The following is a 115343-nucleotide window of genomic DNA, read 5'->3' as shown; positions in this document are numbered from 1 at the left end:
CGACTACCAGGCCGGCCGCGTCGACTTCCTCACCCTGATCAGCGCCTGGCGTGAGGTCCTCCAGATCGACCTCCAGGTCGCCCGCTTCGAGGCCGAGCTGAGCAAGAGCCTCGCCTCGCTCGAACGGGCCGTCGGCATCCAGCTCCGGGACCATCCCCCGGCATCGGCCTCGCCAGGCACGCCCGATGACACCCCGGCCGATCCGGCCCCTCCCCTCCCCGCTGCCGATGACCCCGGGCCCTTCGCGACGGGCCTCCTCGACCCCGACCCGAGCACCATCGACGACTGATACCGAATCGCCCGGAACAGTTGCCTTTGTAGGGTCCGCTGTGCGGACCGATCTCCTGAAAGTTTCGAGGGATCGGTCCGCACAGCAGACCCTACGAGCGAAGACTGATCCAGGCGATTCGGTATGATCGGGTTCAACCGCCCCCGAGGACCGACGGCGACCCGAACGAAGAGCCGAGCCGGGTAGGCATCACCCCCGGCCTCCCCACCGCCTGAGAGCGGATCAGCCCCGACATCCCCATCGACCCGGCCGACGGCACCAGGCGGCGCTCTCTCAGTCGAGAGGCCCCCCCGATCGGGGTCCTGGCCATGCCCTCGCCGCCGATCGGCGTGCGAAGCGGAGACGCCTGAGGTGCCGTCACCGATCCCGCCGAAGGCCCCGGCTCCAGCACCCGCTGGGCGAGATAGCCCCCGAAACCGCCTCCATACGGGATGTACGCCCCCCCCATCTCCGATCGCGACAGCCGGCCGATCGTCCCCGCCCCATACCCACCCAATCCCTTCCGCATGACCCTCATCTGACCCCAGGCCAGCCCGGGCCCCATCCCCATCTCCATCGCCACCCCCAACACCACGACGCCGATCCAAATCCGCCGCGTCTCCCGTCCTCTTCGCCCCCCTCGAATCATGGCACCCCTCCCCCCGGTATTCCGGGGATTCAAACCCCCGCCTTCTCCTCTCGAGCCGGTGTTCTCTCTCGGGAAGCATACACCCCCGCCCGGCCTCGTCCCATCACGCCCCCGTCCTCTCGGCCGCAGCAACGATCCGGTGGACTGCCCCACGGATGGCGGGCGCCGGAGAAACCGTTACCCCGGCGCCCGCCATCCGTGGGGCAGTCCACTCATCGCAGCTCGGCCTGGAGGGATTTTCTGGAGACGCACCCCTGGGCCTCGGATCGGCCGACCGAGTCGAGGGTTCTCGAAGCTCGGCCGGCCATATCCAGTCGCGGGAACAAGTTTGCGTAGAGGGGGGTGCCCGTCGAATCGAACGGCTCCGCGTTATCCTGCGACGATCCCCGAATCCATGACGCCCCCGATCGGGGCAAACGGGCCCAGGTCGCCCGGGGGCGGCGGGATGTTCGGCAGCTCAGGTGGGAGCCCCGAGGCGTCATCGGGCGTCGAATCAGGGACGATCGGATCCGGCTCGGGCGTCCCCTCAAGCAGCGTCGGCACGGGCGAATCGACGGGAGACGCCGGGAGCGGTTCCGCGGCGAACGCATGCTCGCGATAGGGCAGGATTCGCTCGAGCGAGGCCCGGAGGGCCTTGAAATACTTGCCCGAGCCGTAGTGGGTCTGCGAGAGCTTCCAGAAGTCGTCGTCGCTGAGGGCCTCGTGCACGAACGGGATCGGGTGGAGCATTTCCTCCCGCTCGGAGATCGACAACAAGGCACCGCCGCCGAGGGCCTGGTAGGCGCGGATGATGGCGGTCAGCTGCAGCTCCTTGGTGTCGATCAGGGCCGTCCTCGCGTCCCGCAGGTCGCGCTGGGCGGTCAAGACGTCGAGGTACTCGGTCCGGGCGAACTGGAAGAGCTGGTTGGCGACGTCGACGGCCGACTCGAGCGCGGTCAGCTGCTGCTTCCTGATCTCGACGCTCTGGGAGTAGTTCTGCACCTCGGTCAGGCGGTTGACGACCTCGGTGAAGGCCTCCAGGATGGCCCGCTGGTAGTCGTAGATGGCCTGGAGCTGCCGGGCGTTGTTGGCCAGGTATTCGGCCTTGATCGCCCTCCGGTTGACCAGCGGGCCGACGAACCCGGCCATCAGATTGCCGGCCACGGCGGTCGGCGAGAACAGGCCGGCCATGTTGAACGACTCCCAACCGACCCCGGCGTTCAGGATCAGCTGGGGGTAGAATTCGGCCTGGGCGACCTGCACGTCGAGCCCCGCGGCGACCAGTTGTCGCTCCGCCTGGCGGACGTCGGGCCGGTTCTGGAGCAGTTGCGAGGGCACGCCGACGTCGACCGCGTTGATGTACAGGTCGAAGAAGTTCGAGGAGTCGCGCCCAACCGGCTGGGGGAAGCGATAGGTCAGGACGTTGATCCGGTTCTCGGTCTCGATGATGTCCTGGGCGAGGACCAGCTGCTCGCTCTGATTCCGGCGGAGTTCGGCCTCGAATCGCAGGACCGCCAGCTCGGTGTCCCTGGCGGCCTCCTTCCGGGCCTCGGCGACCTTCAGGCTTTGCTCCAGGAACGCATTGATTTGGTTCAGGTTCTCGAGTCGCTTGTCGAACGCCATCAGCCGGTAGTAGTTCTCGGCGATCTCGGCGACGAGGCCGATCCGGAAGGAATTCCGCCGCTCGATGGCCGCGACGTAGCGCTGGGCCGCCGCGTCTCGGGCGTTGCGAAGCTGGCGGTAGATGTCGAGCTGCCAGGTGAAGTTCGTGCCGACGAAGTAGTAGGCGTGCGGATTCTTGAAGAATTTCTCGGGTCCGAAGACGAAGGGATCGACGTCGATGGCGGCCCCCTCGAGCGTGCGATCGCTGAACCGCTCCAGGCCGGCCGTGGGCCCGGCGGTCAGGAAGGGGAGGTAGGCCCCGGACCGTGCCAGGATCTCGGTGCTGGCGAGCTGGACCTCCTCGTTCAGGATCTTCAGCTCCCGGTTGTTCGTCATGGCCTGGTCGATCAGGCTCAGGAGGGTCGGGTCCCGGTAGAATTCCGCGGTCCCGAGCTCGGACGAGTTCGACGGGGTGGTCACCCCGACGAAGCTCTCCGGCAGGGGCGGCGGCGGCTCCGCTTCGCGGCGAGGGGGGATGCCGCAGGCCGGGAGTGCGAGCAGGAGGATGCCGCACGCAATCGACTGCGCGACGGGGCGTACCCCGCTCCTCGCGTCCGGGAATCTCGCCGAGAGGGTCATCAGACTCGTCCCTGAGGGGTGATCGATCGCCGGCGATCCCGCCGAACGATCCCGTTCCGCCAGCGTCCCTGATCGCGTCCGGCCCCTCCCGGGGAGTCCTCGGCCCGTCGTCGAGCCGCGCGGGACACGCGAGGGTCGATACGTTGATTTGATCGGCTCTTGCGGGTTGCGCCTTGAGGGGCAGATCGCCCGGTCGCCCGGACCCGGGCGATGGTGCCGAACATCAGGCCGAACGGGGGGCCGCGCATCCGGCCACCCGCCCCCGATCGGGGGATTCCCGGACTCGGCCCGCCTTCGGCCGCCCGGGGCGTCCCGTCCCGTCCCCGATGCCCAGGGGCGGGCGGGGCCGCCGCCCCGGAGACGATCACCCCCGGGGCGATCCCTCCTCGCCCTGACGGGGACCGTCCGGGTACTCGAAGACCTCGCTGGCCGGCCCGCACGCCTCGTCCTGGAGGAGGCTGCGGCCGTCGGAGATCTTGCCGAAGAGGAAGTACAATCCCGGGATGACCAGCACGCCGACCAGCGTTCCGATCAGCATCCCTCCGGCCCCCGTGGTGCCGATCGTCCGGTTCCCGATCGCCCCGGCGCCGGTGGCGACCACCAGCGGGATGAGGCCGGCGATGAACGCGAACGACGTCATCAGGATCGGCCGGAACCGCAGCCTGCCCGCCTCGACCGCCGCGGCCAGGATCGTCTGGCCCTCCTGGCGCCGCTGCACGGCGAACTCGACGATCAGGATCGCGTTCTTGCCCAGCAGGCCGACCAGCATGATCAGCCCGATCTGGGCGTAGACGTCGTTGGCCAGGCCCATCAGCTTCAGGCAGAAGAAGGAGCCGAAGATCCCGATCGGCAGCGACAGGATCACCGCCAGGGGCAGGATGAAGCTCTCGTACTGCCCCACCAGCACCAGGTACACGAACGCCACGACGATCAGGAAGATGTAAATGGACTCGTTGCCCTTCCTCGACTCGTCGTACGAGAGGCCCGCCCAGTCGATGTCGTACCCCCTGGGCAGCGTCTCCTCGGCCACCCTGGTGATGGCCTCGATCGCCTGGCCGCTGCTGAATCCGGGGGCGGGGGCGCACTGGATGGGGGCCGACGTGTAGAGGTTGAACCGGGTGATTTCGTTCAGCCCCTGCTTCTTCTCCATCGTCATGAACGAGGAATAGGGGACCATCTCCCCGGTCTCATTCTTCACGAACAGGTTGCTCAGGTCCTCGGGATAGCGTCGGAATTCCGGCTTGGCCTGGACGAAGACCTTGAAGAACTGGTTGAAGCGGATAAATCCCTGCTCCCAGGTGCTGCCGATGAGGATGTTCAGGTTGTCCATCGCGGCCTTGATCGACACCCCCTTCTGCATGGCCACGTCGTTGTCGATGATCAGCTCGTACTGCGGGTAGTTCGCCGCGTAGAAGGTGAACAGGTTCGACAGCTCCGGGCGCGCCTTCAGGGCGGCCATGAACCGGTCGGTCACCTCGCCGAGCCGCTGATAGTCATTGGAGTTGGTCTTGTCGAGGACGAGCAACGAGATCCCGCCGGCCGAGCCGAAGCCGGGCACCGCGGGCGGCTCGAAGAATTCGAGGCGCACGTTGCTCATCCGCCGGCAGCGTCCCTCCAGGTCCTCGATGATCTCGCGGGCGGTCCGCTCCCGCTCGTCCCAGTTCTTCAGGTTGATGATGCACGTCCCGGCGTTCGAGCCGCGCCCCTCGGTCAGGATCTCGTAGCCGGCCAGCGAGGTGACGGAGGTGACCTCCGGGACCTGCTTGACGATCTCCTCCAGTTCGAGCGACTTGGCGTTGGTGTATTCCAGGGTCGAGCCCGGCGGGGTCTGCAAGACGGCGTAGATGATGCCCTGGTCCTCTCCCGGGATGAAGCCGGTCGGCAGACTCGTGTTGACCCCCACGATGCCGAAGGCGAATCCGCCGACGACGAGCATCGTCAGGATCCGTCGCGACGCGATCCGCCGCAGGATCGCCGCGTAGGCTCCCGTGATCTTCTCGACGGCGCGGTCGAACGGCTTCCGGACCAGGGGCAGCAGGATCAGGCCGAAGCCGATCGGCCCCCAGAGCTCGTACGCCAGGTAGGTCACCCCCGCCAGCACCAGCAGCCCGCCGACGGCGACGAGCAGCATCTTTCCCAGCCCTCGCCGCGCCTTCTTGGCGCCCTCTTGGCCGTCGGCGTGGCCGTTTCCGTTCCCGTTGCCATTCCCGTCTGCCTCGGCATGGCCGACTCCGTGGGAGTGGGGCTTGAGGATCATCGCGCAGAGCACGGGCGTCAGCGTCAGGGCGACCAGGCCGGAGAGGACGATCGAGGTGGCCATCGTGATGCCGAACTGGCGGTAGAACTGCCCGACCGGGCCGGGGATGAACGTCACCGGGACGAAGACGGCCGTCATCACCAGGGTGATGGCGATGATCGCGCCGCTGATCTCGTGGAGCACCTCCATGGTCGCCCCATAGGGCGGCAGGTGCGTGTCGGCCATCTTGGCGTGCACCGCCTCGACCACCACGATCGCGTCGTCGACCACCACGCCGATCGCCAGGACCATGGCGAACAGGGTGATCAGGTTGATCGAGAGGCCCATCACCTGCAGGACGAAGAAGGTCCCGATCAGCGAGACCGGCACCGCGAGGGTCGGGATCAGCGTCGATCGCAGATCCCCGAGGAACATGAAGACGACCAGCGAGACGAGGATGAACGCCTCGATCAGCGTGTGCAGCACCTTCTCGATCGAGGCATCGAGGAACTTGGACACGTCGTAGGCCAGCTCGTAGTCCATCCCGGGCGGGAACGACTCGGCCTTGATCGCCTCCAGCTCCTCCTTGATGGCCTCGATGACCTCGGCGGCGTTCGATCCGGGGGCCTGCTTCAGGATGATCGACGCCGCCGGGTAGCCGTCGATGTCCGAGTAGATGTCGAAAAACTGGGGGCCCAGCTCGACCTCCGCCACGTCCCCGAGGCGGAGGATCTCCCCCTCGGGATTGGACCTCAGGATGATGCGCTCATACTGATCGGCCTCGTTGTAGCGGCCGATGTACGTGAGGACGTACTCCTTCGACTGCGACGTCTTGCCGGTCGCCTGCCCCAGCCGCCCGGGAGAGCCGATGATGCTCTGCTCCGCCAGGGCCTCCATCACCTCCTCCGAGGAGATGCTGTAGGCCCGCATCCGCTCGGGATCGAGCCAGACCCGCATCGCGAAGATGCGGTTGCCGAGGTTCCGGGGAATCCCCATGCCGGGGATGCGCTTGAGCCGCGGCATGACGTAGACGTTGGCGAAGTTGAACAGATCCTTCTGGTCGGCGTTCGGGTCCTTGCTGTAGAGGTTCACGTACGTCAGCATGCTCGGCACGACCTGGCTGACGAGGATCCCCTCCCGCACGACCAGGGGGGGGAGCTGGAACAGCACGATGTTCACCCGGTTCTGCACGTTCACGACATTGATGTTCGGATCCGTGCCCGGCTCGAAGTAGATCGTGATCGCCGCCTCGCCGGCGCTGGTGGCCGAGGAGGTCATGTAGCGCATGTTCTGCACGCCGTTGATCGACTGCTCGAGCGGGATCAGGACCGAGTCGACCAGGACGTTGGAACTGGCACCGGGGTAGGAGATCGTGACCATGACCGTCGGCGGCGCGACGGATGGGAACTGCGCGACCGGCAGCGTCTCGATCCCCAGCACCCCGAGGAACAGGAGGATGATGGAGATCACGATCGCGAGCGCCGGCCGGTAGAGGATTTTCGTGAACATGCAAGGATTTCCTCGGTCTCGATTGTGAGGGGCGTGGTCCCGGGGCGGCTGATCTATTCCGCGTGGAATTTCAGGTTCGAGAGGACCTCCTCCGGCCTCCGGAACTCGTAGTCCACTTCCTCACCCTCGCGGACCTCCCGGACCCCTTCGAGGACGATCCGGTCCCCCTCGTCGAGAATCCCATCCTTCAAGACATAAATGTCTTCCAGGACGTACTGGATCTCGATTTCGAGCTGGTGCACCACTCCGTCGTCGTCATCTCCGTCGTCGTCATCCTCGTCGTCGTCGTCGTCGTCGTCGTCATCGCCGTCGTCGTCATCCTCGTCGCCGTCGACAGCATGGCCGTCGTCATCGTCGCCGTCGCGGACGACGTAGACGTATTGCTTGTCGAGGAGCTCGAAGGTCGCCTGCTGAGGGATGACGATGGCACCCTTCAGGTCCCGGCTGATGATCACGGTTCCGGTCTGGCCGTGCCGCAGCAGTCCGTCCGGATTCGGGAAATCGGCGCGGAAGGCGAGGTTCCCATTCATGTTGTTGAACTGGGCCTCGATCGCGCCGATCTTGCCGGGCTGCGGGAAGATGCTGCCATCGGCCAGCTTCAGGTCGATCCGCTCGTACCGGTCCCGGCCGGCCATGTACCTGAGGTAGTCGGCCTCGGGCACGTTGAAATAGACCCACATCACGCTGTTGTCGGACAGGGTGGTGAGCACGTCCCCCTCGGCGATCAGGCTGCCGAGCTGCTGCTGCTGGCGATCGACGATCCCGTCGAACGGGGCGACGATGTTGGTGAAGTTCAATTCCGCCTTCGCCAGCTCGACCTCGGCCTGGGCCTTGGCCAGCTTCGCCTGGAGCAGCTTCACCTCGTTCTGAGAGACCACCTTCTTCTCGGCCAGCCCCCGCGTATTGTTGTACTCCAGCTCCGCGAGCTGGGCCTCGGCCAGCTTCGCGTCCAGCTTCGCCTGGTAGAGGGGCGGGAGGATCTCGAACAACAGGTCGCCTCGCTTCACCTCCTGGCCCTCACTGATCAGGACCTTCTCGAGATACCCGCTCTCCAGGGCGCAGACGTCGATGTGCCGCCGGGAGTGGATCTGGCAGACGTAGGGCTGGGTGGTGGTGACGTCCATCGCCTTCGGGCTGGTCACCACGATCCTGTGGTGCTCGTGTTCGGGCCCCTCCTCGGCCTCGGACGCGGCGGCCAGGGCAATCCCCCTGACCCGGTCGACCAGGGAGCTCACCCCGATCTTCGCCTCGTGGAGGAGCGGGTCGACGTCCACTCCCAGCTCGTCCGCGGCCAGGAGCCCGCCTGACGCCAGGCCGACACCCAGCAGGAGCATGGTGATCGGCCGTCTCCGGACAAAGGCAAACACGTTCATGATCGGCGATCCTTTATGCGACGAGGCGCTCACAGGCACCAGACGGGCCCTCGCCACGCGCGGGGACCCTGCCAGGCCGGCCATCGAGGGGGTACGGTCATCCCGGATGCCCGACCCGATCGAGCCTGCACCCGCTGCGGAGGCGTCTGATCGTCGACGCCACGTCTCCCCGGGCATCGCGGTCGAGCCGCGGCTCAGGCACGGGCCGTTTCGGACCGGACCGCGCAGGACGACGCATCGAGGTCCGGGGCGTGATCGGTTCGGCCGTCAGCAGGGGCGGAGCGACGCTCGCTCGCCGACGGCCTCGAACACGGCAGGATCCGGGCGATCGCCCGTTAACACCGGAGCGGCAGGGCGACGATCCGCAGATGAGGGATGGCCAGAGGTAGGCCGGCGCGGGCCTTGTGAAGCCCGTCCATCGCATTGAAGGCCGGAGAAATGCGATCGAGGAAGGGGTCTGACTGCTCTTCCTGTTCGGACTCTTCGATGAAGGCCGAGTCATCGACGAGGTGGAATGTCCTGTCCGGGGTGGCCGGGGCGACCGACATCCCATGGTCATCAGAGATGAGGGTCGGCGTCCCAGAATGTCCGTCCAGACCGACGGGACCATTCAGCGACAGCGAAGCCCAGGGCGGCAGGGCAATGGCACACAGGACCAACGCGACGTCTGCGACGATCGACTGCCAGCCGCCTGTCGCGTTGCGTGGTCGAACCACCGGCCCCTCTCCATTCTCAACGTACAAAAAGACCCGAAGATTTATAGACCGAGCCTGGCTCCCTCGTCAAGCCCTCGGTCTCTCCGAGTCATCACCACGACTCAGCGCCCCCCATGGTCGCCCCACAGACGATGCACACCGTCCATGACGGCGGGCGACGGACAGCCCGCCCTTGTCGCCACCCATCTTACCCGGCCGGGGTCGACCGCAGCGGGCTCGTCGCTGGTCCACGGCAAGGAAGCCGTAGGCCACCCTCATCAGGCAGGGGTGATGGTGGATTTCACGCCACGAGCGTCCCTCGGAGTGGTCCTGCTCGAGTTCTCCGTTCCATCGGCTGATATCCGAGCTCGATGGCCCAGCCATACTTGGCTCGACGTGAGCCGGACCACCGCGAATTGACCGTCCCGGGCGTGGCTTCGGCCGATTCCAATCGGCGAGAAGACGCCTGTTCGCCCAGTCCCGCCGGAGTTGGTGGAATACACGCGGCCGCTGCAGTTCGGAGGCGTCGGCCCAAAGTACATGATGGCCTGGAGCGGTTGCCGGGCGACAGTCCGGCCGGTATTCGAAGGCCGAGCCGGGGTCCGAAGCCCCGGAGAGACAAGCGATCGAGTTGTTGCGCCCGGCCCTGACCGTCCACTCCCTGTCTGATGGACCGGGCCGTGGCAGGGCGCGAGGTCGGGCGCACGACTCGGCATCGAGCGTTCCCGCGACAACGGCACGCGAGGGTTCTCGAGCCTCGCGAATTGATCGTTTGCCGGGGTCAGCGGGCCGGGTGACGGAGCGTCGGCCTGATCGGGGACCTTGCGCCCGCCGAGGGATCACCTGGCGTTCCAGATCGTGCGACCGGCCTCGTTGAGCCGGACCGACCAGAGCGTGCCGCCGGCGGTCACGAAGAGCGTCCTGAAGTCCTCGCCGCCGAAGGCACAGTTGGTGCATTCGTCCCGCGGGATCGGGATCATCTCGAGCAGCTCGCCGTCCGGCGAGAAGACGTAGATGCCGGCCGTGGGCTCCTCCTGCGTCTCGAACGGCGGGTTCTGACGGTTCAGCCCGGCGGCGACGAACAGGCGCCCGGCGACGTCGAACTTCATCCCGTCCGGCCCGCGCGTCGCGCCCCAGTCGTAAACGAGCGTCCGGCTGTCGGGATCGATCCCGCCGTCCTCCCGGAGGGCGAACCGCCAGAGCTTCCGGGCGCCGCCGACCGTGTCGTTGTTGTTGTCGGCGACGAAGAGCGACGCGCCGTCCGGGGAGATCGCCAAACCGTTCGGCCGGTCGGCCTCGTGCGTGATGACGCGCGTAATCCCGCCGTCCGGGTCGATCCGGTAGACGCCCTCGACCTTGCGGCCCTCGGCGTCCGTCATCTCCATGCCGCTGCGGTCGCCGTAGCAGGGGTCGGAGAAGTAGATCCGCCCCCGGGAGTCGAGGACCAGGTCGTTCGGCTGATTGAAGCGATGGCCGTCGAACCGGTCGGCGAGGACGGTGAGGTTCCCATCGGCTTCGAGTCGGGTCACGCGGCGGCCCGAGGCCTCGCAGATCACCAGGCGCCCCTTGCGGTCGAACGCCAGGCCGTTCGAGCCGGCACCCTCCCGGTAGACCGAGACCGTGCCGTCGAGCGCGCGGCGATAGATGCTGCCGCCGCCGCTGGTGAGCAGGCCGAGCTCCGGGTGCCATGCCGGGCCTTCGCCTGCGCCCCGCTCCTGCAGCAATTGGGGCTCGGCCCCCGGGGCCAGGATGCCGTCGGCCGGTCTGGCCGGCGAAGCGGCGATCAGGATGAGGGCGAGACTGCCGCGAATTCGTGGACGCATGGGTTTCTCGGGAAAGGGTGCAAGATCGGCCCCTCACTCGACCGGGAAGGCCATTCTACGCCCGGCGCGGGCGGGACGATATTCACCTCCTCGGTGGCGGCGTTCGCATCCTGGATGACGAGGGGTGTGGGCTTGCATCCGGCTGCGATGCTTCGTCTTCGCTGCGCCCCGAACGTCATGGGTCGCCCCGGGTCACTCCCCGGCCGTCGCATGCGGGCTGCTCGCGACGGCCCCCCGCTCGTCCTCGACGGTGAAGAAGGCCACGATCGGCCGTTCTCCGGGCAGCTCGGCCTCGACCCGGGAGCCCTCGATCTCGGCGTCGATCGTCGACCAGCTCCGCTCCTGCCACGCCCCCGCGTCGGTGGTGTAATGGAGCTTCGCCTTCCCGTAAGGATGGTTCGATGCGACGCGAGCGGTGATGCGGTCGCCGTCGATCTCGGGGTCGGCCAGGCGAGGGGGCGGCGTGCCGCCCTCCAGGACGCTATCAACAAACAGTCCGATCTCCTCCGGGGCCCACCCCTGCGGATGCCCGTGCGGCATCCCGACGGTGACGCACAGGTCGACCGGGCCCTCCACGAGCCGGTAAGACTTCCGGTAGCTGTCCAGCGGGTAGGCGAAGTCGTTCGTGCCGTTGACGAAGAGGATCGGACAGCCGACGCCCGCCAGGTAGCGCGAGGGGTCGAACAGGTCGCACCAGCGCCTCGTCCTGGCCTCGCCCATCTGCTCGAACCGCGGCAGCCAGGCGCTGTTCTCGTCGAGGAAGCCGCAGCCATAGACCGGCACGGCGACCTTCACCCGGTCGTCGATCCCCGCGACGATGCAGGTGAGGTAGCCGCCCCAGCTGATCCCGGTCACCCCGATCCGGTCCCCGTCGACCTCGGGCCGCGCGGCCAGGAAGGAATGGGCCCGGACCGCCGCCGCGACCGCGTGGTAGGACCACATCCGGCCGACCTCGTCCGGCCCGAACTCGCGGAACTTCTCCTCGTCGGACTGCTCGGGGCCGCCGTCGGGGAGCCGCTCGCCATCCGGCCCGCGGCCGGACAGGTCCATGGCGATCGCCGCGTAGCCGCGATCCGCCCAGAGCCGCGCCCACTCGGGGAACGCCGTCCCCCCGCCGCCGTGGACGAGCACCATGGCCGGGAACGGCCCCTCTCCGGCCTCGGGGACGGCGTAGTAGGCGAAGACCCGCGTCGGCTCCCCGTCGAGGGGGACATTCTCGTAGAAGACCTCGCGCAGGCCGGTCGCGGGGTCGGGCTCCGACACGCGGGAGGCGGGCGTCCGCTTCAGCTCGTCCATGGGCCAGGGGCCGGTGAATCGCTCGTCGGCCGCGGCCGGCAGGGTCATCACGAGCAGGAGGCCGGGGAAATATCGTCGCATGACTCGCTCGGGGTTGGGTGGACGTCTGACGCCGGCTCCCGGACGCTCGGTCGCCGGGGATGGAACCCGTCAGCGTGGTTCGTGGGATACGCACACGGGGACTCCGCACGCTCGCGTCGGAGGCCAGCCCGGGCGGCCAGCTTCGCCTCCGGGGCGGGCGCGCGGACCTCGTCGGGGGAGGAGGATGGCGCCTGCCCAGGGAGGCAGGCGGACGCTTCAGGCATCCCGCCCCCCTCGATTCCGATGGTCCCCGGCCCCGCGAGGACGCGTCGGCTGCGATCAGCCCAGATGCATCTTGAAGAACGCGATTGTCCGCTCCCAGGCGAGCTCCGCGGCCTGCTCGTCGTACCGCGGGGTCGTGTCGTTGTGGAACCCGTGATTGACGTCCGGGTAGAAGTACGCCTCGTAGGCCTTGTTCGAGGCCTTGAGCGCCTCCTCGAAGGCGGGCCACCCCTCGTTGATCCGGGTGTCCAGGCCCGCGTAGTGGATCAGGAGGGGGGCCTCGATCTCGGGGACGTCCTCCGCGCGGGGCTGGCGGCCGTAGAACGGGACCGCCGCCGCGATCGTCTCCGGGATGCGGACGGCCAGCGTGTTGACCATGCCCCCGCCGAAGCAGAAGCCGACCGCGCCGACCTTCCCGGTCGACTTCGGGTGCTCCTTGAGGTACTCGGCCCCCGCGATGAAGTCCTCGGTCATCTCGCCGGCGTCGCGTTTCGCCTGCATCGCGCGACCCCGGTCGTCATCCCCCGGATAGCCGCCGAGCGGGGTCAGGGCGTCCGGGGCGAGCGCCAGGAATCCCCGGACCGCCAGCCGCCTCGCGACGTCCTCGATGTACGGGTTCAGTCCGCGATTCTCGTGGATGACGAGGACCGCCGGGTACGTCGCGTCCTCGCCCCTCGGGCGGGCGAGAAGCCCTCGGATCGTCCCGCCGCCCCTGGGCGACTCGTAGGTCGCGTACTCGACGTGGATGCGCTCGTCGTCGGGTGCAACCTGCTGCGCGAGCGCGTAGTTGGGACTGAGCCGTGCCAGCAGCGCCTCGGCGGTGATCCCGCCCACGGCGAACGCCGCCGCCCGTCGAGCGAACTCGCGGCGGTCGAGGCGGCCGTGTGCGTAATCGTCGTAGAGGTCGAGCAGTCCCTGATCGAAGTCCCGCGCTCGTTCTCGGTCCATGCGAATTCCTCCAGCCGAAGGGCCCTGCCCCCGGTCGGGCCGCGGCCGGCCGGGTGGCCCTCGGATTGTCGCCGGTGCGGGCCGGTGCGACAAGCGGCCGGGCCTGTCAATCAGGACGATTGCAAAGTCTCAAAGTCCAAGTCGCTCGGCCATCCGGGCGCGGGAGCGTCGCCGTCGTGAGTCGCGTCAGACGATCCGGGATCGGCGCAACGTGATCGAATCCTTGCCAGAGGTCCGCCGGGGGGCCGTCGCCGAGGAGCATTCGCCGATCGCATCGGAGCCGACCCCGGAACCTCCGCCACGGGGGCGGGGAGGACGCTCAAGCGGTACGCGAACGGGTGGGCGTGGCGATCGGGAGGCGAATCTTCCAAGTACGGCTGGTCGACGGCCCCGGCGTGGGCGGCGGTGGAGGACAGCAGCCTGAGGATCGTCTTGTCGCGGAGGCCGAGGATCTCGTCGGTCGTGATCGACTTGAAGCGTTTTCGGACCTCCTCGTCGTCGAAGCCGGGGATCTGGACCTCGTGGGCGACGTGCCTCGGCCCGCGGACCGAGGCGGCCGGATTCGGGACGAAGTCTTGATACATCTGCCGGTTGTCGGGGGAGTGGCGTGGGGCGGCGGGGTTCTGCTTCTTCGAGGGGGTCGAACGCGGATTTCCGACCTGGTCCATCAGGCGATGTTCGTGGTCGTGGCTGAGGAGGAAGGACGTGACCTGGCGGAGTTCGATGCCGCGCTCCTCGCAGAATCGAAGGGGACCGATCCACCTCGCCCCCGTCGACCTTCCTGGAATTCGGGTCGGAGATCTTTGCCTTGTAGAAATCCGCATCGGCGTCCTTGGCGTGGGGACCTGTCCGTTTGACAATCCCGGGCGCGGCGACGGCGCAGCAGAGCCGTTCCAGGTTGGCGTAGACGATCGGATCATGCTCGTCGCCATCCGACGAGGCGCGGTCTCGACGAACTCGACTTCGCCCGCCGACTCGTCCAAAACATCCGCCTGCCCGGTTCGCATTCATGCCGAATGGGCCTTTATCCGGCGTGGGCGTAAGCGAAGATGAGGGGGGCGGTCAACCTCGGGCCCGATGCCGCTCCGCCGCCCGGCCCGTCGCCGTGGTAAAGTCGATCATCATCGAGTGTTCAGCACGACGGCACCCAGTCAACCTCGCGGTTCCGGGAGAAAGGCGTCAAGGCGCGTGAGAGACCGTTCGCCATAATCCCTGAGACAAATTTTTTTACAAGTAAACACATAGAATAATAAATGTTATGAAAATTCTTGTGGTAGATGATGAGCCCAATGTCCGTCGCACACTCCGCATCGCACTGGAGGCAGCCGGCCATGAGGTCCGCGAGGCGACGTCGGGGGCCGAGGCCCTGTCCAGCGTCGGCCATCGGCCGTGCGACGCTGCCCTGGTCGACCTGCGGCTTGGGGGCGAGTCGGGCCTGAATCTCATCGGACCGCTGCGGGAACAAGCACCACGGATGATCCTGGTCGTCATCACTGCGCACGCCTCGATCGACTCGGCCGTCGAGGCCATGAGGCGTGGAGCCGACGACTACCTGCCTAAGCCGTTCACCCCGGCCGAAGTCCGCGCCGTGCTCGACCGCGTCGCCCGCCAGCGTGGCCTGCGCGACCGGGTCGAGGCATTGGAGGATCAGGTCCGCCGCGAGGTGCCCGAGACCAGCCTGGACGCGAGAGACCCGGCCATGGCCCGGCTGCTGGAGTTGGCCCGGCGGGTCGCGCCCACCGACGCCGCGGTGCTGATCCGCGGCGAGAGCGGTACGGGCAAGGGGGTGCTCGCCCGCGCGCTCCACGGCTGGAGCGGTCGGGCTGGCGGGCCGTTCGTCACCGTGAGCTGCCCGAGCCTGGGGGCCGAGCTGCTGGAGAGCGAGCTGTTCGGCCACGCGAAGGGGGCCTTCACCGGCGCCGTCCGGGACACGGTCGGCAAGGTGGCCGCCGCCGAGGGAGGGACGCTCTTCCTGGATGAGGTCGGCGACCTGCCGGTGGCGCTCCAGCCGAAGCTGCTCCGGTTCCTGCAGGAGAAGCGTTACGAGCGGGTCGGCGAGGCGTCCGAGCGCCAGGCCGACGTCCGTTTGATCGCGGCGACCAATCGCGACCTGGAGGCGATGGTCGCCGACGGCACCTTTCGCGATGACCTGCTCTACCGGCTCAACATCCTGGAGATCGGCATGCCTCCGCTCCGGGAACGCGCCGATTCCTTGGAACTGGCCGATCACCTGCTGGCGTTTTTCGCCCAGCAGTCCGGGCGGCGACTGATCGGCTTCACGAGCGAGGCACGCGCCGCCATCGGGCGGCACTCCTGGCCGGGCAACCTCCGCGAGCTGCGGAACGCCGTCGAGCGGGCGGCGATTCTGGCGGCGGGGCCCGAGATCGGCCTGGCCGACTTGCCGGAGCGGGTCGCCCGAGGGCCGCTGGAGGCCGGTCATGGCGGGGAGGTCGAGGTCGGAGGCCCCATGACTCTGGAGGCCCTGGAGGTCGAGCACATCCGCCGAGTGCTCGCCGCCTCGGGGAGCCTGGACGAGGCGGCCCGGACCCTGGGAGTCGATCCGAGCACCCTGTTCCGCAAGCGTCGCAAGTACGGACTGTGAGGCCCGGTTGGCGGCCCCACCGGGCGGGCGATCGCGACGGGATCGCCCGCGGGGCTCGGCTTCTGTCCCACTGCGTTGATCTCGGCCACGAAGAAGAACTCGGCGGCCCGGGTGATCTTCTCGGTCCGCGTCGTGTTTCCGAAGAGCCTATGAACATGCCTCGGAGCTGATTGAGGGGCGATCAGCCGTCAGGTCGGTTTCGGCATTGCCGACGATGCGGCGTGAGTCAGCCCGGGGGCCGCGAGTGTGTCTGGGCATGGGGTGTGGCCCTTCGGCCGACGGACCGGGACTCGTCTCCCGAAGGGGCCTCGGTCTCCTCGTCGGACGGTAGGAGCAGACCGGGAACCACCACCGTGCCGGATCCGGACGTGTCGATCCGGGCGCCCGTCATCGATCCGGAGACTCCGGACCGCGGGAGATGGCGTGCACGAGCCCCGGCCCCGATCTCCGTGCAACCTGCACGATCGTCCGTGCAGGTTGCACGGATTGAAATGTCTGCTCGGGCCGGACACCATGCGGGTCGTTCTCTGTAAGTGATTGTGCCGCAAGCGATTCGGTTGATCTGTGCGGCGGCGGCACGGCCTGTGCTTTGTGAGTGCCGTCGCGATGGAGGAGCCCGATGTTCACGACGCTGCGGATTCGATTGCTGATCGGCCTGGCCCCCTTGCTCGCCCTCGTGGTGGTCCTGGGGGTGTGGGCCATCGTTATGTTCTCCCGGCTGGGAGGGAATATCGACGTGATCTTGCGCGAGAACTATCGGAGCGTCCTGTATGCCGAGCGGATGAAGGAGGCGCTGGAGCGGATGGATTCGGCGTTGCTCTTCGCCCTCGGCGGCGAGGAACGCCGGGCCCGCGAGCAATTCGACGCGAACCGACTCGTTTTCGAGGAGAAACTCGCCGCCGAACTGGGCAACCTGACGCTCCTCGCCGAGGGGGAACCCGAGATGGCCGCCGACCTGGACCGGTCGTTCTCGGAGTTCGTGGCCCTCGCCGAGCGCTACTTCGCTCTGGGGGCGGGGCGGGTCGAGGAGCGCCGGAGGCTCTACTTCGACCGCCTGCTGCCGACATTCCTCTCGCTCAAGGGCCGCGCCGACGACGTCCTGCGGATCAACCAGGAGAACATGGAGGCGATGGACCGCAACGCCCGCCGGGCCGCGGCCCTGTCGATCCGCCTGATGGCGCTGGCCCTGCTGGCGGCGATCGCGATCGGGACCCTCCTGGCATTGGGCCTGAGCCGCTCGATCCTCCGGCCTATCCGGGCCGTCACCGCAGGGGCCCGCGCCATGGCCCGCGGCGACTACGACCAGCTCGTCCCGGTCGTCAGCCGCGACGAGCTGGGGGAGCAGGCCGGGGCCTTCAACACGATGGCCCGCCGCATCCGCGAGCTCCAGGCGGCCGGCGCCGCCCGCCTGCTCCGGGCCCAGCGGACGGCCCAGGCGACGATCGACTCCTTCCCCGATCCGGTCGTGATCGTCGACCCCTCCGGCGCCGCCGAGCGTGTCAACCCGGCCGCCTGCCGGATGATGGGCCTCGCCGTCGGCGACGGATCGGCCGTCGCGTGGACACCGCCACCCCCGATCCGCGAGCCGCTCGCCGCCGCGATCAGGGGCGACGGCGACTACCTGCCGAGCAGCTTCGAGCAGGCCGTCACGCTCCGCGACGACGGCCAGGAGCGGTCCCTCCTGCCTCGCGTCCTGGCGATCCGGGATGAGCACGGCGATCCGCTCGGCGCCGCGGTCGTGCTCCTGGACATCACCCGCTTTCGCCGGCTCGACCAGCTCAAGAGCGACCTCGTCTCGACGGTCAGCCACGAGCTGAGGACGCCGCTGACGAGCCTCCAGATGGCTGTCCATCTGCTCCTCGAGGAAGTCGTCGGCCCGCTGTCTCCCAAGCAGGTCGAGCTGCTGCTGGCGGCCCGGCAGGACTCGGAACGCCTGGTGGCGATGGTCAACGACCTTCTCGATTTGACCCGCATCGAACAGGGCCGCGTCCGGCTCGACCTCCGGCCGACGTCCCCGAAGGACCTGATCGCCGCCACCATCGAGCGATTCGGGGCGCAGGCCCGCGACGCGGGGATCGAGCTGGTTCGGTCGACGGCCGACGGCCTGCCCGACGTGCCGGTCGACCCCGATCGGCTTGCCCACGTCTTCGACAATCTCGTCGGCAACGCGTTGTCCCACACCCCCGGTGGCGGCTCGGTCCGCCTGGGTGCCGAGGCCTCGGGTGACGCCATCCGCTTCACCGTCGCCGACACCGGTGAGGGCATCCCGCCGGAACACCTGCCGCATCTCTTCGAGAAATTCTACCGAGTCCCCGGCTCCCCTCCCGGCGGCGCCGGGCTGGGCCTGGCGATCACTCGCGAGATCGTCGCCGCCCACGGCGGAGACACCCGCGTCGAGAGCATCCCCGGCCGGGGCACGACCTTCACCTTCACCCTGCCGACCGACCCGGGACGGGCCGGCCGGCCGGGCGACGAGGACGCGACGCCATGAGCGATTCCCGACGAATCCTGGTCATCGACGACGAGCCGAACATCCGCCTGACCTTCCGCACCGCCCTGGAGGCGGCCGGTTACGCGGTGGCCGAGGCCGCCGACGCCGACGCGGCGCTGGCCTTCCTGGAGGAGCATGTCGCGGGCCTCGCCCTGCTCGACCTGCGCATGCCGGGGGCCGGCGGGATGGAGCTTCTGCGCCGGCTCCGGGCCGCCGGTGACGTCACTCCGGTCATCGTCGTCTCTGCCCACGGCACGTTGCCCGACGCCGTCGAGGCGTTGAAGCTCGGCGCCATCGACTTCGTCCAAAAGCCGATCGACCCGGAGGCCCTAAGACGGACGGTTTCCGAGGTGCTCGACCGGCATGACCCCGAGCCCGGAGGACCGGGGCCGACGGAGAGCACCGGCGACGTCGCGCTCGCCCGGGCCAAGCGGGCCATCAACCGTTGCGAGTTCGATGATGCCGAGGATTTCCTCCGGCGGGCGATCGACTCGAACCCTTCGTCGAGCGAGGCCCACAACCTCCTCGGCGTGCTGCACTCGCTCCTCGGCGACCACGGGGCGGCCCTGAAATCCTTCCGCATGGCGAGGTTCATCGCCCCGGCCGATGCGACGGCTCGCAACAACCTGCTCCGCTGCGAGGAGCTGCTCAGGTACGGCAACACCCGGCGGCCCCTCGGGGGAATCGCCGAAGGACCGGCCGAGGAGGGGGGCCGATGAGCGGCACCGAGGCGATGACCGAATCCCGACCTGTTCCCATCACGGATCCTGACGCGAGGAAGACGATCACCATGGAAACGCTCGACGGCCGCCTCGACCGGATGGAGCGGAGCAATGCCGACCTCCGGCGGACCCTGGGGCGTTGGAGGCTGGCCGGCGGATCGGCGCTGATCGCCGCGGCATTCGTCGCCCTGGCCGGCGCCGCAGGCCACGCGGAGAAGACGGTCGAGGCCGAGCAATTCGTCCTCGTCGCCCCCGACGGCACGCCGGTCGGCCGCTGGGTCGTCCGCCCCGACGGCACGCCCGGCCTGGGCCTCTTCGACGCCGACGGTCGACTGCGGCTCTCGCTCGACCTGGGGGCCGACGGCTCCTCGGGCGTCAACCTCTACGACTCCGACGGCGGCCCGCAGCGTGCGGCCCTGGCCGTCCGCCCCGACGGGACGCCCGGCCTGGGCCTCTTCGACGAGCGAGGGCGGCCGAGGGCGTCGGTCGACCTCGGCGAAGGCGGCGACGCGGGCGTGAACCTCTACGACGCCAGCGGCGAAGCCCTGAGGGCGGCGCTGGCGATCCGGGCCGACGGCACGCCGGCCCTCGGCCTCTTCGACGACCGGGGCGAGGTCGCCCGCAGCATCGAGATCCCCGGCGACGTCGGCGCCGGCCGGGTCCCGCCCCATCCCCCGACGGCCCCGGGGCCGGGACCCGGCCCGGTGGGGAGCTGATCCGATGAACAAGACGACACGCATCCTGGTCGCCGACGACGAGCCGAACGTCCGGCTCATGTTCCGCACCACCCTCCAGGTCGTCGGCCACGACGTAGCCGAGGCGGAGGACGGCGAGGCCGCAATCGCCGCACTCCGCGGATCCGGGCCGTTCGACCTGGTGTTCCTCGACCTCCGCATGCCGCTGATCGACGGCATGGCCACCCTGCGTCGGATGCGAGACGAGGGCCTGCTCGTCCCCGTGGTGATCGTCACCGCGCACGGCAGCGTGCCCGACGCGGTCGAAGCGATGAAGCTGGGGGCCATCGACTTCATCCAGAAGCCGGTCCGCCCCGAGGAGCTTCGCGAGGTCGCCTCCCAGGTGATTCGCCGCCATTCCGCGGCACTCGACCCGGACGGGGGGCGGGCGCCGACCGTCTCGGACATCGAATCGTACCGATTCAGCGAGGCCCTCATGAGGGCCAAGCGGGCCATGAGCCAACTCCGTCGCGTCGAGGCCGAGCTGTTCCTTCGGCGGGCCCTCGACCTGGACGACCGGTCGGCCGAGGCCCACACGCTGCTCGGCATCCTGCTGCTGGCCAAGGACGAGCCTCGTGCGGCCCGCGAGGAGTTCGACCAAGCCCTGGAGGCCGACCCCGGCTACTTGCCCGCCCGGCATAACCTGAAGCACTTGCAGGCTCGCTACTCGTCCTGACCCGACACACCCTGGAGACCGGAACCGATGTCGCTCGCCGCGGTTTCCCTCGGAATGGGGGTCTTCGTGTTGCTGTTCGGCCTGGTCGCCGCGTGCGACCGGCTCTAACCCGCCGACGGAGGAGAACCGCCGTGCTCTATCTGAGCGCCGCCCTGGCCCTCGCTGCGTTGCTCTACCTCGGGTACGCCATGATCCGGCCCGAGTCCTTCTGACGAACCGCGATCGAATCGATCGGAGAGTTGACCCGTGGACCTGTCCAATGCCTGGCTGCTGCCGACCTGGGCCTTCGCCCTGCCGATCGCGGCGGCCATCCCGCTCGGCTGGTGGATGTGGCGCGTGCTCGACGTGCCACCTGGGCGCGACGGCCGAGGCCTCGACGCCGTCCCCCGGGCGATGCGCCGCGTCCTCATCGGCCGAGAGCCGGCCCGATCGGACTGGAAGGCGTACGCCTTCGCCCTGCTCGCGTTCAACGCGATGTTGTTCGCCCTGTCATTCCTGCTCCTGAGCCTTCAGCCGCACCTGCCGCTCAACCCCGACGCCAAGGGACCGATGAGCGGCGATCTCGTCTTCAACACCGTTTGCTCGTTCGTCACCAACACGAACCTGCAGCACTATTCGGGCGAGCAGTCGCTCTCCTACTTCAGCCAGCTCGGCGTGATCGCCTGGCTCCAGTTCGTCACGCCGGCCTCCGGGCTCTGCGTGATGCTGGCGGCGATCCGTGGCCTGCGGGGCGACGAGCACCTGGGCGACTTCTACCTCGACCTCGCCCGCATCCTCTGCCTCGTCTTCGTCCCGATGTCCCTGGTCGTCGCCGTCCTGCTGGTCGCCTGCGGCGTGCCGATGACGTTCGAGGGGGCCGCCATGGCCCGGACCCTGGAGGGCGGTGAGCAGGTCATCGCCCGCGGCCCGGTGGCGGCCGAGGTGGCGATCAAGCAGCTCGGCACCAACGGCGGCGGCTACTTCGGCCCCAACTCGACCCACCCCTTCGAGAACCCATCGCCCTGGAGCAACATGATCGAGATGGTCTCGATCCTCCTGCTCCCGATGGGGACGATCGCCCTCTTCGGCTTCATGCTCCGCGACGGCCGGCACGCCGGGGTCGTCTTCGGCGTGATGCTGACGATCCTCGTCGGCGGGGCGACCTTCGCCATCCTGGCCGAGGTCGAGCCGAACGCCGCGACGGCGGGCCTGGCAATCGAACCGGGGCCGAACATGGAGGGCAAGGAGGTCCGGATCGGCCCGGTCGGCGGCGCCACCTGGGCGGCGTTCACCACGGCGACGTCCAACGGCTCGGTCTCGGCGATGCACGACAGCCTCAACCCGCTGGCCGGGATGGTCCCGATGGGCATGATGATGCTCAATGTCGTCTTCAGCGGCATCGGGGCCGGCTTCCTCAACATGGTCTCCTACATCATCGTCGCCGTCTTCCTGGCCGGGTTGATGGTCGGGCGGACGCCGGAGTACCTCGGCAAGAAGCTCGAGGCGAAGGAGGTCAAGCTGGCGATGCTGGCGATCCTCCTCCACCCGCTGCTCATCTGCGGCGGCTCGGCGCTGTTCGCCGCGACCTCGTGGGGCCGGGAGACCGTCAACAACCCCGGCCCGCACGGATTCAGCGAGATCGTCTACGAATTCTCCTCGGCCGCCGCCAATAACGGCTCGGGATTCGAGGGCCTGGGCGACAACACGCCGCCTTGGAATATCGCCACGGGGATCGTCCTGCTGCTGGGCCGCTTCCCGGCAATGATCTTCCCGCTGGCCATCGCGGGCTTCCTCTCCCAGAAGCGTCGGGTGCCGCAGACCAGCGGCACGCTCCGCACCAGCACGCTGACCTTCGCGGTGATGCTGCTGGGCACGGTGATCCTCGTCGGCGCCCTGGCGTTCCTGCCGACCGTCGTCCTCGGCCCGGTGGCCGACCACCTCTCGACCTTCCCCCCGCTGCCCACCCCATGATCGCGCCCCCGCCGGGGGGCCCCGGCCGGCCCCGGTCGCCGATCGGCGGTCGCCGCGTCCGGGAGAGGGCCGCCGCGGCCGCCGGGCCCGAGGCCGAGCGCCCGGCCGGGGCCCCCCGGCCCCGGGGCCGACCCGGGCGGCCGGGCCGCACTCGTTCGCGATCGAATCATCCCCCAGGAACCCGAAGAGATGAGCCTCGATATCGAGACCCGGGCCGCCCGCCCGGACGCTGACGCCCAGGCCCGCAAGCTCCAGCGGCGGCACACCCGACGCGCCGGCCTGTTCGAGCCGACCCTGCTCCGCCAGGCCGCCCGCCGGTCGCTGGCGATGCTCAACCCCGCGAGCATGGCTCGCAACCCGGTCATGTTCCTCGTGGAGGTCGGCACCGCGCTGACCCTGCTGGTGACGATCCAGTCGATCGCGACCGGGGCGTCGCCGGGGTTGATCGTCTACCAGGCGGTGCTGACTGTGCTGCTGCTGCTGACCGTCCTGTTTGCCAATTTCGCCGAGGCGTTGGCCGAGGCCCGCGGCAAGGCCCAGGCCGACAGCCTCCGGGCGACCCGCCAGGATACGCCCGCCCTGAGGGTCGCCCGGGCCGGGGACACCGTCGGGGAGACGGTCCCGTCGACCCTCCTTCACGCCGGCGACCTCGTGCGGGTCGAAGCCGGCGGGGTGATCCCGTCCGACGGTGAGGTCGTCGAGGGGGTCGCCTCGGTCGACGAGTCGGCCATCACCGGCGAGAGCGCCCCGGTGATCCGCGAGGCCGGAGGCGACCGCTCCGGAGTGACGGGAGGCACTCGGGTCCTCTCCGACCACATCGTCGTCCGCATCACCGCCGAGCCCGGCGAGAGCTTCCTCGACCGGATGATCGGCCTGGTCGAGGGGGCTATCCGTCAGAAGACGCCCAACGAGATCGCCCTGACGATCGTCCTGGCCGCCTTCTCGCTCGTCTTCCTGATCGTCACGGCCACGCTCTACCCGATGGGCCTGTACTTCGGCCTGCGGCTCGACATCCCGACGCTGATCGCCCTGCTCGTCTGCCTGATCCCGACGACGATCGGAGCCCTGCTCGCCGCCATCGGCATCGCCGGCATGGACCGGGCGTTGGGTGCGAACATCCTGGCCAAGAGCGGCAAGGCGGTCGAGGTGGCCGGCGACATCGACACGCTGCTGCTGGACAAGACCGGGACGATCACGATGGGCAACCGCCGCGCGACTCGGTTCGTCCCGCTCGGCGACGTGACCGAGCGCGAACTCGCCCGCCTGGCGGGGCTCGCCTCGCTGGCCGACCAGACTCCCGAGGGCAAGAGTATCCTCGATCTCGCCCGTCACCAGGCGGCGCTCGAGGGCCAGGCTCCCGAGGGGGCCTCGTTCGTCGAGTTCACTGCCCAGACCCGCATGAGCGGGGTCGACCTGCCCGACGGAACCCGGCTCCGCAAGGGGGCGCCAGACACGATCGCACGCCACGTCGAGGGCCTCGGCGGCGCCGTCCCCGACGGATACCAGGCGACGGTCGACGGCATCGCCTCGTCCGGCGCCACGCCGATCTCCGTGGCCGAGGGCGACCGCCTCGTCGGCGTGGTCAAGCTCGAAGACATCCTCAAGCCCGGCATCCGCGACCGCTTCGCCCGGCTCCGCCAGATGGGCCTGCGCGTGGTGATGGTCACGGGCGACAACCCGCTGACGGCCCGCGCCATCGCCGAGCAGGCCGGCGTCGACGACTTCATCGCCCAGGCCACCCCCGAGGCGAAGCTCGAATACATTCGCGCGGAGCAGGAGGGCGGCAAGCTCGTCGCCATGATGGGCGACGGCACCAACGACGCCCCCGCGCTGGCACAGGCCGACATCGGCGTGGCCATGAACAGCGGCACCCAGGCCGCCAAGGAGGCCGGCAACATGGTCGACCTCGACAGCGACCCGACCAAGCTCATCGAGGTCGTCGAGATCGGCAAGGGCCTGCTGATGACCCGGGGGGCGCTGACGACCTTCTCGATCGCCAACGACCTGGCCAAGTACTTCGCGGTCATCCCGGCGATGTTCATCGTCACCCTGCCGAGGCTCGCCGTGCTCGACCTGATGGGCCTGGCCGCCCGAGGAGGGGCCTACTCGGCGATCCTCTCGGCCGTGATCTTCAACGCGATCATCATCCCCCTGCTGATCCCGATCGCGCTGAAGGGGGTCAAATACCAGCCCGTCGGCGCCGACGCCCTTCTGCGTCGCAATCTGCTCTACTACGGCCTCGGCGGCATGATCGCCCCGTTCATCGGGATCAAGCTGATCGACCTGGCCATCGACCCGCTGCTCGCCCTGCTCCCGTTCGCCTGATCCGCCACGAACCCAGACAGAGGGACTCGTTCCGATGATCCGCCAGCCCGTCAACGCCCTGATCGCGAGCCTCGTGACCTTCGTCCTGTGCGCCGTCGGCTACCCGGCGGCGGTCTGGGGCGTGAGCCAGCTCCTCTTCCCCTCCAACGCCAACGGGAGCCTCCTCTACGGTCGAGACCGGACCGTGCTCGGGTCGGCCCTGATCGCCCAGCCCTTCAATTCCGATCGCTATTTCCACCCCCGGCCTTCGGCCGTCGATCACGCGGCAGACGCCACCGGCGGCTCGAACCTCGGGCCGAAGAGCCCCGTACTGCGCGGGCAGATCTCCGAGCGCGCCGAGGCGATGGGCGCCACCGAAGACCGGCCCGCGCCGGCGGACCTCGTCACCGCCTCCGGCTCGGGGATCGACCCGGACATCAGCCCCGAATCGGCCCGCTATCAGGCGAGCCGCGTGGCCGGGGCGCGGGGCCTGGCGACGGATCGCGTGCTGGAGCTGATCGGCCTACATGTCGATCGGTCGGGTGATGTCATCGGCGCCCCGCCGCGCGTGAACGTCCTGCGGCTGAACCGGGCCCTCGACGCCCTCGAATGACCCGAGCCGGAGCTGCGACCATGGCCCTCGACGCCGAATCGCCCCGCCCCAACCCCGAGCAGTTCCTCCAGCTCATCCGCAAGCAGCGGCGCGGGCGGCTGAAGGTCTACCTCGGCTCGGCCGCCGGGGTGGGCAAGACCTACGCCATGCTCCGCGAGGGGCACCGCCTGAAGGGCCAGGGCGTCGACGTGGCCGTCGGCCTCCTCGAGACCCACGGCCGGGCCGAGACCGCCGCGCAGCTCGGCGACCTTGAGGTCATCCCCCCGAGGGAGATCGAGTACCGCGGCGTGACGCTCCGCGAGATGGACCTCGACGCCGTCCTCGCCCGCCGTCCGACCGTCTGCCTCGTCGACGAGCTGGCCCACACCAACGCGCCGGGCAGCCGCAACCCGAAGCGTCACCAGGACGTCGAGGAGCTGCTCCGCGCGGGCATCCACGTGATCACGACCGTCAACGTCCAGCACCTGGAGAGCCTCTACGACGAGGTCGAGCGGGCCACCGGGGTGAAGGTCAAGGAGCGGCTGCCCGACTCGATCCTGGCCGAGGCCGATCAGGTCGTCAACGTCGACCTCTCCGCGGAAGACCTGCTGGAGCGGCTCCAGGCCGGCAAGGTCTACCCGCCGGAGCGGGTCGAACGGGCGATGGCCCACTTCTTCACCGAGGCCAACCTCACCCGGCTCCGCGAGCTGACGCTCTCGGAGCTGGCCCACCTGGTCGACCGCCGCACCCGACGGGCCGAGGCCGACCGCGCCCCGGCCTCGGCGACCGAACGCGTGATGGTCGGCCTCTCCAGCCGCAGCCCCAACGCCCCGAGACTGCTGCGCAAGGCGGCCCGCCTGGCCGACCGGCTCGATGCCCCCTGGTACGCCGTATACATCCAAACTCCCAGGGAGGACCTCACCCGGATCGACGCGGCGACGCAGCGGCAGATCGGCAAGAACCTGGAGCTGGCCCAACAGCTCGGGGGTATCCCGATGACCTTCAAGGGCCCCGACGTAGCCAGCACGATCGCCTCATTCGCCCGCGAGTATCAGATCAGGGTCATCGTGCTCGGGAAGTCGCGGCAAGCCTGGTGGAGGCGCCTCCTCCGAGGATCGCTCCTGGAGGCCCTGCTCGCGAAGACCACCGGGGCCGATGTCCTCGTCGTCGACGTCTGAACGGTGGTCGGTGAGCGGAGCTCGATCCGACAATCCTTGGACTTCCCCACGAGGTGCGATCGCTCAGATGAGAGGATTAACTCGCATTTCTCACCGGGGGAATGGAATCGCGCTGCCCCTTGTGTCATGGGTTGGTTTGCCACAACCCCCTATGTCATCAAAAAAGTGCAGCCCGATGCAGACAGAGTGTAACGCGGCTTACCTCGACTTTCCCATGGTCGGCCGACGGGAAATCCTCGCCGATTTCGACGGCGGCGACATCACGTCCGACGGCGGCGCCCTGCTGCTCCGCCAGGTGGAGCAGATCACCGGCATCCTCCGCCAGTTCGCCGACCGCTTCACCGATCATCGCGACTCCGAGCTCATCGAGCACACCGTCGAAGAACTGCTCGCCCAGCGGGTCTACGGCCTGGCCCTGGGCGATGAGGACCTCCACGATCACGACGACCTCCGCCGCGACCCCCGCCTGGCGGCCGTCGTCGGCGAGCTCGACCCCACCGGCCAATCCCGGATGCGGACGCGCGACCGCGGCAAGGCCCCGGCCGGCAAGAGCACGCTCAACCGCCCGGAACTGACCCCCACCGCCGCCGGTCGAGCCGACCGTGACAAGAAGATCACCCGCCGCGTCCACGATGTCGAAGACCTCCTCGTCAGGCCCTCCCTGCAGGCCCATCCCCGGCCTCTCGAGCATATCGTGCTCGACCTCGACGCCACCGACGATCCGAACCATGGCCATCAGCTCGGCCGCTTCTTCCACGGTTATTCCAAGGGCTACTGCGATCTGCCGCTCGACATCTTTTGCGGCGATCACCCGCTCTGCGCGAAGCTGCGGCCGGCGGACATCGACGCCTCGGCCGGGACGGTCAAGCACCTACAGCGGATCGTCGCGCAACTGCGCCAGGCGTGGCCGGAGCTGAAGATCACCCTCCGGGCCGACAGCGACTTCTGCCGCGAGGCGATCATGGCCTGCACCGACCTGATCCACCACGCTCGTCCGGGCGGAATGCAGGCGGTCGGACCCCTGTCGGGGCGGATCGTGGTTCGCGGTCCGTCTTGCGGAGGCGCAGACGGCCTCCGGCGTGGGCTTGCGAGGTGGGTGGACCACGCTCCCACGTCATCGACCGAGGCTCCAGACCGTCGACCGACCGATCGAGCTCGGAACAGGGCTTGAGGTATCCTGATCGGGGCTTCCGGATACCCCCGATGAGAAATGCGGGCTAACCCATAACCCTTGCAGGGTCTAGTGCCGAAGAGAGGACTCGAACCTCCACCCGGGGTGAACCGGACTAGGACCTGAACCTAGCGCGTCTGCCAATTCCGCCACTTCGGCAAGTGGTTCACGCGAGCAACGATCCGCCCCGAGGGGAACAGAACGCCGCTCGACGTGCGACATGTGGGGTATTCTAGCGAGGTCATGGGGCCGGAAGCAAGAGACTGGGGACCTGGAGCCGGAAGATTGGTGCGAAAACGCTTTTGGAGATTGAAGTTACGATGTCGAGGAGCCGGGAGAAGCCTCGGCGGCCGAGCGCGTTCGGGGGCGAAGGTCCGAAACGCGGAGCCGGCCGTCTCGCAGCGCCGAGCCGACCAGGACGGCATCGACCCGGCATCGGGCCAGGCGATCCAGGTCGGCAGGCCCGGAGATTCCCCCGCCGGCGATCAGCTCCAGCTCAGGGATTGAGGGGAAAGCGTCGCGCAAGCTCGTCAGCAAGGTGTCGGTCCCGGTCCCCTGCCCGGTGCCGATGCGGGCCAGATCCAGCACGAGCACCTTCCGGACTCCCTGCTCGATCGCCCGGGCGGCCAGGCCCAGCGGGTCGTCGGTCCCCCACGATCGTTCCGGATCCCCCAGCGGGACTCGATGTTTCAGGTCGAGTCCGAAGCAGACCCGCTCGGTCCCCGCGTCGTCGAGGATCGCGGCCAATGCGTCGGGACCCGAGACCGTTTCCAGGCCCACGATGATCGTCTCCACCCCGGCGGCCAGCAGCGGGGGGACGTCATCGGCCGTCCGCACCCCCGCATCGACCCAGAGCGACACCCCCAGCCCCGCCAGGCTCGACAGCAGTTCCAGGTGGGGCGGTTGCCCCTCGATCGCGTCCAGGTCGGCCACGTACAATGCGGGGGGATCGGGTTGCTCGGCGGCGAGCATCTGATCGCGAAAGCGTCTCGCCCAGGCCAGCGGATTGCACCCCTCGGCGGTGCCGCGGAGCAGGCCGTACCGCTCGCGCTCCCCGGCGACGGCGGCAACGGCCAATCCGGCCTTGAGATCGAGCACAGGAATAACCCGCATGGGATTCAAGGATGAGTCCAGACTGTCTTCGAGTCGCACGGTATTAATTCACGAATTCGTGACCGGCGGCGGCCTGGCCGACGAGGACCTGCCCCCGTCGCTCGCCCGCGAAGGCCGCGCCATGCGGCGAGCCCTCGCCGGCGACTTCGCCGCCGCGTCCGGGGTCCGGGTCGTCATGACGATCGACCCCCGGGAACCCGATGCCGAGGCCCCGGGGCCCTGGAAGATCGTCCGGATCGGCCCCGGAGATGAACGATCTCGCGTCGCCTCGCTGGCGACCGAGGCCGATTGTACCCTCATCATCGCCCCGGAGACCGGCGGACTTTTGCTCGATCGGGCCAGAATGCTCGACCAACTCGGCGTGCCGTCGCTCGGCTGCTCGCCCGAAGCCGTTGCGGTGACTGGCAATGTGCTCACCACCCTCGATCGCCTGCAAAACGCCGGCGTCCGGACGCCTCCCACCCGGGTCGTCTCCCCTCGGCGCGATTGGCCCCGGCGCCCGACCTTCCCCCCCGTCGATCTGGCCCGTGTCTGCCCGTTCGTCGAGATCCCCGAACCCCTGGCCGATTTCCCCCCCCATCTCGCCAAATTAGCCGAAATCGAGCATCCCTCCGTCCTCAAGCCGGTCGATGGCGCCGGCGCCGTCCAGACCTTCGTCCTCGCCGGAGAGGCCCCCTGGCCCGACCCTTCCTGGGCCCCCGAGGTCGCCGTCCTGCAACCCTGGATCGAGGGGGAACCCCGCAGCGTCTCGGTCCTCGTGTCGAGCGACGGTCATCCGATGATCGTCGGCATTGCCTCGCAGCGCACCAGGGTCGATCGGGGGCGACTCTCCTATGCCGGAGGCGTCGCGCCGCTGCCGGGCAGTCCGGCCGTCTCGCGGATGGTCGAGCAGGTCGTCGGTGCGATCCCGGGGCTCCGGGGTTGGGTCGGCATCGACTGGATCGACGACGGCCAGGGCGATCCGATCGTCCTCGAGGTCAACCCGAGGCCCACCACCTCCATCGTCGGCTTCCTTGCGATCCTCCCTCCCGGTATGCTGGCCCAATCCTGGCTGGACGTGCTCGACGACCCGGGCGCCCCGCTGCCCCGTCGGCTGGCCGACCGGGTCCTGGCGTCCGTCGCGTCCCCGGTCTCCTTCGAACCCGACGGCAGACTCTCCCCCTCCCCCTCCTCCTCTCCCCGGGCTGGAGCCGGATCATGAGCACCGGAGACCCCCGACCCCTCTGGCTTGGCCTCGACATCGGCGGCGCGAACCTCAAGGCCGCGCACACCGGCGGCCAGGCCCAGATCCTCCCCTTCGAGCTCTGGAAACGCCCCTCCGACCTCGCCCCGACCCTCGCCCGCCTCGGCCGCGTCCTGCCCGAGTCGAACGCCGTCGCCGTCACCATGACCGCCGAGCTGTGCGACTGCTTCGCCACCAAGTCCGAAGGGGTCGCCGCCGTGCTGGGGGCCGTCTGGAAGGCCTTCCCCGGCAAGCCGATCCACGTCTGGGGCACCGACGGCCAGTTCCACGGCATCAAGACCGCCGTCGACCAGCCCGACCTCGCCGCCGCCGCCAACTGGCTCGCCCTGGCCACCCTGGCCGCCCGGCTCATCCCCGAAGGGCCGGGCATCGTCATCGACATCGGCTCCACCACGGCCGACCTCGTCCCGATCCGCGACGGGCACCCGACCTCCCGGGGCCTGACCGACACACGACGCCTCCAGACCGGCGAACTGCTCTACGCCGGAGTCCGACGGACCCCGATCATGGCCCTCGCCACCGAGCTCCCCCACCGCGGCGAGCCGACCAGCCTGGCCGCCGAGCTGTTCGCCTCGACGCTCGACGTCTACCTGACGCTCGGCGACCTCCAGCCCGACCCGACCGACCTCTCCACCTGCGACGGCCGACCCGCCACCATCGAGGCCGCCCGCGACCGCCTCGCCCGCATGGTGGCCGCCGATCGCGACTCCTTCTCCGCCGACGACGCCCGGTCGCTCGCCCTGGCCGCCGACGGGGTCCTCCTCGCCCGGCTCCGGCGATCCGCCGAACGGGCCTGCGCCGCGACCGTCGGCCGGCCTCGGGGCGCGGTCGTCTGCGGCTCCGGATCGTTCCTCGCCCGCCGCCTCGCCCGGCTCCTTCTTGAACCCGACGACCCCATCCTCGCCATCGATGACGTCTGGGGTCCGCTCGCGTCTCACGCCGGCTGCGCCTACGCCCTCGTCGTCCTGGCCGGGGAGCGCGCCAATCTCGCCCCCTCCTGACCCCCTTTGTCTTCCACCGCATCCCTCCCGTCGAAAGCCCCCGATCCGGACGCCCGTCGAACGGTTCCTCCGTCCCCCGATCCGGACCTTTAGCCGCCCTCGCCGACCGAGACACGCCAAACGCCCAATTTTCCGACCCGAACCTTGCTCGGCTCCGATCCGCCCATGCCCCCTCCCCTCCTCGTCGCCAAGGTCGGCGGCAGCCTGCTCAACTGGAACGGGTTGACCGACGCCCTCACCACCTTCCTCGATCGCCGCCGCGACCATCGGCTCGTCCTCGTGGTCGGGGGCGGCGAGGCGGTCGATGCGATCCGATCGCTCGACCGGACCCACTCCCTCGGCGATCCCGTCTCGCATCGGCTCGCGCTCCGGGGGATGGACCTGACCGCCCATTGTCTCGCCGCGATCGTCCCGAGCCTGGTCGTGGTCGATGCGATCGCCGAGCTTCCCTCCGTCTGGAACGGCCCCTCGCTCCCGGTCTTCGCCCCTCGCCTGTTCCTGGACCAGGAAGACCGAACCGTCGACGACCCGCTTCCCCACTCCTGGGCCGTCACCTCCGACTCGATCGCCGCCCGCCTCGCGGTCCGGCTCGGGGCCGATTCCCTCGTCTTGCTCAAGAGCACCGCCGCCCCCGCCTCGATCCCTCGCGACCAGGCCGCCTCGCTTGGCCTCGTCGACCCGACCTTCCCCGCCGCCTCCCTCCCCATCCCTCGGGTTACTCTGCTCAACCTGCGCGACGCTCGGCTCCCGGAATCCTCGCTCCTCTGATCGGCTTCCGGGGCCATTTCCCGATCCCCGCCCATTTTGTGTGACTGAACCCCCTCTTATTTCAGAGATTACTGTCAAGGGTTCATCCCGAATCGCCCGGATCAGTCTTCGCTCGTAGGGTCCGCCGTGTGGACCGATCTCCTGACAGGATTCAGGAATCGGTCCGCACGGAGGACCCTACAAGAGCAATGCTTTCGGGCGATTCGGTGTCATTCGCTCTTTGGCAACCGCATGCGCAGTGTTTGTTCGTTGATCCCCGACCTGCCCTCCGCCTTGATCCGATCCTCTGAAGATTCGAATCTCGAAGGCCAGCCCTCGGCCTTGCCCCGGCTCGCTTCGATTCCATCCGTCGGCAATCGCTCCGCACACCCCCTCCAGACCCTCCCTTTAACCCCTTCTCGTCGACGCGATTCTCCCTCCGACGTCCCAAGTCGCCCTTCTCACGGAACGAAGCCAAACCGATTTCCGCAAGTCCTTGCTCCATCAGGGAAAAGGTTCCTTGCGGTGCCCTGAAATCCGGCGCACCCTTTTGCGCACCCTCGGCGTACCACGAGGCGCACCACCCCGGCCCGACCGCATTTCCCCTCTCGTTCCGCTTCCCTTCCGACACGCCGCGATCGTCGGACGCATCATCTCCGCAGTTCACCCGATTCAGCACGACACGGTCAAAACGGAACGAAGCCAACGGAATTGACCGAAGTCCTTGCCCTGAATCAGGAAACCGCCATCATCCCCGGCCGAAAATCGGCGCACCCTTCGGCGCACCCTGGCGCACCCTTTGGCGCACCAATCGACTCAGAGCAGGCTCACCGGGTCCACGTCCACCGCCAGCTCGATCGGCTGGGGAGGATCGGCCAGCGGCAGGGCAACCCGAAGCAGCCGTTGCAACGGCCCCGGGGCGGGGGCCCGGAGCTGCAGGTGGTAGCGGAACAGGTGCTTGATCTTCATCACCGGCGCGGGGGCCGGCCCCAGCAACCGGACGGAATCATCCGACAGCTCCCGGAGCAACTGGGCGAACGATTCGAGGTAGCCGACCACCTCGGCCTCCGACGGCCCCCTGGCGATCAGGCGGACGACCCGGCCGAACGGCGGGCACCCGTTCTTCTCCCGCTCGGGCAGTTCCTGGGCCACGAACCCGAGGTAATCGTGCCGCGCCGCGAACGCAATCGCCGGCGCATCCGGCGTGTACGTCTGCACGAGGACCCGGCCCGGACGATCCCCCCTGCCCGTCCGCCCGGCCACCTGGGCGACGAGCTGGAAGGTCCGCTCGGCCGCCCGGAAGTCCGGCAGGTGGAGCGACGTGTCGGCGTTGACCACCCCCACCAGGGTCACGTCCGGGAAGTCGAGCCCCTTGGCGATCATCTGGGTTCCCAGCAGGATGTGCACCTGCCTCGCCCGAAACGCCCCGAGCACCTGCTCATAGGCCCCCGGCGACCGCATCGTGTCCGAGTCCATCCGCCGCACGACGTGCTGCGGGAAGGCGTCGCGGACCTCCCGCTCCAGCCGCTCGGTGCCGATCCCGCCGTAGTGGAGCCGCTGGTAGCGGCAGCTCGGGCAACTGTCCGGCGGGTCGTACTCGGCGTCGCAGGTGTGGCAGAGGGCCTTGTGCCGCTCCTTGTGGTGGGTCAGGGCCACATCGCAGGCCCCGCACTTCAACACATTCCCGCACTTCGGACAGAGGATGAACGTGTGGAACCCTCGGCGATTGAGCAGGAGAATCACCTGGCCGTCGTCGGCCAACGCCTCGGTCATCGCTCGACGCATCAGGCCGCCGATCGCCAGCAAGGGCTGACCCTTCGTCGGCTTCTCGTGCCTCATGTCGATGATGTCGACCCGGGGCATCCGCCGCTCGGCGACCCGGCGGGCCAGGGTCAACCGGGTGTACCTCCCCCGCTCGGTGTTGGCCCAGGTTTCGAGCGACGGCGTGGCCGACCCCAGCACCACCGGCACCTTCTCCAACTGGGCCCGCTTCACGGCCACATCCCGGGCGTGATATCGCGGGGTCGTCTCCTGCTTGAAGGTCGATTCATGCTCCTCGTCGATGACGATCAGGCCCAGCCTCCTCGTCGGCGCGAAGATGGCCGAGCGGGCCCCGACGACCACCTGAATCTCCCCCGCGGCGATCGCCCGCCAGTGCCGATGCCGCTCGGCGTCGCTCAGGTGGCTGTGCAGGACGGCCACCCGGTCGAACCGACGTCGGAAGCGTCGGATCGTCTGCGGCGTCAGGCTGATCTCGGGGACCAGGACGATCGCCTCCCGACCCCGCTCCACCACCCGCTCAATCGCGCTGAGATAGACCTCCGTCTTGCCGCTGCCGGTGACCCCATGAAGCAGGAACGTCTGGAAGCTGTCGCTGCCGAGGACCGGGTCGAGCTGGTCGAGCACCCTCGCCTGCTCGGGGGTCAGGGCGACCGGGGCCTTGCCGTCGTGGTCGTTCTCGAGCGGCTCCGGGTCGAGCGGCCCGGCCACCGGGGCCCTGCTCATCCGGCGTCGGACGGTGTGGATCAACCCCCGCTTGCGCAAGGAGGCGATCGGGGCGGTCGTGCACTTGGCCAGGCGGCAGACGTCGGTGACCGACAGCGTCCCCTCTGCCTTGCAGAGCAGCTCCAGGATCTCGGCCTGTCGGGGCGGCAAGGCCAGCGTGTCCCGGGCCAGGCGGACCTCATCGGGCACGGTCAGGCAGGTGGCGATCCGCGTCCCCGCCTGTTTCTTCACCCCGGCCGGCACCACGGCGTCGAGCGCCTGGCCCCAGGAACAGGAGTAATACCCCGCCATCCAGTGCGTCAGGTCGAGCATCACCCCGTCGATCAACGGGGGGTCGTCCAGGATCTCCAGGATCTCCTTGACCTTCCCCGGCGCGACGTCGGCCGTCGGCTCGATCCGGACGCAGTAGGCCGTCACCGCCTGGTTCGACCGCCCGAGCGGGACCCGCACCCGCTGCCCGACCCGCAACCCGTTCCGCAGGTGCCGGGGGATCGCGTAGGTATACACCTCCTCCATCGGCCGGTTGAAGACGACCCCCGCGAACGGCCCCTCGGCCTCGACGGCGAACAGGGCCCCCTGACTTCGGTCGTCGGCGTCCGCTCGGGTCATGGCGATCCACTTCGGAAGGCATCAACGGTTCCCGCCGCGAGTCTCTCCGGTCCGCAGCCGGAGATTCCCGCGCATTCGCTCCCATTGTCGGCAGAATGCTGGGCGGATGTCCACACCCTCTCCGCCGAAGGGGGTTCAAATGAACGATCGGCCGAAGGCCCGGTCGAGCGCCATCCTGGCCCGGACCATTTCGGGGGAATCGGCCGATCCGACGTTGATCCTGGCCACCTCGAACGGCCGAATCGCCCCCGGCCGATTCGATTGCCCGCCGAAGATGAACCCGGCCCGATAGCCGGCCTGCCGGGCCAGTCGACAGGTCCGATCGTCGTAATCGGTTGCTCCGCCATAGGGATACGAGATGGCATCGACCTCCCGACCCAGTCTGGCTTCCAGCATTCGCTTCGAGCTGACCAACTCCTCCGACTGTTCCTCCTCGTTCAGATCCGCCAGCCTCCGGTGCGTCTTGCCATGCGACCCGACCACCATTCCCGAATCGGCCAGCGTTTGTACCTGCTCCCAGGTCATCAAGGCCGATCGGCCCAGGGCGTTGAGGTCGAGCGAGACGCCGGATCGCTCCTGCAGGTGCTCGGCCAACCGCTCCTCATCGAGCCGATGCGCCGCCAGGCAGGCTTGCACCACGATCGCGAGGGCCTCGGCCCGGCTCGTCCGGGTCAGGTCGATGGTCAACCGTGCCGGCTCGTCCAGCTCCAGGCGCTCCCGATCGGTCTGGTGGATCACCCGCGACACCAGGTCCCACCAGAACGGCCGCGGGTGGTCGATCCGGTCCGGCGGGATGAAGTAGGTGGCCGAGGCTCCCGCATCGACCAGGGCAGGCAAGCCATGCTCGTACTGATCCCGATAGCCGTCGTCGAACGTGATCGCCGCGCACGGATCGTTCAGGGGCGTTCCCCCGCTCGCATGAGCCACCAGCTCGGTCGGCGAGAGCAGTCGGAAGGCCCGTTGGACCTCTTCGATCTGCCTCCGGAAACCTTCGGGAGTCGCCGAGAAGACCGGAGCATAGTCGGTCGTGGCCGTCGGATCACCGATCCGATGGTACACGAGCACGAGTAGGCATGGGCGCCTGGCCAGCCGTTCCATGACCCGGAGCACGCCCGCCTCCCGCATCCGGTGGGCGAGGAACCGACGTTTGTTGAGCATGGCGACCGTCCCGAGACGCTTCGATTGCGATTAGGTGTAGGCGTAGTCCGCTTCAAGCTGGGTCAGGTGCCACGGGACGTCCGCCGGCGGGAGCAATCCCGAGCGGTCCCGGACGTAAAACGGGATGTCGAAGACGGGCCGATAGCCGGAGTCCCGCAAGGCTTCCGTGATCCAGGGGGTTGTCGCGAAGCACTCGGCGACGTCGGCCCCGCGACGGCGAAGCTCCTCCGTGGCGGCCCGGATGCTCGCGAGCCAGAGGTCCGGATCGGGGTCATCGAGGAAGCAATCGACGATCGTTCCCCGCGTCACCGACGGTTGCGGGACGACGCTCAGCATCAGGAACCCCCGGGCCGAACCCCCTCGATGAATCATCCGGCCCTCGAACCAGGGGCGAGGGAACCGGAGGAAGTGATTCAGCACGACCGGGTCGCGCCGGGTGAAGCAGAGCGGCATGGCCAGTCGCCCGACGACCTGCTCCGCGTCCGAGCCGAATTCGGCGACCGGTTCCAGGTCGATCGGCAGGGTTGGCGACCGCCTCGGCCGCGCCAATCCGACCGCGTCGCGGGCCGTGCCGAGGAGCCGTCTGGCCCAGCCGCCGCCGCCTTGGTTGCGGAGCCGGTACCAGGGAACGAGCAGGCGTCGCCAGACGGGAATCCGCTGCCGGATCACGTACCCGGTCCGGTTCCCCATCGCGGCCGACGAGGGGGTCAAACCGATCGCCAGGTGGACCTTCGCCAATCGGTGAACCCGCATGAGCAGGCGGGCCCCCATCCCCTTCCCGGCCTCGGAGACGACCCAGTCGATCGGGTGGATGGCGGGGATCCCGATCGGGTCGGCCGACGGCCCGGTCTGGTGGATGACGGTCGGATGCAGGCTGATGCTGCCGACGATCTGCCCGTCCGTCTCGGCCACCAGGCCGGACGGCCAATCGGCCGGGCCCCCCATCGGGTCGAACAGCTTCCAGGAGAGGACCTCGGGCGCCGCGAAGGTCGCGTCGGGGGGGACGCCGAACGCCCCGGTCAGGAACCGGCTCAGCCGGGGGATGTCTTCGGGATTGATCGCTCGAATCGCGTCGGTCATGGCAGCTTCGCCTTCGCCTCGGCATCATCCCGGACCGGCAGGAACCTGAGCCTCGGGACCGGCTCGGGCATGCTCCTGCCCTTTTCCTGGGCCGGGCGCCCCGCCATAATCGACCGACGGAGGGGTCGGCCGCAACCGGGACGACCCGAATTACCCCCGAGCGTGACGGCCGGACCCGACCGGAGGCCAGCCCTGTTTCCGGTGATCGGCCGGACCTTTCGGAGCGGTGGACTGATGCGATTAGGATTGTTCGGCGGCACGTTTGACCCGATCCACCTCGGCCACCTCATCCTCGCCGAATCGTGCCGGGAGGCGCTGGCGCTTGACGAGGTCTGGTTCGTCGTCGCCGGCCAGCCGCCGCACAAAGGGGGAGATCGGACGGCGGTGGCCGACCGGATCGAGATGGTCCGGATCGCCATCGCCGGGCATCCGAACTTCCGCGTCTCGGAGATCGAGGCGAACTCGCCCGGCCCCCATTATACCTACCAGACGCTCGAAGCGACGGCCCGCGACCGGCCCGACGACTCCCTGTTCTTCCTGATCGGCGGCGACAGCCTGATCGACCTGCCCCACTGGCGCGAGCCGGGGCGTGTGATGGAGCTGGCCACGGTCGTCGCGGTCGGTCGGCCCGGTTTCGAGGAGCCGGCGGCCGACCTGATGCGGCCGATCCTCGATCAGGCGCCTCGGGCCCGGCCGATCGAGCGGGTGATTGCCCCTCAGATCGAGATCGCCTCGCGAGACCTGAGACGGCGGGTGGCCGAGGGACGCAGCCTCCGATACCTCGTGCCGAGGGGGGTCGAGGCCTTCATCAAGGCCCGGGGCCTGTATCGGCCTCGATCCGACCCGGGAGACCGGGAATGAGCCCCTTATCCAGCCGGAATGGCAACCCATTTGCAGGTTAATCTCGGGCCGTAAGGGTCCCGCTCGCCCGGCCCGATCGCGGCCAGGGGTGGCGGGACCAGACCCGATCCCGAGCGGGTGGCCGAGCCAGTGCCCGTCCGCCCGTGCCCGGGGGCGCCGGGGCCCCCTCTTTGCGACAGGATTGACCGCGATGATGCCAATCACCCGAGACGACCTGGAGATCCTGCTCGATACGCCTCAGCAGCTCGACTACGTCGTCAGTGCGTACGCGGACCTGACCGTCCGCGATGGATTCCGCCACTTTGCCAGGACGGAACTGGCCAACATCGCCCGGGATGCCGACGTGGCACTCTCGGAGGCCGAGGCCCGCAAGGCCCTCGACGAGCATCTCGAACCGATCCTCAAGGACCTCGAACAGGCCAAGCCCGGGACCCGGGGGCTGGCCGCGTTCAGCGCCCCGGGGCGAGGGCTCTTCCACGTCGTTCACCTGAACTTCCCGGTCGAGAACAAGCTGGTCCTCGACGAGGACCCGTTTATCCTCCCCTTGCTTGAACGCTGGTTCGGCGACCCGAGCTATCTGGTCGCCCTGGTCGACTCGCACGAGCTGCACCTGTTCGAGGCCCACTCCGGCCACGCCGAGCACGTGACCGGCCTGAACAAGGAAGTGCCCACCGAAATCCAGCGCGACAAGCCCCGGTTCACCTACAAGAAGCGGTTTCTGGACGCCTGGCACGAACGCCAGCAGCAATTGACGAACGACCAGTTCCTCAAAGGGGCCGCCGAGGCCATCTCGGACCATTACCGGGGCGGGGCGTTCACCGGCCTGATCCTGCTCGGCCAGGCCCCCACGACCTCGGCCATCCGCCGCCTGCTGCACAAGGAGGCCGACGCCGCCGTCGTCCTGGAACACGCGCAGGCCATGCGGCCCGAGCCGAAGGTCAAGGACGTGGAGGACGACGTGGCCCGGGCCATGGACCAGTGGCGGGCCGCCGAGCGCGGTCGGCTCCTCGACGAACTGGAGCAGCGATGGGAGCGGAACCACCTGGTGGCCAACGGGCCGACCGAGGTGCTTGACGCCCTGCAACAAGGCCGGGCTGTCGAGGTCATCTTCGGCCCCGACCGGACCATGCCCGGCGCGCGTTGCCTGTCCTGCGGCTATCGGTTCGGCGCCCCGACGGCCGAGTGCGTCTACTGCAACGGCCGGACGATCAGCGTGAACGCGGTTCAGGAGATTCTGCGGATGGCCATCCGGCAGCGGATGGCCCGGGTCCATCTGCTCGACCGTCCGGACGAGCGGGCCCCCGACCCGATGGCACGCGCCAACGGCGTGGCCGCCTTCCTGCGGGCCGAGGCGAACTGGGCACCCCCGGAAAAGGCCCAGTCGTGAGCCCTCCTTGATCCGAACGCGGCCGGGGGGACGGTGCTCAGCGCAGCACCTTTCCCCGGCCCTCGGAGGCGGCCTGGATGACCTGATCGTCGGGCGGGGTCGGCCGGTCGGATTCGGTCAAGGGGACCCGGGTCGGCTCGTCTTGCCCGGAGTACAGCTGGACGACCGGCCGGGAGATGGAGTTGAACACCGAGGTGGGCCAGCGGACGAGGCGGACCCCGTTGGCGAGGGTCACCCGGGGGATGCTCGCCAGGGTGTTCGAGACCAGGGGGGGGCGGATCGGCAGGCCGTCCTCGCGGTGGCCGAGGTGCTGGAAGCGGGCGCCGGCGAGCGTCAGTTCATCCAGCCGTCTCCCCGAGAAGCCGGCCTCCATGGCCAGGTCGGCCGCCGGCCAGATGATGCTCGTGTCGAGCCGATCGACCGTGGCCAGGTTCATCTGCATCGCGTGAAACGGGCCTTCCCCCGTGTCGAGCCAGCTCAAGGAGGCGGTGGCCGAGGCGTGGTCGGCGACGAGTGCGGGCGCGGCCGACCGATCGCTGCGCAGGAAGATGAATTGCTTGTGATGGTCCGGGATCGAGGTCGTGGAGTTGAAGATCGCCCGGGCCCGCTCGTCGCCGACGACCATGTCTTCCTGGGCCGCGATCACGACCAGGGCGGTCGATTCGGGGATCTGATCGAGCGTCGGCTCGCTTGACGGGAGGACTTCTCCCGGCAAGACGGTGACGAGGGCCCTCGGCCTCGGCAGGCCGACCTCGGGGGCCATCGCCGCGAGCTGCGCCGCCAGGTTGCCGCCGGCCGAGTGCCCGATCAGGGCGAAGCGATCGCGGTCCGGCCGCGTCCGGCCCGGTGCCGTGTCGAGCACGACCAGGGCCTTGCGGATCGCGTCGAGCGCGTTGGGGAGGAACTCGGCCGGGCGGGTCGTCCAGTCCGCCTGATACCGGGGATAGATGACGATGTTCCCCCGGCGGGTCAGGTGGGCGATCCAGGCGCCGTACAGGCCGGGGTTGGTGGACATCCAGCCGTGCAGGAGCACCACGACCGGCGCCGGCTCGGAGGGCGTGGGGTCGGTCGGCTCGAAGATCCAGTACGACCTCGGTCCTTCGCCGTAGCTCAGCGCGAGCATCGCGGCGTGGCGGGCGGGCCTGGCGGCGTCGTCCGGGCCGGTCGGATCGGCCGGGGGCTGGAGGAGCGGGAGCATTCCAGCCAACAGGAACATGAGTGCTGATCCCACGTCTAAACCCTCCTTGGTGTCGACGATCCGGGGACGGCATGTCGTCTCTCGACGCAACCTTGCTGGCGCGGCGGGGCAGCACCGAAGGTCCCGGCGAGAGTCCCTTGCATAGCCGTTCTGGGGGAATTCGGGAAGATGGGATCGACGGATCGCCGGAAAAAAACAAGAATTCCGCCGAACCGCTCAAGTCGGACGACCTGTCCGGTCGAAACTTGAGACGGACGATTCGCGAAGGGTCGAGCGGTCCTCGATCGGGCGAATCCTTCGGCAGGACCCTGGGCTGGCAGGGAGGCGAGTCCGGGGCTGCGGTCGATTGCAAACCTATTGGAGTGCGGATGCGTGGCGATTGGCGCGTCTCCTGGGACGGTCGAGGCATCGTCCTGGGTGTCTTGCTCCTGAGTGGATTCCCCACCGGCCCCGCCCTGGCCGACGTGCCCCCGGTCCGCATGACGATCGAACTCTCCTGGCGGCCCGCCGACGACGACCTCGGCCGGGCCCAGAAGGAGGACTCGCCGGGCACCCGGCTCGAGATCTCCGACGGCTCGGTCCTGGATGCCATCGCCTGGGACGACGACCGGCTGGAGCCGTCGCAGAGCCGATCGGCCAGGCGGCTCGACCGCCTGGATCAGGCGGCGATGAGCCTCGGATCGCGTCCGAGGGGGAACGTCCGGGCCCGGGTCGAGGCGCCGATCGAGGCGACGATCACGGTCGCCACCCCGGCCGAAGGCTCCTGGACGGTCCCCCTGATCAGCCTGCTCGACGGCCCTCAGCGGACGGTGCTCGGCTCGGGCACGCTGTTCGAGGCCCGGCGGCTGGACTGGGACGGCGTGGAGGTGCAACTGCCCGGCGATGGGCTGGTGGCGCCCGGGGCGGTCGTGCCGGTCGGCGTCAGGGTGAATGTCCTGACCCCCGAGCCGACGGAGGTCGCGCTCGTCCTCTCGGCTCGTCTCCATCCGGTCCGGTCCGATCGGGCCTCGTGGGAGGAGTCGAGGCGGCTGGTGGTCCCGACGAACCTGAGCGGCTCGGTCCCCCAGCAGTTCAACCTGGCGATGCCCCGGGACGAGGGGACGTATGTGCTGGAGGTGACCGCGTCCTGGGCGCCCCGGGATCTGCAGGCCGAGGGGACGAGGTTGAGCCGATGGTGGCGGCGGCTCCGCAATCGATCGACCGATGTCGCCTACCGTCGCATCAGTTTGGCGGTCATCAATCCCGCCGCACCCGCGCCCCAGTCGGGGGTGCCGGTGCCGCCGGGTCGGCAGGGAGCGGACCGGCTTGACGTGGTCGTCGATTCGAGCGACCTGGGGAGGTCCAAGGGGCTTCGGCCCCGGGCCGAGGGCAGGTTGGCGGCGGAGCCGAATCGGCCCGATTCCCCCTGGACCGTCCCGGAGGAACTCCTGGTCGACCCGCCCCGTCGCGATCGGCTCTGGAACCTGGTGGGCAGGGTCGGGGCCGAGCCCCGGGCGCTGGAACCCGCCGGGGTCGATGGCGTGTCCTGGGTGGCCCTGCCGCTGCACGTGCCCCGCCCCGATCGCCCGCATCGGCTCGACCTGGCGGTCGCCGGTGGCGATCCGGGGGCGATGTCGGTGGCGATCGTGGCGCCGGGCAATCGGCCCAGGCTGCTGCTCGATGCCCGCGGATACGGGCCCCCGATCGCCGGGCCGGGCATGCCGACGGTCCTGTCGTGGGGAGTCTGGCCCGACGCGAGCGATCCGGTCCTGATCGTCGTGAATCACTCGGCCGATCGGCCGTTGTGGCTCGGCGAGGTCAAGCTCGTCGAGCAGGCCGACGACCCGGCCCCGCTGCCGGCGATGAGGCCGCCGGCCGATGGGGGGCGATCGGTCGCCGTGCGATTCTCGGGGCGTCGCGACCTGGAGCGGTTCGGCGGGACGAACGACCTCGGCCCGGATGATCCGATTGCCCGGGCCCGGCACCTGATCAGCTACCTCAGGTCGATGGGGGCCTCGGCGGCGGTCCTGCCCGCCCCGGCCGGGGCGGGTTGGGTTCGAGAGGCCCTGGACGGGCAGGCGCTGGAAGATTCGGCCGGTCCCGATCCCGATCTGGCCCTGATCGCCGCGCTCAAGCGGGCCCGGATGGCCGTCTTCCTGGAGATGGATCTCGAAGGGAGGCAGCTGCCGGGCGTGCCTGCCCCCGAGGACCCGAGGGCCGAGGAGCTGGGCCTGGTCCGGCTCGACCGATCGGGAGGCTCGGAAGCGGACCGGCCGACCTACAACCTGCTGAGGCCGGAAGTCCAGCGGGCGATGACGCAGCTGGTGGTCGAGACGATCCGAGGGGCGGGCGGGGCGCATCGCCTCCCGTGCGATGGGGTCCTGCTCCGGCTCGGGCCCGGCCCGACCTTGCCCGGGCGGCCCGATACCGGGTTCGACGACCGGACCTACGCCCGGTTCGTGAGGGACGCGATCAAGGGGGACGTGGCGCCGGGGCTGGACGGGGATGATCCGGGACGGTTCGCGGCCCGTCACCGGTATCTGACCGGATCGGCGCTGGTGCCCTGGCTGACCTGGCGGTCGAGGCAGGTCGGGGCCTACTATTCGAGTCTCGCCGCGGCCGTCGCCGAGGCCAGCCCCGGCGTCAGCCTCATGCTGGCGACCCCGGGGCTCGACGATGCGCTGGTGGGGGCCGAGGCCAGACGATTCGACCGGGACGGCCTGCCTCCGGACGCGGCCTGGCGGTCGCTGGGGCTGGACCTGACCGACTGGCCGATCGGGGATCGTCCTGTCCCGTATGTGCTCCGAGGCGTCGGGACCGGGATCGGCGGCCTGGAGCACGACCTGGCCACGCACCCCGCCCTCGACGGTCAACTGGTCAACCGGCCCGGGCGAGGCCTGCTGATCGGCCTCGATCAGGAGCGGGCCGCCGGGGACGACGAGAACGCCCCAGGGGGGGCGCTCCGGCTCGCCGCGGTCCCTCCCCGCTCGGGGCCCGACGGGGACGAGGTGTTCTCTCACGCGGTGGCCGCGCTCGACGTGGGGTGGGTGGTCGTCTCGGCCTCGACCCTGGTCGGTCAGGAGGACCGATTCCGACGCTTCTCGGGGATGTTCCGGAGCCTCCCGCGGCCGAGGGCCGGCCCGGTGGGGTCCTCCTCGGTCGGCACGGTTGCCCGGCTGGTGACGCTGCCCGACCGGTCGTACCTCTGCCTGGTGAACGACACGCCGTATGTCGCCCGGGTGACGGCGTTGGTCGGGATGCCGCCTTCGTCGATGATCGAGGACTTCGAGCGGGGGGTCGCGGTGCCGGTCGAGGGGGTGGCCGGCGGGGCTCGGATGAGCGTGGACCTGCCGCCGTTCGGCATCAAGGCGTTCGGGATCGGCGCGACGGGCGTTCGGCTGGATTCGGTCGCGGTGGTCCACGACTCCCGACGCGATGCGCACCGGTCGGCGGTGGCCAGGAGGCTGCAGAGCCTGGCCTCCGGGGGGTCGATCGCCCATCTGAACCCCGGTTTCGAGCCGGAGTCGCTGGTCAGGCAAGCATCGTCCGGAGAGCAGAAGGACGCGGAGCCTGCCGGCTGGACGACCGAGGGGGCGGCCGGGGCCTCGCTCGCGATCGACGTGGTCCGGCCCAGGACGGGCCAGGGGAGCCTCAGGCTTTCGAGCCCCGAGGGTCCCGCCACGGCGACCAGCCCGGCCTTCTCGCCCCCGGGGCCGGCCGCGACCCTGAGGGCCTTCATCAGGACCGATCCCCCCGACGCCGCCGTGCGGGTCCGGATCGAGTCGGAGCCGGGGGCCGTGGCGCCGGTCCACCTGGCCGCCGACCTCCCGCAGCAGCACCGGGGAGACTGGTCTCCCCTGGCCTTGCGGGCCCCCGGGCTTCCGGCCGACGGCGATGCGATGATCCGCCTCCGGTTCGAGCTGCGGGGCCCCGGTCGGCTCTGGATCGACGACCTCTCGATGACCGGGCCGGGCCTGGCCCAGGCCCGAAGCTGCCTGACGGCCGCGCTGCAGGCCTACGACGAGGGGCGTTTCGCCGACTTCGCCCGGCTGGCCCGGTCGCACTGGGTGCAGGAGGCCGGGGGGCCGATCGAGCCGGAGCAGCCGGCGCCGGTGGTCGCCCCGCTGGCCGGAGAGGTCTCGACTGATCTACCCGCTCGCTCTCGGCTGCGGTAAGATCGCGATCGTCCGGGTCCGGATCCCTCGTTGATTTCCCGGGTCGATCGCCCCGCGCGGGCGATCGGTGGGAATCGGGGCGAGGTCCGGATTGCCCGGAACCGCCGCAACGGAGTTCGGAGCGTTCCGGCCCGGGGCGGGGCGGCCGGAGGGTCGTTGCGTGACCCGGAACGACCGCGAGGGATGTCCGCCTTTTTCCCCACGATCGCCTCGCGAAGTCAGACTCCGAGGGAGGGTCAGGAGGGCCTTTGAATGTTCGTCTCATGCAGCACCCTCTGCTTTGCCGATCGGCCGCTGGAAGCGGCCTTGCGTCAGATGGCCGAGTTGGAGTTCAACAAGTTTGACCTGGCCCTGGTCGAGGGTGGCCCCCACCTGAGCCCCTCGGAGGTCTCTGCCGATCCCGAAGGCGCCTTGCATCGCCTCCGGAGGGGCCCGAGCCTCTCGCCCGCCGCCCTGGATCTCGAGTTCGGACCGCTGGACGCGGAGACGCTCCGGAAGCGGTTCGAGGCGATCTGCCGCTTCTCGAAGCTGCTGACCGTGGCCGTCCTGACGATCCCGGCGGCGCCGATCGGCACGCCGATCGACGCGGAGATCGAGCGGCTCTCGGGGCTGGCCCGGGTCGCGAACCGGGAGGGGCTGGTGCTCTCGGTCCGGACCCATCGCGACACGCTGACCTCGGACCCGGCCGCGGCGTTGAGGCTCTGCCAGTCGGTGACGGGGCTGGGGATCACCCTCGATCCGAGTCACTATGTGCTGGGGCCGCACGCCGGGAAGAACTACGACGACCTGTTCCCTTACGTCCAGAACCTCCACTTCAGGGATACGGGGAAGAACCCCGGGGAAGAGCAGGTCCGAGTGGGACAGGGGAAGGTCGATTACGCCCGGATCGTCACGATCCTCGACCGTCACGGCTACAATCGGTCGCTGACCGTGGCCCTGATCAACCACGGCGATTGCGCGTTCGATGTCGAGGTGGAGGTCAGGAAGATGAAGCTGCTGCTGGAAAGCCTGATTTGAACCACTCTCGCGCGTTGGCCGATCCGAATCGGGCGGGGCCGGTGGCCAGGCGGATCCCGGGAGGCTATAATCCCCTGCGCGACTCGGGTGGTGCGCTGCGAGATGGTCGACGGCCGCCCCGACCGTCGGCGATCGTCTTCCCGACCTTTTGAACTCCCCGACGCCGGCGAGCGACCGCTGGCAGGGCCGGCCGGAGTCGGGGAGATCGGGGGGCCCAGCCATGCTGTACGACCTCGTGGTCCTCGGGGGCGGTTCGGGGGGATTGAACGTCGCGGGGGCCGCGGCGGCCGTCGGCGCGAAGGTGGCGCTGATCGAGGCGAACCGGCTCGGGGGCGAGTGCACCTTCACGGCCTGCGTGCCGAGCAAGGCCCTGATCTGCGCCGCCGACCTGGCACGCCGCCTGAGCATGGCCGATCGGTATGGGATCACGGTCGGCGCCGTGGAGATCGACTTCGCCGCGGTGATGGACCGCGTGCGATCGGTGGTGAACTCGTTCGCCGTCTCGGACATCGAGGCGATGCAGAAGCGTGGGGTGGAGGTCGTCTACGGCCGGGGCCGGTTCGACGCGTACGACACGGTCGTGGTCGACGAGTCGCGGGCCATCCGCGGCAAGGCGTTCGTGATCGCCACCGGATCCCGCCCGGCGATGCCGCCGATCGAGGGGTTGGAGGCGGCCGGCCCGCTGACGAACGAGACGATCTGGGGCCTGACGGAGCGGCCGGAGTCGCTGGCGGTGATCGGCGCCGGGGCGGTGGGCCTGGAACTCGCCCAGGCGATGGCCCGGCTGGGGGTGGAGGTGACGATCCTCGAGTCGGCGCCCCGGATCCTGCCTCAGGAGGATCCGGAGGTGGGCCGTCGGCTCCGGGCGACCTTCGAGGCCGAAGGGATCAAGATCTTCGCGAATGTCGATATCTCGAATGTCGAGTGTCGGGACGAGGGCAAGGTGGTCCATTTCGCGGACCGGGCGACCGGCCACAGCTTCCAGGCGACCCGGTCGGCCTTGCTGGTCGCTGCGGGCCGCCGGGCGAACGTGGACCGGTTGAACCTGGCGGCGGTCGGGATCGACGCGGACGCCCGGGGAGTGATCCCGGTCAATGGGTCGCTCCAGACCTCTGCCCGGCAGATTTACGCCATCGGGGACGTAATCGGCCGGAACCAGTGGACGCACGCCGCCGAGCGGGAAGCCGCCGTGGTGTTCCAGAACGCCGTGCTCGGCCTGCCGAAACGCTACGACGACGCGGTGATGCCGCGGGCCACCTTCACCGACCCGGAAGTGGCGGCGGTGGGCCGGACGCATGGGTTCGAGGCTCCGGCGCGGGCCCGCATCCTCGAAGTCGAGTACGAGGAACTCGATCGGGCTCGGATCGAGGGGCGGACGCAGGGCTTCGCCAGGGTCGCCGTCACGCCATCGGGCAAGATCCTGGGCGCGACCATCCTGGGGGACAACGCCGCGCTCGTCTTGCAGGAATTCGTGGTGGCCATGGAGCAGGATCTGACGCTGAATCACCTGCTCAACACGATTCACCCGTATCCGACCCACGCCGGGCTCGTCCGGGCGTTGGCGACCCAGTTCGCCTCGACTCGCCTCGAAAATGGCCTGGCCCGGGCGGCCCTGCGACTGGTCTACGGCTACGAACCCCCGGCGACTCTGGCGGGATCAGGCCCGGAATCGTGAACACCGGCCGACGACCCTGAGACCGACGTTCTGAGAGCAGAGGTGCACCATGACGCGGCTGCTGCGAGTGGCGATGCTCGGCCTGATCCTCGGGCCGGTTGCTCGGGCGGGGTCGGATGAACCGCCGAACGTCGTGTTCATTCTGGTGGATGATCTCGGGGTGATGGACATCGAGCCGTATCATCCGGAGACCTTCTACGAGACGCCGAATCTGAGCCGATTGGCGGCCCGTTCCATGAGGTTCACCAGCGGTTACGCGGCCAATCCCGTCTGCAGCCCGACCCGATACAGCCTGCTGACGGGGAGGTATCCGAGCCGGGTCGGTGCGACCAACTGGTTCTCGGGGGTCCGGGAGGGGCGGTTCCGGCCGGCCCCGCTGAACGACGTGATGCCCCTGGAGGAGGTCACGCTGGCCGAGGCGCTGAAGGAGGCCGGCTATCGGACGGCCTTCCTGGGGAAATGGCACCTGGGGCCGACCGAGGAGTTCGGCCCCAGGGCGCAGGGGTTCGACGTGAATCTTGGGGGATTTCGCGTGGGATCGCCCCCGGGGGGCTACTTCTCGCCGTACGAGAATCCGTACCTCGACGACGGGCCCGACGGCGAATACCTGACGGATCGGCTCGCGGAGGAGGCGGCGAACCTGATCCGCGCGTTCAAGGACGATCGGTTCTTGATTTATCTCTCCTTTTATTCCGTCCATACCCCGCTCCAGGCCCCCGAGGACCGGGTCGAGGCGTATCGGGCGAAGGCGGCCGCCCTGGACGTGGGCGAGGCTGAGCGGTTCGCCTCGGAGGAGCAGGTCTGGCCGGATGCCGGCCCGCGCCGGGTCAGGGTGGTGCAGGATCACCCGACCTACGCGGCGATGGTGGAACGGATGGATCAGGCCGTGGGGACGGTCCTGGACCAGCTGGACGAGCTGGGACTGGTCGAGAATACCGTCGTCTGCTTCATGTCGGACAACGGCGGGCTCTCGACGTCGGAAGGCTCGCCGACCTCGAACCTCCCCTATCGGGGTGGGAAAGGGTGGCTCTACGAGGGGGGAATCCGAGAACCGTACCTGATTGCCTGGCCCCGGGTGACCGACTCGGGGGGGACGTGTGACGTGCCGGTGATGAGCATCGACTTCGCCCCGACGTTGCTCGAAATCGCCGGGGTGTCGCCGAGGCCGGGTCACCAACCGGACGGGGTCAGCCTGGTCCCCCTGCTCAGGGGAGAGGACGGGGCGATCGACCGCGATGCACTGTTCTGGCACTACCCGCATTATTCCAATCAGGGCGGGTTCCCGGGCGGGGCGATCCGGTCCGGGGCATACAAGCTGATCGAGCGATTCGAAGACGGGCGGACGCATCTGTATGATCTCTCCCAGGATCCCGGCGAGCGGCGGGATCTCGCGGCGGTTCAGCCGGAGCTGGCGGAGTCGCTGCGGGGCCGGTTGCACCGCTGGTATCGGGACGTGGGGGCGGAGTTCCTCCGGTCGCGAGAGGGCGGGCCGGAACCCTGGCGCCCGTGATTCGTCCCGAATCGATCGAGGGCCCGGGAATCCTCGTGATCTCGTCGAAGACTCCGCTGCCGAGAGACGGCCATCCTTTGCGTCGAGCGATTTCGTTGCCGAAGCGACCATCCGAGCGTGGTGAGGGGAGCGGATTGGAGTGGGCCTTGCCCCCGGTCCGCGCCTGGTTCGAAGGGACCTTCGGCACGCCGACCCGGGCGCAACGGGAGGGATGGCCGGCCATTGCTTCCGGCCAGCACGCCCTGATCTGTGCCCCCACCGGGACGGGGAAGACCCTGGCGGCGTTCCTGGCGGGGCTCGACCTGGCCTGGAGAGCCGCCTCGGATGAAGGGGTGAAGATTTTATATGTGTCGCCGTTGAAGGCGCTGAATGCCGACGTGGCCGTGAATCTGGAGGTGCCCCTCCTGGGGGTCGTGCGGGAGGCCGAGCGGATGGGGATGCCGCTGCGGCCGCTCAGCGTGGGGGTGCGAACCGGGGATACCCCTGCGGCCGAGCGGGCCGCTCAGCGGAAGCGTCCGCCCGACATCCTCATCACGACGCCCGAGTCGCTCCACCTGATCCTCGCGAGCCGGCAGCGGGAGACCCTCCGGGGCGTGACTCATGTGATCGTCGATGAGATCCACGAGTTGTGCTCCCGGAAGCGGGGCGTCAGCCTCGCGGTGTTGCTGGAACGGCTGTGCCTGCTCGCGGACCGGGACTGCGTCCGGATCGGGCTGTCGGCGACGGTCGATCCCAAAGCGGAGGTCGCGGCGTTCCTGGGGGGGTGGGAACCGTTGGGGGCGGATTCGAGGAGGGGGCAAGGCACGCCTCGGCCGGTCACGATCATCGACGCGGGGAGTGCTCCGGCGCTGGAACTGACGGTGCGCTCGGTCAACCGATCGGGCACGGGTGGTGGGCGCGACGACCTGGATGACCAGTTGCTCGAATCGATCGAACGGAATCGATCGACGTTGATCTTCGCGAACCATCGCGGCGAGGTCGAACGCCTGACCAGCCGGCTCAATGAACGACTGGCGAGGCGAGTGGTGGTTTCGGGGACTCCAGGGCGGGCGCCGGTCGTCCGGTCGCATCACGGGAGTCTGAGTCTCGATCAGCGGCGGGCCACGGAGGCAGGGCTCAAGGACGGCTCGCTCCGGGCCGTCGTGGCGACCGCTTCGCTGGAGCTGGGGATCGATGTGGGAACGATTGATCAGGTCTGTCAGATCGGCTCGCCCGGGAGCGTTGCGCGGGGACTCCAGCGCGTCGGCCGATCGGGCCACTCGATCACGGAGGTCAGTCGGGCCTGTCTCTTCGCCCGGACCGATTCGGAGCGCCTGGAGTTGGTGGCGCTTGCCGACGCCATGCGGGAAGGCCGAGTCGAGCCGCTTCGGATCCCGGGACGATGCCTCGATGTGCTCGCCCAGCAGATCCTCGCGTGCGTCGCGCTGGAGTCGTGGGAGATTCGGGCCCTTTATGAGTTCTTGAAGCGGGCACATCCTTATCGAGACCTCCCTTGGGACGAGTTCGAGGCGGTCGTGGCGATGCTGTCGGGGCGATCGCCTCGGATCGACGTGCGGGATCTCCGGGCCCGAATTCACTGGGATTGCGTGGCAGGACGCCTCGAGGCGTTGCCGGGGACGCGTCGCCTGGCCGTGCAAGGAGGGAACACGATCCCGGATTCCGGCCAGGTGCCGGTCGTGCTGGAGGGTGCGACTCGATTGGGGGAGCTGGACGAAGACTTCGTCATGGAACGTCGGGCGGGAGACGTGATCCAACTGGGGACGTCCAGTTGGGTGATCCGATCCATCGACAGCAGGCGGGTTCTGGTGGGCCCGGCGGAGGGGCGCTCGGCGATCGTGCCGTTCTGGAGGGGGGAGGGCCTGGGGCGATCCGGCCTGCTGGGGAACAGGCTCGGGGCGCTGCGGCGACAGATCGCAGGACTCAGGGATGATGATGCCTGCGGGGCATGGCTGGGCGATCACTTCCGGCTCGATCCCGGGTTTGCTCAACTCATCGTGAAGATCGTCCGGCGCCAGATTGAGTCGGTCGGCCATGTGCCCAGCGACCGCACGGTCCTGGTGGAGTCGTTCCTCGACGAGTCAAGGTGTCTCAACCTTCTGATCCAGACACCGCTCGGGCGTCGGTTTCACCTGGGGATCTCGCTCGTGGTCCAGGGGTGGTCGCGAGGGCGGTTCGGGACCGTCCCCGTCGGCAATGCGTCGGACGACGGGCTCCTGATGGTCTTCCCGGGGAGCGACATCGCCGGGGCGGATCTGTTCCGGGAGTTAATTGCAACCGACTGGAAGGCCCTCCTCATTCGGGAACTTTGGGACAGCCCCCTCTTCCAGGTGCGGTTTCGGCAAGTCCTGAACCGAGCCCTGCCGATGGCGGGGGCGGGCACGTCCGCGAGGGCCCCGCTCTGGTACCAACGGCATCGCGCGGAATCATTGTTTGAGACCGTGATTGAGGATCGTGAGCACCCGTTGATTCGGGAGACGCTCCGCGAATGCCTTGCGGAAGATCTGGGACTCGCGGAGCTTGAGGCCTTTTTCAGGGATCTGAGCGACGGGCTCGTCTCGGTCGAGACGGTGCCGATGGGGCACGACCTCTCACCGTTCGCGGCGGAACTGCTGCAACAGATGATGGGTCGGCCGCAGGCCCGGCGACCTCTTCGGCGTCGGAGACGGTCCTGGAATGAGCAGCCCCCTGAGACCGATCCCCCCCCCCCGCTGAGTCCCGGGCCGATTGATCGCGAGGCCGTCGACCGGTTGGAATCGCGGCTCCGAGGCAGGGCCACTCCTCCTCGGACGGCGGGAGAGATGGCGGAATTCCTCCGGTTTTGCGGCGATCTCGACGAGTCTGAACTTGCGCCATCGGTGATGCCCCTGCTGGAGGAACTGCGTGACCGGGGGAAGGCGCTTCGCATCGAGATCGCCGGGGCGTCGCCCCCCTCGCGTTGGATCGCGACCGAGTCACTGGCTCGCTACGAGGCGGCGTTCGAGGTCGATTGCGCGGGTTCGAGGGTTGAGGCCCTGGACGATCGTGAACGGCCGCAACGTCCAGGCGATGAGGCTCTCATCGGGGTTGTCCAGTCCTGGATCCGGTCGCATGCCGTGGTTGCGATCGAAGCGCTTGCGGCCCGGTATGGCGTGTCGATCTCCCGGGCCCGGCAGATCATCGCTCGGCTCGAGCGGTCGGGGGAGCTGGTCTCCTTGCCGGGTTCGGGGGATGCACAGTCCGGACAATGGGCGGAGCGGCGGAACCTGGAGGATCTCCAGCGGTTGACCCTCGCCCTGCGGCGGAAGGAATCGGTCTGCGTCGATCCGGAGGCATTCGCGGATGCCCTGGTGCGTCACCATGCCCTGGATCAATCGATGCCGAGGGGTGGGGGGCACGAGTCGCAGGGACCATTGCTGCAGCGACTGGCCTGTTTCCCGGCGCCCTTGGATTTCTGGGAGGTCGACGTCCTCCAGCGGAGGATGAACCTCTCGAACCCGGGCCTGCTCGACCAGTTTCTGAGGACGGAGCAATGGTCGTGGCGTTGCGTGGATGAACCGGGGAATGATCGCGAAATTGCGCTTGTGCCTCCCGGTTTCGCCGGCCCCTGGGCCGCGGGAGAACATGGCCCCCGCTCCTCGGACGCGGAGCTGGTGCTGTCGATGCTGAGCGGGGCGGGGAGCGTCGAGACGGACGACCTCCTCGCCCAGTGTCAACTGGACGCAGGTCGAGGGGGCGCAGCGCTGGAGGAACTTTGGAAGCAGGGCGTGATTGGAGGAGACCACCTCGATCCGGTCCGAGGAGCATTGCGGAAGAGCCCTACCGCGGTGTCGAGGGCGCAAGGGACTCGGCCCGCTCGACGGTCGAGGCGGGATCGCGAGGCCGTCGGAGCGGGGCGCTGGGAGTCCTCCGGCGTGAAGTGGGTGGCGTACAGCACCCCGGGGGCCGGATCCGAGGGGGGCGAGGGGGCGGGGATCGATCGCTGGGTCTCGTTGCTCCTCAATCGCTACGGGGTGGTCTGCAAGGAGACGGCGAGGCTCGATCGCTGGGCCCCTCCCTGGTCGCTGCTGAGGGCCGCGCTGGATCTGGCCGAGTTGCGGGGCGAGGTGCGGCGGGGCTACTTCGTGGCGGGGCTCTCGGGGGTCCAGTTCGCCTCGGAATCGTTCGCGGGGTTGCTGCGGGCGTCTTCTCGCCAGGAGGCTCGAAGCTCGACCCCGGTCCTGGTCTCGGCGATGGATCCGGCGAACCTGTACGGGCCGGGGGCCCCCTTCCCGTTCCCCGATCAGGGGGGAAAAGGGATTCGCTTCGCCCGATCGCGGTCGAATCATCTCGTGCTCATGAAGGGAAGGCCGTTGATCGTCTCGGAGCATTATGCGAGGAGGCTTACGGTCTTGCCCTGGGCGGACGAAGGCGCGATCGCCGAGGGGGCGGGCCTGTTATGCCGATTGGCCGGGCCGGGGAGGCGCGTGCTCCAGGTCCTGGAGATCAATGGGCACCCGGCGATGACGAGCCCGTTCGCGGAGCATTTCCGGCGCGTCGGGTTCGTCAGGAACCCGCCCGGCCTGGCATTTTACGCGGGGTGGTCAGACGGTCCGTTCGCATGATAGGCTTCCAGGGCGGCGAGCACCGAAGGACGACCGTTTCTCGAGGCCAGGGCGAGGTCCGGTGATGATTGATCAACAGTCGGCGCACTCGACCGATCCCGATCGGCCCTATGACTGCCTGATCATCAGCGATCTGCACCTGGGGAGCGACGTCTGCCAGGCCAGGCTGCTCGAAGAATTCCTGGAGTGGGCCGCCGAGCATACCCGAGAGCTGGTCATCAACGGCGACATCTTCGACGACCTGAATTTCAAGCGGCTGAGCAAGCGGCATTTCGCGTGCCTGAGGAGCATCCGTCGGCACTCGGATCGGGAGGATCTGCGGCTGACCTGGATTCGGGGGAACCACGACGGCGCGGCGGATGTCATCAGTCACCTGGTGGGGGTGGATTTCCTCGACGAGTACGTGTTCGACAACGGAACGCTCCGCTTGCTGATCCTCCACGGCGACCAGTTCGATCATTTCATCACGAAGTACAAATGGATGACCTCGGTCGCGTGCGGGATGTTCTACCTGATCCAGAAGTGGGTGCCGCATCGGGCGGCCCGGTGGATTCGCCGCATCTCGAAGCGGTTCCAGCGCAATAGTGAAGTGGTGCGGGATGGGGCCGTGGAGTATGCCCGGGCCCGGTCATGTGATCATGTCACCTGCGGCCACACCCATGCCCCCCTCGAACAGGACGTGGACGGGATTCGCTACGTGAACAGCGGGACCTGGACCGAGCATCCCCCCTGCCCCTTCGTCGCGGTCGTGGGGGGCCGCATGTGGCTGGAATCGTGGCCGATGAGTGAACCCGGGGCGGCGGGCGACGAGCGGGATCGGACGAGTCGCGCGGCGACGTCGGGGGCGGGCAACCGCTGACGTGAGGTCTCCGGCGGACACGGGGGCGGAATCCGGGATTGCGTCGCCTCGTTCGCCCATTCTACGATACAGCTAACGCGACGTTCTGCCGGCGGGGAGCGAGGCTTGCGCGGCGTCCCTCCCGGTGTTCCTGGAATTGCGAGCCTCGGTGCGGAGGCGGAGGACAGCGTGTCGAGCGATCAGACCCGGGTGGAAAAGGACTCGATGGGGAGCATGGAGGTTCCCGGCGACGCCTACTACGGGGCTCAGACCCGTCGGGCCGAGCTGAACTTCCCGATCAGCGGGCTGCGGATGCCCCGCGCGATGATCCGCTCGCTCGGGCTGATCAAGAAGGCGGCCGCCCAGGTCAACCGGGATCTCGGCCTCCTCGACCCGAAGCTGGCCGATGCGATCGCCTCGGCCGCCGACGCGGTGGCCTCCGGCCTCCACGACGACCAGTTCGTCGTCGATGTCTTCCAGACGGGGAGCGGCACCTCGTCGAACATGAATACCAACGAGGTCATCGCGGGGGTCGCCAACGAGGCCCTGACCGGCAAGCGAGGGGGCAAGAGCCCCGTCCATCCCAACGACCACGTGAATTACGGCCAGTCGTCCAACGACGTGTTCCCGACGGCCATTCACCTGGCGGCGCTGGAGGGGATCGAGCGTCACCTGATCCCGTCGATGGCCGAGCTGGGCCGCCGGCTGAGGCTCAAGGCCGAGGAGCTGGACGGCGTGGTCAAGATCGGCCGGACTCACCTGCAGGACGCGGTGCCGATTCGCCTGGGGCAGGAGATCTCCGGCTTCGCCGCGCAGGTCGACCACTCTATCCGCCGCCTCTCGGCGGTCCGCGAGGCGCTCGGTGAGCTGGCGATCGGGGGGACCGCCGTCGGGACCGGCCTGAACACGCACGAGGAATTCCCGCAGCGGATGGCGGCGAAGCTGTCGGAGGAACTCGGGCTCTCGTTCCGACCGGCGGCGAACCACTTCGAGGCGATGACCAACAAGGACGCGGCCGTCGAGGCATCGGCGGCCTGCAAGACGGTCGCGATCAGCCTCTCGAACATGGCGAACCAGATCCGATGGCTCGCGTCGGGCCCGCGGTGCGGGATCGGCGAGTTGCAGATTCCGGAGCTGCAGCCGGGCAGCTCGATCATGCCGGGGAAGGTCAATCCGGTGATCCCCGAGGCCGTGATGATGGTCTCGGCCCAGGTGGTCGGCAACGACGCGACGATCGGTTGGGCCAACGCGCTCGGCTCGAATTTCGAGCTGAACGTGATGATGCCGGTTCTGGCGTACAACTTGCTCCAATCCATTTCGCTGCTGGCCGGCGCGGCCAACGTGCTGGCGAGCCGTTGCGTGCAGGTCGATGCCGAGGTGGTCGTCTTCGGGGAGGTGCGGGGCCTGCAGGCGAATGTCGAGCGATGCAACGCCCTGATCGAGCAGAGCCTGGCCATGTGCACGGCCCTGGCCCCTCGGATCGGCTACGACGCGGCCGCGGCGGTGGCCAAGGTGGCGTCGAAGACCGGCCGCAATGTCCGGGACGTGGTGAACGACCTCGTCGGGAAGCCGGCGTCGGAGTACGAGTCGATCCTGGGGGTCGCCGCCTCGCCGGCGGCGCAATCGATGGGGCCCTTGCGGCAGGACGAGGTGGATCAGCTGCTCGACCCGATGCGGCAGACGCACCGGGGGACGGGCGGTTGACCGGACCCGTCACCGATTTCGGATTCCTTCCTTCCGCCTGATGAGGCCCGCGGGGTAAGCACGATGGATCAGGCCGACCGAATCGATCGCACACAAGACGATCTCGATGAGCGGTCGGCCGATCCGGCGCCGATCATCATCGTGCAGCGGGGGCGGGCGACCTGGGGGCGAGAGCTGCTGTTGCTCCTGCTCCTGCTGGGCACGGCAGGCTATATCGCCTACGAGCAGTATCGCGGGCCGTCGATCATCGTCCGATCCACGCCGAGGCTCGAGGCCCGGGTCGTGGATTCGGTCGCGGTCGCGCCCGTCTCCTCGGGCGAGGTGGTGCTCCGCGGTTCGGACGGCCTCGGACGGGACGATCGATCGCTGAACGAAGCGGGGGTCCCGAACACCGCCGGGGATTCCGAATCCGGCGAGGGTTCGACGGCCGAGTCGTCCGGTGTGAGGGATCGGCCCGAAGGCACAGAGGTCGGAGGAGGAGAGGCGCCTCGGTCGGAGCCAGCCGACGAGGATTCGACCGCTGTCGAGGTGGCCGGGGGTGATCGGGATCGAGACGCGATCGGACGCCCGGTGAACGACCCGTTCGGATTCCCGGCGGTCGGTGCCGGTGCCGATCGTTCGATTCCGGACGCGGACGAAGGGCCCCGACGGGCCAGCGCCGTGATCATCTGGGACCAGGACCGGCGCGATGGTCCCGAGTTCGCGCCGCGAGCGAACGAGGCTCGACCCGACGATCGGCCGAGGCGAATTCCGGACGAGGCCGAACGATCGGAGGAGCGGCCGGCCGAGCGGACGATCGCGATCCAGACCCTGGCTCAGCGTCGGCACTTCTTGCAATGCCTCGCACTGGCGATCCGGCAGTATGGTCGGCAGGCGGGGCCGCACATCGAGGGCTTGAGCCGGGATTATCGCATCCCGTTGCCGTTCGAGGTCGTTCAACTGGAGCAACGGCTCGGGGCGAACGTGTTCCTCGCCGCCGGCGGCGATCTCGAGCAGACGATCACGGCGCTGAGACGCCTGGGAGCCCCTGAGAGTTATCTGCTCGATCAGTTGACCGAGCAAATGACCCGAGCCATCGGCGCCCGGCACGGCCCTCGAAACGCGATGGAGGCCCGGGTGTTCGCGGCTCGCAAGCTGCTGGGGATCCCCTTGCCATCCGGGTTGGAGCGACAGGAGGGTTCATCGCCCGCGACCGGCGGGTGAGGGCATCGGGTCCTGTCGAAGCGGCGGCGTGGCCTCGCCATCAAGGCGTGGCGAATTGAGCCGCGTGTCGGCGTGGTACCCACCGGGCCTCGATCCAGTCGACGAGATCGCGGGCGTAGCGCCCGGGTTCGGGCTCGAACTCCAGCGTGTGATGAGCGTCCGGGTATTCGATCACCGTCTTGTCGGCGCTTGCGAGCCGTTGCACATAGTCCCGGGTCCGGTCGTTGTTGACGATCCGGTCGTGCTCGGCGAGCATGAGGAGGCAGGGTTGCTCGACGCGAGAGGGGGCGCGGCGGGCTTTCCGATCGAGGAACGTGCTGGCGGCGAGCAGCCCCGCGGTGGCCGTCCGGAGGCTCAGGGGATCGTTCGCGATGAAGCGCTGGGCGTCGGGGTTGGCCGTGAACAGGGCGGGGTCGGCCAACGGGATGGGGAAATGGGCCTTGCGATTGATGAAGAAGGCCGCGGCGATCCGGAGCCGCTCCGATCGCGAGACGCCCACGCGGGGCTCGAGCCCCGGGCAGATCAAGGCGATGCCGTCGATCAGGCCCGGCTGGCGAGCGGCCGCGGTCACGACCAGCTTCCCTCCCCAGCTGATGCCACCGAGGATGACCGGCAGCTCGGGGCGATCGTCGCGGACGGCCCGGCAGATCTCGATGACATCCTCGATCAGGCGGCCGGACGAGGGGCAATGCCCGCGTTCCTCCTGATTGGATCCCGAACCGCGACGATCGGGGAAGTGGGCCTCGATCCCAGCCTCGGCCAGGAATCGACCGAGGCCGTGATACCAACCGGCGTGGCTCTGGACGCCGTGAAGGATGACACACGATGCGCGGGGATCGGTCTCCGGACTCCAGCGGGTGACGTGGATCGAATACCCGTCGCTGGTCCGAATCTGGTGCGTGGTCGGCTCAATCATGGTGAGAGTTCTCGTCGGGCAACCGTCATGCGTTCGAGGGGAGCGTCCTGCACGGTCACCCCCAGGCCGGGGCCGGGGAGGGGCTGAGCCCGGCCCCCGTAACGGAACGTGATGTCAGGGGCGGTGAGGTTCTCGGCCAGGACATGGCGGTCGTACGACCCTTCCAGGTACCGGAGCCCGAGGAGGTTCGACGCCAGGTGACGCCCCGCCGCGGAAAGGATGCCCGACTCGCCGGGATGGCAGCCGAGCTGCACGCCAAGGCCATGCTGGAAGGCCAGGTCGATCAGGCGCAGGGTGGGAGCGATGCCGCCGCACTTCGAGAGCCGGACATTGAACAGGTCGGCCAGCCCGGCGTCGATCGCCCGGACGCCATCGGGCGCCCCGCAGAGGGATTCGTCGAGCATGACCGGAATCCCGAGCCGGCCTCGAAGGTCGGCCAGTCGTTCCACGTCGCGATGGGGGACCGGCTGTTCCAGCACGCTGGGCTTCGAGTCGAGCAGCGGAGCGACCCGCTCCGGCAGTTCATCGGCCGACCAGGCCTCGTTGGCATCGATGCGGAGATCGGTCCTGTTCCCGAGGATCGTGCGAATCTGTCGGAGGCGGGTCGGGTCGTCCTGACCCGAGACACCGACCTTGACCTTCACCTGATGGAAGCCATAGATCCTCATCTTCCAGGCGGAGATGCGTTCCTTCCGGGCCCCTTCGGCGGTGATGGCCCCGCTGTAACGGACCGGGCCCGGGCGATCGCGCAGGTACGGTCGGCCGGCGATCAGGTGTCGGATCGCGTCGGAGAGCGATCGCCCGAATCGACGCCCGAAGGCGTCGAGCAGGGCAAGCTCGACCGCGCACCGGGCGGCGTTGCCGAACATGCCGCGCGGGTCGTCCTCGATGCTGGGCAGGCGAATCGAGGCAATCCGGTCGACCGCGGATTCGAACGAAGCCGGGGCCCCGACCTGCCGGGCGAGATCGACCGATTCGAGCGCATCGAGGGCCGTTTCGATCGTCTCGCCCGTGACATAAGAACGGGGGACGCCCTCTCCGAATCCGACCGTGCCGTCGTCGAGCGTGACCCGGACGATCAGGCTCTCGCTCTCGGTTCGCTGGTGGGAAGCATGCTTGATCGCTTTCTTCAACGGAAGAGCAACATGAAATCCTTCGATGCGAACCAGGCCCATCGACGTCTCCCGGTCGTGTCTCGCTGGGTGTCCGACCCTGAAGTTTACACTGAGAAACGGGCCGGGGCACATTGACAGGGAGAATTGGGGCGAGATTTCCGAAAAGGGGTTTTCTGGCGGTTGGCCGGCTTCGGGATGTCGGGGGTTGATCAGGATTCGAGCGGGCCGAGGCCGCTCGATTACAGGAAGAACATCGAGACGCCCACCCCGGCGAGGAGCAGACCTCCCGCCGCCCCAAGGCAGCGCTCGAGGATGGCAGACCCTCGAACGCGATGGGTCAGGCTGCGGAACCACCCGGCACAGAGGGCCACCCCGAGGAGGGTTGCGGAGGCCCCCAGGCTGAACGCGAGGAGCAGGGCGACGCCCAGGAGCGATTTCCCGGCGACCCAGGCCATCGCGAGCAGCAACACGGCGTCCCAGCAGGGGATGGCGCCGATGGCAAGGCCGGTCAGGATCGCCTCCCGGGCAGACGGGATCGACGTTCCGGGGGCGTCGCCGGGGCGTGGCAAGCCGGTGAGCATGGTGCCGACGCGCCAGCTCCCCAGGATGGCCAGGACGAGGCCGATCGCTCGAGTCAAAGGGGCGTCGAGCCTTCCCAGCTCCGAGGGCAGGACCAGGACCGCGGTCACCGCCAGGAGGACCGCGAGGACAAGGTGTGCCCCTGCCGCCGAGCCTGCCAGGAGCAAGCCGTGACGGATCGGGTGATCGCCCTGGAGCGAGGCACCGACCACGACCGTCTTCCCATGGCCGGGTTGCACGGTGTGAGCCGCTCCCAGGAGGACCGCGGCGAGGAGCAGCAAGGGACGCGCGGAGTCGGAGGACTCCCAGAAGAGCCGGGTGAGCCGATGCGGCTCGGCACTCGCCTTGTCCGGGCGATCAGTGCCCTTCCCGAGGGGATCGGCGGGAGCGTCCGGCGTCTCCGAGGGTGCTGACGCGAGGCGTGCGTCCGGAGTGGCGAGGCGCTGATAGTCGACCGTGACTTCTCGCGTCTGCTGCTCCTCCTCGTCGGAAAGCAGGAAGAGGGGAACTTCCTCGACCTCGTCGAGTTCGGCCGGCCCGTCGTAACCCTCGACACGGGTCGTTGCCGCATGGCGGAGGGCGAGTCGGCTGATCCCGTACGAGGAGGAGTAGTTCGAGTCGAGGAGGTGCAGCGTCCCCTGCTCGGGAATCGCGGCCCGGAAAACAAAACGCAGGAGGACGTGATCCTCGAACGCGACGATCACGTCGTCGACGGCCCAGGGAAGCTCGGAACCATCGACGCGGGCCAGCAGGCCCCGGGCATTGAGGGGGGCGATGATGCGCGCATAGCCTTCGACCCGGTCGATCGGCGCATTCCCGACCTGCTCCGGGGCCAGGCGCTTCAGGTCCTGGTAGAGGGTCCACTCGGTCTGGCTGACCTCGTAAACGACCCTGAGCACGGGAGGTTCCAGGACGACCTGGATCGATCGATCGACGCGCTCGTTCGGGATGTCGTGCGCCCGGGCGGCCTGGGCGGCCAGGATCAGCAGGATCGAGGCCACGAGGGCACGCGACCGGCCGCATCGCGGATGCCCGCGATTATCCCGCGGCGCCCGGCTGGTCGGCCTGATAGAATTTTTCCATCGCTCGGGTGACGACATAGATGACGACATTCCGGCTCACCGGCTTGGCCAGGACACAGAAGGCGTGAGCGGACAGGGCCTTGCGCAACAGGTTGTCGTCCTGATCGGCCGAGATGAGGATCATGGGCAGGACCCCCTTGATCTGCCGGATCAACTCCATCGTTTCCAGGCCGCTGAGCCGAGGCAGGTGCATGTCCATCAGGGCCAGGTGGACCACCTCGTCACGCGCGATGTCGACCGCCTGCTCGCCGGTCTCCGCCAGGAGCGTCCGGTAGCCGGCAGGCTCGAAGATCTCGCGGAGCGACTCCCGGGTCTCGGAGTCGTCGTCCGTGATCAGGATCGAGAAAGGAGAATCGCCAGGCACGGGACGTGTCTCACCCAACAGGCGTCAGATCCGTTGTGAGGTCACTCTCGGTGACGGCAAATTGTAGACCGGAGCTGAATTCAAGTCGAGAATTGTCCGAGGGTCAGTCGTAACTCGCTGCTGGTTGATGAGTTCTGGTTCGGGTCATTTACGAGGACGATGTGCCCGCCGCCGATTCGGCTCGTGGGCGAGTGCCAGTTTGGCAGGCGGAGCGATGGGGGGCCTGCAACGGTCGCGACAGTCGATCAGTCCGTCTGCCCGGTTGCGAGGCGATCGATCGGCAGGCTGAGCGACCGACCGAACCGGACGGCCGGGTCGAACGCATCCGGCGTATTCAGCTCGTCGAGCTCCGTCTGGATGTCCTGGAAGTGGTAGCGTTCCAGGAGTTCACCGTCGGCAGCCGTCGCCTGGAGCAGCATCGGGAGGCTGGTGTCCTGATTCACGACCAGTCTCCAGAATTCCCCTTCGGGGGTCTCGCGGAGGACTTCAAGGCACGTGGCCTCGAAATCGTCGGGGACGTGAGGCCCCTCCAGCGTGAAGTTCCCGAGGGACGGATCGCCCGATCGGACCCGAGCGACCTGTTCCTTCGTCTGGGTGAGGATGTGCAGCAGGCCCGCCTCCGTGATGGGATGGCGGCTGTTGCTCAGGGCGATCGGACTGGTCGGTTCGAGCTGCATCGGGGGGACCGGGATCAAGGTTTTCCCGAGCTTGATGTGCATCATTCCGTTGCATTCCGTCTCGGAGTAGAGCACCTCTCGCCCGCGATTCGGCCCATCGGGCCATTCCAGGCGGACGGCGAACGGCTCGGTTCGCACGCTGAGCACCACCTGCTCCGCGGGCTGGAGGGCGTTGCGGACGCGCTCCTGGCGGTCGAGCGTGACCCGGTAGTTCTGAATGCTGGTCAGGCGAGCGATCCCCTGATCCATGAGCGCGTCGATCGCATCCAGGTCGTCCGGAGGCTCGGGGGTCGACTCCGCCGGCGGTGCGGACGCCAGGGTCGGGGGCGGCTGTTCGCCGGAGGTTCGAGCGTCGGGGGGCAGCGCCCGGTCGGCCAGAGGGGCTTCCGGCTCGAACGGGATGGGAACCGCATCCGGCACGGGATCCGGAGCGGGCGCGGGAAACGGGACGGCCCCAAGCTCGGGGGTCGATCGAGGCCCGGGGGCAGGAATGCCATCGGAGGCGGTGGGGGGAGGCGCAAGGCTCAGTCGGTCGGCGTAGGGATCGGACGGGGGCATGGCCTGAGCGAACGACGGGCCGTGGTCGTGCGCGGGTGCCAGCCGGTTCTCGCCGAACCGAGGGCTTGCGTTCTTCTGGAAGGGAGCGCAGCCGGAAACCATGATCAGGAGGACCGCCGCGAGGTCACGAAGCGGCGTGCCATGGCGAGAGGACCGACCCAAGTGCTGACCCGATGTCATCCCTTTGGCCTCCGAGCCGGGAGCTGGTGACATCCGTGTCCGCGTGCCGAGGCCGAAGCCCGGCGTCACGGTGTTCGGGACGAGTGCGAGCGCATCCGATCGCGTCGAGGGGAGCGGTCAGGCCGCTCCGAAGTGCTTGGGCTCTTGATCGAAGGTGAAGGTGGAGATCACCTTCAGATCCGAGAGCAAGCAGGGTTGTTTATACTGCTCAAGCGTCCCGCCGGTCGAGGCCAATCGGCGTGCCCGGAAATCGGTCCAGGAGCCGGCCACGATCCGTCGCACCTGGACGGGGCCGAGGCGTTGGGTCTCTCGCTTGTTCTCATACTCGACATTGTGTCGGCAGAGCTCTCGGTCGACCCGATCGGCGAGCGTCCGGAGGTCGACGTGTCCGGGCAAATCGTCCGACTCGACGAGCAAGGAATAGCACGGCGGGTCGCCCCAGGTGGGCAGCACGATGTACGAGCCGAGGGTCAGGCCGAGGTCGGCCTGGACCGTCTTCAACGCGGCGACGACCTGGAATTCCGACAGCTTCTCGCCCGTCATGCTGGAGATGTGCGAGCCCTTGTTGAGGAAGGTGAGCAAGGGGGCACGGCCCTCGAATCCGACGCACTGCACGAGGTCGCGGATCTGGTAGCGGTAGAGCCCGCCGGCCGTCGTGAGCAGGATGAAATAACGGCGACCTTCCACGAGATCGGCGGCCCCGAGGGTCTCGGGCTGGTCGTCGTCCTCGGCGTCTTCGGGGATGAACTCGAAGTAGTGGTGCTGGTAGTCGAGGATGCCGGCGGGAGAGTGGTCCTCGACGGGGATCGTCATGCGTCCTTCGGACGCGATCAGGCCGGGGTCGCGGATCGGGGCCTCGCCGAAGACGTCGCCGAACTGCTTCAGGTAGGCCCCCATCGTGCCGCCGGTCCAGTTGGCAACCAGTTGCAGGTCGGTCCAGTAGTCCTTGGGGAGCAACCGCCCGGTCCGGTTGACGACCTCTTCCAGGCGACGGGCCGTGCGAGGGCGGCGGAACCGGGTCCGCAGGCGGAGGCTCTTGCGGACATCGTCCGGAATCTCCCACTTGGGATCGATCCGGCCGTCGTGGAGATCTCGGATCAGGGTTTCTTTCTCGCGATCGCCGAGCCGGGCGATGCCGAGCAGCGTGCTGGGATTGGCGGCGATGATCGCACCGAGATTCCGGGCGACCGACAGTCGCAGGGCGACATAGTACTTCGCCTCGACCTGCTTGATCCGGGAGGCGGCCGGTGGCATGCAGTAATTCAGCCGGACGAGCGGGTGCTGCATGGCGGCCGTCAGGCCGGTAATCGCGCCGCACGGGATCCCGGCGGAGGTGGACGTCTCCCTCCAGTCGCTCGCCAGTTGGAGGATGGGCCGCATGCCGTCGCGGAGCATCCCCTCGTGGGCGTCGAAGGCTAGGATGCCCCAGATCTTCCAGCCATCGCGATAGGCGTTCAACGACTCTCGGGTGACGGGGATCGTCTTCGGACGGGCGGTGGTCCCGGAGGTCATGGCGAACATCATGACGTCGGTGTTGGGACCGAAAAGGGCGGAGGTCTGCCCTTCCCGCACGCGGGCCAGGTAGGGTTCCATCCCCTCGTAATCACGGATGGGGACGCGCTTCCGGTAATCCTCGGGCGATTGGATCGAGGCGAAGCCATGCTCGCGGCCGAAATCGCTCTGGGCATGGCGCCGGGTGAGCGAGAGCAGCCGATCGCGCTGGACCTCATCGGCCCGGGCAGTCGACCGGAGGAATTCCCGGGCGAGCCGTCGGGCCCCCTCGGCCATGGGGGCGCCCGCCCACCGGCGAATCACATGGAACATCGGGCTCTGGCTCGACAAGGAAGGGAGAATCGTGCCAAGGCCGGATCATGAATTGTGTCAATGAACCCGGCATCCCTGCGTCACGCATGAGACGCCAGGGGGACGAATCTGTCAACCCGAGACGGCCGATCGGTGGGCCGCGGACAGCGAGACTTCGAGGAGGAAGGGGTCGATGGCCTGGCCATCAAGCCCCGAGACCCCGACGTGGGCCGTGTGCGAGCGGGGTGCTGCATTCCGAAAGAAGGTCGAGACCCGGTCGCGATACTCGTCGGGCGAGATTTCCCGGCAGCGATTGTGCTTGGCACCGGGGACGAGCCAGAGTTCCTTCGGCTCTCGGGCCGCGTCGAACAGGCCCCGGGCGATGGAGGGGCCGATATAGGCGTCGCGCTGGCCGTGGATCATGAAGAGGGGACGCGGCGTCAGCCGGGCCGTCGCCCGTTCGATGTCCGGGAAGACGCGGCGCAACCGCCACTGGGAACGGAGGCGGCCGACCCATCCCACGAAGGCGAACATCGAGATCGGCATGTAACGCCAGACGAACCACCTGCCGACGTAGATTTCCGCCCAGCGGAGGATATAGGCCAGCATCGTCCCCCGGGTGGGGAAGGCGCCATCGGTGGCGACGGCCCAGACATCGCGGGAATCGGCGGCCACGCAGAGGGCGGTCCCCCCGCCCCGACTGACGCCGAACAGGGAGAATCCGGCCGGGTCGCGATCGGGTCGGGTACGCAGGTAGTTCAGGGCCGCCTGCAGGTCACGGACTTCCCGGCCGCAGACCCACTGGAAGGGTTCATAACCTTCTTCGGTGTCGCTGTTTCCGTGATTGCGGAAGTCGAAGGTGAAGAGGTCGAATCCCTCGTCTCGGAGGTAATCGGCGTAGGCGAGGGCGCTCCAGCGATTGCCGAGGAACTCGTGGCAGAAGACGACGACGCCCAGCCGATCCGAGGTTCGGGCCCGGAAATAGCTTCCGACGAGCTCCAGGCCGTCGCTCGTGGGGAAGGTGACATCCTCCGCCTCGGGCAGGGGGTCGACGCGGAGGGGGAAGAAGACCGGGCGTTCCTCGAAGATCCGGCTCACGTAAGGGGTGTACCGGACCAGGATGTAGACGACGAACGTCAGCATCCCGACCAGGGGCATCGTGACGAGGAGCAGAACAACCTGGGTGCTGGACACGTGGTGATCACTCCGGACAGACGAGCGTCGTCAAGCCGAGCCGAGCCGACGCGATACGGGCGTCGGGCAACGGGTCCATCGATACGCCAATGAACGGGGATTAGTCGCGATAACGCCCGAGGATCAAGGCAATGTTTTGTCCGCCGAAACCGAAGCTGTTCGAGAGCGCGAGGTCGACCGTGAGGGGACGAGCGGCGCCCGGGATGTAGTCGAGGTCGCAGTCGGGGCTGGGGTGGTCGAGGTTCGCGGTCGGCGGGACCACGCCGTCACGGATCGCCAGCAGGCAGATGATCGCCTCGACGCTCCCGGTGGCGGCGATCAGGTGGCCCATCATGCTCTTGGTGCTGGAGATCGGGACGCTGTAGGCCCGATCTCCCAGCGATCGCTTGATAGCGAGCGTCTCGATGCGATCGTTGACCTCGGTGCTGGTCCCGTGGGCATTGATGTAGTCTATCTGCTCGGGGGCGATGCCGGCGTCTCGAATCGCCTCGTTCATGCAGGTGATCGCGCCCCGGCCTTCGTCATGGCTGTCGGTCAGGCGGAAGGCATCGGCGGTGGATCCGTAACCGAGGAGTTCCCCGTAGATCCGGGCCCCGCGACGCGTGGCGTGACCGAGCTCCTCGAGCATGAGCATACCGGCGCCTTCGCCGATGATGAAGCCGTCGCGGTCGCGGTCGAAGGGGCGGCTGGCATGCTGGGGGTCGTCGTTCCGGGTCGAGAGTGCGGTCAGCAGGTTGAACCCGGTCACCCCGAACGGGTGGATCATGCTGTGGGTGCCGCCGGAGAGCATCACGTCGGCGTCGCCGTAGCGGATGAGCTCGACGGCCTCACCGATGGCCTGGGCGCTGGCCGCGCATGCGGTGAGGCAGCTGGCGTTCGGGCCTCGGGCGTCGAGATAGCCGGCCACGTGAGCGGACGCGGTCCCCGGCTCCTGCTCGGCCTCGTGGATCGGGTGCAGGCGGTCCAGGCCCTGCCGGACGAAGGACGCCGTGTTCACCCGATTGGTGTCCTTGCTGGCCCGGTGGACGAGGTCGACGAATCGGGGGAAGTCTTGCTGCCCCTCCCCTGCCCCGAGGTACACGCCGAAGGTCGCGGGATCGGGCCGCGAGTCACGGGCGTATCCCGCGTCGTCGAAGGCCATCTTGGCGGCCGCGAGCGCGAACTGGGTGTTGCGGGAGAACTCGCGATACCGTTCCGAGTCGGGGAGATAATCGTTCAGGCGGAAGTCCTTGACCTCCGCCGCGATCTGGGTCGGGAACGTCCCGGCGTCGAACAGCGTGATCCGATCGACCCCGCTCCGACCTGCCAGCAGGGCCTTCCAGGTCGATTCCAGGTCGGCCCCGACGGGGGTAACCATTCCCATCCCGGTAACGACGACGCGACGTCGCATAAGTGAATCCTCGGGCAACGCGGCCGATGGCGCCCAGATTGCTTGGTGGAAGTGCTCAGGAGGAAACCGAATCAACGGGGCCGACCCGGACGGCGAGGGCGGCGACTTGCCCGTAACGGTTCAAATTCAGGTTGACGAACACGGGATTCTCCGTCGGACGGGGATCGCCGCAAACCACGTCGATCTCGCACCGGGGATCCGGATCGTCGCAATTCAAGGTGGCCGGGATCAGGCCCGCCTGGGCCCCGAGCAGGCTGGAGATCAGTTCGATCGATCCGCAGCCGCTCGCCGTGTTCCCGGTGTATCCCTTCAGGCCCGTGATCGGCACGGAACGCCCGAAGACGCGATTGTACGCGCGGGCTTCCGCAAGGTCGGAGTCGACGGTCCCCCAGCCGTGGGCGTTGACGTGCCCGACCTGCTCGGGAGCCAGCCGGGCATCGCGGAGGACGCCTCGGACCGCCAGTTCGGTCCCCCGGCCCTCGGGGTCGATCCCGTAGGTCGGGGACGCGTCGCAGGCGGAGGCGAAGCCGAGCAGCTCGCCGTAGATGGTCGCCCCGCGCCGTCGGGCGTGCTCCAGCTCCTCGATGACGAGGATGCCGGCCCCCTCGCCGGGGACGACGCCGCATCGGCGGGAATCGAACGGCCGGCAGGCGGCCGAGGGTTCCCCTTCCCAGGTGCAGTTGACCTTGGTGAGCTTCATGCGGATGAAGCTGAGCGGGTGGATCTTGGAGTCGGCCCCCCCGGTGATCATCACGTCGGCCTGGCCGCGTTGGATGATGCGGAAGGCCTCCCCGATCGCGGCGTTGGAGGCGGCCTCACCCTGGGTGATGGTGTTGCTCGGCCCCCGGCAGTCGTTCAGGATCGAGATGTGGCACGCGAGCATGTTCGGCAGATACTTGAGCATCCAGAGCGGCTCAATCTCGGGGATGCCGTCGCGCCCGTAGACCTCGAAGTCGAACGAGCCGTCGGCCCGGGTGGCGAGATTGATGGCCGGTGCCAGCTCGTCCAGGTCGGTCGAGATCATGCCGGCGCCCAGGTCGATGCCGATCCGATCCGGCTCGACCTGCCCCTCGACGAGCTTACCATCGACCACGGCCAGCTCGGCGGCGGCGACGGCGAGCTGGATGTCGCGGGCCATGTACTTCAGATTCTTCTGCAGGGCCTTGCGATGCTTGTCGATCGCGAGCGATTTCGGGTGGAAGTTGATGACTTCACCCGCGGCGGCGCACGGAAGGCCATCGATTTCGAAGGAACTCAACCGGTTCACACCGCCGCGTCCCTCGCGCAGCGCCGACCAGTTGGCCTCGAGGCCGATGCCGAGCGGGGAGATCAGCCCCAACCCGGTGATCACGACGCGGCGTTTTGGAACGACGACCATGTGCAAGACCTGAAACGGGGCGTGGTGACTCGTTGGGGAAACATCAAGTGTGCGCTTCCCGATCAACCGAAAAGGGGACGAAGAACGTGGTGAACTCGCCAGCGTGTCACTCAGTCACGCTGACCAGCGAGATTCTGACTGGATTCCGACGAGGAGATCTCTGGGCTGTCGCCGGGAGCGTCGGCCGATTCCTCCGGAGGGGGGAGCTGACGGGCACGATCCTGGGCCTTGGCCAGATCCAGCACGCCGAGGAGTTGCTGGGTGAAGACGAAATTCTTCGGGCCGAAGATCTGGTTGGATCGCGATTGGTCGAGATGGGCGAAGACGATCTCGACGTCGGCGAGAAGCTGTCCGTCGAGGAACGCCTTGGCATCGACGACGGCTCCCTCGCTCCGGAGATCGGCGAGGGTGACCTCATAGATCAACTGGTCACCCGCGCAGGCGACGCCGTGGAATTCGGCCCGGGGGATCTTGGCCAGGACCACTTTCTCGGCGAAGCCCTTGGCCTCTCCGACCAGGATCCCCCCGGTCTGTGCCAGTCCCTCGATGATCAGCGAGGCGGGCATCACCGGATATCCGGGGAGGTGATCATGCAGGTGTTCCTCGGCCAGAGTGAGGTTCTTGATCGCCTTGGCGAACTCACCACTCCGGAACTCAAGGAACTTGTCGATCCAGATCCATCTCATGGCGGGACCGCAGGGGGGTAGAGCGACAGCCCGGCCCGGGACGACGAGGGGCCCAGTCTGCCGCGGAGACGGCTCGAACGAGTCTCGGGCCCCGACTTCGGGGCCCGGTGATGCCAGTCAAACCCGGTCGAGAACCCTCAGGACTTGGTCCCGTCGAGCTTGTTGGAGACGTACTGGACGAGCGTCTCGACCGTGTACAGATTCATCAGCTTGTCGACCTGCGGGTCGGCCTCGAACTCGGTGAGGTCGGCGAACGGCATGCGCTGCTTGATCTCGACCAGGCCCTTGGAGGTCAGCTTGCCGTTCTCGGTGAACTCCGGATCGGAAATGTTTTCCGGGAAGAGTTCGCCGCGGGGGATCTTGATGCTGAAATTCCGCTCGAGGCGGAAGACGATGTCAAGCAGATCGATCGATTCTGCGCCGAGGTCGCCGAAGAGGGTGGCGTCCTTGGTGACGTCCTCCTCGTCGACTCCGAGGGCATCGACGAGCGTCGACTGGACCTTCTGGTAGATTTCGTCGTGGGTCGGCATGGTTCCCTCGATCTGCCTGGTGTGTAGAAGGGTCTTAACGGGATCATGGGAGCCGGGTTCTCCGACCGGCTGCAACCGGTGATCCACGTAGGGAAGGGGGAAGGGTCCGAATCGAACGGGCCATCCTCGGCCTCGACGAATCGAAGATGTCGATCGGGGCGTTTCGGGCGAGGACACCATCATGACCGGTTTCCCGAATCTTTGCAACATCATCGGCCGGGAGGGGCGATGACTGGAGTCCATCAGCCGATTCGGGGCGCATCGGGTGCAATTCGGCCCGCGTCCGATCAGGACGACGGCGACGGACTGCTCAGGACGGCGGCCTCGGAGACCGAGCCGTTCCGACTCATGGCCTTGGCGGCGACGGAGCCCTTGCGCAGGGTGGCGTAGAGGTCGCGCATTTGCTCGACGATCTGGGTGTCGGTGCGATGCAATGCCGGGTCGCGCTCGCGAAGGTTGTAACGCATCATCGTGAATCGGCCGCCGACCATCACCTGATCGTCGATGACCCCCTTGCCCTTGAATTCGGTCTCCCGATCTCCGTGTTTGATCAGGTCGACCTGCAAGACCAGGCGACGGCCAGGTTCAACAAAACTGCCGTACTTGATCGTGCGGGCCTGTTTGAGCAGAATCACGCTGTGGGCGAAGTCTTCCATGTCTCGAATGAGCCAGGCGCCGGCCTGGGCGAGGGCTTCGAGCATCAAGACTCCGGGCATGACGGGGAAGCCCGGGAAGTGGTCGGCAAGATACTCTTCGCCGAGCGAGAGATTCTTGACCGCCTCGAGACGCCTTCCAGGCTCGAGGTCGAGGATCCGATCAATGAGCACGAATCTCATGGATGCTTCTCAACTCAAGGTGTGGCCCGGTCGGGGGTTCGAGGGTCGAAATGCGCCTCGGGGAACGTGCAGGAGGGCCGACTGATAATCATCGGCACACTATAATCGAGACCGGACGGAACCAACAAGGCTATCCCCGTGCACGGCAGCAAGTTACCTTGGAAATCTGCTCCAGTTTATCTCTCGGACGTACCCGGTCAAATGAAAGCCCGGCGTGCATCCTGCTCCGGATCTTGCCCAATTCTCCCATCCTGCAAAATCGGCATTATGAGAAGCGTTCTCGCCGTTTTCCCGTCCCGAGAGTGTCACGAACCATGATCGCATCCTGGTTGGCCGGCCTGGCGATGGTCGGCGTGTCGATGACGGACGTCTCGGATCCTCCCCTGGCCTGGTCGCCCTCGGGGGATTGGGTCGCCTTCGCGGTGGCAACACCCTCGGTCGAGCGCTCGCTCGCGAGCTTCCCGCTCTTCCCGTCAGACGAGGATCGGGACGAGCAGGAGGGGACACACCCCGAGGACGCCGCGTCCGGGCTGACATTCCGCATCTGGGCGGTCCGGGTGCGGGACAACCAGGCGCTCAAGGTTGCCGAAAGCGCGTATCCCCTGACCTCCCCAGCGTGGGGGCCGAATGGCCGGGGACTGGCGTTCGCACAAGTCGCCGAAGGCACGCCCGGGGACGATCTCCGCTGGGAGGTCGTCGTCGCCTTCGGCGAGGATCGGGAGGTCATCGCCAGCCGGCCTTTGCTCGGAGGACCGGGACGAGGCCACGCCTTGCTCGCGGAGCCGGTGGCCTGGGAGCCGGGCGGGGCCGTACTTGCGGTCCCCGACCCGGATCAGGTCGGCGTCGAGTTGATCGACGTCAAGACGGGGGCGCAGGCGAGGCGCATTGACAACGCTCGGCTCGTGTCATTCTCGCCGATTGGGGGGCGTCTGGCCTACTTCCGCTCGCGAGGCGAGCAGTGGGAATTGGTTGAGGGGGATCTGGACCTAGGGCCGATCGCGGATCGTCCCATCGATCTCCTGAACATCATCAATCAGCCCGCCTGCTGGACTTCCGACGGGCAGGCGCTCCTCTATCTGAAGCCCGGGAACCCGCTGGCAGAAGGGCAACAGACGCGGTTCTTCAGCGTTCGCGTCAGCGAGCAGATCCCGAGGCAGGTCAAGGAGGTCGAGAGCCCCGCGCTGCCCGGTGAACGGATTCTCGGGTCGTATCTGAGCGTGGCGGCGGATGGCCTCGACCAGTATTTCGTGGTTCAGTTCTCGGGACGCCCCGCGGCGATATCATACCATCAGGGGAGCCATCCCCTCGATCGCATCCATCCGTACGCGGGGATGGGCATGATTGGGGCGCCCAGCCTCTCGCCGCGGGGGGATCAGCTTGCCGTGCGATTCGGGGGGCCCGGGATACGATCCCTGCCGGCCCGGATCACGCTGAAGGACAAGCAACTGCGGCCGTTGGTCCCCGACGACGAGCTGCGAGCCGCCTGGATCAATACCCTGGCCGAGGTCGCCGAACCGGGCGCGACCACGCGACCCCGACCGACCCGCCTGCCCTTTTCAGACGAATTCGGCGAGGTCGGTCCGCCTTCGGCCACCTTCCAACGGCTCGCGGGGTTGGGCAACCGACTGACCCGCGAACTGGGAGCCAACCCCGTCAGCCGAACGCTGAGGGTGCGACCGATCGCGTTCTTCTCGTACCTCCAGAAGGATTACGACGCGGTCGATCGTGTCATGCCCGACGTGGCTCGCACGGCGATGAACGCCGACCAGGCCCTCAGGATGCTCGGGCTCCAGGCGCAGCTCTGCCTGGCCCAGGGGAAGCAACGAGAAGCCGAGGCGATGGTCGAGTTCATCCGACACCAGAATCGGGAGCGGATTGCCCAGGTCGAGGAGAACGGCAACGGGGGGTTCACCGTATCGCTCGACGATCCCGAGACGGGTTCCTGGCCCGAGGAACTCTGGAACGCGGCGCAAGCAGGAGACGAGACGAGGCCCGGGAGTCGGTTGGAACCGCCGGCGATGCCCCCGCGTGCAGTTCCCCTGTCGTCTCCCTTCGATGCGGCGGTCACACCGGAGCGGGGACCACGCTCGTTGATCGAGGACCGGACACGTCGCGCGGACCCCTGACAGGGTGGATCAGAGCACCGTGAAGAGGACGATCTGGGCGATGCGGACCATGCTCGATCGCTGCGACGCCGTGAGGGAACCGTCCTCGACCCACTGCTCGATTCGACCAACCATGCCTTGCATCATCAGGCGTTGAGGCCCTGGAATCCGGAGCTCCTCCTTGTGTTCGAGGAGCTTCCGCAGGACCTGACCGATGGCCTCAGCCTCCTCGATCCAGGGGGTTCGTTCCGCGTCCCACTCCGGGAGGGACGTGACGGAGCCTGCCCGGCGCACGAAACGCTCGATGAGCGTGGTCGCGGCGGTCAGCTTGCTGTAATCGATCGTCTCAGGGACGTCATCGGGCGTGTGATAGACGGGGTTCTCGCCGGTCGAGAAGAAGAGAAACGGGACTTCGTTCCAGCGGAAGGGGCCGTAATCGCTCCGGTCGATGACCAGGAGGTCTGCGCCGACGATCCCGACGTCGAGCGGGAGGCCCGCGGCAGCCTCGGTGATCCACGGGCGTACTTCGGGGCTGTGCTCGCTCCCCATGACAAAGAGCATGTCCTCGCAGATGCCCGCGAGGGATCGCCCGAGCATGTCGGCCGTCAGGAACAGGTCGATCTGCTCGAGAGGGACCGGGGGCTCTCGGACGAAATGCTGCGAGCCGAGCAGGCCTTCCTCCTCGAGGTCGAAGAAGACGAAGAGGATTCCCCGGGAAGGGCGATCGGGGCCGGCCAGGAGGCATCGGGCCACTTCGAGCACCATGGCCACGGCCGTGGCGTTGTCGTCCGCTCCGGGATAGACCTGGCCGCCTCGGATGCCGAGGTGGTCGTAGTGGGCCGAGAGGATCAGCCACGACCCGGATCGCTCGGGGTCGGTCCCCGGGAGTCTCGCGGCGATGTTGCGTCCGATCAGGCCGCCTGCCGTGAATTCCTGATCGAAGCGACCCTCGAACGCCGGCTCGAGCCCGAGTCCCTGGAGCCGATCGATCAGGAAGTCGCCGGCGGCGCGGCCGCCTTCGCCCCGACGTCCCTCGAAGTCGGGGGACGCCAGGTGGAAGACGTCCTCGCGAAGCCTTGCCAGCTCGGGTGACGCCGCGAGCGTCGGCTCGGGCGGGGTGCTGAGCCAGATCAAGGCCGGCAGGACGATCGTGAGGGGACACAGCATGAATGCTCCTCCTGAATGCGAGAACGAGGCAGACCCCCGGAGGCTCCGTTCCTGAGGGGGTTTCGGGGCGACATCATCCCGACGAGCGTCACGAACCGAACTGCAGGGGGAAAAAGATCGGCCTGGAGCCGCCGCGCGGGACGTTTCAGGTCGATCATACTCGGGACTCTGGCAGAGTCGAAACACGGAGGTGATGCATGACCCGCAGGATGATCGTGGCTTCGGCAATTCTGTTCGGCCTGACGGTGGGTTTCGTTGCGGCTCCGCAACAGGCCAAGGCCCAGGATTGGACCTCGTTCTATCATTGGCCCTATGTGCCGCCCCAGGTCCCCGGCAATGGGGTCCAGAATAACCAGCTGTACGATGGCTGGTATCTCTACCCCAAGGAAATGCGGATCGTTCCCCAGATCCAGGGGCCTTACTACCGGAACTTCTACGGTGGGAAGAAGCACCTGGGCCTCGATCGCATGCCCCACTGGTTCCACGACTGGAGCAACAAGAAGAAGTACTATCAAGGACATCACTTCGTCCTCGACGTCTTCTGAGTCGATCACGCCAGCCGGTTCGCCGGCGGCGATTGGTTGAGCGGTCCCCTAAAGGGGCATGCGAGGACTTTGATCCTCGCATGCCCCTTTGTTCGTTCTGGTGAGGTTCGGAGACGCATCTTCCGAGTGAAATCCACCGGCCAGGGGCGATGGGAACGCACCGGGGCGATCCGACCGGGCCCGACTCCCACTCGCATCCGAGGGCGATCATCCGATCAGTTGGCCATTTTCAGGAGCGAGGCGAGGAAGAGCAGGATCGTCAGGCCACCGGTTGCCCAGAGCGCCAGCTTGGTGCCCTGGGAGAGCGGCGCGGGCGGGGTTTCCCTGAGGTACTGAGCAAACGGCTTGTGCGGGGCCTGCGGGCTGGAGTCGGGGGCGATGACGTCGATGTCATCATCGTCGAAGAGGTCGTCACGGTGAGACACGATGATACCTCCATCGTGGGAGGGAAGGGGTCAGAGTCGAGCCTCGAATGCCCAGTCCCAGCTCCTCGGGTGATCCGTGAATTCCTGGCCGAGCGGCAAGTTGGCGTCCCACGGATAGAGGACCTGTTCCAGTTTGATGGAGCGGAAGCCTGCCTTCCTGAGGCGATAGGTGACCTCGAACGATTGCCAGAACTTCTGACGAAGACCCTGGAAGGCGAACCGGCCGAAGGCGAAGTCGTAGTGATGATGCTCCGCATGCTGCGCGGCAAAGCGATCGGCTTGCGCAGGGGGAGTCCCCTGCTCGAGCGCCCGGTCGAGGAGGAGCATGGTCTGATACTGGATCGCGTCGATGGCCGGGACGACCCCGAAGAAGACGCCCCCGGGACGCAAGCATCGGTAAACGGCGCCCAGCGTGCGATCGATCTCCTGCACGTCGGGCATGACGAGCGAGTTCATCGCCACCGCGACATCGAAGGTGGCGGTCAGGTCGTCGAGCTGGTCCATCGGGCGGACGAGGAAGGTGACCTGCTCGGCCTGATCACCCAGGCGTTCCCTCGCGGCCTTGATCATCGCCGAGGCGAAATCGACCGCGGTGACCTCGCGAAACCTCGAGAGCAGCCGGGGAAGCAAGGGGCCGGTCCCGCAGCCGAGGTCGATAATGCTCTTGGAATTGGCGTTCGGGATCGCCTCGATCGCCTCGAGGATGGGGTTCTCGACGCCCGGTACGAAGGGGTCGAGGAAGAGTTCGTCGTATTGCGCCGCGTGTCGTCCCCAGTGACGCGACTGGGCCCGTGTTGTCGTCCTCACGCGCGTGGATCCTCACAGGGCGGTGCCCGAGGCGGTGTTGAACCAGGTCCTTACCGTAGATACCTGTCGGGAGAAATGGTAGCAGAAATGTGATCGGGGGAGAGGCGTGGCGTCATTCCTGGTCTGCGGGGAGCACGAGCAGGTGCCGGTCCGAGACGTCGATTCCGGTGAGCCTGGGAAGCCCGATCAGGTCGAAACGCCCGGAATCGGTATAGGCCCAGGTCGCCAGCGATCGCCGATGCCGGAGGCGTTTCGGCAGGGCTCGCCACACCCGGGCCGCGAGCCGGTCGATGGGGGCTTCCGCCTCGATCAGGACCCGACGACCCCGCCCGATCGCCTCGACGATCGGGTCGATCCGGTCGTCACGCTCCCGATCCTGGGACGAGGGGCGTGCGAGCGTGACGCTCCCGGGGGGGAGGTCCGTGGCTTCGGGCCCCCACTCGACTCGGAAGACCGGCGCGAGCCGAAAAGGATCGAAACGAACCCGTCGAGCACTCTCGGGACCGAGGAAAAGGGCGTGAAACGCGGCCGCGTCCGGGCGACCAACGTCGTCGCTGCCGGGCGAGAAGGGCCGAACTACCAGCCAGGTGCCGCCGTCGAGCCATCGGGTGACCAGCCCCCCGGGGGGGGCCGCTCCCCGGAGACGTTCTCCCAGGCGTTGGCAGGTCTCTTTCATGGCGGAGAGCCACGGGGCCCGGCAACCGGGAGACGAGCACAGGATGTCGTAGCCCCGATGCCAGAAGGGGAACGTGCCGTAAACAGCCTGTTCGAACGCAATCGTGGGATGCGAGAAGGGCCACATGATCGGTTCAGCTCGTGCTTACTCGGCTGAATCGACCACCCGAGCGGTCGAGGTGCCGGTGGGACGGGGGAGTCGGGGTAATTCGAAATCCGACCGGAAGACCAGTTTCGCCAGCCCTTTGCTCCGAGACGGGCGCACCGTCCCGTTCAGGACGCGGAGTGCGAGGGGATCGTCGCCGCTTCGGAGCGTCGCCACGACGGAATCGGACCAGTCGTGATCGGTGAGCTGGATGACCACGTCGTCGCCGTATTTCCAGCGGACCGCTCGCCCGAACGTGTAGTTCCAGATGGGCTCGGTGCTGTTCGGGATGACGGGAGAGGGTCCATACTTCTCGCCACCGACCCAGAGGGTCACGCCGAGATCGGGCCCGCCACCCCCCATGGTCTTCGTGATGCCCGGGTCGACGGTTCCCCGAACCAGGGTGACCTGGTAATCCCTGGGCTTGGTGAGCTCGTCCCACCGTTCGAGGAACGTGCGGGCGGCCTGGATGTATCGGCCCTCGGGATTCGATTCAAGGTAATCGCGAAGGCGGCGGGCGACCTCGGGCAGGTCGTTCGGGAACGACGACCAGTGGTCGAACGCCTGACGGTAGAGAAATTCATCGCGACGCTGCTCGATCCCGTCGACGGCCTGCTTGGCCCGCTCGATGTACGAGCCCCCTTCGGCGTGGGCACGAAGGTAGTCCTGATAGCGTCGAATTTGCTCGTCGAACGCCTGACGAGGGGACGAGCTTTCGAAGGCGACGGCCCGATCGAAGTCGCGGCGGTCGAGCCGCTCGACCCACTCGTCGATGAGAGAACGGACCTCGCTCGCCCTCGGGCTGTCGGGCCGGGCTTCGAGGAAGGTGCGTGCTCGCTCGATCAGATCGAGGTAGTCGGGGTCGGGGAGGCGGGCGTCGACGAGCCAGGCATCGACGATCTCTCGGTCCCGGCGCGCCTCCGCCTCATCCAGCTCCTTGCGGATGAGCTCGGCGAGTTCGACGGCCTGGTCGGCAAACGGCGTGTCGGGATCGTCTCGGAGGAATTGCTGAATCATCGCCAATCGGTCCTCCGCGGACTGACTGGGGATGAGGGCCTCGGCCCGAATCTCCTGCCATCGCCGCTCTGCCTCCCGACGACGAAGGGTCGTCTCGGCCTCCTCGAGGACGGGGAGTTGATCGGGTGAGCGTTCCTTCAGCTCGGCGAGCTCGGCACGAAGCGCCTCTTGCTCGCCCGTACCGACCTCGGCTCGGAGGCGGGCGACCTCGACCCGGGCCTCGTCGCGACGGACACGGGCATTCCGCGACTCCTCTGGCCAGAAAATAGGCTGCGTGGGATGCCAGGCCAGGAATCGCTCCCAACGACGAGCGACCTCCGGAGCCGAATGTCCTCCTCGCTCGTAAGCGAGCGCGAGGTGATAGCCGGCCGCGTCGTATATGGCCGCTCCGGCGACCAGGGCGGCCAGGGTGGCGATGCCCCGGACGAGCCCCCGGACAACCGATCGACGGCGAAGCGACCGCAAGCGACGGCGATACTCGATGAGCTTCGTCGAGTTCGGATAGCGTCGAGCGTAGGCCCGGATGCATCGGGCGATCCGGGGGGTGTCGCGCGGCGCGAGATCCCAGATCCACTCCAGGAGCTCCCGGTCGGTGGCCTCGACCTGTTCCACGAGCCAGAGCAACGGCCCTTCGAGCCCCATCGGTTCCAGGTGGTCAGGGGGCGTGCCGTCGGCGGGGGCATTCAACCCATAGGAACTGACCGCGAACACGGCGGAGCGAGGGGCGTGGGAGGCCAGAGCGTGCTGGGTCATGCCGAATCGAGACTCGACCACCTCCTCGGCCCGGTCCGGTTGCGGTCCCCCGGCCGCGAGGATGCGATCGTACTTGGTCAGGAGCAACGCGACCGGCCGGCCGATCATCGTGTTGTCCGAGGCGCCGATGTAGCGCTCGAGCAGGTGCTCGACTTCCTGCTGGCGGCGGCGGCGATCGGCCGGCTCGGTCGATCCGGCGGCGTCGAGGCAAAGCAGGACGGCGTCGCAGTCGGCGAAGAATTCCAGGATCGAGGCGTCGGAGCCGAGGGCGACGTGCTCGCCCTGATAATCCTTGACGATCAGGTCGATGCGGGCCGGGCCCCGGTAGAGGCGGAGCTCCAGGTCGGTCTCGGTCAGCGTGCCGGCGGGAGGTTCGCCCGCCTCGATCCGGGCGATCTTGTCGGCGAGATATTCCGCGCCCCGGGCGCCGACCGCCGCGAGGCGGATGCCGGGGATCTGGCCGGCCGACGCCTCGCGATAGAACATGGCCAGCAGCGTGGTCTTCCCAACGGCTCGGTGTCCGAAGAGGGCGATGCGTCTCGGCCCGGTGAGGCGGCGTTCCAGGGCGTCAAGATCTGGGGATCGTCGCGTTGCCATGCCTTGCAAGCTGGGGTTCGAGCCGAGAGGAGTTCAAGAAGCCTGGGGGGAATCCCCGGGAACCACGCTCCCGGGGATTCGCCAGCACGACCGCGGTTGGCCGGCCTCCCTGGATCGATCAGGAGGATCGGACGGTCGCCCGGAGGCTGCGTCCGACGAATCGAAACGGGGCGGTCACGTATCGGATGGGCATGCCGACGAGAATCAGGACCGCCAGGACCGCGACCAGCCCGGCACCGAGGAGGGCGACCCAGCGGAAGATCGGCCCGCCCAGGCTGGTGAGCCCGAGCCGATCGGCCAGCGAGCGTTCCAGGCCTCGGGCCGCCCCGGAGCCGATCGCCCCGGCCAGGTCGATGCCGGCCTCGGCGAATTTCGAGACGGCGAACTCGGTGATCCGCCCCGCCGAATCGACGAACTGTTCCGGATTGGCGAGGAAGAGCGCGAGCACCCCCGCGGCCGCGAGCTTCCGCTTGTGCTGCAAGACGGGGCCGACGTAGAAGTTCCAGCCGGGGCGCCCGGCCCGACGCAGCACATTGATCGCCTCGGGTCCTTCCCGGGCGATCACCTCGGCCACGTCGTCGCCATAGACGCGAACGGCCGTCATCCCGTCGACCCCGAGCCTCCGGATCATGACGTCGGCCTGATCGGGGTATCGGCGGGCGATCCGCTCGGCTGCCTCACCCATGCGAAGGACCAGTCGCTTCTCGGCCGGCTCGAGGGCGCGGAAGGAGCGGAGCAGCTCGGGATCGGACGTGTCGAGCATCCGGGCGAACCGGAGTTCGAGGGCCGTCTCGGTGGCTTCGTTGACGGGTCGGCCCGCGTGGGCGATCGTGTCGGACCGACGAGCCATGGTGGAGAGGCTCTCGCCGCCCACCTCGTCGAAGAGGCGTCCTCCGACCCGGCCCGACTGGGCCAGCTCAGGGTCGGTGGATTTGACGACCCTTCGAACCACATCGTCCATCCAGCCGATCTTACTCGCCTTCGCCGCTTGCGGACTGGCCAGCAGGCAGAGGAGGATCAGGCTCGCGGCAGCCGGTCGACTTGGGATTCGCCATCGCATGGGATCGTATCCTTCAATTTGTCGGGGCACCACGCGGGACCGGCCACCCGCTCGATCAATCCTGGTGGTGCGTCGACACTCCTACGCCTTGGTCGTTGAGAACGATTCGGACTCGGACCACCGGGGCCGCGGTCCGCTGGAGTCAGAATCCGGCCGTCGATCGATCCGGGAGGGGACGGCCCGAGGTGAGGTGTTCTTCCATCTTCTGGATGGCGACGACGCCCACCCCCGCCTGGGTGGCCTCGAGCGTCAGGTACTTCAAGCCTCGCTTCGGAGGGATTCGGCGGACCAGGAGTTCGCCCTGCTTCAGGAATCGCATCGGTCCCCAGGTCGAAAGACGCAGCCCGGAACGCGCACAGAACGGGCGGGCCATCTCGGTGGCTTCACGGAGGTCGAGACGAGCCAGCGCGGCGGGCGTCTTCTTGAGCGTCGCGAAGAGTCCCCCGGCAGAGCGGACCACCCACCATCGAGCCGCCCGAGCGGTGGCATCGCTCGCTTCGAGGGCCGTACGCCTGACGGCGATTCGACTGGCCAGTTCCGCCGTCTCCTCCCTGGCGATCTGGCCCGCCCCTCGGATCGCTCCCTTGGCGGCGGATTTCACCTCCGAGCGGGCGATTTCCGAGGCCACGGCCCCCTGCGGCTGCAGGGTGGTCAGGAAGAGGACGTCCGCGATGATGAACCCGGCGTCGATCACGGCCCAGGCATATTCGCCCCGGGTCGGGTAGTAGCCCTGTCGGACCACGTCTCCCAGGTGCAAGAGGTCGTAGAGCGGGAGGAACTCGTAATAGGCGGTCTCGGTCGAGCCGAGCGACTCGGCCCGCCCGAGCCCATCCCGACGAATCAACTCAATGGTCTGCTGGCCACTCTCGCCCGAGAATTTGGTCATGGCGTAGGCGACGTTCTCCAGCGTGGAGCGATCGTCCTTCGCCTTCAGCTCCGCGAGAAACTCGGGAGAGGCGTCGGCCGAGGCGACCGGAGGGATGACGCCGGGTCCGTCTCGCCGGAGGATTTCCCGGAATCCTTCGTGCCCATTGTATTTGGTCAACATCGCGAGCGCCGCGGCCCCATGTTCGGCGACTGCGGCGACGGCCCGGGCCCGGTCCGTCCTGTCGCTCGAATAGTCGTAGACCACCTCGGCGGCATCGGGGCCGACCCGGCGGAGGGCCCGCTCGGCCTCGACCCCGTGCTCGGCGATCAGGCGAAGGCCATGGGGGCTGCCGCCCACTTCGGGGATCAGATTCAGGGCCGCCGCGTGACGCAACTCGGCCGCGAAGGTTTCGGGAGATCGGCTCCGGAGGCGGTCGACGACGTACGCCTCGTTCACCCGGAGGACGATCAGGGCGTCGTCGAGCGGGATGGCGTCTCGAAGCACCAGCAGGATCGCCCCGAAGCGGTGCACGGTCGCGAATCCGTCGAGCCCCTGGAGCCGAAAGGCGTCGAGGGCCAGGTCGCCGTAGATGTCGATCGTCCGCGCCGCGGCCTTCAGGTCCGTCGAGCCCTCGGAAAGATCCAGGCACATCAGGACCGCGAGCAATTGCCCCAGGCGATCCGGGTCGTGTTCCCAGCGTTCGATCAGATTGGTCACGCCGGAGGGGTCGCTCAGGATGAGCGGGAGTGCGGAGGGATATGAGGCCGCGGCGCGACGTTGTCGAGCATTGAGCCGGGCGATCGAGGTGATCAGGACGCGCCTGTCCGTCGAGTCGGATCGCTTCAACCCGAAATATTCTCGCCAGTTGAGCAACAGATCCGCGGCGGCGTCATCGTCGACGAGGGTGGCGAGGCGCCGGAAGTCGTCGGACGCGTGCTCGTAGAGATAGACCGCCTCCAGGTCGAGCCGATCGAGCAGTTGCAGGCCTCGGAGTCCATCGGTCCGCTCGATCGTGATGGCGTTGCGGCCGAAGCGCTCCAGGACCCGCTCGACCAGTTCGGGATGGTCCGGGTAGGAGTCGCGAAGTCGCTGCTCGGCCCGAGATCGTTCGGCGTCTGCCGATTCCGCGACGACTCCCGACGACGGGTCGGATTCCCCTGATCGCACTGGGGGTTCCGGACGTTTGGTCCCGAGCTTCAGCAGTACGCCGAGCGATCCGAGCAAGGCAGCGATGGCAATGATTCGCTTCATGATCTGATGGCCTCGATCTCCGGAGTGCCCCCGAATCGGGAGGTGGCCCGTCGATCCAATTGGTACTCCACCAAGGGGATGCGAATCAAATGCCGATCTCCTCGGTTCCCGCGCCCTTCGCTTCGATTCCGACGTGAGTCACGCCAAGTGTTCCCAGCAAGTCGGTCGCCGTCAATCGGAGCTTTCCGAGAAGACTGCCATGGACGGGAGGACCGCCCGGGAGCGGTCGTTCCGGGACGCAGGACCGTTATTCTTTCGACGAGCGGGGGGGCGTTGCCTTACACTTCGCAAGCAAAGTTGGGAGACCGAAGGGACCGCCTCCCCAGGATCAACTGCGGAGAGCCATTCGTCGATTCGGTCCGTCCATTTGGTTGAACTTCGAGGTGATGTCGTGCTGATGAACCCGAAAGAACCCCTGGCGAGCGTGAAAACCAAGATTGTGGCGACGCTTGGGCCATCTTCGAAGAGTCCCGAGATGCTTCGACGGCTGCTCGATGCCGGCGTCGACGTTTTTCGCCTCAATTTCTCGCATGGGACGCACGAGGAGCACTCGAACACGCTCGCGACGATCCGGCGGATCGCCGCGGAAGGGGACCGAGTCATTGGGGTCTTGATGGATCTGTGCGGCCCCAAAATCCGGCTCGGCGAGCTCCCAGGGGGGATGATCGCGTGTGAGTTCGACGAAGTTTACACCCTCTCGCAATCCCCGACGGGGGACACTCGCGAGCTTTCATGCTCGTACGAGCGTCTACCAGAGGATCTTACGGTCGGCGACGCGGTCTTGTTCGCCGACGGCACCGTGGGGATGGAGGTGATCGAGACGGCCCCGGGCCTGGCCCGGCTCCGGGTCAGCCTGCCGGGGGTCATCCGATCTCGGCAAGGGATCAATGTCCCCGGGTCGGGGCTCAGTCTGCCGTCGTTGACCGAGAAGGACCTCATCGATCTCGACTGGGCCGCCGAACACGAAGTGGACTTCGTCGCCCTCTCGTTCGTGCGGTCGGGTGCAGATTTGGCCCGGCTGCGGCATGAACTCGATCAGAGGCGGATTCGCTCGAAGGTGGTCGCGAAGATCGAGAAACCGCAGGCCGTCGAGGATTTGACCGCGATTCTCGCGCTGAGCGACGTGGTGATGGTCGCTCGGGGCGATCTGGGGGTCGAGGTGGACGTGGCTCGGGTGCCGGCGATCCAGAAACGGATCGTCAGGGAGGCTCATGCCGCCGGAGTGCCGGTCATCATCGCCACGCAGATGTTAACCAGCATGGAGCGGTCGGGCCGACCCACCCGGGCCGAGGCCAGCGACGTCTTCAATGCCGCGATCGATGGCTCGGACGCCGTGATGCTCTCCGGGGAGACGGCGATCGGCGACTTCCCGGTGGAGACGGTGCGCACCATGAGCCAGATCCTGGCGGAAGCGGAACGGACCGAGTCGGAGCCGGCGACCTCCGTTCGGAGCGAGGCGGGCCGGAATGCGGGTTGGGTCTCCCCCATCACCGAGGCGGTGGTCGAGTCCGCGAGCCTCGCGTGTCGAAGACTGAATGCCGCGCTGCTGGTCGTGGCAACACGATCGGGGCGGTCGGCGCTCGCGGTCTCGATGCAGCGGAATCGAACGCCGACCATCGCGCTGGGGCAGACCGAGCAGGTCACTCGGCAATTGAGCCTCCTCCGGGGGGTTGTTCCGCTCACGATACCGGGCACGATCGCCGACCTCGACCAGTCCGTCGAGTACGCGATGACATGGGCCAGGGATCGCGGGCTGGTTGCCGCCGGAGATCGCATCGTGGTCCTTCGCGGATTCTTCCCGGACCAACCCACGCACAACACCATGGTTGTCCGCGAAATGGGGACGACCTCGTGACCGGTCGTGCCGGGGAAGGCTCCTTAGCTCGCGACTCCCGCATGGAACTCGTCCACGGACCGGGGGAGGAATGCCTCTCGGTCGGCAATCACGATGTGACCAAGGCCCTCTTCTCGGGCCCTCCGGAGCGCTTCCATGGACACGTCGAGCAGGACATCGGCCTCTCGGGCGTCATCCGGGAAGCATGAGGCCCCGATCGCGACCCGGGCGAACTCATCCCAGTCGGTCACGTCCAGGATCGATCGGGCCAGGGTCTCCGCGATGAGGGCGGTGCTGTCTGAGGAGGCGTTCGGGAGCACGGCGATGAGTGTCCGTTCGTCATGCTGGGCAACGAGATCGCTCTCGCGCAGCGTACCCAGGACGGCGTGAAGGATTCGATCGCTCGCCGGGTCGGCGCTCCCCAACGGGGCGGCTCCCGTCGCCTCGATCGAGTCGGGGAGGCCGATCGCAAGCACGCCGAGTGGTTCACGGCGGCGGCGGGCCAGGAGCACCAGTTGGCGCAAGTGGGGCAGGAGGAACGCGTTCGGCTTCACGAAAACCCCGGGATCCGACGGGATCGCGATGCGGAGATTGCGCTCGCGGCCGAGCAGTCGGTCGCCGATCGCGGCGATGGCGCAGAGCGTTTCGAGGTCGGCCCGGACCGAGGGCGGGATCCGACGCCCCTCGAAGGGCGAGACGAGCAGCGTGCCGAGCAGGTCCCCGCGATAGCGGATCGGGAACTCGACTGGCGTCTCAGATGCCTGCCCGAAGAGCGATCGGCTCTGCAAGACGCGGTTGGGACCGCCGACCGGTCGGATTTCGACGCGAGGCGCCCCGGTCACCTCCTGAGCCGATTGGAGCAGGAGCTTGTGGACCTCGTCACGTTGGGTCGATCCGCCGACCGCATCCAGAAATCGCGGCACGATGCGGCAGGAACGGGGAGTCCAGCCCAGGGCCTCAGCCCATCGTCGTCGGAATGGCCTCGGCCTGGGTTCGTCCGATTCGGGAAGCTGGGTCATGATCGTCGAGGTGTTGATCGTCGCGTGCATGGGGGCTCTGCTCCATCTCCTCGCATCGCAAGGGACGCGACCGAGGTGAACCGAACCGTACTCCAGCAGGACCCTAGGTTACCGATTCGCGTCCGGCAACTTGATCTTGCCAGGATCGGAGGATCCGGGCACGATACGGCCCGCTCCGGGACAGAGCCTAGGCTGCTGGGCCGGAGGTCTCCCGTCCGAGCGTCCCATCCGATCGGATCTCCGGCCCCTTCCCCTCTGCGAGACGCCGTTTCATGTCTTGGGCCGCGATCGTTGGTCGAGGTCGAGCAGAGGATTGTCATGAAACGACCCAGGCCCATCCCGGCCGCGCTCCTCGCACTGGTGTTCTTCCCGGCGGGCCTGACAGGCTGCGCGACGGTCCGGAATCAGGCCGTGCTGCCCAACCCGCTCGTGATCCAGACCACCAGCTTCGACGCCGCCTGGGACGCGACCGTCCACGCGCTGGACGAGGATTTCGAGATCGACCAGGAGAACCGCCTGGCCCGTCGGATCTCGACATACCCGGAGACGGCAGCGACCATCGTCGAACCCTGGAGGGGGGATTCGATCGGCCTCAGGCAGCGATTGGAAGCGACCTTGCAGACCTACCGACGGTTCGCCATCGCGACGGTCGAACCCGTCGCCGAAGGGTTCGCGATCAACGTCGAGGTGTGGAAGGAGCTCGAATTCCTCGATCGGCCGGAGCGGCAAAACGGCGGGATGGCCGCGTTCCCGCAGGACTTCCAGATCAGCCGATCGCGGGAGGTCATCGGACCGATCGCCCCTCCCCTGGGCTGGATCCCGGAGGGGCGTGACTTTGCGCTCGAACAGCGCATCCTGAACCGGATTGAGCGTGAGTTGCTCAACCCGCGAGTGGTCCCGTGACCAATCCAACCCCGATCAACGGTCACGACCCAGGTGACAGGCGAGCGCGTAATAGACCTCGACCGCTTTCTCGAGCTGGTCGACGGCGATCCATTCGTCTTTCGTATGAGCCTGGGCGATGTCTCCGGGACCGATGACCAGAGAGGGGATCCCCGAGGCCGAAAGCGGGCCGGCGTCGGTCCCATAAGGGACGGCAGAAATCGGCGGCCGTTCGCCGAGAGCCGTGCCGATGGCGTCTCGAACCGGTTCGACCCAGTGCGAGGCGCGATCGGGACCGAGCGACGGCATGCGGACCCAGGGCTCACTGAACGTGAACGGGACCGAATCGCCCAGCTCGCTCAGGATCGCCTCGCGGAGTGCCAGACGGACTCCGTCGACATCTTCGCCGGGAATCACGCGCCGATCGAGGTCGATCGAGCACGAATCCGGCACCACGTTGACGCTCTGGCCGCCTTCGATGCGACCGACCGAGAGCGTCGGCGGTCCGAGTACGGGGTCAGGCGTCCCGTCCTGAAGCCGGTCGGCATAGCCCTGAATGGCCCTGAGAACGTGAGCCATCCGATAGATCGCGTTCACGCCATCGCGAGGCCGAGAGCTGTGGCAAGCGACGCCCTGGGTCAGGACCTTCCAGCGAACGGCCCCCTTGTGGGCGGTGACGACCTCCAGCATGGTCGGCTCGGCCACGATCGCCAGATCGACGTCGAGCCCCTGGGCTGCAAGCGCCGAGGAACCCGTGTGCGTGTATTCCTCGTCGACCGTGCAGGCCAGGAGGACCCGGGCGGCCCCCTTCGGTCGCTCCGTCACCAGCCGGGCGAAGGCGGACAGCATGGCCGCCATGCCGCCCTTCACGTCGCACGAGCCCCGGCCATAGACGCGGCCGCCGTCCAGGGTCGGCTGGAACGGTTCGATGACCATGCCTTCGGTCGGGACGGTATCCTGGTGGGCATCCCAGAGGAGGGTCTGTCGTGCCTCGGGCGGCTCGAATCGGGCAATCAGATTGTCGCGGCCCGGAGAGATGGCACGACGCTCGAATGGAACATCGAGCGATCGAAAGAACGATTCGAGGTAATCCGAAACACGCCCTTCGAAGAAGGGCGCCTCGTGAGCAACGGCTCGACCCATCGGGTTGACGCTCGGCCGCGCAACCAGGTCGCAAAGGATGTTCACCACATTCGGGGCAGACACAGTGAATCGCTCCGCAACGCGCCGAGCCTCACCTCCGCGACGGGGTGATCGAGCGGTCGGCCTGGAGAGGGGTCATCTGGCCAGAACGAGATCGAGGGATCATGACGCCGCGATTACTTGACACGCTCGACGTATTTCCCATCGCGCGTGTCGATGCGGACCTTCTCGCCGGGACCGATGAAGGGAGGGACGCTGATCTTCAAGCCGGTCTCGGTCGTGGCTTCCTTGTACTGGTTCGTCGCGGTGGCACCCTTGATCGAGGGAGGGGTGTCGGTGATCGTGTGCTCGACCGTGTCCGGCAGCTCGATGGAGACGGGCTTCTCGTCGACGTAGCGGACGCTCACCTTGGTGTTGGGCAGGAGGTACTGCATCGAGTCACCGATCATGTCGGGCGAGAAGGTGAGCTGATCGAAGGTCGAAGTATCCATGAAGACATGCTCGTCGCCTGAGGAGTAGAGATACTCGTACTCCTTCGATTCGACGAAGGGGACTTCGATCTGGTCGACCGAGCGGAACCGCTTGTCGATGATCGATCCGGTCTGCATGTTTTTCAGTTTCGCCTGGACCATCGCCCGGAGGTTTCCGGGGGTGTGGTGGTAGAAATCGTGGACAACATAGTTGTTGCCGTCCATCACGATGACCATGCCGCGGCGGATGTCAGTCGCTTTGATGTTCATGGCAGGCGAGGAAAAGTGCGGGCTCTAGGGGAAGACGTTCGTGCCGGGGATGACCGGGACGAGATGATGGAAGATGTTATTCGAACGAGGTCTACGCTGCCTAGTCCAGTTCGACAGGTCGGAATTCACGAGATCCGGGCCGCGGGGAGGACGCCGCAATGGGCGAGGGTCGGCACGATCGGGCCGGGGTCGAACCCCGCCTCGATCAGCCATTGCCGATATTCGCCTGCGCTGTACGCCCGGCCTTCGGTCAGCGAGAACAAGGAGGCGGAGTAGAGGGCGACCGGCAGCGGCCCATCCATCGCGTCGTTGAGGAAGACGTCGTGGATCAGGAGTTTCCGTCCCGGAGCGAGCGCATCGGCGAGCCGGGCGATGACGGACTTGCATTCCGGGATATCCCAGTCGTGCAAGATGTTCGAGAGCAGGACGGCATCCGCTCCGTGGGGGACCGGGTCGGTAAACATGTCGCCGGATCGACATTCGAGGCGATCGGCCACGCCATGAGTCTCCGCCAGCTCGTGGGCGACCTTGAGCACCTCGGGACGATCCCAGACGATGGCGGTCAGATCGGGATGGCGCTGTAAATAGGCGATGCTGTAGAGCCCTGAGCCGCCCCCAACGTCCAGGAGTGTCCGGCAACCGGAGAGGGGGAAGGCCTCGGCCAGCACAGGAGCGACGTTCCTGGCCCGCCCGGCCAGGGAGAGGGTGAGCGTCCGGGCCGTCTCCTCACGCTCCATCGCCGAGTCGATGCCCTCTCGATAAACGAAGGCTACCCCTTCTTCGGTCACGGGACCGGAGGTGGCTGGATGGTTCGATCGAAGGCGCTCGGCCATCTCCAGCACCCCGGGGCTCCGAGCCGCCAGAGTGAGATACGATCCGACGTCGAACGGGGCGCCGGGGACCAGGTGTTCTCGGGACAGGTCGGTGAGGGCGAGCTGCCCGTGCTCGCTTCGGCTCAGGAGCCCCATGGCACGCAATGCGGTGAACAAGACGGTCGCGGGTCGTTCCTGAAGCTGAAGCTCGACGCGCAACTCCGCCTCGCTGCGAGGGGCGTCGGCGAGGCGCCCGAAGACGTTGAAATGGGCAACCGCGACCGTCAACAATTCCGTCGCGAAGTTCCCCCGAAAGAGTTCGAAGATCGGAGTCGGATCCGTGTGAGGCCGCGCAAGCTCTCGGGCAGTCATCGAACGGGTCTCCACTCCCGGCGATCGGCCGGGGATCGATCGAGTTGAGGACTCTCGGCTGATTCTCAGGAGCTCGGACCGGCGGCCACGTGTCGGCCCGGGACGTCTAGGCGAGCCTCCGACAGGCTGCCCGGGGAACGACGATCCCGAGCGATCGTGCTCGTCGTCGAACATGGGGACGGCGATGAGGACCTCGGCCGATCTCACATCGTGACCGGGCCGACGGGTTGGAGCAACCGGTTGACCGGACATCACCTCATCGGGATTGACCGTCTTGCGCGACTCACCGCTGGGCAATCGTGGCGACTTTCACCCTGCGACACCCCTCGCGATGCCCGAAGTGTGGAGCGGTTCTTCCAGCCCATCGCCCCGGTTCGAGGGGGTTCCCACCGCGCGGCAGGCTGGAGGAAAAGGGGAATGATGGTTTCGACCAGAGACGACCAGGATCTCACCGTCCGGGATGAAAACCGTTGGGCGGGGAGTGAGCTGAACGAACCACCCTTGGACGGGTCGCGACGCTCCCCTACAATCATTCGCGTGCGAATCGCCTTCGTTCCGGATCCTGGAAGAGTCACTGATGGCCACCGAACCCCGCCACAAGGACCGCCTCCCCGCCCTGATCGATGCGATTGTGGGGACCTACGAGCAATGTGGTGGGATCAACCACCTCGGCCATCCGAGCCTCCCGAGCTACCGAGAGATCACCGAGATTCTGATCGACCTGCGTGAGGTGCTCTATCCCGGATTCGGGCGTCGCCAGAACCTTTCCATGAAAAATGTTCCCTATCACATCGGGGACCTGGTGGATGGGCTGTACGACCGGCTGAGCGATCAGATCTTCCGGGCCCTGCGACGACACGATTGCGAGGGTAAGGAGGATGACACGGTTTGCATCGGGCGTGCACATTCCATCACGTTGACGTTCTTCGAGGCGATCCCGGCCCTGCGCGACATCCTCGCGGACGATGTTGCCGCCGCCTATGACGGAGATCCCGCGGCGAAAGCCTACGACGAGATCATTTTCTGCTACCCGGGAGTGGCGGCGGTCACGATCTATCGGGTCGCGCACATGCTTCACCAGCTGGGCGTGCCGCTCATCCCGCGCATGATGACCGAGTACGCCCACTCGAAGACCGGGATCGACATCCATCCCGGCGCCACCATCGGTCGCCGATTTTTCATCGACCATGGGACCGGTGTCGTCATCGGAGAGACGACCGAGATCGGCGACAACGTGAAGCTCTACCAGGGGGTCACCCTGGGAGCCTTGAGCTTCCCCAAGGATGAGAACGGCGAGATCGTCCGCGATCGAAAACGACACCCGACGCTCGAGCACGACGTGGTGATCTACGCCAGCGCGACCATCCTCGGGGGTGAAACCCGGATCGGTCACCATGCTGTGATCGGTTCATCGGTCTGGCTGACCCAGAGTGTCGAACCCTATACCACCGTGACGATCGAGAGCCCTCGACTTCGCTACCGAGTGCCTCGGCATGATCCACCGACCATCGATGCCGCTGCTTCGGAACAGTGAGGTGTAGGGTTGCTCCCGTCCTCCGGAGGCCTCACCCGACCCGTTCGACGACGAGGATCCACCCCCCTGCCCTCATTGCGTGGAGGACACGCGGATAGCGGATCGGCCGTGCGTGGATGGAATCCAGCGCCACGACGCTGCGGATTCGAAAGCCCGCGGCGATGAGTTCGTGTTTCAATTCGGTCCATCGGTACAGGTGGACCGTGATCCCGGGGATCCCTCGGTACGTCATGGGGCGGTCTCCCGTCCCTTTTCCGAGGATCTGCCGGCCCAGCTCGCCCAAGAGCCAGGCCCGGCCCTGACGGTCTCTGAGGTTGAGCCACAGATTGTGGGCATGCAGGGCCATCATCCCCCCCGGACGCAGAATCCTTCGGGCAGAGGCGAGCGTGGCTCGCCTCGCGGAGGGACCGGTGATCATGCCGAGGGTGCTGTACATGCAGATCGCCGCGTCGAAGGAGGCGTCTGCGAATCCTTCGAGGCGACAGAGATTCGCGCGGACCCGATGAACCGTGAGCATCTCGGACGCGGCGGACCGTCCCAGGACCTCGAGCATTGCAGAGGAAAGGTCGACCGCAGTGACCCTGAAGCCTCGTCGGGCGAATGAGAGGGAGAGGCGGCCAGCCCCACACCCGAGGTCGATCAGGCGGCACGGCTCGCGGAAGGTGTCGTGCAGGATGGCCTCGTCGGCCTGCGTCAGGGGATCCTCTGTAAAGTAGGCTTCCTCTTCCTGGGCCAACCGCGCCGAGTTGGTGTACTCCCACAGGGCTGGATTCACGCCAGGAGGAAATCGCCAACCGGGCGGGCGACTCATCGATCCTCCCTGGTCACCAGGACTCGTCCGCTCCGAGGGGAAAGGTCAAGCCCTCGCACATGTCCCTGGTCGATCCTCCAGGTGCCGTCGGCGAGGCGATCGCTGAGTTCGACCCCTTCGGCGAAATGGCCGGTGAGGTCGACATCGAGCGACACTCCCGCCGTTCCGGCGTTCAGGAGCACGAGCACCGACTCTCCCTCGAACCGCCGAAGAAACGCGTAGACATGCCCCTCGGCCAATATCGGTTCGAAGGTGCCCCGGCGTAACGCGGGGAGCGAATGCCTCAAGCGGATATACGTCCGGAAATCGTTGCGGAGGTCATGGTCCCACTGCGACCGATCCCATGGGAAGGCCCCGCGCGAGGCCGGCTCATGCCCACCGGTCATGCCGATCTCATCACCGTAATAGACGCAAGGGACGCCGGGGTAGGTCATCAAGAACAGGGTTGCGAGCCGAACCGCCGATTGATCGCCCCCCGCCAGGGTGAGGAATCGAGCCGTATCGTGGCTCCCCAGGAGGTTGAGCAGGGCCATTTGGATATTCGGGTGATACCTCGACTGCAGGCGGCCGATCTCGCGAGCGAACTCGATCGCGTCGGTCGGGCGGAGATTCTGGAGTGGTTCTGGGGCCAGCTCGCGGCGGTTCAGGGACGTTCCGATGAAAAACGACAGGCACGCTTTGGTGAAGAGATAATTCATCACGCCGTCAAACATGTCACCCTGGAGCCATCGCGAGCCGTCTCCCCAGATCTCTCCCACGATATAGGCTTCCGGCCGGCTCTGCTTGACTCGCAGGCGGAAGGTCCTCCAGAAGTCATCGTCATCGATCTCTTCGGGGACATCGAGACGCCACCCGTCGATGCCGAAGTCGATCCAATGGCGGGCAACCTGCAGCAAATACTCTCGAACGGCCGGGGTTTCGATGCGAAATTTCGGGAGCGCCGGGAGTCCCCACCACGCCTTGTAGTTGTTAGGTTTCTCGGGATCATAGGCGTACAGGGGGAAATCCTCGATGTGAAACCAGTCGACATACGCTGAATCGCTGCCGTTTTCCAGGATGTCGTTGAACTGGAAGAAGCCCCTGCTCGCGTGGTTGAAGACCCCATCGAGCACGACTTTCATCCCAAGGTCGTGCGCCTGGTCGAGCAGCGTTCGCAATGCGGCGTCGCCGCCCAACATGGGGTCGACCTTCAGGTAATCGTGCGTGTGATAGCGATGATTCGAGGCCGACTGGAAGATCGGGGTCAGATAAATCGCATTAATCCCCAGCTCGACCAGCGACTCGAGCTTCTCGGCGATCCCCAGCAGGTCACCGCCCTGGTATCCGTGCGGGGTCGGTGGACTTCCCCAGGGTCTGAGGCCGCTCGGCTTCGCCACCCGATCTGATTGTGCAAAGCGATCCGGGAAGATCTGATAGAAGACCGCGTCTCGGACCCAGTCGGGCGTCTCTGGAATCGGTTCGTTCATGCGAGGTGTCCTGCTTGCGACCGAGATTGACGTTCTGTTGTGTGAGTCGTGCTGTCGTTGTCCTCGGCGGGTTGCGCAACGATCAGCGACTCCGAGACTGCAATGCGACGGCAGCGGACGCGGATGGATTCGGCACGCGTGGACATGGCTCTCAAACACCGGGACGATCCGCCCCGGGGTGGATCATCGCGGGCGGTTGGTCCTGGCCCCGGTCCTGCGATTGACGACAACAGAAGGTCATGTTAGCTTCCGCCGTCCTATCTTCGCGGTGTGTCGGAATTCGGGCCTTCATGGAAGGGGGTTCTTACATGAACGTTCTCCTTGCGATCCCACTCCTCCTCGTCGGTCCCGGGGCCTCGCCGGTTCGCGGCGAGATCCCAGCCGGGATGATTTCCTTCGAGGTGCGTCTGGTCGAGTGTGAGGCGATCGGCTGGCGAGAAGCGTACCAGGGTCGGCTTCACTACGGCGGCCATCGAGCGGGGAGTTCGGCCTGGGTCGCCGAGCACGAAACACTGAACGAACTGAGTCGACGGTTCGCCGATGACCCGCTGGCCAAGGTGGTCATCGCGCCGGCCGTCATCGCCTCTCCCGGGGATCCTGCCCTGGTCGGGACGTGTACGACCCGTCACTTCGTGGTGCATGCGGAACCCTCCGAAGTGGCCTCCGGTTCGCCGGACGAAACGACCGGCGGACCTCGTCCGGTCGTCGTCCCGGTGGATGATGGATCTCAGATTCGCCTGATCGGCACCCCGGGACCAGAGGGACTGTCGCTGAAGGTCGAGGTCATGGATACGCGGATCTCCGCCGTCCACGAGGTCGAAACGATCGCCACGGTCGCGGGCAAGGATGAGGCGGTCGTCAGGGTCCAGATGCCTGAAGTCACGCACCGAGAGATGGGCGGCGAGTGGCACATGCCCGCGGATCATGGCCTGGTCCTGAGCCTTGGCGTCACGTCCGAGCCATCGGCCGTCGGCAAGCCCTCAATTCGAGAACGGTTGCTCCTGATCGCGTCGAAGACCTCGGAATCCTTCCACGAGCCGACTCCTTCGGATGCTGCGGTTCGCCAGGTGTCGCAGGAATCGGAAGAGGAGAAGGAGTCTGTCGCCCCTCCTGCGGCCCTCCCCGCGACCAACCCGGTCGTCGCGGCGCTCCCGTCGCCTGCCCCTGGAGCGTTGCAGGTGGTCGTCCACCCCGGGCAGGTCCCTTCGGCCCTGGCGGAGACCCCGTGGGGACTGCTCCCCATCGTCCCGGTCGAGGTCGTCACAAACCTCCCCGCAGGGAGGCTTCCCTCGGCCAATCCGGAGCCGATGCCGCTGCCGGCGCTGCCGAGCCGGACGCTGCCGGCCGCGATCGGCACCGATGGCCAGTTGGTCGACCCGAGGACCGAGGAAGATCGGAACGCGGAGCGGACCGATTTCACTCCCTACGTTGATGGCCAACCGGTTCCCTCTCCGCAAGTCACGATTCCCCCGCCTTCGGCCTCGGCTGAGGAAAACACATTCGCCCGGGGCGACGCGAAGGCGGCGGAGAATGCCTCGCCGGCCTCCGTGGACCCTGATTCGAAACGAGACGTGTCAGCAGTCACGGTCCGGTTCTCGCTGAACCTGGCTCGCGGCCTCACCGTGGATGTCGACCTCGAGAAATCCCCCGAGGCCGATTACGAGTCGGCGGACGCAGGCGAGCCGCCCGTGCGACGCTGAAACGCGAACGCGTCAGAGCATCGCGGCGTAACCACCGTCGACCGGGATCGCGATCCCGGTGACATAATCGCTGGCCGGGCTCGCCAACCACACGGCGGTCCCGGCCATGTCGTCCGGGTTTGCCCAGCGTCCGGCCGGGATGCGCGCGAGGACTCGTTCGTGCAACCCCGAGACTTCAACGCGAGCCTTCTGGGTGAGTTCGGTATCGAACCAGCCGGGAAGGATCGCGTTGCACTGGATGTTGTCCGAGGCCCAGGCCAGTGCCTGGCTCTTGGTGAGCTGGACGATGCCCCCCTTGCTCGTTGCGTACGCGGGGGCGAAGCTGGAACCGAAGATCGAGGTCATGCTTCCGATATTGACGATCTTGCCCCCGCCGGCGGCCTTCATCGCAGGATAAACGGCTTTCGAAAGCAGGAAGGCGCTCGTCAGATTGACGTCCATCACCTCTCGCCACTCGTCGAGCGACAACTCCTGGGGAGGCTTCCGGATGTTGATGCCCGCGTTGTTGAAGAGGATGTCGATGCGACCGTACTGACTGAGCACCTCGCTCGCAATCCGCTCGCATTCAGCTTCACGAGAAACATCCGCGGTGATCGGTAAGATCTGGCTCCCCGTGCTCTCGGCAAGCGACTGGGCTGCCGCGGCGGTCTTCTCCCGGTTACGGCCGACCAGGGCGACACGGGCGCCGGATCGAGCGAGACCCCGGGCCATCCCCAGCCCGATGCCTCCGTTACCACCGGTGACGATCGCCACTTTCCCGGTCAGGTCGAACGGATTGACCGCCATTCATCTTCCCCCGCTTGCGTCGCTCGCGTTGATCTCGAACAATGAGGTTCTGGGCGGTCGGACCGATGGAAGTCCTGGCCGCGGCCTCTGCCGCGACTCAGCTTAGACAAGCCCGGCCCTCCTCGCAATCCCCCGGCCGTCCTCGGCCCGTCCCTCCCCTTGATGGAAGCCGGAGCCACTCATGCCCGACCCGCGCTGGGAAACGCTCGCGGACACCTTGATCCGACACTCGACCCGATTGCAACCGGGCGAGACGCTCCTGGTCGAATGCGTGGATCTCGACGACGACACCTTGCCCCGCTTGCTCGTCCGCAAGGCAGCCCGTCTCGGTTGCATCGCCCTGGTCGACCTGAAGCGATCAAGGATCGTCCGGGAACTGCTTCGGGGGGCGACCGAGCCGCAGCTCCGCACCTGGGCCGAGGCCGAGTCGTTTCGCATGGATCGCGTGCAGGCGTATATCGCGCTGCGGGGATCGGACAACATCAGTGAACTGGCCGACGTCCCTGCCGATCGCATGAATCTGTACAACCAGCATTTCATGACCCCTGTTCATTTCGAGCGTCGCATCAAGAACACGCGTTGGTGTGTCCTCAGGATGCCCGGGCCCGGGATGGCTCAGCAGGCAGGCATGAGTACCGAAGCATTCGAAGATTTCTACTTCGAAGCCTGCAACATCGATTACCCGAGACTGGCCAGGGCGCTCAGGCCGCTGGCCAAGCTCATGGAAGATGCCCGAGAGGTTCGGATTACCGGCCCTGAGACCGATTTGACGTTCTCCATCGAGGGGATCCCGGTCGTTCCCTGCGCAGGAGAAATGAACATCCCCGACGGCGAGGTCTTCACCGCCCCGGTCAAGGACTCGGTCGAGGGAGTCATCCGATTCAACGCACCGACGATCTATCAAGGCGCGGCCTACGATGGGATTCGCCTCGAATTCCGGAAGGGGAGGATTTGCAAGGCGACCTGCGAGGCCGGGGACGAGGGTCGCCTGAATCGAATCCTCCAGGCCGATGACGGGGCGTCATGTATCGGCGAATGGTCGCTCGGGTGTCATCCGAAAATTCAACGTCCCATGCGAGACATCCTCTTCGATGAGAAAATCGCCGGGAGTTTCCACCTGACGCCTGGCAACGCCTACGACGAGGCGGACAATGGCAACCGCTCGAAAATCCATTGGGACCTCGTCCAAATCCAGACGCCCGAGTTCGGGGGCGGCACCATTTCGTTCGACGGGAAGCCGATCCGGATCGATGGCCGCTTCGTGGACGAGACGCTTCATCCTCTCGACCCCGAGTGAACTCCGGGAGCGTCTGGCCGATCGGGTCTCCGTCGAATCCTCCCGGGCTTGACCGGGTCCTCAGCTTCGTGCCGGTCGGAGAACGCTCGGGATCGACGAACCCCTCGCGGACGCTTGACGTTCTGACGCCCGGGAGAATAGTCTGTTGCTCGAATGGCGCCGACTCGGCGAGGAGTCGAGGGACCCGGCGCTGGTGAACACAGACTCGATGGCGAAGGACCTGCGCCGGCCATGCTCAAGCGGACCCATTCGTGCGGTGAATTGACGGCCGAACATCTCGGCCAGGAGGTCGTTCTTAACGGCTGGGTGAACGCCTATCGCGATTTTGGTGGGGTCGTGTTCATCGACCTCCGCGATCGTTACGGGATGACGCAGGTCGTCTTCGAGCCGGAAGCGGGCGAAGCCTTGCAGGAAGCTGCCCAGTCGTTGCGCAATGAATGGGTCATCGGTGTTCGAGGGACGGTCCGTCGTCGTCTCGCCGGTAAGGAGAACCCGAAGCTCAGGACGGGCGAGATCGAGCTGCAAGCCTCGACGCTCGAGGTCTTCAACGCCACCCAGACGCCCCCCTTCGAGATCGGTGGCGAGGCGAATGAGGAACTCCGGTTGAAGTACCGATTCCTCGACCTTCGAAGGCCGGAAATGCACCGGATCGTCGAGATTCGCCATCGCCTGGCTCAGACCATGAGGCGGGCGATGACCGAGATGGGCTTCTGGGAAGTAGAAACCCCGATGCTCGGGCGGAGCACCCCCGAAGGGGCCAGGGACTTCCTCGTCCCGAGCCGGGTCCATCCCGGCCATTTCTACGCGTTGCCGCAGAGCCCGCAGTTGTACAAGCAACTGCTCATGGTCGCGGGTATGGACAAGTATTTCCAGATTGCTCGGTGTTTCCGGGATGAGGATCTGCGGGCGAACCGGCAGCCGGAGTTCAGCCAGCTGGACATCGAGATGTCGTTCGTTCAGTTCGAGGACGTGCTGGAAACAATGGAGGGTTTGGTCCGCGCCCTCGCTCTCGAATTCACCGGGGAAGACCTGGCGACCCCCCTGCCCCGGCTCGACCACCGCGACGCGATGGAACGGTTCGGTACCGACCGACCCGACCTTCGGTTCGGGATGGAGATCAAGGATCTCGCCGACCTCGCCTCGCAGACCGAGTTCAAGGTCTTCCGCGACACGATTGAACACGGGCGGCGTGTCCGGGGACTGTGCGCCCCTGGGGCCGCCGAATCCTTCAGCCGCAAGGATCTTGATGCGCTGACCTCGTTCGTCGGGGAATATGGCGCCAAGGGGCTTGTCTGGCTGAAGGTCGAGGCGGACCAGTTCACCGGACCGACCGCCAAGTTCCTCCCCCCAGGGGTCCAGGCTTCGTTTCGCGAACGATTCGAGGCAAAGCCCGGCGACCTGCTCCTGATCGTTGCCGATACCAGCGAGGTCACCTCCGCAAGTCTCGCGGCCCTGCGGCATCGGCTAGGGAAAAGTCTGGGCCTCTACGATCCCGGTTCGTATCACTATTCCTGGGTGGTCCGGTTCCCTCTGTTCTCGTGGGATCCGGAGGATGGCCGCTTCGTCGCGGAGCATCACCCGTTCACGATGCCCTTGCCCGAAGATCTCCATCTCCTCGAATCCGAACCGTTGAAGGTCCGGGCACAGGCCTACGATCTGGTCATCAATGGAGAAGAAGCGGCGGGGGGGACCATTCGCTGCCACGACCCGCTGATCCAGTCGACCATCTTCCGCCACCTCGGTCTTTCCCCTGAGGAGGCCGAGGAGAAGTTCGGCTTCCTGCTGTCGGCCTTGCGCTATGGAGCGCCGCCGCATGGTGGGATGGCCTTCGGCTTCGATCGGATGGTGATGCTCTACGCGGGCCTGGACAACATCCGAGACGTGATCGCGTTCCCGAAGACGGCAAAGGGCACCGACCTGATGACCGGTGCCCCCGGGTCAGTCGAAGAGCTGCAGCTGCGTGAGCTGCACATCCGGACGCGATGATCGGCGAGGACTCGCGACAGCCGATCGAACCCTGGACGGTCGAGCGGTCGGTCTATTCGTACCGAGACCGCTGGATCCGGCTGCGGAGCGACGATTGCCGGATGGCCTCGGGCCAACGGATCTCCCCTTATCACGTGATCGAGTTGCCGACCTGGCTGAACGTCGTCGCATTGACGCCTGCGTGCCAGGTCGTACTCGTCACCGAATACCGCCATGGCCTGGGAGAGATCCTGACGGGCCTCCCGAGCGGCACGGTCGATCCCGAGGATCCCGACGTCGAGGCCGCAGCCCGCCGCGAACTGCTCGAGGAAACCGGCTTCGGAGGCGGGCGGTTCCTGCTCCTCGGCAGGCACCCCGCCAACCCGGCGAATCAGAACAACGAAGTCGTCGGGTTCCTGGCGATCGGGGTCGATCGGATCGCAACGCAGGCGCTCGATCCGACGGAGGAAATCGCCGTCTCGACCGAGGACTTCGCCCCTTGGTTCGGGAAGGTCTGTCGGATGGAAGTCCGAATGCAGGTCTCCCACATCGCAGCGACTCTGATGGCCGCTCGGCTCATCGATGGGGGAGAGGTGCCGGAGCTTGAACACCTTCGGTCGAATCTTTTTTGATCTCGATGAGGATCTGCCTTTCGATCGATGTCGCTGGCCGCAACTCCCCGCCAAATCAGGCTAATTGATCGAGTCCGACCGGCTCCCTTATCAAAGCATTCAAGTGATGCAGAGCGCCCGGAGTGTGTGGTTCCAGGGCCTCAAGTCGGCTGTACGGTGCAATTCGTGATGGCGGGGCTGTCCGGTTCGAGGGCGGGACTCTTCCGCATGGCCTGCGGGCCCTGGGCCCGGGCATCCTGGCCGGTGAGACTTTCAACCGGCTCCGGTTCTCCTGCCGATCTGGCCATCGGGAGCTTGCAGAATCGTGCGCGAGCCAGTGCCAGAGTCGTCGGCGGCTGGAACCGACCTTGCTCATCGGCTGGGTGGGGCTCTGGACGTAACACCGCGTAATCCTGGTCCATGCGCAGGGCGAACTGAGCCGTCAGGAAATCAATTCGGCTGGTCGTTCGGTGCAATCGACACGCTCTGTCCTGGTTCCCTCTCGCCAAGAGCTTGATTTCATCCGGCGTCCACCCTCGTCGTCGTAATGCTCATCAACGGTTGGGGCGCAATACGCGTCACTCCTGAAGCATGGTGTCGAACTTGGAGGCCGAGGGGAGTCCGAAGGATCACATCGTCTTCCCGCTGCTCCTGGGCAATGATGTCGACCCTGAGCGGTTATTCGTCCTGGGGCAGTCTGGTGGCACCGGACTTCGAATCGCATACGACCAGGCCCCCCAACACGAGGCCTTCAGGCACCTCCGCGCCCGGGCGGACACGCCCTTTCACGGAGGCGTCACTTCTCCAGGCGTCAGGACATCTGGCGGAATGTATCGGGCGTTGGTCTGGACCCCATTCTCAGCGGAGGAATCCCTGACGCTTGAGCCAGGTCTCGCAGAGACCAGGCCAGGCGGCGAACGCGGGGTCGGGGCCGATGCCTCGATCGTGCAGTCCGCCACCGAGGCCGAGCCCGTGACGGCCTGCCTCGAACAGGTGGAACTCGACGGGGACCCCCGCCTTGCGCAGGGCCATCACGAATAAGAGGCTGTTCTCGGCAGGTACCGGTTCGTCTTCGTTCGTATGAACGAGGAAGGTCGGAGGGGTCTCCGGGGTCACCCTGCGCTCGTTTGAGAGGGAATCGAGCAGGTCGGTCGGAGGATTCTCGCCGAGCAGGTTGCGTCGCGACCCCCCATGGGCGTAATCGGTGGCCAGTGCGATGACCGGGTACCCGAGAATCATGAGATCCGGCCGGCTGCTCTGGCGATCGATCGGGTCTTCTGCCTCCGGATTCCCGAGATCGAAGTGGGTTCCCACGGTCGATGCAAGGTGCCCTCCCGCCGAGAACCCCAGCACCCCCACCCGATCGGGATCGACTCCCCAGTCTTCGGCGTTCGCACGGACGGTTCGAATCGCGCGTTGCGCATCGGTCAGGGGGATCGGGTGCTGGTAGCGAGGGCCGAGACGATACTTGAGGATCACCCCCGTCACCCCGACCGAGTTCAACCATTGTGCGACCTGATGCCCCTCATGGTCGATGGCAAGCGCACCGTACCCACCTCCCGGGCAGATCACGATCGCCGCTCCCGTGGCGACCGAGGGGTCGGCCCGATAGACGATGATCGACGGTTGATCGCTCGGCTCGGATCCCAGCGCACCCGGGGCACCATCAGGCCAGAGCAACTGTTCGGAAGGTTCCGCGGCGAAGACCACGCTTGCGGTGCTCAGGAGGACGAGCGTGGCGGAGAGGACGGATGTTCCCATCGATCGGGCCTCAATGGTCGGTGATGACGAGTCTGAGTCGCAGGCACGAACTGCCAGGCATCGAGGGGTCGGCACCCGGGCTCGAGTCACGAGCCATCAATCTGAACGGCTTGCCTGCTCTCGGACAAGTCTCCTCCTCCGTCGAAATGGCATGGCACCCGGCACGACTGCCAGCTTGGCAGGATCTATGGCAGTCCTTGACGGGACGCAAGTCAATCCAAGATTGTCACTTGCGACGATTCCTCGTCATGGTACACGACTTGCCCCTAGCCGCGTCGAACGCGAAGCCCTTCTGGCAGGAAAGTCCGGGCCGGTGGGCTTCGCAGGATCGCCTCAACGAACGACAGACGAAGCCCAAGCGACATCGCGTCGGCGCGACCGCGCTGGAGGGAGACGACGACCGTGGCGAAACTGTTGGCTTATGATGAAGAAGCACGCCAGAAGCTGGCGAGCGGTGTATCCAAGCTGGCCAAGGCCGTGCGGAGCACCCTCGGCCCCCGGGGCCGCAATGCGGTCATCGACAAGGGCTGGGGAAGCCCGACGGTGACCAAGGACGGCGTGACCGTCGCCGAGGAAATCGAGCTGACCGACGCCTATGAGAACATGGGCGCGCAGCTCGTCAAGGAAGCCGCCAGCAAGACTTCCGATGCGGCGGGGGACGGCACCACCACCGCCACCGTGCTGGCCGAGGCCATCTTCAAGGAAGGCCTCAAGGCGCTGGCGGCCGGGGCCGACCCGATGGCCCTGAAGCGGGGGATCGACCAGGCCGTCGAGCGGGTGGTCGAGGAGGTCAAGGCCCGGGCCAAGTCCGTCGGCGGTGACAAGAAGCAAATCACCGAGGTCGCCACGATCGCCGCGAATAACGATCGCAGCATCGGAGAACGCCTGGCCGACGCCTTCGAGAAGGTCGGCACCGACGGCGTGATCACCGTCGAGGAGGGTAAGGGGTTCGAGACCGAGGTCGACGTGGTCGAAGGCATGCAATTCGACCGCGGCTATCTCAGCCCCCACTTCATCACCGACCAGGACCGGATGGAGGTCGTCCTCGAGGACCCCTATATCCTGATCCACGAGGAGAAGATCAGCACGCCTCGGGTGCTCGTGCCCCTGCTCGAGCAAATCGCCCGGGCGAACAAGCCCTTGCTTCTGATCGCTGAGGATGTCGAGAGCGAGGCCCTGGCGACCCTCGTCGTCAATAAGCTCCGGGGCATCCTCCAGGTGGCCGCCGTCAAGGCCCCTGGCTACGGCGACCGTCGCAAGGCGATGCTCGAGGACATCGCCACCCTGACCGGCGGCAAGGCGATCTTCAAGGATCTCGGGATCAATCTCGAGAGCATCCAGCTGACCGACCTCGGCCGGGCCGCTAAGGTGATCCTCAGCGGCGATCACACGACGATCGTCGAAGGTCGCGGGACCGCCGACGCGATCAAGGGCCGCACGGAACTGATCAAGCGAGAGATCAGCACCACCGACTCGGAATACGACCGCGAGAAGCTCCAGGAACGGCTGGCGAAGCTCGCAGGCGGCGTTGCCAAGATCAACGTCGGCGCCGCGACCGAGACCGAGATGAAGGAGCGTAAGGCCCTGGTCGAGGACGCCTTGCATGCCACCCGCGCGGCCATCGAAGAGGGGGTCGTCCCCGGCGGCGGCACGACTCTGGTCCGGGCCGCCAAGATCCTGGACGACCTGAAGACCGACGGCGACGAGGATCTCGGCATCCAGATCGTCCGCCGGGCGTTGGAGCAGCCCTGCCGTTCGATCGCCGAGAATGCCGGCCTCGACGGATCAGTGGTCGTGAATAAGATTCGCCGCTCGAGCGAACCGAACTTCGGCTACAACGCCGAGAGTGGCGAATGGGGCGACCTGTTCTCCTTCGGAGTCGTCGACCCGGCCAAGGTGACTCGCACGGCGCTTCAAAATGGCGCCTCGGTCGCAGGCCTCCTGCTCACGACCGAGGCCATCATCATCGAGAAGAAAGAGAAGAAGCCCGCCGGCGGCGACCCCCATCACGATGACCACGGAATGGGTGGCATGGGCGGAATGGGTGGCATGGGCGGAATGGGTGGCATGGGCGGAATGGGGATGATGTGAGCCCAGCCCTCCTCTGATGACCGATGGCCGAAGTCAACGACGACCTCGGTCATCGGCCGCTCGATTCCCCATCAATTGACGAACATTCGACAACGGGATTCTTCCCCCTAGCAGACTCGAACCACGAACAGGAATTCCATCATGGCGACGTCCATTCGCCCGCTCGACGACCGGATTGTGATCAAAGAGATCGAGGCCGAGGAGAAGACCTCTGGCGGCATCGTCCTGCCCGATACCGCTCGGGAGAAGCCGCAGCGGGGTCGGGTCGTGGCGGTTGGCCCCGGCAAGCTCCTGGACAATGGCAATCGCGCCGAGATCGGCCTGAAGGAGGGGGACGAGGTCCTCTTCGGGAAGTACGCCGGGACCGAAATCAAGGTTGATGGCGAAGAGATCAAGATCCTCCGCGAGTCGGACGTGCTCGCGAAGATCGTCGGCTGATCGGTCCCGCCTCACCGACCCTCGGAAATCAATCGGGGTCGTGCGTGTTCGCCGCGGGGGAGGCCCTGCCCTGCCCCGCGAGTGCCCCCGACGGTTCTGCGGACCGCACCCCGACGCAATGATCTCGGACGCAAGACACTCGAACGACCGAACCTGATTAGGAGCTCTCGCACGTGGCCAAGCAGTTGCTCTTCTCTGATGCGGCGCGGCGGAAGATGCTCTCGGGCATCGACACGCTGGCGCACGCCGTCGGCACCACGCTCGGGCCGACGGGCCGCAACGTGATCCTGAGTAAATCCTTCGGCGGGCCTGCCGTGACCAAGGACGGCGTGACCGTCGCCAAGGAGATTGAGCTTCCCGACCCCTTCGAGAACATGGGGGCCAAGCTCGTCAATGTCGTCGCCTCGAAGACCTCCGACATCGCCGGCGACGGCACCACGACCGCGACCATCCTCGCCCGGGCCATCTTCCGCGAGGGGCTCCGGACGGTGACCACCGGGGCCAACCCCACCGCCGTCCGCCGTGGAATCGAGAAGGCCGTCGACGCGGCCGTCGGCGAGCTGATCGACAACGTCAGCCGGGAAGTGACCAAGCCGGAAGAGATCGCCCAGGTCGGCACCATCTCGGCCAACAATGACCCGTCGATCGGCTCGATGCTGGCGGAAGCCGTCAGCAAGGTCGGCAACGACGGCGTCATCACCGTCGAAGAGGGCAAGACCTCGTCGACGACCCTCGAATTCGTCGAGGGCCTCCAGTTCGACAAGGGCTATCTCAGCCCCTACTTCGTCACCAGCCCGACGACGATGGAGGCGGTCCTCGATGACGCCCTGATCCTCTTGCATGAGAAGAAGATCAGCAGTCTCCGGGAGCTGATCCCCCTGCTCGAGCGGGTGGCGCAGTCCGGCCAGCCGCTGCTGATCATCTCCGAGGACGTCGAGGGTGAGGCCCTCGCGACCCTCGTGGTGAATCGCCTCCGCGGCATCCTCAACATTTGCGCGGTCAAGGCTCCGGGCTTCGGCGATCGCCGCAAGGCGATGCTCCAGGACATGGCCATCCTGACGGGCGGGACCGTCGTCAGCGAGGATCTCGGCCTCAAGCTGGAGAACCTCACCCTTCAGCAGCTCGGCTCGGCCAAGCAGATCAAGGTGAGCAAGGACAGCACCACGATCATCCAGGGGGCCGGCAAGAAGGAAGACATCCAGAAGCGGATCGACCAACTGCGCAAGCAGATCTCCGAGACCGACTCCGAGTACGATCGCGAGAAGTTCCAGGAACGCCTGGCGAAGATCACCGGAGGCGTGGCCGTCATCAGCGTCGGGGCCCCGACCGAGGCCGCGATGAAGGAATTGAAGGCTCGCGTGGAAGACGCCCTGCACGCCACCCGAGCCGCGGCCGAGGAAGGCATCGTCCCGGGGGGCGGCTCCGCCCTCCTCCGCACGGTCCCGGCGGTCAAGTCCCTGCACGACTCGCTCGAGGGTGACGAGAAGGTCGGTGCCGCGATCGTCTTGCGGGCGCTCGAAGAACCCGCCCGGATGATCGCCCAGAACGCCGGGCATGACGGTGCCGTCGTCGCCCAGGAGATCCTGGAGCAGGGTGGCAGCATCGGCTTCAACGCCAATACCGGCGATTTCGTCGACATGTTCGAGGCGGGGATCATCGACCCGACCAAGGTCACTCGGACGGCGCTCCAGAACGCCGCGTCGATCTCGGGACTGATGCTCACGACCGAGGCCATGATCACCAACCTCAAGGACGAAGACGAGGAGAAGGGGGCGAAGCGGATCGAAGGTTCGATTCGTTGAGCCTCATCTGAATCGCTCCCGCCCCATCGTGTCTCGGCGATGGGGACAGTCCTTCAGGTTCCTCCCGGTCGCCACGAGCAAGGCAATTGCTCGTGGCGACCGGGTCCTCTCTCGGGTGCCGGATCAGGATAAGATGCGCCGTCACCAAATGAGATTCTGTGGGTGTGCGTGTCTTCCCTTGCCATGACCATCCGGTCGCAAGGCGCATGCTCACCAAAGCCTGGGTATGCACAACGCACAGCAATTCGAGATCGACTCGTTGACCGCCTCTCCATGGATTCAGCCTCTTTTCATGCCATAAACTGAGCGATTCTTTGCCTCCGATCCTCGCGGAACATCGAAAACCTTCGGCTGCGAGACAGCGAGACATGGTCGAATCCGGAACGAAATCGCTCACTTCTCTTTCAGATCGTCTTTCCGCATCCGAATCAGATCGAGATCGTGGGCCAACCGTCTTGCGGTGTTCGGTCTCGTGCCTTGGATGGTAAGATGTTCCAACTCCTCCGTAGAGCTGGTGACAGCCTCCGCCGCCAGTGCCACCGATCGAGACACGATGCCGATGGCGACGACCAAGCGTGATTATTACGAGATCCTCGGGCTTCAGCGCGGTGCGGCGCCCGACGAAATCAAGGGAGCTTATCGGCAGCAGGCCAAGCGGTTTCACCCCGACCGCAACCCTGGCGACGAGGAAGCCGAGCGGAAATTCCGCGAAGCGGCCGAGGCGTACGAGGTCCTCTCCGACCCGAACAAGCGGGCGCGCTACGACCGCTATGGGCATGCGGGCCTCGAGGGGGCGGGTGTCCACGACTTCCGGTCCGCGGAAGAAATCTTCTCGGCGTTCGGCGACATCTTCGGCGGTTCCGGCCTGTTCGGGGATTTCTTCGGTCCGCGACGCAGGGGACCGAGGCCTGGCTCCGACCTCCTCGTTCGGCTCGAGATCGAGCTGGAAGAAGCGGCCCGAGGCGCCACGCGTTCCATCGAACTCGACCGACAGGAATATTGCACCACGTGCAACGGGACCGGCGCGAAGCCCGGCACGGTCGCCTCGACGTGCGATTATTGCGGGGGACGGGGTCAGATCGTCACGGCCCGCGGCTTCTTCCAGATGGCCCAGACCTGCCCCGCCTGCGGAGGAGAGGGTGTCCGGGTGGTCGACCCCTGCTCCGGATGTCGGGGGTCCGGTCGGGAAGTGAAGCTCGTCTCGGTTCAGGTCCGTATCCCGGCCGGGGTGGATACCGGGACCATCCTCCAACTCCGAAACCAGGGAGAACCGGGCGACCCGGGTGCTCCCCGAGGCAATCTCCGCGTCCAGGTCCAGGTCCGACCCCATGCGTTCTTCATCCGCAAGGGGAACGACCTGATCTGTCAGGTCCCCATCAGCTTCCCCCAGGCGGCTCTCGGCGCTGAAGTCGAGGTGCCGACGCTGGATGGTCCCACCCCATTGACCGTCCCCCGCGGCTCTCAGAGTGGCGATATCCTCAAGCTCCGCGGGCGAGGGATGCCCGACCTGTCCGGGAGTGGTCGCGGCGATGAACTTGTCGAGGTCCTGATCGAGACCCCTCGTCGCCTCTCGGCTCGGCAGGAAGAACTGCTCCGCGAGCTGGCGGAACTCGATCACCAGGATGTCAGCCCCAAGCGCAAGAGTTTCCTCGAAAAACTGCGAGACTTCTTCACGGAACCCGAGGAGGGGGAGCCTGAAACTCCCCGATGATTCGAGTCCCGGCGATCAGCGCGATTCGCTAAGCCCCCTCCCGCAACGAACCTGGACCCGACGCCCATGAGCGATTCGAATCCCCAAAATCCTTCTGACGATTCTCCGACCGATCCCAAGGCCCGGGCCGCCGCCGAAGGGGCCGATGCCTCCTCCTCCGCGCTTCGAGAGCAACTGGACGAGGTTGCCCGTCAGCGAGACGATTACCTCGAGCAACTCCGCCGCTCTCAGGCCGACTTCCTGAACTTCCAGAAGCGAAGCCGGTCACAGGCCGAGGCCGACCGCGTCTTTGCCGCCGCCCCCCTCGCCAACGACCTGCTCGCGGTCATCGATAATTTCGAACGCGCCATCGAGGCGGCCCGACAGGCCGGCGCCGAAGGCATCATCACCGGCCTGGACATGGTGCACAAGCAACTGCTGGATACCCTGGCCAAGCACGGCATCGAACCGATTGCGGCGCTGGGCCAACCGTTCGACCCGAACATCCATGAGGCGCTCATGCAGCAACCCTCCGCCGACCATCCTGAAGGGACGGTCGTCGCCGAACTCAGTCGTGGGTATCGACTGCAAGACCGAGTGCTGCGACCGAGCCGGGTTGCCGTCTCCGTCGCGTCCTCTTGAACTCGATCGGGCTTCGTCGCCCGAAGTTCGCCCCTCACTCCGCTTCAGAATCAACTCCCGGAGCCTCCGACCTCCATGCCCACCTACGACTATATCTGCGATCAGTGCAAGCATGAATTCGAAGCCTTCGAGTCCATCAAGGCCGACCCTCAGACCACCTGCCCGGCCTGCCAGCAGGAGACACTCCGCCGCAAGATCGGCGCGGGGGCGGCGATCCTGTTCAAGGGCTCCGGCTTCTATCTGACCGATTACCGGAGCGATTCCTACAAGAAGGCGGCGAAGGCCGATTCGGATTCGTCGAGTTCCAGCAGCTCAAGCCCCAAGTCCGATTCGAAGCCGGCGGCGTCGAGCGGCTCCTCATCCGACTGAGCGGTCTGCGGCGGGGTGATCATGATACGAGGCAAATGCCCGATGTGTGGCCGGGAGTTCGCTGGCACAGACCTGGACTCCCTCCCTCACTTCCCATTCTGCTCGGAACGGTGCCGCATGATCGACCTGGGCCGATGGGTCGAAGGTGCTTACACGATTCCCGGCCCTCCTGCCACCGACCCAGACACGCTGGGAACGGATGACGACGACGACGATTAAAACTTCGGAATAGCGGCGTTGACTCAAACGCCCGATCGAGTACGATCCCCACTCGCAGGCTGGCAGTCTCAGCAACTGGATTTCAAGGAAACCGCCTGAGCCGGCCTGCTCGCTGCGTCCTGACCTGATTCGACAGCTCGACGCGAGGCCGCACGGACGGGGCCGCCTAGAATCCGACCTCTCCCCCGAACGCCTTGCCCCCCGAGCCCTTCCGCTTCGGTTCGGATCCCGTTGCGCGAAGGTCATCGCATGACGTCCACGGATGGGACTCCTCAATGCACCTCCTCGTCACCGGTGGCGCGGGCTATGTCGGTTCGACCCTCGTCCCCGAGCTCCTCAATCGGGGCCATCGGGTCCGAGTGCTCGACTCGCTGAGGTTCGGCGGCCACGGCCTCCTTCCCTGTTGTCAGAATCGCTTCTTCGAGCTCCAGAAAGGGGACGTCTGCGACCCGAAGGCGGTCGAAACCGCGCTCGAAGGCGTCGACGCGGTCATCCACCTCGCTGCAATCGTCGGGTATCCGGCCTGCAAGAAGGAGCCGCAACTGGCCCAGGCCGTCAACGTCGACTCGACGAAGCTGATCCTGGAGAAGCGGAAGAAGGACCAGAAAGTCCTCTACGCCTCGACCGGAAGCATCTACGGGTCGATCCCCGACTACATTTGTAACGAGAACACCCCCCGGGCACCGATCACGCTCTACGGCGAGACCAAGGCCAAGGCCGAGCAACTGGTGCTCGATGCCGGCAACGGGATCGCCTACCGCTTCGCGACCGCGTTCGGTGTGAGTAACCGGATGCGACTCGACCTGATGCCCAACGACTTCACCTATCAGGCGGTGAAGAACCGAAACCTCATCGTCTATGAGGGCGGTTTCAAGCGGACGTTCGTGCATGTCCGCGACATGGCCCGCTCGTTCATCTTCGCCCTGGAGCGTTGGGACGAGGTCAAGGACGACGTCTACAACGTCGGCCACGAGAGCATGAACTTCACCAAGCAGGATGTCGCTCGCAAGATCCTCGAGCACGTCGATTATTACCTCCACTTCGCCGAGGTGGGCAGCGACGCCGACCAGCGAAATTATGAGGTCAGCTACGAGAAGATCCGCGCCAAGGGTTTCGAGACGACCATCGATCTCGACCGAGGGATTCGGGAGCTTGTCCAGGCCGCCAAGCTGATCGAGTGGTCGAACCCGTTCAGCAACGTCTGATTGGTCGCCGGGAGGCGGGGGCGGGAGGCAAGCCGTCGCGGGCGACCCGCTCGACGCTCGCCTTCCTGCTCCAGCCGATCGGCGATTCTGGGCATCCTGCTTACTCAACGCACCGAGGGGACAGCGAGCGATGAAGGGATTCTGGTCGGGTAAGCGAGTTACGGTCACCGGCGGGGCCGGTTTTCTCGGGAAGCACATCGTCGCGAGGCTTGAGTCGTTCGGGGCCGAGGTCTACGTCCCTCGCAAGCGAGACTACGACCTGACCACGCTCGACGCCTGCCTGCGATGCCTGCTCGAGCACCCCTGCGACACCTTGATCCACGCGGCGGCCTATTACGGTGGCATCGGCATCAATGTGAATGAACCGGGGCAACTCTATTACCAGAACCTGGTGATGGGCGCCAATCTGATGGAGGCGGCGCGGCTGACGGAGGTCGGCAAGGTCGTCAACATCGGCACCGCCTGCAGCTACCCCGGTTACCTGGAAGGGGAACTCAAGGAGCAGGATCTCTGGTCCGGCCCTTGTCACGCCAGCGTCGTGAACTACGGCCTGACCAAGAAAATGCTGGCTGTCCAGGGGGTCGCTTACAAGAAGCAATACGGCCTCGACTCGATCCACCTGATCCTGACGAACCTCTACGGGCCTGGCGACTCGTACAACCCCGATCGGTCTCACGTGGTGGCCGCCCTGGTGCGCAAGTGGGTTGAGGCCGACCTCAATCAGGCCCAGGAGGTCGAGGTCTGGGGAACCGGCAAGCCGATCCGCGAATTCATCTATGTCGAGGATTGTGCCGACGCCATCGTCCTCGCCGCCGAGGTCTACAACGACGAAACCCTGCCCCTGAATCTCGGGACCGGCATCGGCACCTCGATCAAGGAACTCGCCGAGACGGTCCATGAACTCTCCGGGTTCAAGGGCAAGCTCCGATGGAATGTCGACAAGCCTGATGGCGCCGCCAAGAAGGTGCTCGACGTGACCCGGATGACCCAGGTCCTCGACGGTTGGACCCCGCCGACCGACCTCCGAACCGGACTGGCCAAGACGATCTCCTGGTATCGAGCCAACAAGGATGAGGCCGACGCCAAATGGTGAGCGACATCCCGAAGCCCAGCACTCCTCCCCGGACGGGCCGCCGCTGGCGCGCGGAGCAGAAGCCCGGGGGAAGCACTCGACCCCACTCGGGGCCGAGAACCGGCCAATCCGCGGGTCGGCCTCGAATCCTCCTCGTGAACCAGTATTACTGGCCCGATCATGCCTCGACCGCCCAGCACCTGACGGACCTCGCCGAGTCGCTCGTCGATCGCGGTTACGAGGTCCATGTCCTGTGTGCTCGGGGGCGTTACGAGCCGGGGGTCGAGCCCCCTCCGGCCGAAGAGACGCGTCACGGGGTCCGGATCCATCGAGTCCGCGCGACCTCACTCGGCCGGGGGAGCGTCTTCAAACGCATGGCCGATTACCTCAGCTTCTACGTCGGAGCGGCTCGCAAGGCGATCTCGATGCCGAAATTCGACGTGGTCGTCACCCTGACGACCCCGCCGATCATCGGGCTGATCGGCACGCTCTTGCGACGTTTCAGGGGGGCGTGTCAGGTCTACTGGAGCATGGACCTGCACCCGGACGCCAGCCTGGCCCTCGGGCAGATGTCGAAGCGCAATCCAGTCGTCTCGCTCCTCGCCTGGCTGAGCGACCTCGTTTATCGGCAATCCGATCGCGTGGTCGTGCTCGGTCCGTACATGGCCGACCGCATCCGGAAGAAAGGGGTGCGTGACTCTCGAATCGTCGAGATCCCCGTCTGGAGCCGAGAGGACGAAATCTTCCCGATCCCCAGGCACGAGAATCCCATGCGGGAGTCCCTGGGGCTGTCCGACAAGTTTGTCGTGATGTATTCCGGGAACCTCGGCCTGGCCCACTCGGCGACCGAGTTCATCGACGCGGCTCGTCGGCTCCGCGACCGCGAGGAGATCGTCTTCCTCTTCATCGGCGGCGGTCCGAGACTCCGCGAGGTGAAGGAGGCGAAAGAGGCCGAGGGGCTTGAGAATATCCGATTGCTCGACTACGTCCCGAGAGAGCAGTTGCACGAGTCATTGACGATGGCAGATGCCCATCTCGTGTCGATGCGCCCCGAGATGACGGGGATCGTCGTGCCTGGCAAGCTCTACGGTGCCATGGCCTCGGAACGGCCGGTCCTGTTCGTCGGGCCCGACCACAGCGAGACGGCCGACACGATCCGATACGCAGGCTGCGGGATCACCGTCAGGCTCGGAGAGGTGGACATGCTTGTCGAGGCCATCGAGTCCCTTGCCGACCACCCTGAGACCGCGGCATCGATGGGGGAAAATGGCCGATCGGCGTTTCTCTCCGAGTTCGAGCGCGAGGGGTGTTGCGAACAGTGGGCGGCGTTGATGGGGGAACTTGTTGGCGATTTGCGGCCCGCGTCGGTCCCGGATGGTCCGGCGGTGGTCTCGGTAATCCGTTGACACGGAAACGAACTTGGTTGTTGCGTGATGCATTGAGGGATCGTCGCGTGATCGGGTAATCTTTGTGATTGCTCGGGAGGCTGCGACGATCCCCGCACTCGTCCCGGGGAACTCTCCCGACGATGGCGACGGAGGTGCGGGGCGCGGCAACCATGACAACAGATCCTGACGATCCTCCGTACTATGTGGCCCCGACGACCGCCCCGGCTGCGAGCCCACCGAAGGAACAGGCGAAGGGAGTCCTCCCGACGACCCGGCGAGGGGCGATCTGCGGTGCCCTGGTGGTATCGTCGATCGGCGTGCCGATCGGGGCGATTGTCGCGATCGCCGGCCTCATGCTCAGCGCGATGGCATTCGGAGCGGGGCGAGGCTTTGCCGTCTCGATGTGGACGGTCCGGGGCCTCGGCTTCGCGCTCTCGTTCGCAGCCATCGGTGCGGTGAGCGGTGGGTTCCTGGGCATGGTCGTGGGCCTGTTGCGCAGGGGGAGGCCGCAGGGTTGGTCGTCACGATTCGCGAGCCTTCTGGAACGGCCGATCGGGAAACGATCGAGCGAGCATGGGAACAGACCCTCTCGGTTCGCTCGCCTGGCACGGTTCTACTGGCGGGTTCTGCCCTGGGTGATCGGGATGCCCGCTGTTGTGGCTCTACTCGGATCGTTCATGGCGGGAATTCGGATCGGCGCAATGGTCGATCATCGGATGGATTCGGCCGTTTCCGCTGCCGACCAGGACGATCCGAACTGGAGGATCGACGACCTCCTGGCGAACCGAACGACGGTCGATCCCGAGGAGAACGCTGCCATCGTGATCGGGGAGGCCCTTGAACTCCTCCCCGACGGCTGGCCAGATCATGAGCCGCCGGAGATGCCCGGCTGGGTCAATCCGCCTCCGACGGAGCTGATGATGGCCTTCGATCGTCTGGCGGATCTCCAACCAAACGTCCGGCTCGACGAACAGACCGAGTCAAGCCTACGTGCGGAGGTCAAGACGTTCTTGGAGGCAGTGGTAATTGCCCGAACCGTAGCCGACTACGAGATGGGGCATCATGATCTCTGGATCCCTCCGGCAGTGATTGACACGCTCTTGGGAGAGACTGTGGAAGCCAAGACGGCCGCCCAGCTCTTGATGATCGACTCGGCGGTGTTGGCGCAGGACGGGGAGCTGGACGGGGCGATCGACTCATGCCGAGGGATCCTCGGCGTTGCCAGATCGATCGGCGACGAGCCGTTTTTGGTCTCGCAACTGATGAGGATAGCCATTGACGGGGTCGGCATCAATGCGGCCTTGAGGGCGATCGGACAGGGTGAGGCCTCGGACGCCGCACTGGAACGGCTTCAGGCGGATTTGTTCGCGGAATCTCTGCGGCCGCTCGTGCTGTACGGCATGAAGGGGGAGCGGGCCATGATGGTCGAGATGATCCGCCGGATCGCCGACGAGGAAATTCCTATCGATCACCTGAGCGGGGGCGATTCCTTCGAGTATGGAGACCCGGTCACTCCCGTCTCGCCGTGGGGGAGGTTGGCATTCGAGAATCAACTCGCACTGGCACTGGAGTTCCTCAACGAGTCGGTAGCGATCGCCCGGCTCCCGGCCCACGAGCGACCCGAACGCTGGGAGGCCTGGGAGCGATGGATTGAGGAGGAGCAGGCCGAATGGCATGCGGGATGGACAAAGACGATGGCAATCCTGCTCACCCCTGCCAGCCGATCGGCGGACCTGGCGCTGCGTCGGGCGGAGGCGGAGCTCGGATCGATGGTCGTCCTGCTCGCTGCCGAACGGCACCGACTCCGACACGGCGACTGGCCGGTGTCGATCGAGGCGATTGAGGACGACCTGCTCCCGCAAATGCCCCTCGACCCGTTCTCGGGCGAGGCATTCCGTCTCCATCGACCCGAGGGACGGTTCGTCGTCGCCTCCATCGGCCCGAACGGCCAGGACGACGGGGGCGAGTACGAGCCGAGGGTGTGGAACCGGGGAGGGCCAGATGATGTGGGGGCCATCGCCTGGGATGGAGAGCTGAGGGGGCAGTCCCCCCCGCCCTGTGAGTCGGAGCAGGACGACGGCGAGGGGATCTGAATGATCCGATGGCGATCGAATCCGGGTCCGATCAACGGTGATAACTACTGTGACGGTAGAGGACGAACCGCTGAGCAAGACGGAGAGAGAGATCGTCTCGACGCTCGATGCGCCTCCAGGGGTCGTTCATCCCGGCAATCGCATAGACCGATCCGAGCAGCATCAGCAGGACGAACACCATCCGCCAGGCGACATGGCGGAGCCGTTCAAGAGCGGCGACGGCGAACAGGAAGACGATCGGTGTGATCGGCAACAGGTGACGCACCCCGAACGACTGCCCCGAGTAGTCCGTTCGCCGGACGCCGAAGCTGTAGTAGGTGAGCAGGACTCCAGACACCGTCGCTACCACGATCGCCCCGGCACGGAGGGCATCACGACGGAAGAGCATCGTCAGTGCCATGCCAACGGGCGCGAAGACCAGGACCGGGGTCACGGTGAGCCACCCCTGGGGACCAGCAATCAACTCCACGAGGAACCAGGAACGGGGGATCGTTTCTCGATACGTTCCGACCTCCGTCGCCCAGTACGACCCCTCATAAGCAAGGGCCTCGGGGTACATCTCGACCGGCAATGGCGTCCCCGTGACGAACGATTGCAGAAGGGTGTGTGACAGGATCGGCAACGCGGAGCCGATGAGGAACGCTCCCCCTGCCCGTCGTGATCGGATCATCGTCCAGGCACACAAACCGATCCAGACCGATCCCCCTGCAGGCAGGTCGATGGTGGCGCCGAGCGCGGCGAGGAACCCGGCCAGACCGCTCCGGATCCGGCTCGGCCGCGTGCTCAAGGGATCGAGAACCACCAGGGAAAACGCAGAGGTGAGCAGTCCCGCGGCAACGCTGTGGTTGTTGAAGGTGACGCCGTAGCTCAGCAGGAGTGAGCTGAAGCCGAATCCGAGGGTGAGGTAATCCGCCAGGGTTCGGTGGATGTCGACCGCCTGGAACATCCTGCGGAGTGCGTACAGGGCCATCGCCGAGGGGATCGCGATGAGGATCGCGACGAGCGCCCGATTGACCGGCCCGAAGGATTCGACGAAGGCGCGGGGAGAGCTCAGGTCGAACATCCGGTATCCGGAGGCGTACAAGGGGCCATAGACGGCCGCTCCCATCGCAGGGAGTACGGGTGGTTTGTCGGAAAAGAGCCGCCCCCGGAACTTGGCGAGATCGGGAGAGCCGCTCGGCCCGAGATAGGGCGATTCATCGACCGCCAGGGTACCTCGCTCGACGATCGACTCGATCGTCATGTAACGCGACCAGACGTTCCCGCTCATCCGGGGCGGAGCGGCAAGAAGAACCAGCGCAGCCCCGAAGATCACGGCCGGGATTGCGGCGCGGAGATGGCCGATCGGCTTCGGAAGTTCGATGGCCCGATCGGCTGCCGAAACCGGGGCCGGCGTTGTAGAATCGGGTGGAACCATCGCGGTGCATCGCCGTGGGTCAGAGGAGAACCCTTGCCAGCGGCTGGCCAGGGGCGAACGTCCGATTCTGATTTTAACCCGAGGAGGGATCTGTTGGCCAACGCTGCCACCCGATCCAGCACTTCTCGCTGGGCAATCGCCGGACTCGCAGCCACCCT

General features: G+C 67.0%; 88 protein-coding genes and 1 tRNA gene (2 of these 89 cut by a window edge). 46 read left to right on the top strand and 43 right to left on the bottom strand.

What is annotated here, in order from left to right; translation table 11 throughout:
* On the top strand, positions 1-289 hold the 3' portion of the coding sequence (locus AB1L88_RS08975; protein ID WP_367096307.1) for a TolC family protein. It extends 1256 nt beyond the left edge of the window; the window shows 289 of its 1545 coding nt (coding positions 1257-1545); its start codon lies beyond the left edge, outside the window; the stop codon is at positions 287-289.
* Between the two features lie 133 nt (positions 290-422).
* Here AB1L88_RS08975 and AB1L88_RS08970 read toward each other — a convergent pair whose 3' ends face one another.
* The 9 genes from AB1L88_RS08970 to AB1L88_RS08930 form a co-directional block, all read right to left on the bottom strand.
* Positions 423-863, bottom strand: a complete 441-nt coding sequence (locus tag AB1L88_RS08970) for a hypothetical protein (protein WP_367096306.1) — start codon at positions 861-863, stop codon at positions 423-425.
* Between the two features lie 423 nt (positions 864-1286).
* A complete protein-coding gene (locus tag AB1L88_RS08965) occupies positions 1287-3137 on the bottom strand; it encodes a TolC family protein (protein ID WP_367096305.1) in 1851 nt (616 codons plus the stop codon).
* Positions 3138-3501: 364 nt separating this feature from the next.
* Entirely contained in the window at positions 3502-6882 is a 3381-nt protein-coding gene (locus tag AB1L88_RS08960; RefSeq protein ID WP_367096304.1) for an efflux RND transporter permease subunit, read from the bottom strand.
* A gap of 53 nt (positions 6883-6935) precedes the next feature.
* Positions 6936-8255 (bottom strand): efflux RND transporter periplasmic adaptor subunit, encoded by a 1320-nt coding sequence (locus AB1L88_RS08955; protein ID WP_367096303.1) that lies wholly within the window; start codon positions 8253-8255, stop codon positions 6936-6938.
* 335 nt (positions 8256-8590) lie between these two features.
* Positions 8591-8971 (bottom strand): hypothetical protein, encoded by a 381-nt coding sequence (locus AB1L88_RS08950; RefSeq protein WP_367096302.1) that lies wholly within the window; start codon positions 8969-8971, stop codon positions 8591-8593.
* A gap of 818 nt (positions 8972-9789) precedes the next feature.
* Positions 9790-10773: an SMP-30/gluconolactonase/LRE family protein gene (locus AB1L88_RS08945; RefSeq protein ID WP_367096301.1), complete on the bottom strand. Its 984-nt coding sequence runs from the start codon at positions 10771-10773 to the stop codon at positions 9790-9792.
* Positions 10774-10965: 192 nt separating this feature from the next.
* Complete coding sequence (locus AB1L88_RS08940; protein WP_367096300.1) at positions 10966-12150, bottom strand: alpha/beta fold hydrolase; 1185 nt, start codon at positions 12148-12150, stop codon at positions 10966-10968.
* A 279-nt stretch (positions 12151-12429) separates the two neighbouring features.
* The gene (locus AB1L88_RS08935) at positions 12430-13320 is read right to left on the bottom strand and encodes a dienelactone hydrolase family protein (protein ID WP_367096299.1); all 891 of its coding nucleotides are present in this window, start codon (positions 13318-13320) and stop codon (positions 12430-12432) included.
* 110 nt (positions 13321-13430) lie between these two features.
* A complete protein-coding gene (locus AB1L88_RS08930) occupies positions 13431-13988 on the bottom strand; it encodes a hypothetical protein (protein ID WP_367096298.1) in 558 nt (185 codons plus the stop codon).
* Positions 13989-14578: 590 nt separating this feature from the next.
* Here AB1L88_RS08930 and AB1L88_RS08925 point away from each other — a divergent pair.
* The 11 genes from AB1L88_RS08925 (at position 14579) to AB1L88_RS08875 (ending at position 27740) form a co-directional block, all read left to right on the top strand.
* On the top strand, positions 14579-15922 hold the full coding sequence (locus AB1L88_RS08925) for a sigma-54 dependent transcriptional regulator (protein WP_367096297.1): 1344 nt from the start codon (positions 14579-14581) through the stop codon (positions 15920-15922).
* Positions 15923-16541: 619 nt separating this feature from the next.
* Positions 16542-18413, top strand: coding sequence for an ATP-binding protein (locus AB1L88_RS08920; RefSeq protein WP_367096296.1), 1872 nt, complete (start codon positions 16542-16544; stop codon positions 18411-18413).
* Positions 18410-19132, top strand: a complete 723-nt coding sequence (locus AB1L88_RS08915) for a response regulator (RefSeq protein WP_367096295.1) — start codon at positions 18410-18412, stop codon at positions 19130-19132. Before AB1L88_RS08920 ends, AB1L88_RS08915 begins: the two co-directional genes overlap by 4 nt.
* Positions 19129-19851 carry a hypothetical protein gene (locus tag AB1L88_RS08910; RefSeq protein ID WP_367096294.1) on the top strand — a complete coding sequence of 241 codons (723 nt, stop codon included), beginning with the start codon at positions 19129-19131 and terminating at the stop codon, positions 19849-19851. Before AB1L88_RS08915 ends, AB1L88_RS08910 begins: the two co-directional genes overlap by 4 nt.
* Positions 19852-19855: 4 nt before the next feature.
* Entirely contained in the window at positions 19856-20545 is a 690-nt protein-coding gene (locus AB1L88_RS08905) for a response regulator (protein WP_367096293.1), read from the top strand.
* Positions 20546-20637: 92 nt separating this feature from the next.
* Positions 20638-20757 (top strand): potassium-transporting ATPase subunit F, encoded by a 120-nt coding sequence (locus tag AB1L88_RS08900; protein ID WP_367096292.1) that lies wholly within the window; start codon positions 20638-20640, stop codon positions 20755-20757.
* A 34-nt stretch (positions 20758-20791) separates the two neighbouring features.
* The gene (gene kdpA, locus AB1L88_RS08895) at positions 20792-22495 is read left to right on the top strand and encodes a potassium-transporting ATPase subunit KdpA (RefSeq protein WP_367096291.1); all 1704 of its coding nucleotides are present in this window, start codon (positions 20792-20794) and stop codon (positions 22493-22495) included.
* Positions 22496-22684: 189 nt separating this feature from the next.
* Positions 22685-24820: a potassium-transporting ATPase subunit KdpB gene (gene kdpB, locus AB1L88_RS08890; RefSeq protein ID WP_367096290.1), complete on the top strand. Its 2136-nt coding sequence runs from the start codon at positions 22685-22687 to the stop codon at positions 24818-24820.
* A 34-nt stretch (positions 24821-24854) separates the two neighbouring features.
* Complete coding sequence (gene kdpC / locus AB1L88_RS08885; RefSeq protein ID WP_367096289.1) at positions 24855-25412, top strand: K(+)-transporting ATPase subunit C; 558 nt, start codon at positions 24855-24857, stop codon at positions 25410-25412.
* 20 nt (positions 25413-25432) lie between these two features.
* Positions 25433-26569, top strand: coding sequence for a universal stress protein (locus tag AB1L88_RS08880; RefSeq protein ID WP_367096288.1), 1137 nt, complete (start codon positions 25433-25435; stop codon positions 26567-26569).
* 175 nt (positions 26570-26744) lie between these two features.
* Positions 26745-27740 carry an IS1380 family transposase gene (locus AB1L88_RS08875; RefSeq protein ID WP_367096287.1) on the top strand — a complete coding sequence of 332 codons (996 nt, stop codon included), beginning with the start codon at positions 26745-26747 and terminating at the stop codon, positions 27738-27740.
* A gap of 73 nt (positions 27741-27813) precedes the next feature.
* Here AB1L88_RS08875 and AB1L88_RS08870 read toward each other — a convergent pair.
* Both AB1L88_RS08870 and AB1L88_RS08865 read right to left on the bottom strand, forming a co-directional pair.
* Positions 27814-27899: transfer RNA gene (locus AB1L88_RS08870), tRNA-Leu, on the bottom strand.
* A gap of 156 nt (positions 27900-28055) precedes the next feature.
* The gene (locus AB1L88_RS08865) at positions 28056-28853 is read right to left on the bottom strand and encodes a HisA/HisF-related TIM barrel protein (RefSeq protein WP_367096286.1); all 798 of its coding nucleotides are present in this window, start codon (positions 28851-28853) and stop codon (positions 28056-28058) included.
* Here AB1L88_RS08865 and AB1L88_RS08860 point away from each other — a divergent pair.
* The 3 genes from AB1L88_RS08860 to AB1L88_RS08850 all read left to right on the top strand — a co-directional run bounded on the left by AB1L88_RS08860 (position 28852) and on the right by AB1L88_RS08850 (position 31865).
* Positions 28852-30054: an ATP-grasp domain-containing protein gene (locus AB1L88_RS08860; RefSeq protein ID WP_367096285.1), complete on the top strand. Its 1203-nt coding sequence runs from the start codon at positions 28852-28854 to the stop codon at positions 30052-30054. The two genes, AB1L88_RS08865 and AB1L88_RS08860, sit on opposite strands and share 2 nt — an antisense overlap.
* Positions 30051-31097 carry a hydantoinase/oxoprolinase family protein gene (locus AB1L88_RS08855; RefSeq protein ID WP_367096284.1) on the top strand — a complete coding sequence of 349 codons (1047 nt, stop codon included), beginning with the start codon at positions 30051-30053 and terminating at the stop codon, positions 31095-31097. The genes AB1L88_RS08860 and AB1L88_RS08855 overlap by 4 nt, the downstream gene beginning before the upstream one ends.
* A gap of 165 nt (positions 31098-31262) precedes the next feature.
* The gene (locus AB1L88_RS08850; RefSeq protein ID WP_367096283.1) at positions 31263-31865 is read left to right on the top strand and encodes a uridylate kinase; all 603 of its coding nucleotides are present in this window, start codon (positions 31263-31265) and stop codon (positions 31863-31865) included.
* Positions 31866-32660: 795 nt separating this feature from the next.
* On the opposite strand, the gene priA is transcribed toward AB1L88_RS08850, so the two are convergent.
* The 3 genes from priA to AB1L88_RS08835 all read right to left on the bottom strand — a co-directional run bounded on the left by priA (position 32661) and on the right by AB1L88_RS08835 (position 37196).
* Positions 32661-34958, bottom strand: a complete 2298-nt coding sequence (gene priA, locus AB1L88_RS08845; protein WP_367096282.1) for a primosomal protein N' — start codon at positions 34956-34958, stop codon at positions 32661-32663.
* Between the two features lie 135 nt (positions 34959-35093).
* Positions 35094-36116, bottom strand: coding sequence for a polysaccharide deacetylase family protein (locus AB1L88_RS08840; protein ID WP_367096281.1), 1023 nt, complete (start codon positions 36114-36116; stop codon positions 35094-35096).
* Between the two features lie 30 nt (positions 36117-36146).
* Entirely contained in the window at positions 36147-37196 is a 1050-nt protein-coding gene (locus AB1L88_RS08835) for a hypothetical protein (protein ID WP_367096280.1), read from the bottom strand.
* A gap of 234 nt (positions 37197-37430) precedes the next feature.
* Between AB1L88_RS08835 and nadD the strand changes: the two genes are divergently transcribed.
* Both nadD and AB1L88_RS08825 read left to right on the top strand, forming a co-directional pair.
* A complete protein-coding gene (gene nadD, locus AB1L88_RS08830; RefSeq protein ID WP_367096279.1) occupies positions 37431-38057 on the top strand; it encodes a nicotinate-nucleotide adenylyltransferase in 627 nt (208 codons plus the stop codon).
* 190 nt (positions 38058-38247) lie between these two features.
* On the top strand, positions 38248-39444 hold the full coding sequence (locus AB1L88_RS08825) for a hypothetical protein (RefSeq protein WP_367096278.1): 1197 nt from the start codon (positions 38248-38250) through the stop codon (positions 39442-39444).
* Positions 39445-39481: 37 nt separating this feature from the next.
* Here AB1L88_RS08825 and AB1L88_RS08820 read toward each other — a convergent pair whose 3' ends face one another.
* Positions 39482-40675 (bottom strand): alpha/beta hydrolase, encoded by a 1194-nt coding sequence (locus AB1L88_RS08820; protein WP_367096277.1) that lies wholly within the window; start codon positions 40673-40675, stop codon positions 39482-39484.
* A 335-nt stretch (positions 40676-41010) separates the two neighbouring features.
* Here AB1L88_RS08820 and AB1L88_RS08815 point away from each other — a divergent pair, with 335 nt between their 5' ends.
* The 8 genes from AB1L88_RS08815 (at position 41011) to AB1L88_RS08780 (ending at position 57323) form a co-directional block, all read left to right on the top strand.
* A complete protein-coding gene (locus AB1L88_RS08815) occupies positions 41011-44796 on the top strand; it encodes a hypothetical protein (RefSeq protein WP_367096276.1) in 3786 nt (1261 codons plus the stop codon).
* Positions 44797-45048: 252 nt separating this feature from the next.
* Positions 45049-45813: a sugar phosphate isomerase/epimerase gene (locus AB1L88_RS08810; protein WP_367096275.1), complete on the top strand. Its 765-nt coding sequence runs from the start codon at positions 45049-45051 to the stop codon at positions 45811-45813.
* 220 nt (positions 45814-46033) lie between these two features.
* On the top strand, positions 46034-47488 hold the full coding sequence (locus tag AB1L88_RS08805) for an FAD-dependent oxidoreductase (RefSeq protein WP_367096274.1): 1455 nt from the start codon (positions 46034-46036) through the stop codon (positions 47486-47488).
* A 49-nt stretch (positions 47489-47537) separates the two neighbouring features.
* Entirely contained in the window at positions 47538-48998 is a 1461-nt protein-coding gene (locus AB1L88_RS08800) for a sulfatase (RefSeq protein ID WP_367096273.1), read from the top strand.
* 95 nt (positions 48999-49093) lie between these two features.
* Positions 49094-53578: a DEAD/DEAH box helicase gene (locus AB1L88_RS08795; protein ID WP_367096272.1), complete on the top strand. Its 4485-nt coding sequence runs from the start codon at positions 49094-49096 to the stop codon at positions 53576-53578.
* 64 nt (positions 53579-53642) lie between these two features.
* Positions 53643-54437, top strand: a complete 795-nt coding sequence (locus AB1L88_RS08790; RefSeq protein WP_367096271.1) for a UDP-2,3-diacylglucosamine diphosphatase — start codon at positions 53643-53645, stop codon at positions 54435-54437.
* A gap of 168 nt (positions 54438-54605) precedes the next feature.
* On the top strand, positions 54606-56120 hold the full coding sequence (locus AB1L88_RS08785) for a class II fumarate hydratase (protein ID WP_367096270.1): 1515 nt from the start codon (positions 54606-54608) through the stop codon (positions 56118-56120).
* A gap of 63 nt (positions 56121-56183) precedes the next feature.
* The gene (locus tag AB1L88_RS08780) at positions 56184-57323 is read left to right on the top strand and encodes a hypothetical protein (RefSeq protein WP_367096269.1); all 1140 of its coding nucleotides are present in this window, start codon (positions 56184-56186) and stop codon (positions 57321-57323) included.
* 40 nt (positions 57324-57363) lie between these two features.
* Here AB1L88_RS08780 and AB1L88_RS08775 read toward each other — a convergent pair whose 3' ends face one another.
* The 12 genes from AB1L88_RS08775 to AB1L88_RS08720 form a co-directional block, all read right to left on the bottom strand.
* Complete coding sequence (locus tag AB1L88_RS08775) at positions 57364-58239, bottom strand: alpha/beta fold hydrolase (RefSeq protein ID WP_367096268.1); 876 nt, start codon at positions 58237-58239, stop codon at positions 57364-57366.
* Positions 58236-59414, bottom strand: coding sequence for a dipeptide epimerase (locus AB1L88_RS08770; protein WP_367096267.1), 1179 nt, complete (start codon positions 59412-59414; stop codon positions 58236-58238). Before AB1L88_RS08770 ends, AB1L88_RS08775 begins: the two co-directional genes overlap by 4 nt.
* 179 nt (positions 59415-59593) lie before the next feature.
* Positions 59594-60934, bottom strand: coding sequence for a hypothetical protein (locus AB1L88_RS08765; RefSeq protein WP_367096266.1), 1341 nt, complete (start codon positions 60932-60934; stop codon positions 59594-59596).
* A 37-nt stretch (positions 60935-60971) separates the two neighbouring features.
* Positions 60972-61379, bottom strand: a complete 408-nt coding sequence (locus AB1L88_RS08760; RefSeq protein WP_367096265.1) for a response regulator — start codon at positions 61377-61379, stop codon at positions 60972-60974.
* A 245-nt stretch (positions 61380-61624) separates the two neighbouring features.
* Entirely contained in the window at positions 61625-62476 is an 852-nt protein-coding gene (locus AB1L88_RS08755) for a DUF1571 domain-containing protein (protein WP_367096264.1), read from the bottom strand.
* A gap of 435 nt (positions 62477-62911) precedes the next feature.
* Positions 62912-64618 carry a GH3 auxin-responsive promoter family protein gene (locus AB1L88_RS08750; protein ID WP_367096263.1) on the bottom strand — a complete coding sequence of 569 codons (1707 nt, stop codon included), beginning with the start codon at positions 64616-64618 and terminating at the stop codon, positions 62912-62914.
* A 111-nt stretch (positions 64619-64729) separates the two neighbouring features.
* On the bottom strand, positions 64730-65791 hold the full coding sequence (locus AB1L88_RS08745) for an alpha/beta fold hydrolase (RefSeq protein WP_367096262.1): 1062 nt from the start codon (positions 65789-65791) through the stop codon (positions 64730-64732).
* A gap of 100 nt (positions 65792-65891) precedes the next feature.
* Entirely contained in the window at positions 65892-67181 is a 1290-nt protein-coding gene (fabF, locus tag AB1L88_RS08740) for a beta-ketoacyl-ACP synthase II (protein WP_367096261.1), read from the bottom strand.
* Positions 67182-67236: 55 nt separating this feature from the next.
* The gene (locus AB1L88_RS08735; RefSeq protein WP_367096260.1) at positions 67237-68559 is read right to left on the bottom strand and encodes a beta-ketoacyl-[acyl-carrier-protein] synthase family protein; all 1323 of its coding nucleotides are present in this window, start codon (positions 68557-68559) and stop codon (positions 67237-67239) included.
* Between the two features lie 110 nt (positions 68560-68669).
* Entirely contained in the window at positions 68670-69245 is a 576-nt protein-coding gene (locus AB1L88_RS08730; protein ID WP_367096259.1) for a 3-hydroxyacyl-ACP dehydratase FabZ family protein, read from the bottom strand.
* 137 nt (positions 69246-69382) lie between these two features.
* The gene (locus AB1L88_RS08725; RefSeq protein ID WP_367096258.1) at positions 69383-69775 is read right to left on the bottom strand and encodes an acyl carrier protein; all 393 of its coding nucleotides are present in this window, start codon (positions 69773-69775) and stop codon (positions 69383-69385) included.
* A 287-nt stretch (positions 69776-70062) separates the two neighbouring features.
* Positions 70063-70611, bottom strand: coding sequence for a 3-hydroxyacyl-ACP dehydratase FabZ family protein (locus AB1L88_RS08720; protein ID WP_367096257.1), 549 nt, complete (start codon positions 70609-70611; stop codon positions 70063-70065).
* A 314-nt stretch (positions 70612-70925) separates the two neighbouring features.
* Between AB1L88_RS08720 and AB1L88_RS08715 the strand changes: the two genes are divergently transcribed.
* The gene (locus tag AB1L88_RS08715) at positions 70926-72737 is read left to right on the top strand and encodes a hypothetical protein (RefSeq protein ID WP_367096256.1); all 1812 of its coding nucleotides are present in this window, start codon (positions 70926-70928) and stop codon (positions 72735-72737) included.
* 9 nt (positions 72738-72746) lie between these two features.
* Here the strand turns inward: AB1L88_RS08715 and AB1L88_RS08710 are convergent, their stop codons facing one another.
* Positions 72747-73883, bottom strand: coding sequence for a M28 family peptidase (locus AB1L88_RS08710; protein WP_367096255.1), 1137 nt, complete (start codon positions 73881-73883; stop codon positions 72747-72749).
* Between the two features lie 197 nt (positions 73884-74080).
* Here AB1L88_RS08710 and AB1L88_RS08705 point away from each other — a divergent pair, with 197 nt between their 5' ends.
* Positions 74081-74428 (top strand): hypothetical protein, encoded by a 348-nt coding sequence (locus AB1L88_RS08705; protein ID WP_367096254.1) that lies wholly within the window; start codon positions 74081-74083, stop codon positions 74426-74428.
* Between the two features lie 215 nt (positions 74429-74643).
* On the opposite strand, the gene AB1L88_RS08700 is transcribed toward AB1L88_RS08705, so the two are convergent.
* The 6 genes from AB1L88_RS08700 to AB1L88_RS08675 all read right to left on the bottom strand — a co-directional run bounded on the left by AB1L88_RS08700 (position 74644) and on the right by AB1L88_RS08675 (position 82026).
* A complete protein-coding gene (locus AB1L88_RS08700; RefSeq protein WP_367096253.1) occupies positions 74644-74853 on the bottom strand; it encodes a hypothetical protein in 210 nt (69 codons plus the stop codon).
* 30 nt (positions 74854-74883) lie between these two features.
* Positions 74884-75660, bottom strand: coding sequence for a class I SAM-dependent methyltransferase (locus AB1L88_RS08695; RefSeq protein ID WP_367096252.1), 777 nt, complete (start codon positions 75658-75660; stop codon positions 74884-74886).
* Between the two features lie 112 nt (positions 75661-75772).
* Positions 75773-76462: a hypothetical protein gene (locus tag AB1L88_RS08690; RefSeq protein ID WP_367096251.1), complete on the bottom strand. Its 690-nt coding sequence runs from the start codon at positions 76460-76462 to the stop codon at positions 75773-75775.
* 18 nt (positions 76463-76480) lie between these two features.
* Positions 76481-78847 carry a hypothetical protein gene (locus AB1L88_RS08685; RefSeq protein ID WP_367096250.1) on the bottom strand — a complete coding sequence of 789 codons (2367 nt, stop codon included), beginning with the start codon at positions 78845-78847 and terminating at the stop codon, positions 76481-76483.
* Between the two features lie 118 nt (positions 78848-78965).
* Entirely contained in the window at positions 78966-79907 is a 942-nt protein-coding gene (locus AB1L88_RS08680; RefSeq protein ID WP_367096249.1) for a hypothetical protein, read from the bottom strand.
* Positions 79908-80049: 142 nt separating this feature from the next.
* Positions 80050-82026, bottom strand: coding sequence for a hypothetical protein (locus tag AB1L88_RS08675; RefSeq protein ID WP_367096248.1), 1977 nt, complete (start codon positions 82024-82026; stop codon positions 80050-80052).
* Positions 82027-82423: 397 nt separating this feature from the next.
* Between AB1L88_RS08675 and pyk the strand changes: the two genes are divergently transcribed.
* Positions 82424-83881, top strand: coding sequence for a pyruvate kinase (gene pyk, locus AB1L88_RS08670; RefSeq protein WP_367096247.1), 1458 nt, complete (start codon positions 82424-82426; stop codon positions 83879-83881).
* Between the two features lie 23 nt (positions 83882-83904).
* On the opposite strand, the gene AB1L88_RS08665 is transcribed toward pyk, so the two are convergent.
* Complete coding sequence (locus AB1L88_RS08665; RefSeq protein ID WP_367096246.1) at positions 83905-84909, bottom strand: hypothetical protein; 1005 nt, start codon at positions 84907-84909, stop codon at positions 83905-83907.
* A gap of 288 nt (positions 84910-85197) precedes the next feature.
* Here AB1L88_RS08665 and AB1L88_RS08660 point away from each other — a divergent pair, with 288 nt between their 5' ends.
* Positions 85198-85782: a hypothetical protein gene (locus AB1L88_RS08660; protein WP_367096245.1), complete on the top strand. Its 585-nt coding sequence runs from the start codon at positions 85198-85200 to the stop codon at positions 85780-85782.
* A 15-nt stretch (positions 85783-85797) separates the two neighbouring features.
* On the opposite strand, the gene AB1L88_RS08655 is transcribed toward AB1L88_RS08660, so the two are convergent.
* The 3 genes from AB1L88_RS08655 to AB1L88_RS08645 all read right to left on the bottom strand — a co-directional run bounded on the left by AB1L88_RS08655 (position 85798) and on the right by AB1L88_RS08645 (position 88828).
* Complete coding sequence (locus AB1L88_RS08655) at positions 85798-86967, bottom strand: M20 family metallopeptidase (protein WP_367096244.1); 1170 nt, start codon at positions 86965-86967, stop codon at positions 85798-85800.
* A 113-nt stretch (positions 86968-87080) separates the two neighbouring features.
* Positions 87081-87644 (bottom strand): elongation factor P, encoded by a 564-nt coding sequence (gene efp / locus AB1L88_RS08650; RefSeq protein ID WP_367096243.1) that lies wholly within the window; start codon positions 87642-87644, stop codon positions 87081-87083.
* Between the two features lie 125 nt (positions 87645-87769).
* Positions 87770-88828, bottom strand: a complete 1059-nt coding sequence (locus AB1L88_RS08645) for a methyltransferase (protein ID WP_367096242.1) — start codon at positions 88826-88828, stop codon at positions 87770-87772.
* Positions 88829-89405: 577 nt separating this feature from the next.
* On the opposite strand from AB1L88_RS08645, the gene epsC reads away from it, so the two are divergent.
* Positions 89406-90362, top strand: a complete 957-nt coding sequence (gene epsC, locus AB1L88_RS08640) for a serine O-acetyltransferase EpsC (protein WP_367096241.1) — start codon at positions 89406-89408, stop codon at positions 90360-90362.
* A gap of 31 nt (positions 90363-90393) precedes the next feature.
* Here epsC and AB1L88_RS08635 read toward each other — a convergent pair whose 3' ends face one another.
* Positions 90394-91137: a methyltransferase domain-containing protein gene (locus tag AB1L88_RS08635; RefSeq protein ID WP_367096240.1), complete on the bottom strand. Its 744-nt coding sequence runs from the start codon at positions 91135-91137 to the stop codon at positions 90394-90396.
* A 32-nt stretch (positions 91138-91169) separates the two neighbouring features.
* Positions 91170-92639, bottom strand: a complete 1470-nt coding sequence (locus AB1L88_RS08630; RefSeq protein WP_367096239.1) for a glycoside hydrolase family 13 protein — start codon at positions 92637-92639, stop codon at positions 91170-91172.
* Positions 92640-93025: 386 nt separating this feature from the next.
* On the opposite strand from AB1L88_RS08630, the gene AB1L88_RS08625 reads away from it, so the two are divergent.
* A complete protein-coding gene (locus tag AB1L88_RS08625; RefSeq protein ID WP_367096238.1) occupies positions 93026-94339 on the top strand; it encodes a hypothetical protein in 1314 nt (437 codons plus the stop codon).
* 12 nt (positions 94340-94351) lie between these two features.
* Here the strand turns inward: AB1L88_RS08625 and AB1L88_RS08620 are convergent, their stop codons facing one another.
* Positions 94352-95125 carry a glucose 1-dehydrogenase gene (locus AB1L88_RS08620; protein WP_367096237.1) on the bottom strand — a complete coding sequence of 258 codons (774 nt, stop codon included), beginning with the start codon at positions 95123-95125 and terminating at the stop codon, positions 94352-94354.
* A 181-nt stretch (positions 95126-95306) separates the two neighbouring features.
* Here AB1L88_RS08620 and AB1L88_RS08615 point away from each other — a divergent pair, with 181 nt between their 5' ends.
* The 3 genes from AB1L88_RS08615 (at position 95307) to AB1L88_RS08605 (ending at position 99019) form a co-directional block, all read left to right on the top strand.
* A complete protein-coding gene (locus AB1L88_RS08615) occupies positions 95307-96422 on the top strand; it encodes an aminopeptidase (protein WP_367096236.1) in 1116 nt (371 codons plus the stop codon).
* A gap of 231 nt (positions 96423-96653) precedes the next feature.
* A complete protein-coding gene (gene aspS / locus AB1L88_RS08610) occupies positions 96654-98408 on the top strand; it encodes an aspartate--tRNA ligase (RefSeq protein ID WP_367096235.1) in 1755 nt (584 codons plus the stop codon).
* On the top strand, positions 98405-99019 hold the full coding sequence (locus tag AB1L88_RS08605; RefSeq protein ID WP_367096234.1) for an NUDIX hydrolase: 615 nt from the start codon (positions 98405-98407) through the stop codon (positions 99017-99019). The genes aspS and AB1L88_RS08605 overlap by 4 nt, the downstream gene beginning before the upstream one ends.
* 837 nt (positions 99020-99856) lie before the next feature.
* Here AB1L88_RS08605 and AB1L88_RS08600 read toward each other — a convergent pair.
* Positions 99857-100759 carry an alpha/beta hydrolase gene (locus AB1L88_RS08600; RefSeq protein WP_367096233.1) on the bottom strand — a complete coding sequence of 301 codons (903 nt, stop codon included), beginning with the start codon at positions 100757-100759 and terminating at the stop codon, positions 99857-99859.
* A 402-nt stretch (positions 100760-101161) separates the two neighbouring features.
* On the opposite strand from AB1L88_RS08600, the gene groL (AB1L88_RS08595) reads away from it, so the two are divergent.
* The 11 genes from groL (AB1L88_RS08595) (at position 101162) to AB1L88_RS08545 (ending at position 113768) form a co-directional block, all read left to right on the top strand.
* Complete coding sequence (gene groL / locus AB1L88_RS08595; protein ID WP_367096232.1) at positions 101162-102850, top strand: chaperonin GroEL; 1689 nt, start codon at positions 101162-101164, stop codon at positions 102848-102850.
* Positions 102851-102991: 141 nt separating this feature from the next.
* Positions 102992-103288: a co-chaperone GroES gene (gene groES, locus AB1L88_RS08590; protein ID WP_367096231.1), complete on the top strand. Its 297-nt coding sequence runs from the start codon at positions 102992-102994 to the stop codon at positions 103286-103288.
* Positions 103289-103461: 173 nt separating this feature from the next.
* Positions 103462-105090: a chaperonin GroEL gene (groL, locus tag AB1L88_RS08585; RefSeq protein ID WP_367096230.1), complete on the top strand. Its 1629-nt coding sequence runs from the start codon at positions 103462-103464 to the stop codon at positions 105088-105090.
* 559 nt (positions 105091-105649) lie between these two features.
* Entirely contained in the window at positions 105650-106801 is a 1152-nt protein-coding gene (gene dnaJ, locus AB1L88_RS08580; RefSeq protein WP_367096229.1) for a molecular chaperone DnaJ, read from the top strand.
* Between the two features lie 66 nt (positions 106802-106867).
* A complete protein-coding gene (grpE, locus tag AB1L88_RS08575; protein WP_367096228.1) occupies positions 106868-107422 on the top strand; it encodes a nucleotide exchange factor GrpE in 555 nt (184 codons plus the stop codon).
* Positions 107423-107497: 75 nt separating this feature from the next.
* Positions 107498-107791: a zinc ribbon domain-containing protein gene (locus tag AB1L88_RS08570; protein ID WP_367096227.1), complete on the top strand. Its 294-nt coding sequence runs from the start codon at positions 107498-107500 to the stop codon at positions 107789-107791.
* Between the two features lie 21 nt (positions 107792-107812).
* Positions 107813-108010, top strand: a complete 198-nt coding sequence (gene yacG / locus AB1L88_RS08565; RefSeq protein WP_367096226.1) for a DNA gyrase inhibitor YacG — start codon at positions 107813-107815, stop codon at positions 108008-108010.
* Positions 108011-108285: 275 nt separating this feature from the next.
* The gene (locus tag AB1L88_RS08560) at positions 108286-109215 is read left to right on the top strand and encodes an NAD-dependent epimerase/dehydratase (protein ID WP_367096225.1); all 930 of its coding nucleotides are present in this window, start codon (positions 108286-108288) and stop codon (positions 109213-109215) included.
* A gap of 130 nt (positions 109216-109345) precedes the next feature.
* A complete protein-coding gene (locus AB1L88_RS08555; RefSeq protein ID WP_367096224.1) occupies positions 109346-110308 on the top strand; it encodes an NAD-dependent epimerase/dehydratase family protein in 963 nt (320 codons plus the stop codon).
* 134 nt (positions 110309-110442) lie between these two features.
* Positions 110443-111693 carry a glycosyltransferase family 4 protein gene (locus AB1L88_RS08550; protein WP_367096223.1) on the top strand — a complete coding sequence of 417 codons (1251 nt, stop codon included), beginning with the start codon at positions 110443-110445 and terminating at the stop codon, positions 111691-111693.
* Between the two features lie 698 nt (positions 111694-112391).
* Positions 112392-113768, top strand: a complete 1377-nt coding sequence (locus AB1L88_RS08545; protein WP_367096222.1) for a hypothetical protein — start codon at positions 112392-112394, stop codon at positions 113766-113768.
* Positions 113769-113799: 31 nt separating this feature from the next.
* On the opposite strand, the gene AB1L88_RS08540 is transcribed toward AB1L88_RS08545, so the two are convergent.
* The gene (locus tag AB1L88_RS08540) at positions 113800-115038 is read right to left on the bottom strand and encodes a hypothetical protein (protein ID WP_367096221.1); all 1239 of its coding nucleotides are present in this window, start codon (positions 115036-115038) and stop codon (positions 113800-113802) included.
* A 240-nt stretch (positions 115039-115278) separates the two neighbouring features.
* Between AB1L88_RS08540 and AB1L88_RS08535 the strand changes: the two genes are divergently transcribed.
* Positions 115279-115343, top strand: the start of a protein-coding gene (locus tag AB1L88_RS08535; RefSeq protein WP_367096220.1) for a phospholipid carrier-dependent glycosyltransferase. It continues 1648 nt past the right edge of the window; only the first 65 of its 1713 coding nucleotides appear in the window; the start codon lies at positions 115279-115281; its stop codon lies off the right edge, out of view.

It is taken from the genome of Tautonia sp. JC769 (assembly GCF_040717455.1).
Classification (GTDB): Bacteria; Planctomycetota; Planctomycetia; order Isosphaerales; family Isosphaeraceae; genus Tautonia.
This window is presented reverse-complemented; position numbering and strand designations above follow the sequence as displayed.

Excerpts from the sequence above, each read along its gene's own strand:
- AB1L88_RS08965 (WP_367096305.1), bottom strand. The coding sequence starts at position 3,137 with ATGACCCTCTCGGCGAGATTCCCGGACGCGAGGAGCGGGGTACGCCCC.
- AB1L88_RS08960 (WP_367096304.1), bottom strand. The coding sequence starts at position 6,882 with ATGTTCACGAAAATCCTCTACCGGCCGGCGCTCGCGATCGTGATCTCC.
- AB1L88_RS08955 (WP_367096303.1), bottom strand. The coding sequence starts at position 8,255 with ATGAACGTGTTTGCCTTTGTCCGGAGACGGCCGATCACCATGCTCCTG.
- AB1L88_RS08945 (WP_367096301.1), bottom strand. The coding sequence starts at position 10,773 with ATGCGTCCACGAATTCGCGGCAGTCTCGCCCTCATCCTGATCGCCGCT.
- AB1L88_RS08940 (WP_367096300.1), bottom strand. The coding sequence starts at position 12,150 with ATGCGACGATATTTCCCCGGCCTCCTGCTCGTGATGACCCTGCCGGCC.
- AB1L88_RS08935 (WP_367096299.1), bottom strand. The coding sequence starts at position 13,320 with ATGGACCGAGAACGAGCGCGGGACTTCGATCAGGGACTGCTCGACCTC.
- AB1L88_RS08930 (WP_367096298.1), bottom strand. The coding sequence starts at position 13,988 with ATGGACCAGGTCGGAAATCCGCGTTCGACCCCCTCGAAGAAGCAGAAC.
- AB1L88_RS08925 (WP_367096297.1), top strand. The coding sequence starts at position 14,579 with ATGAAAATTCTTGTGGTAGATGATGAGCCCAATGTCCGTCGCACACTC.
- AB1L88_RS08920 (WP_367096296.1), top strand. The coding sequence starts at position 16,542 with ATGTTCACGACGCTGCGGATTCGATTGCTGATCGGCCTGGCCCCCTTG.
- AB1L88_RS08915 (WP_367096295.1), top strand. The coding sequence starts at position 18,410 with ATGAGCGATTCCCGACGAATCCTGGTCATCGACGACGAGCCGAACATC.
- AB1L88_RS08910 (WP_367096294.1), top strand. The coding sequence starts at position 19,129 with ATGAGCGGCACCGAGGCGATGACCGAATCCCGACCTGTTCCCATCACG.
- AB1L88_RS08905 (WP_367096293.1), top strand. The coding sequence starts at position 19,856 with ATGAACAAGACGACACGCATCCTGGTCGCCGACGACGAGCCGAACGTC.
- kdpB (WP_367096290.1), top strand. The coding sequence starts at position 22,685 with ATGAGCCTCGATATCGAGACCCGGGCCGCCCGCCCGGACGCTGACGCC.
- kdpC (WP_367096289.1), top strand. The coding sequence starts at position 24,855 with ATGATCCGCCAGCCCGTCAACGCCCTGATCGCGAGCCTCGTGACCTTC.
- AB1L88_RS08880 (WP_367096288.1), top strand. The coding sequence starts at position 25,433 with ATGGCCCTCGACGCCGAATCGCCCCGCCCCAACCCCGAGCAGTTCCTC.
- AB1L88_RS08875 (WP_367096287.1), top strand. The coding sequence starts at position 26,745 with ATGCAGACAGAGTGTAACGCGGCTTACCTCGACTTTCCCATGGTCGGC.
- AB1L88_RS08860 (WP_367096285.1), top strand. The coding sequence starts at position 28,852 with ATGGGATTCAAGGATGAGTCCAGACTGTCTTCGAGTCGCACGGTATTA.
- AB1L88_RS08865 (WP_367096286.1), bottom strand. The coding sequence starts at position 28,853 with ATGCGGGTTATTCCTGTGCTCGATCTCAAGGCCGGATTGGCCGTTGCC.
- AB1L88_RS08855 (WP_367096284.1), top strand. The coding sequence starts at position 30,051 with ATGAGCACCGGAGACCCCCGACCCCTCTGGCTTGGCCTCGACATCGGC.
- AB1L88_RS08850 (WP_367096283.1), top strand. The coding sequence starts at position 31,263 with ATGCCCCCTCCCCTCCTCGTCGCCAAGGTCGGCGGCAGCCTGCTCAAC.
- priA (WP_367096282.1), bottom strand. The coding sequence starts at position 34,958 with ATGACCCGAGCGGACGCCGACGACCGAAGTCAGGGGGCCCTGTTCGCC.
- AB1L88_RS08840 (WP_367096281.1), bottom strand. The coding sequence starts at position 36,116 with ATGCTCAACAAACGTCGGTTCCTCGCCCACCGGATGCGGGAGGCGGGC.
- AB1L88_RS08835 (WP_367096280.1), bottom strand. The coding sequence starts at position 37,196 with ATGACCGACGCGATTCGAGCGATCAATCCCGAAGACATCCCCCGGCTG.
- nadD (WP_367096279.1), top strand. The coding sequence starts at position 37,431 with ATGCGATTAGGATTGTTCGGCGGCACGTTTGACCCGATCCACCTCGGC.
- AB1L88_RS08825 (WP_367096278.1), top strand. The coding sequence starts at position 38,248 with ATGATGCCAATCACCCGAGACGACCTGGAGATCCTGCTCGATACGCCT.
- AB1L88_RS08815 (WP_367096276.1), top strand. The coding sequence starts at position 41,011 with ATGCGTGGCGATTGGCGCGTCTCCTGGGACGGTCGAGGCATCGTCCTG.
- AB1L88_RS08810 (WP_367096275.1), top strand. The coding sequence starts at position 45,049 with ATGTTCGTCTCATGCAGCACCCTCTGCTTTGCCGATCGGCCGCTGGAA.
- AB1L88_RS08805 (WP_367096274.1), top strand. The coding sequence starts at position 46,034 with ATGCTGTACGACCTCGTGGTCCTCGGGGGCGGTTCGGGGGGATTGAAC.
- AB1L88_RS08800 (WP_367096273.1), top strand. The coding sequence starts at position 47,538 with ATGACGCGGCTGCTGCGAGTGGCGATGCTCGGCCTGATCCTCGGGCCG.
- AB1L88_RS08790 (WP_367096271.1), top strand. The coding sequence starts at position 53,643 with ATGATTGATCAACAGTCGGCGCACTCGACCGATCCCGATCGGCCCTAT.
- AB1L88_RS08780 (WP_367096269.1), top strand. The coding sequence starts at position 56,184 with ATGGATCAGGCCGACCGAATCGATCGCACACAAGACGATCTCGATGAG.
- AB1L88_RS08775 (WP_367096268.1), bottom strand. The coding sequence starts at position 58,239 with ATGATTGAGCCGACCACGCACCAGATTCGGACCAGCGACGGGTATTCG.
- AB1L88_RS08770 (WP_367096267.1), bottom strand. The coding sequence starts at position 59,414 with ATGGGCCTGGTTCGCATCGAAGGATTTCATGTTGCTCTTCCGTTGAAG.
- AB1L88_RS08750 (WP_367096263.1), bottom strand. The coding sequence starts at position 64,618 with ATGTTCCATGTGATTCGCCGGTGGGCGGGCGCCCCCATGGCCGAGGGG.
- fabF (WP_367096261.1), bottom strand. The coding sequence starts at position 67,181 with ATGCGACGTCGCGTCGTCGTTACCGGGATGGGAATGGTTACCCCCGTC.
- AB1L88_RS08735 (WP_367096260.1), bottom strand. The coding sequence starts at position 68,559 with ATGGTCGTCGTTCCAAAACGCCGCGTCGTGATCACCGGGTTGGGGCTG.
- AB1L88_RS08730 (WP_367096259.1), bottom strand. The coding sequence starts at position 69,245 with ATGAGATGGATCTGGATCGACAAGTTCCTTGAGTTCCGGAGTGGTGAG.
- AB1L88_RS08725 (WP_367096258.1), bottom strand. The coding sequence starts at position 69,775 with ATGCCGACCCACGACGAAATCTACCAGAAGGTCCAGTCGACGCTCGTC.
- AB1L88_RS08720 (WP_367096257.1), bottom strand. The coding sequence starts at position 70,611 with ATGAGATTCGTGCTCATTGATCGGATCCTCGACCTCGAGCCTGGAAGG.
- AB1L88_RS08715 (WP_367096256.1), top strand. The coding sequence starts at position 70,926 with ATGATCGCATCCTGGTTGGCCGGCCTGGCGATGGTCGGCGTGTCGATG.
- AB1L88_RS08710 (WP_367096255.1), bottom strand. The coding sequence starts at position 73,883 with ATGCTGTGTCCCCTCACGATCGTCCTGCCGGCCTTGATCTGGCTCAGC.
- AB1L88_RS08705 (WP_367096254.1), top strand. The coding sequence starts at position 74,081 with ATGACCCGCAGGATGATCGTGGCTTCGGCAATTCTGTTCGGCCTGACG.
- AB1L88_RS08690 (WP_367096251.1), bottom strand. The coding sequence starts at position 76,462 with ATGTGGCCCTTCTCGCATCCCACGATTGCGTTCGAACAGGCTGTTTAC.
- AB1L88_RS08685 (WP_367096250.1), bottom strand. The coding sequence starts at position 78,847 with ATGGCAACGCGACGATCCCCAGATCTTGACGCCCTGGAACGCCGCCTC.
- AB1L88_RS08680 (WP_367096249.1), bottom strand. The coding sequence starts at position 79,907 with ATGCGATGGCGAATCCCAAGTCGACCGGCTGCCGCGAGCCTGATCCTC.
- AB1L88_RS08675 (WP_367096248.1), bottom strand. The coding sequence starts at position 82,026 with ATGAAGCGAATCATTGCCATCGCTGCCTTGCTCGGATCGCTCGGCGTA.
- pyk (WP_367096247.1), top strand. The coding sequence starts at position 82,424 with ATGAACCCGAAAGAACCCCTGGCGAGCGTGAAAACCAAGATTGTGGCG.
- AB1L88_RS08665 (WP_367096246.1), bottom strand. The coding sequence starts at position 84,909 with ATGCACGCGACGATCAACACCTCGACGATCATGACCCAGCTTCCCGAA.
- AB1L88_RS08660 (WP_367096245.1), top strand. The coding sequence starts at position 85,198 with ATGAAACGACCCAGGCCCATCCCGGCCGCGCTCCTCGCACTGGTGTTC.
- efp (WP_367096243.1), bottom strand. The coding sequence starts at position 87,644 with ATGAACATCAAAGCGACTGACATCCGCCGCGGCATGGTCATCGTGATG.
- AB1L88_RS08645 (WP_367096242.1), bottom strand. The coding sequence starts at position 88,828 with ATGACTGCCCGAGAGCTTGCGCGGCCTCACACGGATCCGACTCCGATC.
- epsC (WP_367096241.1), top strand. The coding sequence starts at position 89,406 with ATGGCCACCGAACCCCGCCACAAGGACCGCCTCCCCGCCCTGATCGAT.
- AB1L88_RS08630 (WP_367096239.1), bottom strand. The coding sequence starts at position 92,639 with ATGAACGAACCGATTCCAGAGACGCCCGACTGGGTCCGAGACGCGGTC.
- AB1L88_RS08625 (WP_367096238.1), top strand. The coding sequence starts at position 93,026 with ATGATTTCCTTCGAGGTGCGTCTGGTCGAGTGTGAGGCGATCGGCTGG.
- AB1L88_RS08620 (WP_367096237.1), bottom strand. The coding sequence starts at position 95,125 with ATGGCGGTCAATCCGTTCGACCTGACCGGGAAAGTGGCGATCGTCACC.
- AB1L88_RS08615 (WP_367096236.1), top strand. The coding sequence starts at position 95,307 with ATGCCCGACCCGCGCTGGGAAACGCTCGCGGACACCTTGATCCGACAC.
- aspS (WP_367096235.1), top strand. The coding sequence starts at position 96,654 with ATGCTCAAGCGGACCCATTCGTGCGGTGAATTGACGGCCGAACATCTC.
- AB1L88_RS08605 (WP_367096234.1), top strand. The coding sequence starts at position 98,405 with ATGATCGGCGAGGACTCGCGACAGCCGATCGAACCCTGGACGGTCGAG.
- AB1L88_RS08600 (WP_367096233.1), bottom strand. The coding sequence starts at position 100,759 with ATGGGAACATCCGTCCTCTCCGCCACGCTCGTCCTCCTGAGCACCGCA.
- groES (WP_367096231.1), top strand. The coding sequence starts at position 102,992 with ATGGCGACGTCCATTCGCCCGCTCGACGACCGGATTGTGATCAAAGAG.
- dnaJ (WP_367096229.1), top strand. The coding sequence starts at position 105,650 with ATGGCGACGACCAAGCGTGATTATTACGAGATCCTCGGGCTTCAGCGC.
- grpE (WP_367096228.1), top strand. The coding sequence starts at position 106,868 with ATGAGCGATTCGAATCCCCAAAATCCTTCTGACGATTCTCCGACCGAT.
- AB1L88_RS08570 (WP_367096227.1), top strand. The coding sequence starts at position 107,498 with ATGCCCACCTACGACTATATCTGCGATCAGTGCAAGCATGAATTCGAA.
- yacG (WP_367096226.1), top strand. The coding sequence starts at position 107,813 with ATGATACGAGGCAAATGCCCGATGTGTGGCCGGGAGTTCGCTGGCACA.
- AB1L88_RS08560 (WP_367096225.1), top strand. The coding sequence starts at position 108,286 with ATGCACCTCCTCGTCACCGGTGGCGCGGGCTATGTCGGTTCGACCCTC.
- AB1L88_RS08555 (WP_367096224.1), top strand. The coding sequence starts at position 109,346 with ATGAAGGGATTCTGGTCGGGTAAGCGAGTTACGGTCACCGGCGGGGCC.
- AB1L88_RS08545 (WP_367096222.1), top strand. The coding sequence starts at position 112,392 with ATGGATTCGGCCGTTTCCGCTGCCGACCAGGACGATCCGAACTGGAGG.
- AB1L88_RS08540 (WP_367096221.1), bottom strand. The coding sequence starts at position 115,038 with ATGAGCGGGAACGTCTGGTCGCGTTACATGACGATCGAGTCGATCGTC.